At 35.4% G+C, this 115,343-nt stretch carries 108 protein-coding genes, 1 tRNA gene, 1 CRISPR repeat array and 1 riboswitch (1 of these 111 running past the window's edge); of the genes, 58 read left to right on the top strand and 51 right to left on the bottom strand.

Annotated elements, in window-relative coordinates:
• Together rluD and pgeF are read left to right on the top strand one after the other, a co-directional pair.
• Nucleotides 1-59: the final stretch of a 23S rRNA pseudouridine(1911/1915/1917) synthase RluD gene (gene rluD, locus J3U57_RS02885; RefSeq protein WP_267343857.1), read on the top strand. Its footprint begins 916 nt before the window's first position; the window shows 59 of its 975 coding nt (coding positions 917-975); its start codon lies beyond the left edge, outside the window; it ends in the stop codon at nucleotides 57-59.
• Between the two features lie 13 nt (nucleotides 60-72).
• Entirely contained in the window at nucleotides 73-843 is a 771-nt protein-coding gene (gene pgeF / locus J3U57_RS02880) for a peptidoglycan editing factor PgeF (protein ID WP_416379558.1), read from the top strand.
• A gap of 465 nt (nucleotides 844-1,308) precedes the next feature.
• Here pgeF and J3U57_RS02875 read toward each other — a convergent pair whose 3' ends face one another.
• Both J3U57_RS02875 and queD read right to left on the bottom strand, forming a co-directional pair.
• Nucleotides 1,309-1,923, bottom strand: a complete 615-nt coding sequence (locus J3U57_RS02875) for a 7-carboxy-7-deazaguanine synthase QueE (RefSeq protein WP_267343858.1) — start codon at nucleotides 1,921-1,923, stop codon at nucleotides 1,309-1,311.
• Nucleotides 1,920-2,348, bottom strand: coding sequence for a 6-carboxytetrahydropterin synthase QueD (queD, locus tag J3U57_RS02870; protein ID WP_267333068.1), 429 nt, complete (start codon nucleotides 2,346-2,348; stop codon nucleotides 1,920-1,922). The genes J3U57_RS02875 and queD overlap by 4 nt, the downstream gene beginning before the upstream one ends.
• 2 nt (nucleotides 2,349-2,350) lie before the next feature.
• A riboswitch (PreQ1 riboswitch) is annotated at nucleotides 2,351-2,396 on the bottom strand.
• 761 nt (nucleotides 2,397-3,157) lie between these two features.
• On the opposite strand from queD, the gene clpB reads away from it, so the two are divergent.
• Complete coding sequence (gene clpB / locus J3U57_RS02865; RefSeq protein ID WP_267343859.1) at nucleotides 3,158-5,728, top strand: ATP-dependent chaperone ClpB; 2,571 nt, start codon at nucleotides 3,158-3,160, stop codon at nucleotides 5,726-5,728.
• Between the two features lie 883 nt (nucleotides 5,729-6,611).
• Nucleotides 6,612-7,415 (top strand): Cof-type HAD-IIB family hydrolase, encoded by an 804-nt coding sequence (locus J3U57_RS02860; RefSeq protein WP_267343860.1) that lies wholly within the window; start codon nucleotides 6,612-6,614, stop codon nucleotides 7,413-7,415.
• 37 nt (nucleotides 7,416-7,452) lie between these two features.
• Here the strand turns inward: J3U57_RS02860 and J3U57_RS02855 are convergent, their stop codons facing one another.
• Nucleotides 7,453-8,214, bottom strand: a complete 762-nt coding sequence (locus J3U57_RS02855) for a DeoR/GlpR family DNA-binding transcription regulator (protein ID WP_267333065.1) — start codon at nucleotides 8,212-8,214, stop codon at nucleotides 7,453-7,455.
• Nucleotides 8,207-9,307, bottom strand: coding sequence for a hypothetical protein (locus J3U57_RS02850; protein WP_267343861.1), 1,101 nt, complete (start codon nucleotides 9,305-9,307; stop codon nucleotides 8,207-8,209). The genes J3U57_RS02855 and J3U57_RS02850 overlap by 8 nt, the downstream gene beginning before the upstream one ends.
• Before the next feature lie 472 nt (nucleotides 9,308-9,779).
• Between J3U57_RS02850 and J3U57_RS02845 the strand changes: the two genes are divergently transcribed.
• Nucleotides 9,780-11,384 (top strand): hypothetical protein, encoded by a 1,605-nt coding sequence (locus J3U57_RS02845; RefSeq protein WP_267358427.1) that lies wholly within the window; start codon nucleotides 9,780-9,782, stop codon nucleotides 11,382-11,384.
• Between the two features lie 730 nt (nucleotides 11,385-12,114).
• Here J3U57_RS02845 and J3U57_RS02840 read toward each other — a convergent pair.
• The 9 genes from J3U57_RS02840 to J3U57_RS02800 form a co-directional block, all read right to left on the bottom strand.
• Nucleotides 12,115-12,654, bottom strand: coding sequence for a methylated-DNA--[protein]-cysteine S-methyltransferase (locus tag J3U57_RS02840; protein WP_267343863.1), 540 nt, complete (start codon nucleotides 12,652-12,654; stop codon nucleotides 12,115-12,117).
• 145 nt (nucleotides 12,655-12,799) lie between these two features.
• Nucleotides 12,800-13,555, bottom strand: coding sequence for a histidine phosphatase family protein (locus J3U57_RS02835; protein ID WP_267333061.1), 756 nt, complete (start codon nucleotides 13,553-13,555; stop codon nucleotides 12,800-12,802).
• Nucleotides 13,556-13,580: 25 nt separating this feature from the next.
• The gene (locus J3U57_RS02830) at nucleotides 13,581-14,915 is read right to left on the bottom strand and encodes an OprD family outer membrane porin (protein WP_267343864.1); all 1,335 of its coding nucleotides are present in this window, start codon (nucleotides 14,913-14,915) and stop codon (nucleotides 13,581-13,583) included.
• Between the two features lie 131 nt (nucleotides 14,916-15,046).
• Nucleotides 15,047-15,847 (bottom strand): histidine phosphatase family protein, encoded by an 801-nt coding sequence (locus tag J3U57_RS02825; protein ID WP_267343865.1) that lies wholly within the window; start codon nucleotides 15,845-15,847, stop codon nucleotides 15,047-15,049.
• A gap of 108 nt (nucleotides 15,848-15,955) precedes the next feature.
• Nucleotides 15,956-17,347, bottom strand: coding sequence for a glycoside hydrolase family 1 protein (locus J3U57_RS02820; protein WP_267343866.1), 1,392 nt, complete (start codon nucleotides 17,345-17,347; stop codon nucleotides 15,956-15,958).
• Between the two features lie 3 nt (nucleotides 17,348-17,350).
• A complete protein-coding gene (locus J3U57_RS02815; protein WP_267333057.1) occupies nucleotides 17,351-19,240 on the bottom strand; it encodes a beta-glucoside-specific PTS transporter subunit IIABC in 1,890 nt (629 codons plus the stop codon).
• 187 nt (nucleotides 19,241-19,427) lie between these two features.
• The gene (licT, locus tag J3U57_RS02810; protein ID WP_267333056.1) at nucleotides 19,428-20,270 is read right to left on the bottom strand and encodes a BglG family transcription antiterminator LicT; all 843 of its coding nucleotides are present in this window, start codon (nucleotides 20,268-20,270) and stop codon (nucleotides 19,428-19,430) included.
• A 188-nt stretch (nucleotides 20,271-20,458) separates the two neighbouring features.
• Nucleotides 20,459-22,333 (bottom strand): molecular chaperone HtpG, encoded by a 1,875-nt coding sequence (htpG, locus tag J3U57_RS02805; RefSeq protein WP_267333055.1) that lies wholly within the window; start codon nucleotides 22,331-22,333, stop codon nucleotides 20,459-20,461.
• Between the two features lie 297 nt (nucleotides 22,334-22,630).
• A complete protein-coding gene (locus tag J3U57_RS02800) occupies nucleotides 22,631-23,998 on the bottom strand; it encodes a sodium-dependent transporter (protein WP_267333054.1) in 1,368 nt (455 codons plus the stop codon).
• A 466-nt stretch (nucleotides 23,999-24,464) separates the two neighbouring features.
• On the opposite strand from J3U57_RS02800, the gene ubiG reads away from it, so the two are divergent.
• The 3 genes from ubiG to J3U57_RS02785 all read left to right on the top strand — a co-directional run bounded on the left by ubiG (nucleotide 24,465) and on the right by J3U57_RS02785 (nucleotide 28,806).
• Nucleotides 24,465-25,184, top strand: coding sequence for a bifunctional 2-polyprenyl-6-hydroxyphenol methylase/3-demethylubiquinol 3-O-methyltransferase UbiG (ubiG, locus tag J3U57_RS02795; protein ID WP_267333053.1), 720 nt, complete (start codon nucleotides 24,465-24,467; stop codon nucleotides 25,182-25,184).
• Between the two features lie 132 nt (nucleotides 25,185-25,316).
• The gene (guaB, locus tag J3U57_RS02790; protein ID WP_267333052.1) at nucleotides 25,317-26,783 is read left to right on the top strand and encodes an IMP dehydrogenase; all 1,467 of its coding nucleotides are present in this window, start codon (nucleotides 25,317-25,319) and stop codon (nucleotides 26,781-26,783) included.
• A gap of 457 nt (nucleotides 26,784-27,240) precedes the next feature.
• Nucleotides 27,241-28,806 carry a hypothetical protein gene (locus J3U57_RS02785; RefSeq protein ID WP_267333051.1) on the top strand — a complete coding sequence of 522 codons (1,566 nt, stop codon included), beginning with the start codon at nucleotides 27,241-27,243 and terminating at the stop codon, nucleotides 28,804-28,806.
• A 353-nt stretch (nucleotides 28,807-29,159) separates the two neighbouring features.
• Here the strand turns inward: J3U57_RS02785 and pgm are convergent, their stop codons facing one another.
• From pgm to J3U57_RS02770, 3 genes are all read right to left on the bottom strand, one after another.
• Nucleotides 29,160-30,797 carry a phosphoglucomutase (alpha-D-glucose-1,6-bisphosphate-dependent) gene (gene pgm / locus J3U57_RS02780; RefSeq protein WP_267333050.1) on the bottom strand — a complete coding sequence of 546 codons (1,638 nt, stop codon included), beginning with the start codon at nucleotides 30,795-30,797 and terminating at the stop codon, nucleotides 29,160-29,162.
• An 83-nt stretch (nucleotides 30,798-30,880) separates the two neighbouring features.
• A complete protein-coding gene (locus tag J3U57_RS02775) occupies nucleotides 30,881-31,393 on the bottom strand; it encodes a hypothetical protein (protein ID WP_267333049.1) in 513 nt (170 codons plus the stop codon).
• A 22-nt stretch (nucleotides 31,394-31,415) separates the two neighbouring features.
• Nucleotides 31,416-31,610, bottom strand: coding sequence for a hypothetical protein (locus tag J3U57_RS02770; protein ID WP_267333048.1), 195 nt, complete (start codon nucleotides 31,608-31,610; stop codon nucleotides 31,416-31,418).
• A 168-nt stretch (nucleotides 31,611-31,778) separates the two neighbouring features.
• Here J3U57_RS02770 and J3U57_RS02765 point away from each other — a divergent pair, with 168 nt between their 5' ends.
• Both J3U57_RS02765 and gloA read left to right on the top strand, forming a co-directional pair.
• Complete coding sequence (locus tag J3U57_RS02765) at nucleotides 31,779-32,279, top strand: glycine zipper 2TM domain-containing protein (protein WP_416379557.1); 501 nt, start codon at nucleotides 31,779-31,781, stop codon at nucleotides 32,277-32,279.
• A gap of 244 nt (nucleotides 32,280-32,523) precedes the next feature.
• Nucleotides 32,524-32,931, top strand: coding sequence for a lactoylglutathione lyase (gloA, locus tag J3U57_RS02760; RefSeq protein ID WP_267343867.1), 408 nt, complete (start codon nucleotides 32,524-32,526; stop codon nucleotides 32,929-32,931).
• Between the two features lie 124 nt (nucleotides 32,932-33,055).
• Here the strand turns inward: gloA and gmk are convergent, their stop codons facing one another.
• The gene (gmk, locus tag J3U57_RS02755) at nucleotides 33,056-33,679 is read right to left on the bottom strand and encodes a guanylate kinase (RefSeq protein ID WP_267333045.1); all 624 of its coding nucleotides are present in this window, start codon (nucleotides 33,677-33,679) and stop codon (nucleotides 33,056-33,058) included.
• A 739-nt stretch (nucleotides 33,680-34,418) separates the two neighbouring features.
• On the opposite strand from gmk, the gene J3U57_RS02750 reads away from it, so the two are divergent.
• Both J3U57_RS02750 and J3U57_RS02745 read left to right on the top strand, forming a co-directional pair.
• Entirely contained in the window at nucleotides 34,419-35,864 is a 1,446-nt protein-coding gene (locus J3U57_RS02750) for a uroporphyrinogen-III C-methyltransferase (RefSeq protein ID WP_267343868.1), read from the top strand.
• A gap of 10 nt (nucleotides 35,865-35,874) precedes the next feature.
• Nucleotides 35,875-36,774 carry a heme biosynthesis HemY N-terminal domain-containing protein gene (locus tag J3U57_RS02745; RefSeq protein ID WP_267333043.1) on the top strand — a complete coding sequence of 300 codons (900 nt, stop codon included), beginning with the start codon at nucleotides 35,875-35,877 and terminating at the stop codon, nucleotides 36,772-36,774.
• Between the two features lie 34 nt (nucleotides 36,775-36,808).
• Here the strand turns inward: J3U57_RS02745 and J3U57_RS02740 are convergent, their stop codons facing one another.
• The 9 genes from J3U57_RS02740 to J3U57_RS02700 all read right to left on the bottom strand — a co-directional run bounded on the left by J3U57_RS02740 (nucleotide 36,809) and on the right by J3U57_RS02700 (nucleotide 44,645).
• Nucleotides 36,809-37,132 (bottom strand): AzlD domain-containing protein, encoded by a 324-nt coding sequence (locus tag J3U57_RS02740; protein ID WP_267333042.1) that lies wholly within the window; start codon nucleotides 37,130-37,132, stop codon nucleotides 36,809-36,811.
• Nucleotides 37,129-37,824, bottom strand: coding sequence for an AzlC family ABC transporter permease (locus tag J3U57_RS02735; RefSeq protein ID WP_267333041.1), 696 nt, complete (start codon nucleotides 37,822-37,824; stop codon nucleotides 37,129-37,131). Before J3U57_RS02735 ends, J3U57_RS02740 begins: the two co-directional genes overlap by 4 nt.
• 370 nt (nucleotides 37,825-38,194) lie before the next feature.
• Nucleotides 38,195-38,374 (bottom strand): hypothetical protein, encoded by a 180-nt coding sequence (locus tag J3U57_RS02730; RefSeq protein WP_267343869.1) that lies wholly within the window; start codon nucleotides 38,372-38,374, stop codon nucleotides 38,195-38,197.
• A 360-nt stretch (nucleotides 38,375-38,734) separates the two neighbouring features.
• Nucleotides 38,735-39,505, bottom strand: coding sequence for a uroporphyrinogen-III synthase (locus J3U57_RS02725; protein WP_267343870.1), 771 nt, complete (start codon nucleotides 39,503-39,505; stop codon nucleotides 38,735-38,737).
• Nucleotides 39,502-40,422 (bottom strand): hydroxymethylbilane synthase, encoded by a 921-nt coding sequence (gene hemC / locus J3U57_RS02720; RefSeq protein WP_267343871.1) that lies wholly within the window; start codon nucleotides 40,420-40,422, stop codon nucleotides 39,502-39,504. Before hemC ends, J3U57_RS02725 begins: the two co-directional genes overlap by 4 nt.
• 109 nt (nucleotides 40,423-40,531) lie before the next feature.
• Nucleotides 40,532-41,899 (bottom strand): adenylosuccinate lyase, encoded by a 1,368-nt coding sequence (gene purB, locus J3U57_RS02715; RefSeq protein WP_267333036.1) that lies wholly within the window; start codon nucleotides 41,897-41,899, stop codon nucleotides 40,532-40,534.
• Nucleotides 41,900-41,945: 46 nt separating this feature from the next.
• Nucleotides 41,946-42,593 carry a high frequency lysogenization protein HflD gene (hflD, locus tag J3U57_RS02710; RefSeq protein ID WP_267333035.1) on the bottom strand — a complete coding sequence of 216 codons (648 nt, stop codon included), beginning with the start codon at nucleotides 42,591-42,593 and terminating at the stop codon, nucleotides 41,946-41,948.
• A gap of 1 nt (nucleotide 42,594) precedes the next feature.
• On the bottom strand, nucleotides 42,595-43,713 hold the full coding sequence (mnmA, locus tag J3U57_RS02705; protein ID WP_267333034.1) for a tRNA 2-thiouridine(34) synthase MnmA: 1,119 nt from the start codon (nucleotides 43,711-43,713) through the stop codon (nucleotides 42,595-42,597).
• Between the two features lie 242 nt (nucleotides 43,714-43,955).
• Entirely contained in the window at nucleotides 43,956-44,645 is a 690-nt protein-coding gene (locus J3U57_RS02700) for a LexA family transcriptional regulator (RefSeq protein ID WP_267333033.1), read from the bottom strand.
• Between the two features lie 152 nt (nucleotides 44,646-44,797).
• Here J3U57_RS02700 and J3U57_RS02695 point away from each other — a divergent pair, with 152 nt between their 5' ends.
• Complete coding sequence (locus J3U57_RS02695; RefSeq protein ID WP_267333032.1) at nucleotides 44,798-45,025, top strand: helix-turn-helix domain-containing protein; 228 nt, start codon at nucleotides 44,798-44,800, stop codon at nucleotides 45,023-45,025.
• Between the two features lie 48 nt (nucleotides 45,026-45,073).
• Here the strand turns inward: J3U57_RS02695 and tpiA are convergent, their stop codons facing one another.
• Nucleotides 45,074-45,838, bottom strand: coding sequence for a triose-phosphate isomerase (gene tpiA / locus J3U57_RS02690; RefSeq protein ID WP_065633400.1), 765 nt, complete (start codon nucleotides 45,836-45,838; stop codon nucleotides 45,074-45,076).
• A gap of 100 nt (nucleotides 45,839-45,938) precedes the next feature.
• Between tpiA and zapB the strand changes: the two genes are divergently transcribed.
• From zapB to J3U57_RS02670, 4 genes are all read left to right on the top strand, one after another.
• Complete coding sequence (zapB, locus tag J3U57_RS02685) at nucleotides 45,939-46,184, top strand: cell division protein ZapB (RefSeq protein ID WP_267333031.1); 246 nt, start codon at nucleotides 45,939-45,941, stop codon at nucleotides 46,182-46,184.
• An 81-nt stretch (nucleotides 46,185-46,265) separates the two neighbouring features.
• Entirely contained in the window at nucleotides 46,266-47,570 is a 1,305-nt protein-coding gene (locus J3U57_RS02680; RefSeq protein WP_267343872.1) for a DUF2868 domain-containing protein, read from the top strand.
• A gap of 1 nt (nucleotide 47,571) precedes the next feature.
• Nucleotides 47,572-48,930: a DUF3482 domain-containing protein gene (locus tag J3U57_RS02675; RefSeq protein WP_267343873.1), complete on the top strand. Its 1,359-nt coding sequence runs from the start codon at nucleotides 47,572-47,574 to the stop codon at nucleotides 48,928-48,930.
• A complete protein-coding gene (locus tag J3U57_RS02670) occupies nucleotides 48,878-49,411 on the top strand; it encodes a C40 family peptidase (RefSeq protein ID WP_267333028.1) in 534 nt (177 codons plus the stop codon). The genes J3U57_RS02675 and J3U57_RS02670 overlap by 53 nt, the downstream gene beginning before the upstream one ends.
• A gap of 88 nt (nucleotides 49,412-49,499) precedes the next feature.
• Here J3U57_RS02670 and J3U57_RS02665 read toward each other — a convergent pair whose 3' ends face one another.
• The 8 genes from J3U57_RS02665 to rsmE all read right to left on the bottom strand — a co-directional run bounded on the left by J3U57_RS02665 (nucleotide 49,500) and on the right by rsmE (nucleotide 59,299).
• Nucleotides 49,500-50,687, bottom strand: coding sequence for a pyridoxal phosphate-dependent aminotransferase (locus J3U57_RS02665; RefSeq protein ID WP_267333027.1), 1,188 nt, complete (start codon nucleotides 50,685-50,687; stop codon nucleotides 49,500-49,502).
• Between the two features lie 266 nt (nucleotides 50,688-50,953).
• Nucleotides 50,954-54,496 (bottom strand): pyruvate:ferredoxin (flavodoxin) oxidoreductase, encoded by a 3,543-nt coding sequence (nifJ, locus tag J3U57_RS02660; RefSeq protein WP_267333026.1) that lies wholly within the window; start codon nucleotides 54,494-54,496, stop codon nucleotides 50,954-50,956.
• Between the two features lie 336 nt (nucleotides 54,497-54,832).
• Nucleotides 54,833-55,870, bottom strand: a complete 1,038-nt coding sequence (gene purM, locus J3U57_RS02655) for a phosphoribosylformylglycinamidine cyclo-ligase (protein ID WP_267333025.1) — start codon at nucleotides 55,868-55,870, stop codon at nucleotides 54,833-54,835.
• Between the two features lie 100 nt (nucleotides 55,871-55,970).
• Nucleotides 55,971-56,381 (bottom strand): Holliday junction resolvase RuvX, encoded by a 411-nt coding sequence (gene ruvX / locus J3U57_RS02650; protein WP_267333024.1) that lies wholly within the window; start codon nucleotides 56,379-56,381, stop codon nucleotides 55,971-55,973.
• Between the two features lie 3 nt (nucleotides 56,382-56,384).
• On the bottom strand, nucleotides 56,385-56,942 hold the full coding sequence (locus J3U57_RS02645; protein ID WP_267333023.1) for a YqgE/AlgH family protein: 558 nt from the start codon (nucleotides 56,940-56,942) through the stop codon (nucleotides 56,385-56,387).
• Between the two features lie 19 nt (nucleotides 56,943-56,961).
• The gene (locus tag J3U57_RS02640) at nucleotides 56,962-57,414 is read right to left on the bottom strand and encodes a GNAT family N-acetyltransferase (RefSeq protein WP_267333022.1); all 453 of its coding nucleotides are present in this window, start codon (nucleotides 57,412-57,414) and stop codon (nucleotides 56,962-56,964) included.
• A gap of 8 nt (nucleotides 57,415-57,422) precedes the next feature.
• Nucleotides 57,423-58,373, bottom strand: coding sequence for a glutathione synthase (gene gshB / locus J3U57_RS02635; protein WP_267333021.1), 951 nt, complete (start codon nucleotides 58,371-58,373; stop codon nucleotides 57,423-57,425).
• 194 nt (nucleotides 58,374-58,567) lie between these two features.
• Complete coding sequence (rsmE, locus tag J3U57_RS02630; RefSeq protein WP_416379646.1) at nucleotides 58,568-59,299, bottom strand: 16S rRNA (uracil(1498)-N(3))-methyltransferase; 732 nt, start codon at nucleotides 59,297-59,299, stop codon at nucleotides 58,568-58,570.
• Nucleotides 59,300-59,394: 95 nt separating this feature from the next.
• Here rsmE and folB point away from each other — a divergent pair, with 95 nt between their 5' ends.
• The 4 genes from folB to J3U57_RS02610 all read left to right on the top strand — a co-directional run bounded on the left by folB (nucleotide 59,395) and on the right by J3U57_RS02610 (nucleotide 61,481).
• Nucleotides 59,395-59,766 (top strand): dihydroneopterin aldolase, encoded by a 372-nt coding sequence (folB, locus tag J3U57_RS02625; protein ID WP_267333019.1) that lies wholly within the window; start codon nucleotides 59,395-59,397, stop codon nucleotides 59,764-59,766.
• Between the two features lie 22 nt (nucleotides 59,767-59,788).
• Nucleotides 59,789-60,781 (top strand): MBL fold metallo-hydrolase, encoded by a 993-nt coding sequence (locus J3U57_RS02620; protein WP_267343875.1) that lies wholly within the window; start codon nucleotides 59,789-59,791, stop codon nucleotides 60,779-60,781.
• 63 nt (nucleotides 60,782-60,844) lie between these two features.
• Nucleotides 60,845-61,051: a hypothetical protein gene (locus tag J3U57_RS02615; protein WP_065633386.1), complete on the top strand. Its 207-nt coding sequence runs from the start codon at nucleotides 60,845-60,847 to the stop codon at nucleotides 61,049-61,051.
• 1 nt (nucleotide 61,052) lies between these two features.
• The gene (locus J3U57_RS02610) at nucleotides 61,053-61,481 is read left to right on the top strand and encodes an EamA family transporter (RefSeq protein WP_065633385.1); all 429 of its coding nucleotides are present in this window, start codon (nucleotides 61,053-61,055) and stop codon (nucleotides 61,479-61,481) included.
• Here J3U57_RS02610 and moeA read toward each other — a convergent pair.
• The 3 genes from moeA to rsmI form a co-directional block, all read right to left on the bottom strand.
• On the bottom strand, nucleotides 61,473-62,699 hold the full coding sequence (moeA, locus tag J3U57_RS02605; protein ID WP_267333017.1) for a molybdopterin molybdotransferase MoeA: 1,227 nt from the start codon (nucleotides 62,697-62,699) through the stop codon (nucleotides 61,473-61,475). The genes J3U57_RS02610 and moeA overlap by 9 nt on opposite strands.
• A gap of 157 nt (nucleotides 62,700-62,856) precedes the next feature.
• Nucleotides 62,857-63,948, bottom strand: a complete 1,092-nt coding sequence (gene ychF, locus J3U57_RS02600; RefSeq protein ID WP_267333016.1) for a redox-regulated ATPase YchF — start codon at nucleotides 63,946-63,948, stop codon at nucleotides 62,857-62,859.
• A 185-nt stretch (nucleotides 63,949-64,133) separates the two neighbouring features.
• Nucleotides 64,134-64,961 carry a 16S rRNA (cytidine(1402)-2'-O)-methyltransferase gene (rsmI, locus tag J3U57_RS02595; RefSeq protein ID WP_267343876.1) on the bottom strand — a complete coding sequence of 276 codons (828 nt, stop codon included), beginning with the start codon at nucleotides 64,959-64,961 and terminating at the stop codon, nucleotides 64,134-64,136.
• A gap of 352 nt (nucleotides 64,962-65,313) precedes the next feature.
• Here rsmI and nlpD point away from each other — a divergent pair, with 352 nt between their 5' ends.
• The 15 genes from nlpD to tenA all read left to right on the top strand — a co-directional run bounded on the left by nlpD (nucleotide 65,314) and on the right by tenA (nucleotide 79,220).
• A complete protein-coding gene (gene nlpD / locus J3U57_RS02590) occupies nucleotides 65,314-66,426 on the top strand; it encodes a murein hydrolase activator NlpD (RefSeq protein ID WP_267343877.1) in 1,113 nt (370 codons plus the stop codon).
• A gap of 117 nt (nucleotides 66,427-66,543) precedes the next feature.
• Nucleotides 66,544-67,296 (top strand): 2,3-diphosphoglycerate-dependent phosphoglycerate mutase, encoded by a 753-nt coding sequence (gene gpmA / locus J3U57_RS02585; protein ID WP_267333013.1) that lies wholly within the window; start codon nucleotides 66,544-66,546, stop codon nucleotides 67,294-67,296.
• Nucleotides 67,297-67,402: 106 nt separating this feature from the next.
• A complete protein-coding gene (locus J3U57_RS02580) occupies nucleotides 67,403-67,981 on the top strand; it encodes a thymidine kinase (protein ID WP_065633379.1) in 579 nt (192 codons plus the stop codon).
• A gap of 171 nt (nucleotides 67,982-68,152) precedes the next feature.
• Nucleotides 68,153-69,361: an aldose 1-epimerase family protein gene (locus J3U57_RS02575; RefSeq protein WP_267333012.1), complete on the top strand. Its 1,209-nt coding sequence runs from the start codon at nucleotides 68,153-68,155 to the stop codon at nucleotides 69,359-69,361.
• A 267-nt stretch (nucleotides 69,362-69,628) separates the two neighbouring features.
• Nucleotides 69,629-70,225, top strand: a complete 597-nt coding sequence (locus J3U57_RS02570; protein ID WP_267343878.1) for a UbiX family flavin prenyltransferase — start codon at nucleotides 69,629-69,631, stop codon at nucleotides 70,223-70,225.
• 1 nt (nucleotide 70,226) lies between these two features.
• A complete protein-coding gene (locus J3U57_RS02565; protein ID WP_267343879.1) occupies nucleotides 70,227-70,676 on the top strand; it encodes a pyridoxamine 5'-phosphate oxidase family protein in 450 nt (149 codons plus the stop codon).
• Nucleotides 70,677-70,935: 259 nt separating this feature from the next.
• Nucleotides 70,936-72,111 carry a pyridoxal phosphate-dependent aminotransferase gene (locus J3U57_RS02560; protein ID WP_267343880.1) on the top strand — a complete coding sequence of 392 codons (1,176 nt, stop codon included), beginning with the start codon at nucleotides 70,936-70,938 and terminating at the stop codon, nucleotides 72,109-72,111.
• Nucleotides 72,096-72,914 carry a MetQ/NlpA family ABC transporter substrate-binding protein gene (locus J3U57_RS02555; RefSeq protein WP_267343881.1) on the top strand — a complete coding sequence of 273 codons (819 nt, stop codon included), beginning with the start codon at nucleotides 72,096-72,098 and terminating at the stop codon, nucleotides 72,912-72,914. The genes J3U57_RS02560 and J3U57_RS02555 overlap by 16 nt, the downstream gene beginning before the upstream one ends.
• A 2-nt stretch (nucleotides 72,915-72,916) precedes the next feature.
• Entirely contained in the window at nucleotides 72,917-73,936 is a 1,020-nt protein-coding gene (locus J3U57_RS02550) for a methionine ABC transporter ATP-binding protein (RefSeq protein ID WP_267333008.1), read from the top strand.
• The gene (locus tag J3U57_RS02545) at nucleotides 73,936-74,607 is read left to right on the top strand and encodes a methionine ABC transporter permease (RefSeq protein ID WP_369126354.1); all 672 of its coding nucleotides are present in this window, start codon (nucleotides 73,936-73,938) and stop codon (nucleotides 74,605-74,607) included. The genes J3U57_RS02550 and J3U57_RS02545 overlap by 1 nt, the downstream gene beginning before the upstream one ends.
• Nucleotides 74,608-74,618: 11 nt before the next feature.
• Nucleotides 74,619-75,977 carry an FAD-binding oxidoreductase gene (locus tag J3U57_RS02540; protein WP_267343882.1) on the top strand — a complete coding sequence of 453 codons (1,359 nt, stop codon included), beginning with the start codon at nucleotides 74,619-74,621 and terminating at the stop codon, nucleotides 75,975-75,977.
• Nucleotides 75,978-76,793: 816 nt separating this feature from the next.
• Nucleotides 76,794-77,057 carry a SemiSWEET family transporter gene (locus tag J3U57_RS02535; protein ID WP_081297501.1) on the top strand — a complete coding sequence of 88 codons (264 nt, stop codon included), beginning with the start codon at nucleotides 76,794-76,796 and terminating at the stop codon, nucleotides 77,055-77,057.
• A 474-nt stretch (nucleotides 77,058-77,531) separates the two neighbouring features.
• Nucleotides 77,532-77,756 carry a hypothetical protein gene (locus tag J3U57_RS02530; RefSeq protein WP_267343883.1) on the top strand — a complete coding sequence of 75 codons (225 nt, stop codon included), beginning with the start codon at nucleotides 77,532-77,534 and terminating at the stop codon, nucleotides 77,754-77,756.
• A 152-nt stretch (nucleotides 77,757-77,908) separates the two neighbouring features.
• A complete protein-coding gene (locus tag J3U57_RS02525) occupies nucleotides 77,909-78,319 on the top strand; it encodes a DUF1161 domain-containing protein (protein WP_267333006.1) in 411 nt (136 codons plus the stop codon).
• Nucleotides 78,320-78,557: 238 nt separating this feature from the next.
• Nucleotides 78,558-79,220 carry a thiaminase II gene (tenA, locus tag J3U57_RS02520; protein WP_267343884.1) on the top strand — a complete coding sequence of 221 codons (663 nt, stop codon included), beginning with the start codon at nucleotides 78,558-78,560 and terminating at the stop codon, nucleotides 79,218-79,220.
• A gap of 46 nt (nucleotides 79,221-79,266) precedes the next feature.
• Here tenA and asnA read toward each other — a convergent pair whose 3' ends face one another.
• The 6 genes from asnA to allC all read right to left on the bottom strand — a co-directional run bounded on the left by asnA (nucleotide 79,267) and on the right by allC (nucleotide 87,342).
• Nucleotides 79,267-80,259, bottom strand: coding sequence for an aspartate--ammonia ligase (gene asnA / locus J3U57_RS02515; RefSeq protein WP_267343885.1), 993 nt, complete (start codon nucleotides 80,257-80,259; stop codon nucleotides 79,267-79,269).
• A 758-nt stretch (nucleotides 80,260-81,017) separates the two neighbouring features.
• Nucleotides 81,018-81,345: direct repeats of the CRISPR family, unit length 28 nt; unit sequence GTTCACTGCCGTATAGGCAGTTTAGAAA.
• Nucleotides 81,346-81,661: 316 nt separating this feature from the next.
• Nucleotides 81,662-82,711 carry an ureidoglycolate dehydrogenase gene (gene allD, locus J3U57_RS02510; RefSeq protein WP_267343886.1) on the bottom strand — a complete coding sequence of 350 codons (1,050 nt, stop codon included), beginning with the start codon at nucleotides 82,709-82,711 and terminating at the stop codon, nucleotides 81,662-81,664.
• 41 nt (nucleotides 82,712-82,752) lie between these two features.
• Entirely contained in the window at nucleotides 82,753-83,655 is a 903-nt protein-coding gene (locus tag J3U57_RS02505; protein WP_267343887.1) for a carbamate kinase, read from the bottom strand.
• Nucleotides 83,656-83,938: 283 nt separating this feature from the next.
• Nucleotides 83,939-84,718 (bottom strand): (S)-ureidoglycine aminohydrolase, encoded by a 780-nt coding sequence (allE, locus tag J3U57_RS02500; RefSeq protein ID WP_267333002.1) that lies wholly within the window; start codon nucleotides 84,716-84,718, stop codon nucleotides 83,939-83,941.
• A 137-nt stretch (nucleotides 84,719-84,855) separates the two neighbouring features.
• Nucleotides 84,856-86,103: an MFS transporter gene (locus tag J3U57_RS02495; RefSeq protein ID WP_267333001.1), complete on the bottom strand. Its 1,248-nt coding sequence runs from the start codon at nucleotides 86,101-86,103 to the stop codon at nucleotides 84,856-84,858.
• 12 nt (nucleotides 86,104-86,115) lie between these two features.
• Nucleotides 86,116-87,342 carry an allantoate deiminase gene (allC, locus tag J3U57_RS02490; protein WP_267343888.1) on the bottom strand — a complete coding sequence of 409 codons (1,227 nt, stop codon included), beginning with the start codon at nucleotides 87,340-87,342 and terminating at the stop codon, nucleotides 86,116-86,118.
• A 482-nt stretch (nucleotides 87,343-87,824) separates the two neighbouring features.
• Between allC and fdrA the strand changes: the two genes are divergently transcribed.
• The 8 genes from fdrA to J3U57_RS02450 all read left to right on the top strand — a co-directional run bounded on the left by fdrA (nucleotide 87,825) and on the right by J3U57_RS02450 (nucleotide 96,559).
• Nucleotides 87,825-89,492: an acyl-CoA synthetase FdrA gene (gene fdrA / locus J3U57_RS02485; protein WP_267332999.1), complete on the top strand. Its 1,668-nt coding sequence runs from the start codon at nucleotides 87,825-87,827 to the stop codon at nucleotides 89,490-89,492.
• A 14-nt stretch (nucleotides 89,493-89,506) separates the two neighbouring features.
• Nucleotides 89,507-90,763, top strand: coding sequence for a DUF1116 domain-containing protein (locus tag J3U57_RS02480; RefSeq protein ID WP_267332998.1), 1,257 nt, complete (start codon nucleotides 89,507-89,509; stop codon nucleotides 90,761-90,763).
• A gap of 3 nt (nucleotides 90,764-90,766) precedes the next feature.
• The gene (locus J3U57_RS02475) at nucleotides 90,767-91,720 is read left to right on the top strand and encodes a DUF2877 domain-containing protein (RefSeq protein ID WP_267343889.1); all 954 of its coding nucleotides are present in this window, start codon (nucleotides 90,767-90,769) and stop codon (nucleotides 91,718-91,720) included.
• 3 nt (nucleotides 91,721-91,723) lie between these two features.
• Nucleotides 91,724-92,647 carry an HTH-type transcriptional activator AllS gene (allS, locus tag J3U57_RS02470; RefSeq protein WP_267332996.1) on the top strand — a complete coding sequence of 308 codons (924 nt, stop codon included), beginning with the start codon at nucleotides 91,724-91,726 and terminating at the stop codon, nucleotides 92,645-92,647.
• Between the two features lie 55 nt (nucleotides 92,648-92,702).
• On the top strand, nucleotides 92,703-93,938 hold the full coding sequence (locus tag J3U57_RS02465) for a pyridoxal-phosphate-dependent aminotransferase family protein (RefSeq protein ID WP_267343890.1): 1,236 nt from the start codon (nucleotides 92,703-92,705) through the stop codon (nucleotides 93,936-93,938).
• 355 nt (nucleotides 93,939-94,293) lie between these two features.
• A complete protein-coding gene (locus tag J3U57_RS02460) occupies nucleotides 94,294-95,076 on the top strand; it encodes a basic amino acid ABC transporter substrate-binding protein (RefSeq protein ID WP_267332994.1) in 783 nt (260 codons plus the stop codon).
• A 12-nt stretch (nucleotides 95,077-95,088) separates the two neighbouring features.
• The gene (locus J3U57_RS02455; RefSeq protein ID WP_267332993.1) at nucleotides 95,089-95,850 is read left to right on the top strand and encodes an amino acid ABC transporter permease; all 762 of its coding nucleotides are present in this window, start codon (nucleotides 95,089-95,091) and stop codon (nucleotides 95,848-95,850) included.
• Nucleotides 95,837-96,559: an amino acid ABC transporter ATP-binding protein gene (locus tag J3U57_RS02450; protein ID WP_267343891.1), complete on the top strand. Its 723-nt coding sequence runs from the start codon at nucleotides 95,837-95,839 to the stop codon at nucleotides 96,557-96,559. The genes J3U57_RS02455 and J3U57_RS02450 overlap by 14 nt, the downstream gene beginning before the upstream one ends.
• A gap of 125 nt (nucleotides 96,560-96,684) precedes the next feature.
• Here the strand turns inward: J3U57_RS02450 and fabB are convergent, their stop codons facing one another.
• Nucleotides 96,685-97,896, bottom strand: coding sequence for a beta-ketoacyl-ACP synthase I (gene fabB, locus J3U57_RS02445; protein WP_267332991.1), 1,212 nt, complete (start codon nucleotides 97,894-97,896; stop codon nucleotides 96,685-96,687).
• 303 nt (nucleotides 97,897-98,199) lie between these two features.
• Between fabB and J3U57_RS02440 the strand changes: the two genes are divergently transcribed.
• Together J3U57_RS02440 and J3U57_RS02435 are read left to right on the top strand one after the other, a co-directional pair.
• Complete coding sequence (locus tag J3U57_RS02440) at nucleotides 98,200-99,465, top strand: putative DNA modification/repair radical SAM protein (protein ID WP_267332990.1); 1,266 nt, start codon at nucleotides 98,200-98,202, stop codon at nucleotides 99,463-99,465.
• A gap of 3 nt (nucleotides 99,466-99,468) precedes the next feature.
• A complete protein-coding gene (locus tag J3U57_RS02435; RefSeq protein ID WP_267343892.1) occupies nucleotides 99,469-100,272 on the top strand; it encodes a TIGR03915 family putative DNA repair protein in 804 nt (267 codons plus the stop codon).
• Nucleotides 100,273-100,323: 51 nt separating this feature from the next.
• On the opposite strand, the gene J3U57_RS02430 is transcribed toward J3U57_RS02435, so the two are convergent.
• Entirely contained in the window at nucleotides 100,324-101,082 is a 759-nt protein-coding gene (locus J3U57_RS02430; RefSeq protein ID WP_267332988.1) for an MlaA family lipoprotein, read from the bottom strand.
• Nucleotides 101,083-101,208: 126 nt separating this feature from the next.
• On the opposite strand from J3U57_RS02430, the gene J3U57_RS02425 reads away from it, so the two are divergent.
• Nucleotides 101,209-101,280, top strand: a tRNA-Arg gene (locus J3U57_RS02425).
• A 345-nt stretch (nucleotides 101,281-101,625) separates the two neighbouring features.
• Here J3U57_RS02425 and J3U57_RS02420 read toward each other — a convergent pair.
• Complete coding sequence (locus tag J3U57_RS02420) at nucleotides 101,626-101,874, bottom strand: hypothetical protein (RefSeq protein WP_065634191.1); 249 nt, start codon at nucleotides 101,872-101,874, stop codon at nucleotides 101,626-101,628.
• A gap of 538 nt (nucleotides 101,875-102,412) precedes the next feature.
• Between J3U57_RS02420 and J3U57_RS02415 the strand changes: the two genes are divergently transcribed.
• The 3 genes from J3U57_RS02415 to J3U57_RS02405 are packed head-to-tail and all read left to right on the top strand — an operon-like array spanning nucleotide 102,413 to nucleotide 104,633.
• Entirely contained in the window at nucleotides 102,413-103,201 is a 789-nt protein-coding gene (locus tag J3U57_RS02415) for a transporter substrate-binding domain-containing protein (protein WP_267332986.1), read from the top strand.
• Nucleotides 103,202-103,208: 7 nt separating this feature from the next.
• Entirely contained in the window at nucleotides 103,209-103,892 is a 684-nt protein-coding gene (locus J3U57_RS02410; protein ID WP_267332985.1) for an ABC transporter permease, read from the top strand.
• 15 nt (nucleotides 103,893-103,907) lie between these two features.
• The gene (locus J3U57_RS02405; RefSeq protein ID WP_267343893.1) at nucleotides 103,908-104,633 is read left to right on the top strand and encodes an ABC transporter permease; all 726 of its coding nucleotides are present in this window, start codon (nucleotides 103,908-103,910) and stop codon (nucleotides 104,631-104,633) included.
• Between the two features lie 64 nt (nucleotides 104,634-104,697).
• Here J3U57_RS02405 and J3U57_RS02400 read toward each other — a convergent pair whose 3' ends face one another.
• Nucleotides 104,698-105,069 (bottom strand): hypothetical protein, encoded by a 372-nt coding sequence (locus J3U57_RS02400; protein WP_267332983.1) that lies wholly within the window; start codon nucleotides 105,067-105,069, stop codon nucleotides 104,698-104,700.
• Nucleotides 105,070-105,120: 51 nt separating this feature from the next.
• Nucleotides 105,121-105,747: a transcriptional repressor LexA gene (gene lexA, locus J3U57_RS02395; protein WP_267332982.1), complete on the bottom strand. Its 627-nt coding sequence runs from the start codon at nucleotides 105,745-105,747 to the stop codon at nucleotides 105,121-105,123.
• Nucleotides 105,748-106,116: 369 nt separating this feature from the next.
• Here lexA and coaE point away from each other — a divergent pair, with 369 nt between their 5' ends.
• Genes coaE through tsaD form a run of 4 tightly spaced genes read left to right on the top strand, consistent with a single transcriptional unit; the run spans nucleotide 106,117 to nucleotide 108,726 of the window.
• Nucleotides 106,117-106,725 carry a dephospho-CoA kinase gene (coaE, locus tag J3U57_RS02390; RefSeq protein ID WP_267343894.1) on the top strand — a complete coding sequence of 203 codons (609 nt, stop codon included), beginning with the start codon at nucleotides 106,117-106,119 and terminating at the stop codon, nucleotides 106,723-106,725.
• A gap of 2 nt (nucleotides 106,726-106,727) precedes the next feature.
• Nucleotides 106,728-107,465: a cell division protein ZapD gene (gene zapD / locus J3U57_RS02385; RefSeq protein ID WP_267332980.1), complete on the top strand. Its 738-nt coding sequence runs from the start codon at nucleotides 106,728-106,730 to the stop codon at nucleotides 107,463-107,465.
• Between the two features lie 38 nt (nucleotides 107,466-107,503).
• Complete coding sequence (gene yacG, locus J3U57_RS02380) at nucleotides 107,504-107,707, top strand: DNA gyrase inhibitor YacG (RefSeq protein ID WP_416379644.1); 204 nt, start codon at nucleotides 107,504-107,506, stop codon at nucleotides 107,705-107,707.
• Nucleotides 107,707-108,726 (top strand): tRNA (adenosine(37)-N6)-threonylcarbamoyltransferase complex transferase subunit TsaD, encoded by a 1,020-nt coding sequence (tsaD, locus tag J3U57_RS02375; RefSeq protein WP_267343896.1) that lies wholly within the window; start codon nucleotides 107,707-107,709, stop codon nucleotides 108,724-108,726. The genes yacG and tsaD overlap by 1 nt, the downstream gene beginning before the upstream one ends.
• Before the next feature lie 83 nt (nucleotides 108,727-108,809).
• On the opposite strand, the gene J3U57_RS02370 is transcribed toward tsaD, so the two are convergent.
• Nucleotides 108,810-109,157: a DUF4282 domain-containing protein gene (locus J3U57_RS02370; RefSeq protein ID WP_065634591.1), complete on the bottom strand. Its 348-nt coding sequence runs from the start codon at nucleotides 109,155-109,157 to the stop codon at nucleotides 108,810-108,812.
• Between the two features lie 123 nt (nucleotides 109,158-109,280).
• On the opposite strand from J3U57_RS02370, the gene ycaO reads away from it, so the two are divergent.
• Nucleotides 109,281-111,047 carry a 30S ribosomal protein S12 methylthiotransferase accessory factor YcaO gene (gene ycaO, locus J3U57_RS02365; protein WP_267343897.1) on the top strand — a complete coding sequence of 589 codons (1,767 nt, stop codon included), beginning with the start codon at nucleotides 109,281-109,283 and terminating at the stop codon, nucleotides 111,045-111,047.
• 55 nt (nucleotides 111,048-111,102) lie between these two features.
• Here the strand turns inward: ycaO and J3U57_RS02360 are convergent, their stop codons facing one another.
• The gene (locus tag J3U57_RS02360) at nucleotides 111,103-111,933 is read right to left on the bottom strand and encodes a shikimate 5-dehydrogenase (protein WP_267343898.1); all 831 of its coding nucleotides are present in this window, start codon (nucleotides 111,931-111,933) and stop codon (nucleotides 111,103-111,105) included.
• A gap of 75 nt (nucleotides 111,934-112,008) precedes the next feature.
• On the opposite strand from J3U57_RS02360, the gene J3U57_RS02355 reads away from it, so the two are divergent.
• From J3U57_RS02355 to J3U57_RS02345, 3 genes are all read left to right on the top strand, one after another.
• On the top strand, nucleotides 112,009-112,344 hold the full coding sequence (locus J3U57_RS02355; protein ID WP_267343899.1) for a nitrous oxide-stimulated promoter family protein: 336 nt from the start codon (nucleotides 112,009-112,011) through the stop codon (nucleotides 112,342-112,344).
• 303 nt (nucleotides 112,345-112,647) lie between these two features.
• Nucleotides 112,648-114,288 (top strand): hypothetical protein, encoded by a 1,641-nt coding sequence (locus J3U57_RS02350; protein WP_267358424.1) that lies wholly within the window; start codon nucleotides 112,648-112,650, stop codon nucleotides 114,286-114,288.
• A gap of 112 nt (nucleotides 114,289-114,400) precedes the next feature.
• Nucleotides 114,401-114,952, top strand: a complete 552-nt coding sequence (locus tag J3U57_RS02345; protein ID WP_267343901.1) for a hypothetical protein — start codon at nucleotides 114,401-114,403, stop codon at nucleotides 114,950-114,952.
• Nucleotides 114,953-115,343: the final 391 nt, after the last annotated feature.

Raw genomic sequence — 115,343 nt, 5'->3', positions numbered from 1 at the left:
AGTTAATTGTAGCGCTTCAAGACGATACCCAACAACATAAAGATGAATTAGATTGGTGAGGTGAGCATCATGATTAAATCGATTTCTCCTTATTGGCCAGCCCCGAAAAACATACGGGCATTTACCACCACTCGAAAGGGTGGGGTAAGCCTAGCGCCTTTTGAAAGTTTAAATTTGGGCAGTCGCACTGGTGATGATTTAGATCATGTTGCGGAAAATTGTCGGCGATTAATCAAAGCAGAACAGATTCCCAGTGAACCTTATTGGTTAAATCAAACGCATAGTACAGTTGCATTAGATATTACTGAAGTGGAATTGCAACCGGCTATCGGCATGATTGCTAATGATAGATTTGAAGCTGATGCGTCGTATACTCGGCAGGCTAAGCAGGTAAGCGTGGTGTTGACAGCTGATTGTATGCCAGTACTGTTTTGCTCGGTTAATGGCGATGAAGTTGCAGCGGCTCATGCTGGTTGGCGTGGACTTTGCAATGGAATTTTAGAACAAACTATTAAAAAGTTTTCATGTCCTAAAAATCAGATCCTCGCTTGGATGGGACCGGCTATTAGTGCAAAAAAATTCGAAGTAGGCGGTGAAGTGAAAGCACAATTTGAAGCAATTGATCCTCAAGCTGAACAGGCTTTTACATTGATTAACCAAACAGAACAAAAATACCTTGCTGACCTCTATTTAATCGCCAGACAAAGATTAACTGCCATGGGAATAAATAAGATTTTTGGTGGTAATTTCTGCACTTTTACTGAACAGGATTTATTCTTCTCTTATCGTCGTGAAAACAGAACCGGTAGAATGGCATCGATGATTTGGTTTGAAAATCCATAACCATCCCAGTTTTTCAAAAGCGGCAACATTCTGAAAAATTATAATAATAAGGTATTAACTAGATAGATGAAATTTGATAATCCTCAGCCAAAAACACGATAACAATTACAACAGAATTTCAAATCTGAAGATGTTTTTATGATTACCGAAAGCCCAATTGCTTTTAGCTTTTTTTAAACAAGATTGGCGATGAGCGTAAATTATTTGACTTATAGGATGACGTTTAGGTGTGCTCATTAGCAGCAACCGTTTTAGCACATACAGCCAGGGCAAATCACACATTGGATAAAAAAATCGACAAAGTTTTAATAGAAAACTTGCTGACTCAGTCGTTAGTCGTTGCGTGTAAAATGCATTCGATGCTATCGAAATCTTTTGTAACAAAGTTTTTAATCAATACTGAAAATTCAAGCAATACTACATTTATTTCATTGAGTTAAATAATTTAAAAAAATAATTTATTCATCATTCGATATTCGCAAATTTATGGGTTTGAATACTAAGTAACCATTTATTTTCGCTACGCTGTTGATTTATTTTGCCGAGTAATTCAATGGTTTCAAACATGTTAAATTCACCATTGTTTTCACAAGGTGATAGATAGTAACGTTTGGCTTTGATATGTTTTTCAATATAGCGGCAAAAAGGTAAAAATTCAGGGTGGTTTTCTGCCACAATTCGCACTTCATCTGCGGTGGATTGAACAATTTTTTGATAGCGTGTTTGATAACAGAACTTCGGGCTTAAGGCAATATAATCGATTAATGAATCGACTTTACCTAAACCATTACTTTCAATTGCAATAAAATAATTAGCTTGCTTAAGTGGTGCTAACAATTCGGCTAATGCTTTTACCATTGTTGGTTCGCCACCAGTGATAATAATATTTTTACTTTGGTAACTTTTTACTTTAGCTAATATGTCCGCTAACGTGTATCGTGTAAATTGACGGAAATTGGTATCACACCACTGGCAATTTAAATTGCAACCAGCAAAGCGAATAAAAATAGCTGGCATGCCTGTATTATAACCTTCGCCCTGTAGAGATTCGAAGATTTCAACAATGCGAAACTCTGTCATTTTTCGCCCCGATGATATTCACAATAAGAAGTGGGTGTTTCCCATAATTTAATCATCGAAACGGGTAGGTACTGTGACAAACAATCAAAAATAAATTTACTCATTGCTTCGGCTGTCGTCCGACAAGGAAAAGCAAAAGTTTTTCGATTCATTTCGTGTAATAAAGCCGCGATGCGACACTCATTTTCATTGTTTTGATTATAAAGGTAAGCGTGATCGAGTGGATCAACAATATGTTGCGTGACTGTTGCCTTTAGATCTGCGTAATCCATCACCATATCAGCACTTGAACCATCGGCAATAAGGTTACCACTAATCTCAACCAATAATTTATAAGTATGGCCATGAAGGTTGTGACATTTTTTATTATGCCCATCTAACATATGACAAGCATCAAATTGAAACTCTTTAGCTATTTTAAACATGTTAAATCCTAGTTTTTTTTCGTGGGATGGGTTACGAACCACGGTTAGATAATCTAACAACATTGGGGAAGCTAATATAAAATATTCCTAGTGTTTTGTCATTTAAAATCATTATTTTGAATAAACATGGTAATGATTATATTTTTTATATTAGGTAAGTAACTTAAGTAATATTAGCAATATAGATGCCCCAACATTTTGTTGGGCAATTTAAAATTAATTGCCAAATCTCGTCAAACTTTATAAAAAATAGCGCTAAATTATACTTGGGTTAAAATTAAAGCGCTCATACATCAGTACATAAAATTCTATTTTAGAATTGAGGTTAGCTTTATGTTGTCGTATCAATAATTGATGTATCGAACGATTGTGGTGTTTTGTCTATTTGGTTAATTGGCAAAGATGTATCAAGTCGCATAGATTTTAATCTCGCTTTGCTTAATGATGATTATTCCTTTCTATACATTTTGAATTATTTTATGATAGTAATAATTCATGAAAATTGATGCGGCTGTAATGGTACAGATAATCAACAAATTTTAAGACCAAATCTAGCCAGCTAAACGAATAATATTAACGTTTATTACTCAATTTTTTTAGTGTTTTCTTAGCTCGCAACTGGCGGTGAATGAGGTTATTTTTATTCGAAAGTAATTTCATGATTTTTAACTTTTACTTTGATTTTAATCATATAAAAAAATTTTTTTGTAGCTCTTGAAATTTACTCTTCCACACTTATTTAGTGATCATGCAAATGGTTTAAATGTTTTATGCATTTATACCAAATTTATTGCTCAGGAGAGAATAATATGAGGTTAGATAAACTCACTAACAAGTTTCAACAAGCTTTAGCTGATGCACAATCATTAGCATTAGGTAAAGATAATCAATATATAGAGCCGGTACATGTGTTATCAGCAATGCTTAATCAGGAAGGTAGCAGTGTCAAACCATTATTGGCAGCAGCGGGAGCGAATGTTGCTGCTTTGCAACAAGAATTAACCCAAGCAATTGATCGATTGCCACAAGTACAAGGTGTGGGTGGTGAAGTATTGCCTTCACAAGAGTTTGTTCGTGTATTAAATCTTTGTGACAAATTAGCGCAAAAAAATGGCGATAGTTATATTTCGTCAGAACTGTTTATATTAGCTGCTTTAGAAGAAAAAGGCAGTTTAGGTGATATTCTTAAAAAATCCGGTGTTACAAAAGACAGATTAAATCAGGCCGTCAGTCAAATAAGAGGAAGTGATAACGTGAACGATGCCAGTGCAGAAGATCAACGCGGCGCGTTGAAAAAATATACTATCGATTTAACCGAGCGTGCTGAACAAGGCAAACTCGATCCTGTAATTGGGCGCGATGAAGAGATCCGTCGTACAATTCAAGTATTACAGCGTCGTACTAAAAATAACCCGGTGTTAATCGGTGAACCAGGCGTGGGTAAAACCGCTATTGTCGAAGGACTTGCACAGCGCATTGTAAACCGTGAAGTACCAGAAGGTTTACGTAATAAACGTGTGTTGTCTTTAGATATGGGCGCATTAATTGCGGGTGCGAAATACCGTGGTGAATTTGAAGAACGTTTGAAAGCCGTTTTAAAAGATTTAGCCAAAGAAGAAGGGCGCATCATTTTATTCATTGATGAAATTCATACCATGGTTGGTGCAGGTAAAAGCGATGGGGCAATGGATGCAGGTAATATGTTAAAACCAGCATTAGCCCGCGGTGAATTACATTGCGTTGGTGCGACTACCTTAGATGAGTATCGTCAATATATTGAAAAAGATCCCGCTTTAGAGCGTCGATTCCAAAAAGTCTACGTGGCTGAACCAACTGTTGAAGATACTATTGCTATATTGCGTGGTTTGAAAGAACGTTATGAATTGCATCACCATGTACAAATTACAGATCCAGCAATTGTGGCAGCAGCTACATTATCACATCGTTATATTTCCGATCGTATGCTTCCAGATAAAGCGATCGATTTAATTGATGAAGCTGCATCCAGTATTCGTATGCAAATGGATTCAAAACCGGAATCATTAGATCGACTTGAACGCCGTATTATTCAGCTTAAACTTGAGCAACAAGCGCTTAAGAAAGAGTCTGATGATGCAAGTAAAAAACGACTTGAGATGCTAAACGATGAACTTGCTGAGAAAGAAAAAGAGTATGCGTCACTTGAAGAAGAGTGGAAGTCAGAGAAGGCTGCTGTTTCGGGTACTCAGACAATCAAAGCTGAGTTGGAAAAAGCACGTACTGAAATAGAACAAGCGCGCCGAGCTGGTGATCTTAATAAAATGTCTGAGTTACAATACGGCAAGATCCCTGAACTGGAAAAGAAATTGGCATCGGCAACACAGCTAGAAGGCAAAACCATGAAGTTATTGCGTAATAAAGTTACCGATAATGAAATTGCTGAAGTGCTTTCTAAATCAACGGGTATTCCTGTTTCAAGGATGCTTGAAAGTGAGAAAGATAAATTACTGCATATGGAAGATGCACTACATAAACGCGTGATTGGTCAAGACGAAGCCGTTGTTGCGGTAGCGAATGCAATTCGTCGTAGCCGAGCAGGACTTTCTGACCCGAATAAACCAATTGGATCTTTTTTATTCTTAGGACCAACTGGGGTAGGTAAAACTGAGCTTTGTAAATCATTAGCTAACTTTATGTTTGATAGTGAAGATGCCATGGTCAGAATTGATATGTCCGAGTTTATGGAAAAACACTCTGTGGCACGTTTAATTGGCGCACCTCCGGGATATGTAGGATATGAAGAGGGCGGTTATTTGACCGAAGCGGTAAGACGTCGTCCTTATTCTGTCATTTTATTGGATGAAGTCGAAAAAGCGCATCCGGATGTCTTTAATATTTTATTACAAGTATTAGATGATGGACGCTTAACCGATGGGCAAGGACGCACTGTTGATTTCCGAAACACAGTGATTATTATGACATCTAACTTAGGTTCAGATTTAATACAAGGTCATGTTGAATTAAGTTATGACGAAATGAAAGCATTAGTAATGACTGTTGTAACAAAACACTTTAGACCAGAATTTATCAATCGTATTGATGAAACAGTGGTATTCCATCCACTTGGTCAAGAAAATATCAAAGCGATAGCTAGAATTCAATTGGCTAATGTGGAAAAACGTTTGGATGAACGCGGTTATCAATTGGATATCTCTGATGCAGCGTTAGAGCAACTTGCTAAAGTTGGTTTTGACCCAATTTATGGTGCAAGACCATTAAAACGTGCAATTCAACAAGAGATTGAAAACCCATTAGCACAACAAATCCTATCTGGTAAACTTGTGCCAGGTAAAACCATTCATTTGGATTTAGTGGGTGATAACATTGAAGCTAAACAATAATCAATTTTGATTATTGTTGAAAATAATACAATGTGAGCATATAAAAAGCCTGAGATTATTTTCAGGCTTTTTTATTTATCAATTAATCATTATTGTTGAAAATAATTGAATTAAAGAGGACTGACTTGAAAAAATCTGAGGGTATATTCAGGCTCTTTTAATTTATCCTCTAAACGCATGCTTGATTCATCAATACAAGTATAACTATCTTTAAAAAAATTACCTGAAAACTTAACTTTTTGCCTTTTCTTTAAATTTGAAACTGTATCAAATAACGGTGTAGCAGGTTTAATTAATGTCTTATGAAGCGAATCTGAAATGGTTTTATTCTAAGTAGTAATATAAAAATTTTTTGCTATTTTAATTTTCAAAATGCCACGAGTATTTGATTTAGAGGTAATAGATTATTGTTCCTATCGATGCTTTGATTGTTAAAAGGGTGACATTGATATACAGTTGTTCTGTTTTTTTCAATTAAAGCACTATTTTTTTGCCTATTATTATCCGTTTTGGGGTTTGATTAATAACCCCTAAACAAGCATTGATAAGCGCGGTTTGATTAACGGAATAGGGAAGTATCGATTCAGGATCTTTTCTATAATTAGCTATTTTATTGGTTGTTGATGCTCGATGTTGATGCTTTTTATATGGCGGGTGATAATTGGATTTTCACTAACTTTTATGACATTCTTCGTTGTTTATTAATGCTCAGCATCTTAGTAATTAATCTTGAATTTATTAATCATTTTGTAAAAGACTTGTTTGAGTGTGTTTTGATAAATCTCAAAGCAAAAGTGTTATTTAATCTTGCTAAATCCATCACAAAGCATCATACTAAATCATATTGATAAAATCTTTATTATTAGCATGAAAGGAAAAATATATGATTAAATTAATTATCAGTGATTTAGACGGGACTTTTTTAAACGAACAAGGTGATTATGATCGCCAACTGTTTGCTAAAGTGTATAAGCAAATGGCAAATGAGAATGTCCATTTTGTTGCGTGTACAGGTAAACAGTGTGAGCGGGTCGAGGAACTCTTTGGCGATTATAGTCAACATATTTGGATCGTTGGCGACAGTGCTACAGCGATTAAATTTAATGGAGAATTTGTCTATCGTTCCTTTTTAGCCAATGATTTAGGACAACGTATTATCAAAACATTGGAACAAGCCAGCACCGATCATGTCATCATTGCCTGTACAGCAAAAGGGGCAGTGATTCGATCGGATTTACCAGCAAGATTAAAACAAAAAGTTCGTGGTTCTTATGCTTCCATTATCGAAGTTGATGAACTGAGTTCAATTTCTGATGATTTTATTAAAATCACGGTCTATGATGAAACAGGTCAATGCCCTCAAACGCGTATGCATTTAACCCCTTATGAGGATAATGTCTATATTGTTGTATCAGAAGCAAATTGGATTGATATTACCGATTATGATGTACATAAAGGTACAACTATCAAGAAATTACAACAAATGCTTAATGTAACTACACACGAAACTATGGCATTCGGTGATGGTTATAACGATATTGAATTGTTAGAACAAGCGGAATATAGTTTTGCCATGCGTAATGCATTTGAAGAAACGAAAGCAAAGGCAAATTTTATAACGGGCTATAATACTGACAGTGCTGTTCTAAAAACAATTCAATTGCTATTAAATCTACAAGCAAAATAGCTAAAAAAGAGATTTGGTCGACCTTAGAGCGAATCTATTAGGCGACCTCTATTTGTAAATCAACCTGCTCAAAACCTTCAATTTTAGTTTCTCGACTGACGACAATGATATCGAGATCTTCACACTTTGCCACTTTATAACGAGCTATTTGTAACATTTTATCGGCTATTACAGCGGCGACAACTTCATTACTTTGGGCAATTACCTCTTTTTTAAAACAAGCATCTTCATAATAAACAGCACTTAATCCAGCTTGTGGATCAAGTCCACACACGCCGATAAATGTTTGATCAAAGACCATGTTACGGATCTGATTTACCGTATCTGCACCCAGAGTGCTGCCGGTTTGTGGATTTACTTTTCCACCAAGTAAAATAAGCTCTCCCTGAGTTCGACTACTAAGTAATGAAGCGATTTGGGGGGAATTTGTCACAATAGTTAACTCAATATTTGTAGGAATATAACTTGCCATTGTCAAATAGGTTGAACCTGCGTCAATAAAAATACAAGAATTGGCTTTGATGAGTTGAGCGCATCGTTTAGCAACCGATGACTTTTCACTAACGCTTTGTGTCATTCTGGTTTCAAAGCTTGCAGATTGTTTTAATTGGCTGACCGCACCACCATAAACACGTTTGCAGATACCATTACGTGCAAGTTTTTGTAAATCGCGGCGAATTGTATGTTCTGATACACCAAGTAATTTAATTAAATCGGCATTGACTACTCGACCTTTGTCTTGTAACAGCTGCTGAATATAAGATTGTCGTTGCTCAGGAAAAGCATCATAATCAATCATCTATCACTCCATCAATTAATTTACCTTTATCCCACGCCATATTCTTGTACAGTATATTATCTTCACCAATTACATTTGGATTTTCACGATTAATATTATTGCGGTTTAGTAAACAGGCATTATATTCGGCATCTAAACAATTTCGTTGGGTTTTGTTGTCAATATTAATGATTTGACAACGATTTTTTACAAAAATATATTGATAGTTTTTGTATTGATAAACACTTTCTATTTTAGTCTGGACCCTTTGTTGTTTATCATCCAGGTCATAACAATCTTTGCTACCTATGGCGGATTTGTCTTTGGGATTAAACTCTATATTACTCCCCCATAAATGGGTTGGTGTAAATGCTCCCTTATCATTAATATAATAATCCAAGTTATCACCTTGCCTTGAACGGTATTTTTTAATAGCTAAATCAAGTATTCCATCAAAATTGATATCTTGTAAGTCGATGCTCATAAAACCATTATCACTATAGTTTAAATTTTTGATTTTTTGTAATAACTGATGGTTATTTTTCGCATAAACATTAATGCCAACTAACTTAATTTTATCCATTTTTTGTTTAGAAAAGACGGCAGTAAAATAGTGATGATCAGTTGACGCTAATTGTAATAATTCAACATTAGTAAATTGCGTATTACTGTCTTTATCTATCACTAATTGTTGAGAAAGTTTTACCGGATAGTGTTGATTATTACTGCCATTAAACCAATAACCCTCTAATGTTTGATCTAACAATGTTGTTTCTTGATTTTGTGTTAGATGAATATCATTAAAGATAAAATAATGACTTTGTTTTTTGGCTTTTATTTGTTGATTGTCAGGATCGATATAGAGATCGTGTGCATCATAAAGTTCTAAATTGGTTTGATGAGTTAACTGTGAGCAGGAATTATTTAATTCACATCCATAGTTTAATTTATGTTGTATCTGTTTAGGATCATCATCATAAACCCAAAAAGCTTGACTTATCGGCTTTAGATATAAAGTCATTTGTTTATCTGCTATATTACCTTTATAAACATAGATAGTGCTAAATGCCGGTGAAGATACCATCAATAATAAAAGTAATATTATTTTTTTCATGCTTTTTATCTCTTAAATAATGTTGATTATGTAACATTCCTTATAATAGGGTTATTAAGGAAGACGTTTTCATCAACATATTACAATCTAATTTAATAATTGTAATGTAAATCTGCTTTTATGCAAAAGGGTATAAACTAAATGAATTTATCTATATTTCAACTTAAAATCATTTTTTTAAATTTTTTTATTATGTTATCTCTGAATCTATCAAAGATAGTATTAAAATTAAACGTCTAGTGTAAAGACAAATGTCACTTTATTTGAGTGATAACTTAACAATTCTTTACTGAAAAGCTCATTACAAACTCAATTAACTATTCTAATATATTACGCTAAAAGTACTTTAGTATAAATTGGTACTAAAGGTTTAGAGCAAAATTAATTGATGATTAAATTAAACTCAATCATATGAATTTTAAAGAAAAAATTTAGATATTCACTACAAGGATTGGTAAAAATATGTTAAAATGTGGTCTTAATCGGGCATCGGGCATCGGGCATCGGGCATCGGGCATCGGGCATCGGGCATCGGGCATCGGGCATCGGGCATCGGGCATTATTAGATAGTCTAGTTACAACAAGTCATCGCGTCAGTGGATTATCCTCGCACTTATCGTCTTTTATCTCTTTTTTCACATTTTTAAAATTTTTATATTTCCTTAAACACTTTTCGAGCATTATTTCGTTAAATAATTCATATGTAAAAGTTTATTTTAAATTAATTCAATCGACATTAGCGCAATGTTCTTTATTGATATTTTTTGTTTTATTGCCGACTCATACCGCTCAAGCATTAAGTACAACGACAGCGAAAGCGATAGAAGGTAGTGCGCCGGAAGTGATAAATATCGATTTGGCAGCGAATAAGCAAGGATTTACGGTTAATGGTGTTTTTTACAGTGAAGCAAGCAACAATATCAAGGGTGATGTAATTAAGGAATTTAGTGGTGAGTTAAGCCCTGCTGATTTTATCGTTAAGAATTTTTACTATAATTCATTGGATAACACATTAAATTATGCGGATAAAGATGGTGATGGGATAGATACATCAAAGCCGTTTTTACTCTCATTTACCAGTAAACAGTGGTATGACGGTAATGGAAAATTAATTACAGATATTAGTAAAACAATGGGGTGCGGAAGTGGTTATCCGATGCCATTAACGCTTGAAATAACAACACAAGTAAAGACCTATTCTAAATATGGCATGCCGAGGGAAAGTGATTATGTGCCAATAGTAAAACGTTATCAAATTTCTTCTAAACCTCTACTTTGTTATGCTAAACCTAATGCAACAATTGTTAACAAATCTAATCAATGGATTAGTTATAATGCCGATGGCAGTGGTGAAGCTTGGAATGATGTTAATCGTACCAGTCGTCATCCGATTCACGGTGGTGGTTTTACGGCAGATTATGTTCCAGATATGGGATTTAAGGTCAATCCTACTGTATCGAAAGCGACGTTTCCAACAACTGGTTTTCCTGGCGCTAAGTTTCAGTTAGTTATGTCAGGTGCACAAACTGATTATAGTTATAGTATCATAGCTAACCCTGGTGGGCAGGTTTCGGTTGATCCGCAAGGATTTGTTAAAATCAAAGATAAACCGACTGGTAATGTAACAGTAAGTATTGTCACCAAAAGAGATAACTCCAAAGTTTTTACTTATACCTTTAATCCAACAAGTATTTGGATAATTCCACAAGGTAGTAATTATATGGATTTTGAGAGTGCAAAAAATCGATGTGGTGGCATCCAAAATATACCGGCTATTTCAGTGTTTACTAATTCACCACAAAATAATATAGCGCCTAATGTTGATTGGGATACCAGTATGAACACCTTTACACGGGCGATAGGACAAGGCGTGTTCCCAGAATGGGGATTTACAAATTTTGCTGCTTATCCGGATTCGCAATGGGGTAACTTTGTACAAGCTTTGGATGGAAAAGCATTCTATTGGACATCTAGTGTTCATCTTACTGGTAGTTATATGTTTGTTGCTGATGCAAGAGCAGGTAATGTAAATACTTATTCTGTTACTTATCAACATTTAGTTGCCTGTAAAGGCTAAATAATTTTTACAATGGTATATTTGATCGTATTATGATGGTTAGTGCCATCTACTAATGGGCTATGCAACTTACAAGGGTAAGAAAAAACGCATTGTGATGATTATATTATTAGAGAGAAAACAAAATTTTGTCTTGTCGCTAAGCGACAAGCAAAATTTTTTAAAATGAATGCATAAAAAATAAACAGATAACGGTGCTTTATTGATAACTTAGCAACAGTTAAAAGATACTTCAGTTGAGCGTAAATAATAATTATAGATAACTGTGCTAAACAGATAAATTTTTTAACTTAATTCACTTAAATTTATATTGGAATTAATCGCTAACTTTTTATCATTTTCATAAAAACGACTTGAGTTAAGTGAATTACAGCCATCTATTTACCAATAAATCTTACATATTTAACCAGTTAAACGACTAGGTAAATTTAAACTGTAGGTTATATAGTCATGTTGTTCATTAAGTTATGTATGATAAAAGTAGCGTATTGATAAATAATAAAATATTTATGCTGATTTTTTAATCTGTAAGTGGGATTTTTAGTTCAGCGTTTACCAAAATAAATCAAGGCAATGTCTAACAGCAAAGCGCTTAAAAAACACCATAATCTTTAAGCAATCACCACGATAAATGAATGATAATTTGCTAGATAACGGTTATTTTTTCAACCATTAAAAATGGATCAGTGTAGTCATCTGATTTACTTTTAGTCGATTATTATTTTAACTTTTAAAGTGCTGTACCTTTACGGGGAGTAAAAAATTGTGTCATATCTAAGCCTTCTATTTCAAGTAGTTTAATTTTTTTATCTATGCCACCAGCATAACCGGTTAAATTACCATTGGCACCAACAACTCGATGACAGGGGATAATAATGGATATAGGGTTATGGCCAACCGCACCGCCAACGGCTTGGCTTGACATGCTAGCCTTATTTGTTTGTAGTGCAATTTGTTTGGCTATATTGCCATAGGTGATTACTTGCCCGTAAGGGATCTGACACAAAATTTGCCAGACTAAGTGTTGAAAAGGGGTACCTTGTGGCGCGAGTTCAAGTTGCTTAATGTTAGGTTTTTTCCCTGCAAAATAATCATCAAGCCATTTTTTTGTCTGATTAAAGATGGGTAGGTTTGCATGATATTGTTTTTCTGCTTTGAGAATGGTACCGAAATATTTTTGTCCTTCAATCCAAACGCCAACTAATTTATTTTGTTGACTTGCTAGACTGATTGAGCCCATAGGTGATTGGTATTGAGATAGATAAAACATGCTGACCTTTTTAATGTTATCACTTGAAATAATTGATTAATTGTGCAGGTTTATTGTAACAAATTCTATCATTTTTTTAATTGCAAAAAGTATCCTGAGTTAAAGATGCCCCAATGTTGAGGGGGCATCTTTTAACTGTTAGATATTATTGTTTGCCTTTTTCGACATAACTCATATCACCTAAACTTTCAACAATAAATTTGCCATCATCGGTATAACGAATTTTAGTTACACTTGCATTACCTAAACCTGCGGTTATCGGTTTATCTAACAGCTCTTCAACCATTGCCATAATTGCCAAACCATGCGATACGACTAAAACGTTACCGCCACCTTGTGCTTTGGCTGATTCTGCAATCATTTTTAATGATTCTTGCATGCGAGTTTTTACTTTATTATAGTCTTCTGCTTCACCTGATTTTTCAACTGCAGCAATCGCATCGATCATTTTTTTAAGTGTTACTTTACCTTTTGCTAAATCGTCCATAAGATCTTTATCAGATGCGTAACCTAAATGTTTTGCTGCCGGATTCCACATATTAGGATCAAGATCACCTTCATATTCGCCAAAGCAATTTTCCCGTAATCCTTCCATTTCGTTTATTTGCACTGGCACACCTTTTGTTTCGAGAATGATACGTGCGGTTTGCCTTGCTCGTCCTAAATCACTAGAATAGACCGAAATAAAATCAACATCTTTTAACCCTCGACCAAGTTGCTGAGCAACGTCAATACCAGGTTTGGTTAATGGGGTATCAGACCACCCCTGAACACGATGTACATTATTGAACATGGTTTTACCATGTCGAGTAACATAAAGATAGACATCTTGAGCGAAAGCATTTGTTATCGTAAAAAGAAATACCAATAACAAACTTGAAGATTTTATTAATGTTTTCATAAAAAGTACCTCATCTTGTTCTGATTCATAATAAGTTAAAACGGTATTCTGCAATAAATTCAGCACCTAAGAACGGTGCAGTTTGCGATTTACCATTTCGTAAAATGGGTGTGCGATTTTTATGTTTATAAGACCATCCAGGTCCAACCATTCCCCAAAGGGTTAGCCCTTTTAAACTATTATTGGTCGGGATCCAGCTGGTGAACAAGTTAAATTCGCTTGAGCGTACGGTTGTGTGCCTGAATTTAAACTCCCCATAATTGGCAGTTAAACCAAGCGTTAAATCGGGATATAGCTTATAATCAATGATAGTTGATAATGCTCGTTCGCCATGTCGTAAATAATCTTCGCCTGCTTGCGTCATAGACATAAATGTACCGCGTGAATGGCTAGACATATGGCGATGATAATAGCCTAACTGCCCTTGACCTTTTTTAGCATCAGTATAGGCAATGCCAATTTTAGCTCCCCACTTATCATCTTGCCATTTGACATCAGCGGCATAGTGATTGGCATGTTTATCAAAATAACGTTTGCTCAGTGCCATTTTTTTATAATTATTTAGCGATTTGGTAAAATATAGTTGGGTGCCAATTGTTAACTTATCGATTGGTTTAATGCTACCTAAAAAGATTTGACGGCGTAAATAGTCTTTACTTTCACCAATGGCATATTCAGCGCTGTAAAATTTATTTTTTAGTGAAATATCGCCTGTGGCAATATAATCAATAGTATGTTTGCCATCACGACTTTTAAACTGTTTTTTATCGGGAGAGTCACGAGAAATTGAATGCGTTATATAAGCCCCTTTTAATGTCACTTCATCGTAATTTAATGTTGCGCTATAGCCTTGATAAGTTGTTGGCGATAGGCGAGTAGTATTAGAAATAACCCCAAAGTTTTTCATTGTATGCCAGCCAATATTACCATTAAGATTAACATCAGCTACTTTCGTTTTTAATTTGACATAACGTTGGCCTATTTTAGTGTAGCCACCGGCATTGCTACTTTTGGCTTTATTGCCTTTATTGTAAAGTACCCCTCGACTTGCAAAGTGATCACTGGCAGCTAAACGAAATGCTCGATAAAAATCAGCATTTAAACTAATAAAATCAGCCAAATAACCGGATTGATAACTTACTGCAACGCCATGCCCCCATGCATTGTGAACTGTTTTTGGATTTTCGGCTTCTTCTTTTAAATACTTCCAATAGTTTTTGGTTGATAGCACGATTTTGGTATCTTTAAAAAAAGCATTATCAGCTATTGATTTAGGCTCATATTTTGATGTCGATTCATTAGCTACTACAAGACTACTCGTCAAGCTAAAAAGTATAACAGTGAGGGATTTTAATTTCATTCCTAAATTCCTAAAGTGTTTATATTCAAAGTTCAAAATAATTAATATTTATAAATTTTTATTTTTTACTAAACATTTAGGTTTTGCCTGCCTTGGCAGTAACAATCCAGTCTGCTCAATTTTTTGTCTGTCTAATTTTTTAAGGTAGATTTTCCGTTTTCAACATAATGCATGTTGCCTATTTCAACCACGTTGTATTGGCCGTTTTTGTAAACAATTTTAACGACTGTTGCATTCGATAATGGTTTATTTTTATTGCTGTTGTCAGTAAGATCAGAGATCATTACTTGCATCGACATTCCAGATGAAATCGCTAATACATTTTTTTGGTGATATTTAATTGCATTATTAACGATAGTCTTTAGCGCTGCTTGTGTACGCTGTTTAACTTGTTGATAATCTTCGGCTTGATGTTTAGGATCAGCTTTGGCAATAGCATTCGTCAATGCGGCGACAGAAATCTCACCTTCTTTATAGCTTTTATAAAAACTTTCGACTGATTTATAACCCAAAGAATCCATACTGGCGTTAACCATTTTGGCATTCGGCCCACCTTCAAAACCACCATAAAATACTTCACGTAAACCTTTTAGTTCTTGTATTTTATAATCTTTTATCCCTTTTTGTGCTAGCAATACCTGCATCGTTTCGCGCTGGCGACCTGCATCACTGGTATAGTAAGCATCAAATTTAATATCTTTAAGGCCTTCACCTAAATAGCGAGCAACTTCAATACCTTGTTCAGTTAAAGGCGAGTCAGCCCATCCTTGAACCAAATCATAACTATTGAAAAGTGTTTTTCCATGACGAGCAAAATAGATGGTGATAGCGTCTTGTGATGTATTAGATGATAATTGAGCACAACTCGTGATTAATAGGCTCGATGCGATCAAATTTACGGTAACGAGTGCTTTTATGATTATTTTTTTCATATTCTAGTTCTAACTTTTTAGTAAAGTAGCTAACCGTTCTGCCTTGACACAATAATTAACTACTTTTTTACTCGCAATTAGTCAATGATAGACTAGTCACTTTATCGTTTATTTTAATGTTTCACCATTTGAGGCGATGACAGATTGATACCAATAAAAACTTTTCTTTTTGTAACGCGTTAAGCTACCGGAACCATCTTGATTAAGATCGACATAAATAAAACCATAACGTTTGGTTACTTCTGCTTTTGAGGCACTGATAAGATCAATGGGTCCCCAACTCGTGTATCCCATGACTTGCACACCATCATTGATTGCTTCTCGAATTTGCACAAGGTGATCATTCATATAATTAATTCGATAGTCGTCGTTGACAGTGCCGTTATCCTCAAGTTTATCTTTAGCACCTAAACCATTTTCGACAATAAATAGCGGTTTTTGATAACGTTCATAAAGCATATTAAGTAAATAACGAATACCAATAGGATCGATTTGCCATCCCCATTCAGAAGCTTTTAGATAAGGATTTGGCACCATATCTAAAATGTTACCTTTCGTTTTTTGTGATTCATCCGCTGTTGCGCAGCAACTCATATAATAACTAAATGAAACAAAATCGATCGTTTCTTTAAGATCTTCATGATCTTGCTCTGTTATTGTTAGTTTAATATTGTTCTCTTTAAAAAATCGGTGCATATAGGTTGGATAGTATCCACGCACTTGTACATCACCAAAAAATAACCAACCATGATTTTCTTGATGAGTAGCCCATACATCTTCTGGTTTTGGTGTAAGTGGGTAGGCAACAGCACCCAATAGCATATTACCGATTTTTGCATCAGGAATCATGTTGTGGCATAGTTTTACTGCTCGGCTACTTGCGACAAGTTGATGGTGAATCGCTTGGTAAATTTGTGCTTTACTGCTATTGCGAGCAAGCCCAACACCAGTAAACGGTTCGTGTAATGACATGTTGATTTCATTAAAGGTTAACCATAGTTTTACTTTATTTTTATAGCGTTCAAAAACCGTTTTAGCATAATGGGTAAAAAAGTCGATCACTTTACGGTTTGCCCAGCCGCCATATTGCGTAACTAAGTGGTAAGGCATTTCGTAATGAGATAAAGTAACTAATGGTTTGATATTGTGTTTTATCATTTCATCAAATAGCTTATCGTAAAAAGCAAGCCCAGCCTCATTAGGTTGAGTTTCATCGCCATTTGGAAAGATCCTAGTCCATGCAATAGATGTGCGTAAACAGGTAAAACCCATTTGTGCAAATAGTGCAACATCTTCCGGATAGCGGTGATAAAAATCGATTGCTCGATCTTTAATACTAGTAATGTTATGTTCATTACGATCAACAATATCACCAAATAGTCCATTAGGTGTACAGTCCGAAGTCGATAGCCCTTTGCCATCTTCACGAAATGCCCCTTCTACTTGATTGGCGGCAATCGCACCGCCCCATAAAAAATCATCAGGAAATTTTGTTGACATGTTTTACTCCTTATTTGTCGATAATGCCAATAATGCATCACCAATTTGAATATTATCTTGTTTAAAAATACATTGAATATCTTGATAATTATCTGTATTTGTAACGATAATTGGTGTAGTGACTTCAAATCCAGCTTGTTTAATAGCATCTATATCAAAGCTAACAAGTAGATCACCTTTCTTGACTTTACTGCCAGCTTGTACGTGAGCTTCAAAGTATTGACCCTCTAATTTAACAGTATCAATACCAATATGAATTAAAATTTCAGCACCTGAATCAGTTTGTAATCCAATCGCGTGTTTAGTTCTAAATAGTGAGACCACTTCACCATCATCGGGTGCAACAGCTTGACCAATTGTTGGTATTATCGCTACACCTTTTCCCATTAGTTCATTGGCAAAAGTAGGGTCATTAACTTTATTTAAAGCAATTAACTCACCTGTCATTGGGCTAAATAAGGTAACGCTGCTGTCATTAACTTTATCATGTTGTTTTTCAGTTTGTTGTTCGTTTTGTCCGATTACATCGCGTTTATCTTTCGCAATTCCAAAAAGATAAGTAGCAATCAAGGCAAGCATAAATGAGATTAAACAACCCACAACGACCGCATAAAATCTTTCATCGATACCTTCAGCTGGAATTAATTGTAAAAATGAAAAGATACTAATAAAACTAAATGAGTAAATTACCGTATGGAAGTAACCCACAATACCGCCACCAACTGTAGCGGCTAGACAGCCAATCACAAAGGGTCTTTTTAACGGTAAATTAACACCATAAATAGCGGGTTCTGTTACCCCAAAAATGCCCGATAAAACGGATGAACTGGCCAATGCTTTAAATTGTGGATCTTTTGCTCTTAGCATCACCGCCAAAACAGCCCCCACTTGTGCAAAAACCGCTGGGAATAAAATTGGTAGCATAAAATCTTCGCCACTGATAGATAAGTTATTCATGGCAAACGGGACTAACCCCCAATGAATACCAAAAATAACCATCACTTGCCAAACTGCAGCTAAAATCATTGAGGCAATAATTGAGTTGAGTTGATATACATAAATAATACCAGCAGCTACAATATCGCTTAAAAATGAGACCACAGGACCAATAACTGCAAAAGTTAATGGCACAGTAATTAGTAACCCAAGCAGGGGCGAAATAAACTTTTTAAACGAGTCATGTAATATTTTATTAAAGCTTCTTTCTAATAAGCAATAAAACCAACTCGCTAAGATGATTGGAAAGACAGAAGATGCATAGGGAATAAGGTTTATCGGAATAGAGAAGAATTCCGTTTTAAGGGCTAAAGCACTCCCCATCATATTGACTATATTGGGGTGGACTAAAGCGCCGCCAATTGCCATACCAACGTAAGGATTACCACCAAATTTTTTCACGGCAGAAAAACCTAAAATTAGTGGTAAGTAGTAAAAAGGCGCATCGGCAATCGCAAATAAAAAATTATAGGTTGGTGTCGCAGGCTGAACAAGATTCAATACTTGCAATAATGATATGAGGCCTTTTAAAATACCGCCCGCAACGATGATAGCTAATGCAGGAATAAATATACCAGAAACTAAATCAATTAATTTAGATAAAATGCCCGATTTTTTACCTGATGAACTGTTTGGTTGAGAAATTTCATTTAATTTGGTTAATTCCATAATATCGTTAAACACATCAGCAACATTGTTACCAATAACGACCTGAAATTGCCCACCGCTTTGTACAACAGTAATTACACCTTTTTGTTTTTTTAAAATATCGGCATCAGCTTTATTGTCATCTTTCAATACAAAGCGTAATCGAGTTGCACAATGAACTAAACTGGTAATGTTCTCTTTTCCACCAACGTGTTGAATAATTGATTCGGCAAGCCCTCTGTTTTTCATACCTTATCCTTATTAAAAGCAAAAAAAAACCTAACCACCTTTGTTCAAGGTGATTAGGTTTTGCTTGCATAATTTATTGTTCTATTATGCAATAACAATCCAAAAATTATGAAGTTAGGCTAACATAAATTGTGAAAAGTAAATATCACTTTTTGAAAGTCATTACAAAAATGTGATCTATTTCACATTATTGCGTTTTAAGCTCATTACGTAAACGTTCAATGTGGATGGTTAAATATAAACTTTCGTCATCGGTAAGAGGGTGCTGATATTGTTGAATTAGATGTAAGTCTATTTGTTTGGTACAAAGGTAAGCGTGCTCATATTTTTGCCGAATTATCTGATACAGTGAAGCATCTTGTTGTACTTGTTTGCTTTGGTTTAAAATTCGATGAGCAAAAAATTTCAAATGTGTTACAAACCGCTGATAAGATAAACAATCTTCATCATATTCGAAGTTGAAATGATATTTTACAATATTAAGGATTTCCCGCATAATCTTTGTCATTTTGACGATATTTGGCATGGTATCATTTAGCTGTGCATTAATAATATGAAAAGTGATAAAGCCGGCTTCGTCTTCGGGTAATTCAATATTCAAACGATCTTTTATTACCGATAAAGCGTATAACCCCATTTGGAACTCTTTGGGGTAGAGTTTTTTTATTTCCCACAAGAAACTATTTGGAATGTCAAATCCTTGCTTATGACGCTCTATGGCAAAATGAATATGATCAGTGAGTGAAATATAAATACTATCTTGTAGTTTTCCTTCTATAAATTGCTTGGCATGTTGAATAATAATTTCTGAAGTGGTGAGTACTTCAATTGGAATTTCAGAAAGTAACTCAGCAAATTTGGGCAAAGTTTCTTTATTGGTTAATGAAAACTGCTTTTCAATTAGGGTTGGATCAATTAAATCACCTTCACGTTTTTTAAAGCCAACGCCTCTACCCGTTACAATTAATTCATTGCCTTTAGCATCAAGCGTAATAACTACATTATTATTAAGTATTTTATGAACTTTCATAGCTTAGGATTTAATTTATCGGTTAAAATATTATGAATAGCTAATCGAAAATGGAAAGTTAAAATATCAAAAAGTGTGATATTTATCATAATTCCAACAAAATTTTATTGCTTTTTGAGGAAAAAATAACAAAAAACCCGATACATTGGTCAATATCGGGTTTGCACTTTAACATTAGATTAAAAAAATTATTGAGCCAGTAACTTATTCATTGTCTGAATAAATTTACTCGGATCACTAAGCGAACCTTTTTCGGCAAGCAGCGACTGATCTAATAATAATTCAATCCAATCCTTGAATGCAGCTTCATCTTGGGTATCGGCAATGCGTTTAACCAAGCTGTGATCAGGATTAATCTCGAAAGTATATTTTATATCTGGCGCTTTTTGTCCTGCTGCGGCAAAGAGTTTAGCCATTTGTGTTGTCATTTCATCAGCAGCCGTAGTCACAATTGCTGGCGTATCCGTTAAGCGATGGGTTAATTTGACTTCTTTAACTTTATCACCTAATACTTTTTTGACTCTCTCAATAAATGGTTCAAGTTCTTTTTCAACTTGTTTTTGTGCTTCACTATCTTGATCGGCTAATTTTTCGATTGATTCGTCTGATTTGCTGATTGATTGGAATTGTTTACCATCAAATTCAGTTAAATTGCTCATCATCCATTCATCAATACGATCAGAAAGTAATAAAACTTCAATACCTTTTTTACGGAATAACTCAAGATGAGGACTATTTTTTGCTGCGCCATAACTATCAGCAGTAATATAGTAAATTTTTTCCTGACCATCTTGCATGCGGCTAATGTAGTCTTCTAATGAGACAGTTTGTGCATCACTATCACTATGGGTTGTAGCAAAACGCAATAATTTAGCTATCGCTTCACGGTTAGCAAAGTCTTCACCTGTACCTTCTTTTAATACTAAACCAAACTCACTCCAGAATTGTTGATACTGTTGTTTGTCGTCTTTGTCTAATTTTTCAAGCATCTGTAATACACGTTTAGTACACGCATTACGTAAACTTTGGGTAATTTTATTGTCTTGCAGAATTTCACGCGATACATTTAGTGGTAGATCATTTGAATCAATTAATCCCTTCACAAAACGTAAATAGTTAGGCATAAATTGTTCCGCATCATCCATAATAAATACGCGTTGAACATAGAGTTTTAAGCCGTGTTTGTTATCACGATTCCACATATCCCAAGGTGCTTTAGATGGGATATAAAGTAAACTAGTATACTCTTGTTTACCTTCAACGCGATTATGACTCCAGCTTAAAGGATCGGCAAAATCGTGAGAAATATGTTTATAAAACTCTTTATATTCTTCATCAGTTATTTCAGATTTGCTTCTTGTCCAAAGCGCTTGAGCTTTATTAACTTTTTCCCATTTAACTTCTTTACTTTCTTCGTCTGTGGTTTGTACTTCAACCGGAAGAGAAATATGATCAGAATATTTGCTGATAATTGATCGTAAACGCCAGTCATCTAAAAACTCTTTTTCATCGTCTTTTAAATGTAATGTGATTTCAGTTCCTCGGGTTTCTTTATGATCATCAGAAATAGTGTATTCACCTTCTCCGGCTGATTCCCACATGACGGCTTCATCTGCATTTGCAGTAGCGGCGCGCGTTCTAACGGTCACTTTATCAGCAACGATAAATGCGGAGTAAAAACCGACACCAAATTGGCCAATTAACTGACTATCTTTAGCTTGATCGCTACCAATTGATTCTAAAAATGCTTTGGTGCCTGACTTAGCAATAGTGCCAAGATTTTCAATGACTTCGTCACGAGTCATACCAATACCGTTATCCGAGATTGTTAGCGTACCAGCATCTTTATCGGTTGAAATACGTACGCCTAGTTCACCATCACCGGCGTATAGATTTGGGTTTTCTAATGCTTTAAAACGGAGTTTATCGGCAGCATCAGATGCATTAGAGATTAGTTCACGTAAAAATATCTCTTTATTAGAATATAAAGAGTGGATCATTAAATGAAGAATCTGTTTAACTTCGGATTGAAATCCTCGTGTTTCGGTTCCTTGCTTACTCATTGACTAGTACCTCTTACTCTATTAAGTAAATTCAATTAACGATTGCGACCATAATGATTGTTAACTCATTGATATACTTTAACGATTATTTTAAAAAAATATCAATACAAAAGGGTATTAACGTTAATCGAATAACATTGTTTTAACCATATGATTTATTATTGTATTGGTATATGGGAATAAAAAAATCGTTTTCAATAGACGTTTGCAAATTTAGTGGGTAGTTTGCTGGTTTTTTGTAAAGTTGCCAAAAAAGCCCTGACATTAATTCAGGGCTGATTAACAACTTTCTAATGATTATTCTGGTGTAAATCCAAAAATAAGAATCGCGATAATTGCTACTGGAATAACAAATCGTGTCAATAAAGTCCAAACAATAGTCCAGAATGAATTTAAGTTGAGCTCTTGACGGATGCGTTTTTGATTCATCATCCATGCACCAAAAATAACCGTACCTAGTCCTGTGACCGGCAACATAATTTTACTGGTTATGTAGTCAAGAATATCAAAAATATTTTTGCCAAATAGCGTTACATCGGCCCATTTGTTGAACGATAAAATACAGGCAATACCTAATGCCCAAATAATAATACTACTTACAGCGGTTGCTGTTTTACGGCCCATATGTGTTTTTTCTTCTAGCAATTCAACTGTTGGCTCAAGTAAAGAGATAGAAGAGGTTAATGCAGCAAAAGTTAAAAAGATAAAGAATAAAATACCTAAAATTAAACCACCACCCATATTACCAAATGCAATTGGTAACGTAACAAATATTAAGCCTGGACCAGAACCTGGTGTTAGATTGTTGGCAAAAACTAATGGGAAAATCGCTAAGCCAGATAAAACAGCCACAATAACATCTAATATCACGACTGTACGGGCGGTTGATAACAAGTTAACATCCTGTCCTAAGTAAGAGCCATATGCCATCATAATACCCATACCTAATGATAGACTGAAAAATGCATGTCCCAACGCAGCTAAAATAGCTGTGCCGTTTAATGCTGACCAGTTAGGTGAGAATAAGAATTCACAAGCTACACCAAAAGACGGTCCACTTGCATAAGCCGCGTAACCTACTAATACTAATAGTAAAATGCCTAAACCTGGCATCATCACTTTACAGCCACGCTCTAAACCTGCTCCGACACCTAAGGCAACAATAAATGCAGTTGCAAACATAAATACGGTATGCCAAGTGAGTAAACTAGTCACATTACCAAGGAAGTCAGTAAAAATTTGTCCGGTAATTTCGCCTGTTGCGTTTTCAAAGGTCCCTTCTGCTGCCAGCACAATATAATCTGTAGCCCATCCACCGATTACACTATAAAAAGATAAAATTAAAAATGAGCCAAGTACACCAATAATACCAACCCAACGCCATGATTTAGAACGTCCCTCAGAAGCGGCGACATCTTCCATTGTATGAATCGGATTTTTTTGCCCGCGGCGACCAATTAACCATTCTAAAACTAAAATTGGTAGTCCAATCATGAACATGAACAGTAAATAGGTGAGTACAAATGCTGAACCACCCATTTCACCTGCCATATATGGAAATTTCCAAATATTACCTAAACCCACTGCAGAACCCGCCGCTGCAAGCATAAATCCCATGCGAGAGCTCCACTGCGAGTGACTTTTCTTCATAGTACCTGTACTCATGAATATCTTTTCCTTTACTCTTAATTAAACGTTTAATTTTAGTGTAAACAAATGCTCAAAAAGCTTTTTTATTAAAAAAATTAAGTGTTAGATCATGCCATGAAACCAAGCTATAAACAAGAAAACATTACTTTATTTACTATATCTGTCTAAAATTTTAGCTTGACGTTATTAGTAAATTAGCATCTATTACTGAATAATTTTTATATTAATTATTCTATTAGATTGACTTTGTTCATTAAATTAATGTCAATAAAAATTAGCCTACAAGTAGAGTAGAAAAAACTTATTTTGATAATAAAAATAAACGATTGAATGAACGTACCCAGCCAGCTGTAATTTCTATTAGGTTTTTATTATGATCATCATAATTAATGAACTAAGAATAGTTTGGGCAATTTGTTGATAATTACTGATAGTTAGAATATAGTTAATTTCAGTTTTGATAATCTTATAATACATAATCATGTCACAAAATATCGATATTAATGAAATCAATAAATTTTCACAGATGGCTGCCCAATGGTGGGATCCCAATGGTAAATGTAAGCCACTACATATTATTAATCCATTACGAGTAGACTATGTTAAGCAAAAGTGTGGCTCATTAGAGCAAAAAAATGTATTAGATGTAGGATGTGGTGGGGGAATTTTATCTGAAAGTTTAGCCAAACTCGGTGCTAATGTTACGGCAATCGATCTAGCTGATGAATCATTACAAGTGGCAAAATGCCATGCACAACAAAGTGGTCTTTCTATCACATATTTAAAACAGACCGTTGAAGAGCATGCTGACCAAAAAAGTGATTATTATGATATGATTACGTGTATGGAATTATTAGAACATGTTCCCGATCCCTTTTCTATCATTAACGCTTGTGCAAAATTACTTAAACCTGGCGGAAAACTATTTTTATCAACCATTAATCGCAATTATAAAGCTAAATTAATGTTGATTTATGGTGCTGAATATATTGCAAGACTAGTACCAAAAGGCACACATGACGCCAATAAATTTATTCGTCCGTCAGAGTTAATGCTATGGGTTGAACAATCAGGTTTAGTGGTTAAAGATATTATCGGAATGGAATATCATTTACTCAAAAATCAATTTACATTAGGATCGAATGTCGATGTGAATTATATTATGATGGCGCAAAAAGAGATTAATAATGATTATGAGTAAGTTAAATTTTTTGATATGTAAGTGAACAAACACTTAATAAAATATTAAATTTAACTAGTTTTTCATAAAAAAGAAAGGTAGAATACGTCGGCAATATTTTATCAACAATTCAACTCAATGGTGAATATTGTCATGTCTCGTATCGTAAAAGAAGCCCTCACATTTGATGATGTGTTATTAGTTCCCGCTCACTCATCTGTATTACCTAACACTGCTGATATTAGTACTCAATTAACGAAAACAATAAAACTTAATATTCCAATGCTTTCAGCTGCAATGGATACGGTTACCGAATCCGATCTGGCTATAGCCCTTGCTCAAGAAGGTGGAATTGGTTTTATTCATAAAAATATGCCAATAGACGTTCAAGCAAATCATGTTAAGCGTGTTAAAAAGCATGAAAGTGGTATTGTACAAGATCCAGTTTCAGTGTTACCAACAGCAACAATACAGCATGTTATTGATCTTGCTAAAGAGTATGGCTTTGCCGGTTTTCCTGTTGTCACCAAATCGCAAGAATTAGTGGGGATTATTACTGCACGGGATGTAAGATTTGCCACCGATTTGTCGTTACCGGTTACTGCAGTGATGACCCCTAAAGAACGTTTAGTAACGGTCAATGAAGGTGAAAAACGTGAAAGTGTTCTGCAAAAAATGCATGAACACCGCGTTGAAAAAGTATTAGTCGTTGATGATAAATTCCACTTAAAAGGCATGATCACCGTTAAAGATTACAATAAAGCGGAGCAAAAACCGAATGCTTGTAAAGATGAAAAAGGACGCTTGCGTGTCGGTGCTGCGGTAGGTGCTGGTGCTGGAAATGAGGAGCGCATTGCTGCCTTAGTCGAAGCGGGTGTCGATGTGCTGTTAATTGACTCTTCACATGGTCACTCCGAAGGCGTTCTTGAACGTATTCGTCAAGCTCGAAAAGCGTATCCTGATTTACAAATAATAGGTGGTAATGTTGCAACGGCCGAAGGTGCAAAAGCCTTGATCGAGGCGGGTGTGAGTGCAGTTAAAGTTGGGATTGGTCCAGGTTCAATTTGTACAACGCGTATTGTCACTGGTGTGGGCGTACCACAAATTACAGCGATTATGGACGCTGTAGAGATGGCACAAAAATACAATATCCCAGTTATTGCCGATGGTGGCATACGTTTTTCGGGTGATATTGCTAAAGCGATTGCAGCAGGTGCTTCGTGTGTTATGGTTGGATCGATGTTTGCTGGAACCGAAGAAGCACCCGGTGAAATTGAATTATTCCAAGGCCGAGCTTATAAATCTTATCGTGGAATGGGGTCATTAGGTGCAATGGCGAAAGGTTCTTCAGATCGATATTTCCAAACTGATAATGCCGCTGATAAATTAGTACCTGAAGGGATTGAAGGTCGTATCGCTTATAAAGGCTTATTGAAAGAAATCGTCCATCAACAAATGGGCGGATTACGCTCTTGTATGGGATTAACTGGTTGTGCCACAATTGATGAATTACGCACAAAAGCTAAATTCTATCGTATTACTGGTGCAGGCATGAAAGAAAGTCATGTACATGATGTACTTATTACTAAAGAACCACCTAACTATCGTGCAGGTGTTTAAAATCCAAAAAAAAACAGGGATCATTGATTAAATGATCCCAATCTAACATAATTAATTCTCTATAAAACAATTTGTTATTTTTAAATAAATTGTTTCAGTTATTGCATAGTTATATTTTCTGCGTTTGACTACTCTAGATAAAATTTAAATATCAATCTCTCTGCTAGATTCTTTTAAAACTAACAACGTTTGTCAAAATTGCTATCAGTCATTCAATAAATCTCCCTGTTTGAAATTAATAGGAACAAAAAATCGTAAATTTGAAATAATTAACAATCAATGACAATTTTTAACATAAATAACCGTTACAGGTGATATTAATTACTTTATGATACCCAAATCATTTTTACTTTTATAGTATTGAAATATATGAAAAAAATAATTTTTAATTAAACGAAAATAACCATATAGATTTCTGCCAAAAAACAGGTATAGCGTTACAAGGAGCGGTAAAAATATGATTGAAAAGGGATATCGTTTTATATTATTTTGTCTTCGATCGGGTGTGATCCCCATATCTAAGGGTTTAACAAAAAAACAATTATTGACTTACTTTAAAGCGTCGTTATTAGAACATTTTTTTATTTATTTTAAGCTTGTTAACAAACCTATAGGTTTAATGCTTAATACGCTTTATCTTCATCTCTTTTTTAAAAAGACAACCCTAATAATTGTTGGCTTACTGTTACTCCCTTTTACTTGTGCCAACGCATTGATCGCCGCGACAGCGAAAGCAATAGAAGGGAATGCACCGCAAGTAGCCAATATAGATTTGGCCGCTAGTAAACATGGATTTACCGTAGGTGGTGTATTTTATAGTGAAGCAAGCAGTAATATGAAAGGGAATGAAGTTAATCTTTTTGACGGTAATTTAAAACCATCAAGTTTTGCAGTTAAAAACTTTTACTATGATTCGTTAGATAATAAATTAAACTATGCCGATAAAGATGGCGATCAGATAGATACTTATAAACCTTTTCTACTCAGTTTCACGAGTTCTAATTGGTATGATGCAAATGGTAAAGCGTTAACCAATATTAGTCAAAGATTGGCTTGTGATAATGCGTATACACTGCCATTAACGTTAGAGATTACCGCACAATTAAAAACTTATTCTAAATATGGCATTCCTAAAGAAAGTGATTATGTGCCAGTGACTAAACGTTATCAAATTTCTCATAAACCGACAGTTTGTTACGCACAACCTAATCTAGCAAACGATTCAAGTAATAATACGCAATATCAAGATTTAGATGGTCCCGATTGGGGCAAAGGAAAAGGATTTATTCCACAAGATATTAATACAGCTGCTAAAAATTTTCCAAGTACCGGTTCAGATAATTTAAGATTTTATTTGTTATTAAGCGGAATAACACCGCAAGAAGTCGTCAATATCAATGGTAGCACAATTAAATCAAGTTCAGGTAATGTTACGTTATTGCTATCAGCGGAAAATACGCCGGGTTGGGGTAATAGTAGTAGTGTAAGTGCGGTAAAAATAGTACTAAAAGGGCCAACAACTTCAACTGCCAATAAAAGTTTTTCTCCGGTTACCTTTCAGTTATATTCTGACAAAGCTAAGCAGAATATACTCTACAGTTTTACTATACAACGTTGGTATCTCACCCCATCAGTTGATCTTGTTTCAAATCAGAGTAGCGCAATATCTTATTGTCGAGGCATTGGTTATCGACTGCCAAGTGTGGCTGATTATACTAATGCTAATACTTCGATTTGGTCTGGCGGAATACCTGGGCGTAATATAAATGGTTACCGTCGTCAATTAAGTTATAGAGGAACGAACGGCAAATGGATAGGCGGATTATTTAACGAATGGGGAACCATGTTTAATCAACCTATTCATTATCCTGGCACAAACTGGGCTTCTGATCATCCTGGAGATTGGTATTGGGCGATGGAGACTTATCAAGGTAATCCAATAAGAATTGATGCTGGTGATGGGGACATGTGGTATAACGAACCAAGCTTTAGTTCATATCATATTGCTTGTGTTAGTCCATAACTGTGATGATATTATAGCCTCAATTTTGTTATTAGTTGTTTTATATACTGAGTTGAGGTGGGGGTATTACAAAAATAAAAAACACATATTGGCTTAATAAACGATTTACCACTGTTCAGATCATGTTGTTGTGTGTTTTATACTCTAAAAAACTTGATAATTGAGCCCTGATGAGGGCAAGATTGCCAACAAACTTAGAATCTATTATTTATAAATGAGTGAAGTAAAAAATTTGCCCAGACACAAATAGTGATCTGGGCAGAATTTTTATTGCTGTACAAATTGTTATGAACACGACAAACAACTCAATAACCTTTGCTGATTTTAAGTTAAATCAGCAAAATACATGGCAGTTATTTGATAGCTTTGGCAACAATTTCTTGCGCTTCTTTTTGTAATGTTGCTAAATGATCGTTACTGATAAAACTTTCAGCATAAATTTTGTAAGCGTCTTCTGTGCCTGAAGGTCGAGCTGCAAACCAACCGTTTTCAGTTATCACTTTCAATCCACCAATTGGTGCATTATTTGCCGGCGCCGTAGTTAAACATTGGGTAATTTTTTCACCAGCAAGCTGGTCTGTCGTTAACTGGCTGGCATCAAGTTTAGCTAATTTTTGTTTCTCAGTAAAAGAGGCCGGTGCTTGGAGCCGTCCATAATATGAAACACCAAATTTTGCTTCAAGTTCTTGGTATTGTTCTTGTGGATTTTTTCCTGTTTTTGCCGTCATTTCAGCTGCTAGCAAACATAAAATAATACCATCTTTATCGGTTGCCCAAACTTTTCCATTCGTTCTTAAAAAAGAGGCGCCAGCACTTTCTTCGCCGGCAAAACCTAATGTTCCATTGTAAAGACCATCAGCATACCATTTAAAGCCAACTGGATATTCTAAATATTTTTTATTAAGGCTATTGGCGACGCGGTCGATCATTGAACTCGTTACTAATGTTTTACCAATAGCTATGTCTTTATGCCATTGTGGACGATTTTGGAATAAATAATTCACACAAACAGAAAGGTAAGCATTTGGATTCATCAATCCTTTTGGCGTTACAATACCATGACGGTCAAAATCGGTATCGTTACCAAACGCTAAGTCAAACTTATCTTTTAATTGCAATAATCCCGCCATTGCCCAGCGACTAGAACAATCCATTCTAATCACTTCATCATGATCAAGGTGCATAAAGCTAAAGGTCGGATCGATTTTATTGTTGACAATATTAAGTTTAATACCATATTTGTCAGCAATTCTTGGCCAATAGGTGATACCGGCTCCCCCTAATGGATCAACGCCAATATTAAGATCAGAAGATTTAATTAATGCTAAATCTAAAATGTTTTCAAGATCATTTACATAATCAGTTTCGTACTCTTTAGTATGTATGTAAGAGGAGTTAATCGCTTTGTCTAAAGAAACACGCTTCACGCCATTAAGTTTATTTTTTAGTAATTCGTTAGCGCGATTTTCGATTTGCTTAGTGATATGCGTATCGGCCGGACCACCATTAGTCGGATTATATTTAATACCACCATCTTCAGGCGGATTATGCGAAGGCGTAATTACAATACCATCAGCCAATTGTGATTGTTTGCCAAGGTTATACGTTAAAATAGCATGTGAAATAACTGGCGTTGGGGTAAATCCCCAATCTCGAGCGATAACAACGGTTTGTTCATTAGCGACAAACACTTCTAATACTGATTTTAATGCCAACTCTGACAAAGCATGGGTGTCTTGACCAATAAAACATGGACCCGTAATATTATTTGCCTGACGGTATTCTGCTATAGCTTGAGCAACGGCTAAAATATGATCCTCATTAAAGGTACCTTTGTTGGAACTACCGCGGTGACCTGAGGTACCAAAAATCACTAATTGACTTGCGTTTTCTATATCAGGGCTAATGCTATAGTAATTATTTCTTAATGCTTCAACGTCAATGAGATCAGACGGTTCAGCTAATAATCCTGCCCGGCTAGGGTTTGCCATTTTATACTCCTCTTTCATAAATTATCTATTTATATCTATGCTACAAGCTATAGTTGTTTATTCTTTAATAAAAGCATGTAATTTTATTTATTCTGCGATGAAAAAATTTCAATCACTCGATTAATCATATTTTCTGATATACCCATATCACTCATAATTGATTCAATAATATAGATTTTTCGGGCTGTATTGGTATTACTGATCACCCAATACGGTGTACCAATTACTTCACGCGGCTTTGTATTTTTACCGGATGTTTCTAATGACTCTTTATCTTTTGCCAAATATTGCCGTTTACTGCCATGCAGTGATGTAGCCGCAATTGAAAATAAAGCTGGGTTATAATTGTAAAGCGCACCAAGTAACAATATAAACCGATTTATAATTGATTTTTCATTAACAAAAGTATCACTCGTTAGTAAGTCATTAAATAAGGTATATTGATTGTCTGCTTGACTGGTAGTACTAATTGTTGTTTTTACAGGTTGATTGATCTTTAACAAACGACGCAAAATACTTGATGCATCTTCACCAATATGTTTAGTTTGTGCTGCAATAAATTGATATAATTCTTCGTCTATTTCGATGGTTTTCATTATGTTAATTATGCCTATTAAGTTATTTTACGGGACACCCTTGCGCTGCAATTGCAATATTGTCGAGTTGATGCAAATTACTGCCTGCATTCTCTGATAAACAATCTTTATTTTTACTCTCAACAATTGCTTCATTATCTAATTTTTGTTGTTGATTGGTATCATGGCAGGCACATATCATAACTGATAATATTAATTGAAAAAATAACCGTTTCATATACTTATTGTATGGTAGATAAACTATTAACCTGAGTATAACTCAACTTGCTAAGAAATAATATTATCTAGTGATAAAATAGTGAAAATGATATTGTCGTTTTTATAAAAGAATATTATGCTAAAAAATAGTATGAGCATGCTCATACTCAAATTATATGAGGAATAAATTATGAAAAAAATCGTCACTTTAGCTATTTTAGCAGCAATTTTAACGGGTTGTGGTAATAGTGATATATATTCTGGCGATGTTTATACAACAGATCAAGCAAAACAGGTTCAACAAGTTAGTTATGGTACAGTTGTGTCTGTTCGCCCAGTGAAAATCCAAACTAATGCCTCTGATGGTAGCAGTGAAAATATTTTAGGTTCATTAGGTGGTGCAGTACTTGGTGGCGTTTTAGGTAATACAGTCGGTAATGGTACCGGGCAAGCTGTGGCGATTGCAACTGGTGCAATCGGTGGTGCAGTGTTAGGTAGTGCAATTGAAAATCAAGCTAGCCAAACCAGTGCTGTTGAGTTAGAAATTCAACGAGAAAACGGCGGCAATATCGTTATTGTACAAAAAGGATCTGCTAATGATTTTTTTGCAGGGCAAAAAGTACGTTTAGTCAGTAATGGTAAACAAATTAGCGCATCACCTCGTTATAATAGCGAAATTAAGAAGTAATTTTCCCTTTTTTCTAAATAAAATAGACTTTGCTTGTTAGCGTTCTAAGCGAAGTCTATTTTCGCAAAATTATTCATTTAACTATCTTCAGTAAGTCGTGCACCAATAAAATCTTCAAGGCTTTCTCTTCAATCCATATCAAATATTATCAATATGCAAATTCAGGCATAAAAAATTTGATTGGCTCGTTGTGAATATATAAAATTATTGAAATCATTATTACTATAAAAGGAACAATAAAGCGATGCGTATATTACATACTATGATTCGTGTTGGTGATTTACAACGATCAATTGATTTTTATACTCGTATAATGGGCATGCGATTATTAAGAACGAGTGAAAATACAGAATATAAATATTCACTTGCTTTTGTTGGTTATCATGATGAATCAGCCGGTTCAGTTATTGAACTGACCTATAATTGGGGAACACAAAGTTATGATCATGGTAATGCTTTTGGGCATATTGCTATTGGTGTTGATGATGTTGCGCAAATGTGTAGTAATGTCAAACAAGCAGGTGGCAAAGTAACGCGTGAAGCCGGTCCAGTAAAAGGGGGCAACACAATTATTGCATTTATTGAAGATCCCGATGGTTATAAAATAGAGTTGATTCAAAATGATCAGGCTGATAAAGCATTAGGTCATTAAAATTAAGGTAAATCATATCGCCGATCAAATTCGGCGATATTGTTGTAAAAAATGAATTTACTAATTTACGTTAAGGCTTTTATGTCAAAGCTAGCAAAATTATATAGCGCTAACCTATGAGTTACTATTTTGCTAGTAAACTTCTAAGTAGGTTTTGATTAATCATTGCTTGTTTCTGCTGTTCTAAACGTGTAGCTGTGATAATTGAATTTAATGAATTTAATGAACAATCAAAATCATCATTAATAATAATATAATCATATTCATCATAATGTGAAATTTCGGCTTGAGCTTTTTGCATTCTTTTATCAATTACCTGATCATCATCTTGTCCACGCTTCTTGAGTCGATTTTTTAGCTCTTCAATTGATGGTGGCAAAATAAAAATGCTTTTTGACTCGGGCATTTGCGCTCGTACTTGCCTTGCACCTTGCCAATCAATATCTAAAAAAACATTTACTCCATCAATTAAACTTTTTTCGATCTCATCTTTTGAGGTGCCGTAATAGTTTTCAAATACATGCGCATACTCAACAAAAGCTTGTTGATTGATCAACGATTCAAACTGTTGATGATCAACAAAATAATAATGTTCACCATGTTGTTCACCAGGCCTTGGTGTGCGAGTTGTATGAGAAATAGAAACTCTAGCTGGATGATGATCTTTTTGCGCTAAATAAGCTTGAATTAAACTTGATTTACCCGCACCACTTGGTGCTGAAATAATAAACAAGGTTCCTGTATACATAAAATTTTATCACTTAGTATGAAAAGGTTGATTAGATAACTAAAATAAGATAACTAAAACGAAATGCAAATATTATAACAAAATAATTTGCTAGATTGTGGTATAGCAAACATCAAATTACATATGTTTATACTGGATGCAATGATAGGTTGTTAAAGTTTTTGCAATTTAATAAGTTAACAATATACTGACAATACATCAAAACGACTATAAAAATAATTGAATTGAATTTTGTTAATCAAAAAGATAAATTTGATCAACCGCTAATTTTAGCAGTAATTTTTTAAGGTATAGATATAAAAAATATAACAATACAGTTTTGATGAAGGTATCAATAAAATAGTACACAAAAATAATAATTGAAAAAATTTTGTGCCATATTCATGTCTGGTTTATCTCTATTAGCAATAAAATTTTTAACTATCATTGAATCTAGGGTGAATAATATAGCCCATATACCCCTATAACAGTATTTTTCTTCGTTTAACCACGTTATATCAAGCAGCGAAAGGCTAAAGATAAAATTACTGCTCAATGATGAAAAACATAATATTGATCAAAAAAGGATAACTAGTAATATGACAAATACCAAAATAAAGAGAGTAAGTTAATCAACAAAATCAATTTAAAAATAACTATTTAAAATGATTTGATTTGTTACTAATTAAATTTTAGTTAAAACTGTGATGACTCTATGTCATAATATTGTCATTTAAACCAGAGCTAAGTGGAGTGAATTATGCCATTAAAATATTATGGTGCCAATGCAACGCTTTCAACAATAAATACGACCTCATTTAGCCCTTCACCTATCATAAAAACTGAATATAAAGCGAATAAGACTATGACTGAAAATAAAAAAATGCCAATAAATGCCCAATCTAGTCCTGAAGTAGAAAAAAAATCCAATTTATCAGCTACTAAAAATAATTCAAATAAAGTGCCCACTTCAAAGTTAGCCATCTTAGCGATTGCTTTAACAATCGGTTTAGGCGGCTTTGTTTTTTATCATGGACACTTGCAAGTCGAAAATCAAAAAAAGACAATTGCAAGCCTACAAGTTGAACTTGCCAATTTGAAACAAAGTACCAAAGATAGTATTGTTCATGATTTGCAAAATAGCATCACCGATGCGGTAAACAAGCAAAATCAACAATTTTCATCGCTGGAACAGCGCGTTGATCGCCAACTCAATGAACAACAAAAAAATCAACAACAGTTAACCAATCAAATCAATGACGCCTCAAAATTAACTGAACAAAATTTGCATAATTTAAACGAGCGTCTTTCGGCCATGTCAACAACAGATAACAGTGTGTGGTTGATTTCACAAGCAAATTATCTGGTGCATCTAGCGGGTAGAAAAATTTGGAATGATCAAGATTATACAACCGCTCGATTATTGCTTAAAAGTGCCGATGAAAGTTTAGCGCAAGCTGATGATCCTAGTTTGATACCGGCAAGGCAAGCGATTAATCAAGATATTACTTCACTGTCAAAAGTCAGTTTTGTTGACTATGATGGTATTGTGATGAATTTAATCGGACTTTCTGAATCCCTAACGGAATTACCTTTGGTTGGAAATTACAAAGAAATAGATTTAGGGATGACACAATATAATGATGACATATCATCAGCACAATCAGTTAATACGCCGACTAATTCAAAAGAGGTAACCGAAGAGCCAACAGAGAAAAATAATCATCGCGAAATAACGTCGTCTGTTTTCGATTGGTCGAATAATTTATTGACTAATGCTCAGTCATTTTTGGATAAATTCATCACCATTGAAAAAATTGATGAAAATGAGAAAAATTTTGCTACTTGTTTATCTAAAGCTCAAAAAGATGAAAAACAGATTGTGAGATGTCAAATATTGAAAACACCACTAAATTTAGAACAATCACTTTATTTACGCGAAAATATTCGTTTTCGTTTATTGATTGCAGCTCAGGCTGTACCAAGACATCAAGATCTTGTTTACCAACGCGCTTTAAGTGATGCTGCATTGTGGGTTAATGCTTATTTTGATGGTAATGCGCCTGATGTTAAGGCTTTCTTAGATGATCTTGAGAATTTACAAAGTCAATCAATCAGTAATCAATCTGTTCCAGATAAGTTGGCAAGCGCGACGGAATTAGAAAAATTAATGCAATCGCGTGTGCGTTCAATGATGGCTAAATAGGAGAATAATAATGCTAAAAATATTGATTATTTTTTTAGTGTTGGTGGCGGGTTTTTTATTAGGACCGCTATTACAAGGTCATCAAGGTTCAGCTGTTTTTGAAGTTGCAAATTATAAAGTCAGTATGTCATTTAATTCATTTGTCATACTTGAGTTATTAGCTTTATTTTGTTTATATATTGTTTATTGGTTTTTAAAGAAAATTTTTAATTCCAAAACAATTTTAGGGGAATGGTTACGTTCAAAATCACCTAAAAAAGTTGTTAAACGGCTTGAGATGGCACAAATTTCACTACTTGAAGGCGATTATCAACAAGCCAGTAAGTTTTTTATGAAATCAGCTAAAGTATCGAACAATTCGGCATTATCTTATTTGCTTGCTGCACAAGCGCAAATCGATAATGATGAATTGGTTTCAGCCAATCAATCTTTGGAACAAGCTGCACAAAACTGTCAACCTAACGAGATATTTGCTTTCAAACTGGTACAGATACGTTTACAAATTAAAAACCGTGAATATGCTTCAGCGCGAACAACAATAGAGCAGCTATTGAATGAAAAACCACGTCATCCAGAAGTATTAAGACTTGCCGATCAACTCTTTTATGATATGGGTGATTATCAAGCTGTGATTGATTTAATGCCTGCTATGTACAAAGTTAAGGCTTATAGTGAATCTCAATTAGATCAATTTAAACAAGCCGCTTATATTGGTCGCATTAAGCAATTGTCAGCTGATAGCGATCCATTAGCATTAATAAAATGGTGGAAATCACAACCTAAAGCAATTCTAAATAATATGGCGTACCAAAAAGCAATGGCGAATTATCTTAATCAAGTAGGACAAACAGCTGAAGCTAATAAGATTATAAATGCTATCAATAAGCTTGAAAATAAAGAGAGAACATAATAAGCAGGACAGTTGTCCTGCTTTTTTCAATTTATTAGGTTAAAAAGAACCGTATCGCTGACATCGCACACATGCCTGTTACCACAATTAACATTAGATTTTTAGTCAATAGTGCCACAATAATCGTTGGAATCGCCGCTAAGCAATATTCAAGATTAAACTCAGGAAACGCGCCAGGTTTTACAATAAACAGATTTTCTACAAATAAGGCAGTTAATATACATATAGGAACATAGGATAAAAAACGAGTCACAATGTCAGGTAATTGTAATTTTCGTACTAATATGAATGGAATAATTCTAGGTAACCAAGTCACTAACCCTGATCCTAATATAATCAGTAAACTATAAATACTCATGCTTTACGCTCCATGGCAACGCCGATAAAACATCCTGCAAACGTACTGGCCAGTATTGCCAATTCAGCGGATAAAAATCGTAATAAAAAAATTAATACGATAGTTACAGTCAACATTGCCAATAGTCGATTTTTCATGCGTTTATTTTTATCACTTATAAGTTGTAAATATAAAAGACCAATAAACATAGCAACTAAAGCATAATCTAAGCCAAACTGGGCAGGATCGGGTAACCATTTGCCAATTAATGCTCCAATCAAACAAGATAAAATCCAAGCTAAGTAAGCGGTTAAATTCAGGCCATGCATCCATGCACAATTGATTGGATTTTTATTCGCAATTGCATTCATCGCGACCGCAAAACTTTCATCGGTTAATAAGCTGCCTATTGCAATATTATTCAATAAAGAATACTTTTTAAATGTTGGTGCAGTTGCCATGCTCATTAAAAAATGGCGAGAATTAACTAAAAAAACTGTAAAAATAATAGCTGAAATTGGTGTTGCAACAATCATTAAACCGGTAATAATAAATTGTGCAGCGCCCGCATAAACCATTACTGCCAATAAGGTGACTTCTAAAATGGATAAATTTGCTGCTTTACCCACAGCTCCAGCTGCAATGCCAATACCAACATAGCCAAGTAATGTTGGTATACATGCTTTAACGCCGTCATTAAATGTTAATGCCATCGTATTCTCTTAATCATTAAAATTTTATAATTTAAAAAATGTAGCTAATCAATTGGTAAGTTTTATCGCTTTTATAATATCAAAAACAATTGATTAGTGAGTAATTATATTTTCATAAACTTCTAATTAGTTAGCTTGATATATTTTTTATTTTATTAGCGATGAATTCTTTTCGGTATTAATCGGTAATTTGATCCTTGCCTCTTGATATTTGATATAACGCGGCAAAATTTCTTGTGGTATCTTCAACTGCTGAGCCTTAATTGCATCCATTGTAGCCTTATTTTACGGTAATCCGCTGTCGATTTAATACTTGGGTGCGGCGTACACAGCTTTCGGCAAACCGTTTTCAAAGAACCGGATTACGTCCTTATTCTGTTGTGACATATGTGATAAATATCTGGTTACAAGGTAAAAAATGTACCGTGATATTTACGACTTTACCAAAATCATCGCGGGCTGATGGGGGTGGTAGTGGCAATGGCATTTCGGTCGAGTCACTTTTATCATATTGTTGAATGATATTTATTTCATCATAATCCAAATTCATGGCAGGTAAGTTTAACGCGCAGGTCCTCATCTTAGATATGGCAAGACGACCCAATAAATCTTGATCGTCATACTGGGATCCAGTTAGCTCTTAATACAGCAGCGCCACAAGTTGAGCCGCCGCCCCTTTTTTTACCCACATCTTCGTCATCAATTTCTGGCGTGTTAAGGGCACCACCACTACCATTTCGGTCAGAAGTAAGATTTTTATAATTACATTTAATTGTTTCTATCTGTGTGCATAGGTTTTATTGTTACTCAAGGCCGATTTTTACAATCGGCTTAAAACGATTGGCACAACTTGTTAATAGAAGTGGTACTGCTAAAAGAGTTTATAGGTGTTTTTATCTCATTTTTCCTATTATTTTTCATCATGTTGATAACTTATGTGACTAGAACCATTTTTGTTTGAATTGGGAAAGTTTTGCATGGCAGCATTGAGTATATTTTGATTATTTGCGCCATTTACTAATAATACGTTTTGCCATAGATGCTGCTTGGCAACAGTGAAAATTCTATGACTTGTTACAATTAGATGGGTCAGCTGTTTATGCTCTAAATTGCTGTACAGTTCAAGTTGGTTTAAGTGTTCCAAACTGGTAATAATGATAGTTTGTTCGGCAATGTTGTGAGATAAGATATCGGTTGGATAGATTATTGGTTCTCGGCAATAACATTCAATTGGGATTACTTTTGCGTTTCGACCAATGAGTTCTTGTGCTAATAGTTGCCTGCCGACATTACCGCATAATAGTAATACAGTATGATTTTCTATTACTTCTGACTGCAGTCTGATTAAAAGTCCTTCGCTGTTTTCTTGAACTGGGTAATTAACGTTTACTGTTGTCATTTGATTAAAAAGGTCAGCTGACTTTTTACCAATTGCAAAATAACGGACGTTAGTGGGGAGGTTTAAACGGCAAAGATAAGTCTTTATTACATAGCTTACTTGTGGTGAAACTACAATAACCATATCATGAGGACGGAGTTTAGTGAGTTGTTCTTGTAAATTTAACAGATCACGACCCGGTAAAATTTTAAAAAATGGCAAATGCTTCGCAGGTAGATTTGCTTGGTTTAATAATTGGGTTAGTTGTTCACCCTCAGGTGAGGGTCTAGTGACAAAAATCATCCGTCATTTAATTCCTGTAATATAGATTTGGCACCTTGTTTTAGTAAATGTTCAGCTAGTGTTTGCCCTAATTTTTCAGGATCGTTAATGCTACCTTCTACTGTTGCTTTGATAATTTTCGAACCATCAATACTTCCAACTAGACCTTGTAAGGATAATATATCATTATTTAATTGACTATAGCAGGCGATAGGGACTTGGCATCCCCCTTGCAAAGCTTTATTCATCGCTCTTTCAGCTTGAATGCAAATCCGGCTATTTTTATCATCAAGTACAGATAGAATGTCTAATAATGGTTTATCATTTGCTCGAGTTTCAATACCAATGGCACCTTGACCAACGGCGGGTAAAATTGAGTTGATATCGATATATTGCTTGATTCTATCTTGTAAATCTAATCGCTTTAATCCTACTGAAGCTAAGATGATTGCATCATACTCCTGATTATCAAGTTTTGCTAATCGGGTTCCAACATTTCCACGTAGATCTTTGATCTGTAAATGGGGGTAGTTAGCTCGTAGCTGGCATTGGCGGCGTAAGCTTGATGTACCGACAATTGCACCATTAGGTAGTTCATCTAAATTGGAATAGTGATTAGAAATAAAGGCATCGCGCACATCGTCTCGTTGACAAATTGTCGCAAGGGTTAAACCTTCAGGAAATTGTGCAGGAATATCTTTTATTGAATGAACCGCAATATCAGCTTGGTTAGTTAATATAGCTTGTTCAAGCTGTTTAACAAAAAGACCTTTACCGCCAATTTTGGCAAGTGGACTATCAAGTATGATATCACCTTGAGTCATCATAGGTATAAGCTCGACAGTTAAATTCTTATGTGCCAAGAGTAGATTTTGTTTAACAAAATTAGCTTGCCATAATGCTAAAGGGCTTCTTCGAGTTGCAATGCGAATCTTCAATTGATTTTCCTATTGTATAGCTAAGTGTAGTTGTTTTTTTAGTTTAAATGAGCTCATAGTTTAGTCTGAATAGCAAAATGCTGTTACTATTCAGACCGTTTTTCAATGATTAGAGCTTATCTACAAAATTCACCGCATAACCAATATAATTAGCTGGTGTTAGCTGTTTTAATCGAGTTTTTTCCTCTTCAGGTAAATCTAAGGATTCAATAAACTGTTTCATGCCCTCTGCATCAACTCGTTTGCCACGTGTTAATTCTTTCAATTTTTCGTATGGTTTTTCTATACCATAACGGCGCATCACTGTTTGGATTGGTTCAGCTAATACTTCCCAATTACGGTCAAGTTCGTCAAGCAAGTATGCTTGGTTTACTTCTAACTTATTTAGGCCTTTTAAGGTTGATTGGTAAGCAATAATCGCGTAGCCAATCCCAACGCCTAAGTTTCGTAATACAGTCGAATCGGTTAGATCGCGTTGCCAACGAGAAACCGGCAATTTACTGCCTAGATGATTCATAATGGCATTGGCAAGACCTAAATTACCTTCTGAATTTTCAAAATCAATAGGATTGACTTTATGTGGCATGGTTGACGATCCGATTTCGCCTGTTACCGTTTTTTGTTTGAAGTGATTTAAAGCAATATAGCCCCAAACATCGCGATCGAAATCGATCAGGATAGTATTAAAACGCGCAACACAATCAAAAAATTCAGCGATATAGTCGTGTGGTTCAATTTGAGTTGTGTAAGGATTCCATTTTAGGCCTAATGAACTAACAAACGCTTCGCTTAAATTGTGCCAATCAACATGCGGGTAAGCAACCATATGCGCATTATAGTTACCGGTAGCCCCATTTATTTTTCCTAATATTTCAACGGATTGAAGCTGATTAAATTGGCGTTTTAATCGATAGGCAACATTGGCAAACTCTTTGCCAATAGTTGTGGGTGTAGCGGGTTGTCCATGGGTTCTAGCTAGTAAAGGTAAGTTGCAATACTCTTTTGCTTGCAACGTAATTTTATCAATTACTTGTTGCCAATAAGGTAGTAAAACAGTCTCTTTTGCTGTTTTTAGCATCAAAGCATAAGATAAATTATTAATATCTTCAGAAGTGCAAGCAAAGTGAATAAACTCATTAATAGCATGGAGTTCTTCATTCGTACTGACTTTCTCTTTTAGAAAATATTCAACGGCTTTTACATCGTGATTGGTTGTTTTTTCGATCGCTTTAATACGTAATGCGTCGTCTTGATTAAATTGTTCAACAATTTGGTTTAAATGATGAGTGGCTGACTGACTCAGTGCTGGAATTTCAGGAATATTTTCTTGTGAAGCTAATTTTTGTAACCAACGAACTTCAACTTCAACGCGGTATTTTAATAAACCAAATTCGCTAAAAATGGTACGTAATTCTATTGTTTTATCACCATAACGACCATCAATAGGTGAAAGGGCTGTAAGTGCAGATAATTCCATCGGTTCAACTCCGTGACTCTATTTAAGTATCATATAAAAATATAAATTAAATTGTTGTATTGATATCTTGTAATAATTGTTGTGCCGCATTATTGATTCGTTTTCGACAAAATAAAAACTGTAATCGACCACCTCCAACTTGATACCATAACATTGCAGAACGAACACAACCCAGTAGCGATGTTCTTACTTTAGCTTGCACTAGTGAGTTTTGTAAAAATTCTGGTTTGCCTATAACTTTTATTTTGGTCGCTAAAGGACTAATAATATCGGAGTAGATCCCCGCTAATGAGTATGATAAATCTTCAATATTGTTATTAATGGTATCAATATTTGTATCGGGGTAAAGACTCGCAATGCGTTTAAGTCGCTGATCGATCTTATCTAAAGCATCATTATTTTTTATTAATTTGCTGGTAATATTTAATGTGCCAAAAAGATAACGAATAATTTCGATCTGTTCTTTTTGCCCTGAAGAGAGCAATTGGATAAGTGTTTGTAATCCCGTTTTTATGTTTTCAAGTCCATCATAAACATCTGCTGTTGTTCTGGGCGAAGTTTCAAACACGCTTTTAATTGATCGTTCATAAAGCGCGTTACTGCATACCCCTGTATTGGCCAGTTGAGGAATTAATATCGCACTTTGTGCAACACCGGCAAGGGCTATAGCAATATGATGATATTTATTATTCATTTTAAAACTCCTTATTGCCCATAATTCTCTCTTCTATAATACCACCCCCAAGGCAAACTTCACCTTGATAAAAAACAGCGGATTGTCCTGGCGTTACGGCGGCAACAGGATGAGCAAAGATCACTTCAATTTTATCCTCAGATAAAGGATTTACACGGCAAATAATATCTTCTTGACGGTAGCGAGTTTTTACCGTGCAATTAAATGGCTCAGTGACGACTTGCCTATCTACCCAATGCAATTGACTGGCAATTAATCCATTTGAAAATAGGGCAGGATGATCGTGTCCTTGCGCTACAATTAATTCATTATTGATAAGATCTTTATCAACAACATACCAAGGCGTATCATCGGCTTGTTTTAAACCACCAATGCCAAGTCCTTTACGTTGTCCTAATGTGTGATACATCAAACCTTGATGTTGACCAATGACTTTGCCATCCACGGTTCTGATAGGACCGGATTTAGCCGGTAAATAGCGCGCTAGAAATTCAGTAAATTTACGTTCGCCAATAAAACAGATTCCTGTTGAGTCTTTTTTGGCAGCAGTGGCTAAACCTAATTGTTTCGCTATTTCACGAACTTTAGGTTTTTCAAGTTCACCAACAGGGAAAAGGCTTTGACGAATTTGTGCTTCGCTTAGTGTGTAAAGAAAATAACTCTGGTCTTTGTTGTTGTCGATGCCCCGTAATAATTCGACCTTGCCGTTGTGCTCACGTTTGCGTACATAATGCCCTGTTGCAATAAAATCTGCACCAAGATCTTCGGCTGCATATTCCAAAAATGCTTTAAATTTGATTTCTTTATTACATAAAATATCCGGATTAGGTGTTCGACCTGCTTTATATTCGGATAAAAAATGTTCAAATACATTGTCCCAATATTCAGCCGCAAAATTGATTGTGTGCAATTTAATATTCAATTTATCACATACGGCCTGAGCATCAGCTAAATCAACGGATGCAGAACAATATTCTTCGGTGTCGTCTTCTTCCCAGTTCTTCATAAATAATCCAACAACTTGATAACCTTGTTGCTGTAATAAATATGCTGAAACAGAAGAGTCAACGCCGCCAGACATGCCGACAACAACTTTTTTGGATGTATTTAAATTTGGCATAATAACAAAATAATTAGACTAAAAATTTAGGACAATTCTATCATATTTGGATAAAAAAGCATAAAGCTATACCTGTATCAATTTGGTTAATTCTGCAAAGCTTTTTGCAATAGTTGGGCCTACGCAATATTTTGAACATTTTTAAACGCGATTTTTTGCTCGACATTTGCACGGAAAAAAACGAATTTGTCTTTTTTTGAGTCACTTATTCATGCATGAACAAGTGACTTTATTTATGATAGTTAATTTAGTTTTTTCAGAAGATAAACAACATGACCAATAATTTCAAAATCGAGTGGTGAATTTTTATTAACCATAATAGTTGGATATTTCGAATTGTCACATAATAAGGCTAAATTAGAACCTTGATTTTGAATTCGTTTTATACTGATTTGATCATCATACTGTACTGCATACAAATAACCATCAATAGGTTTGCAATATGCTTTATTAATGATAAGAATGTCGTGGTTTGCGATTGTAGGTTCCATACTATCGCCTTTAGCCCATACCGCAGTTAAATCATCATTATGACAATCTTGATGTTTAAGTAAGCTCGTTTCGAAGGGAATAGATTGAATGTCGGCTAAAGAATTACTCGTTTTATTTAGATTGTGGAAAGGTATATGTATTGATCCTCGATTTTGTGATTCACTTAACAATCTACATTCGCCTTTTCCTGTTGCTAACCATTCTATTGGAACTTCACACTTATGTGCAATGATGGCCAAGCGATTAAGTGAAGGATAAGTTTTACCAGATAGATAATCTCGAATTACAGCTTCAGACATACCTACTTTTTTAGCAAAAGCATTACCCGATAGTCCTTCTAAGACTAATGTTAATCGATTTTTGAAATTTATCACCCCTGTGTTTATTAAAATCGACGTTTTTTCTTGCTCATTAAGTGTTTTAAAGTTCTTTTTGTTCATTTTCTATTCCATTTCATGTGTTTTTTTTGTTTTTGTAGTTTTGTTTCGTTTTTTTATATGTTATTCTCTGCCGGTAAATTCATATCTATTCAGCGTTGTAATACCGATAATCATTACAATAGCAAAAAAATTAACCAATAGAGGATCTCATAATGAGAGAACAAGATCAAGACTGGTCACCATCAAGAGTCGTGGGCGAAATTAAAATTAGAGGTGGAAATTTAAGAGCTTTATCAAGAGCGAGCGGATTACAAGCTGATACTTTAAGAAATGCGCTATATCGTCATTGTCCTAAATACGAAAGAATTATTTCTGAATATTTGCAGGTTCCGGTTGAAACTATTTGGCCTTCTCGCTATGCCCCAACTGGAAAAAAATAGTTTAAATAAAATTCTATAAAAAAAGACGCCCTTACAGGCGTCATTAAATTATTTTTTAGCTTGTTCTGCTGCTTTAACAATCGCTGCAAAAGCATCGGCTTTTAGTGATGCACCACCGACTAATGCACCATCAATATCTGGCTGAGTAAATAGCTCTGCTGCATTTTTATCATTTACTGAACCACCGTATTGGATGATAACTTGCTCAGCAACATTAACATCTTGCTTAGCGATATGTTCACGAATAAATTTATGTACAGCTTGGGCTTGCGCAGGGGTAGCTGATTTACCTGTACCAATTGCCCAAACCGGTTCGTAGGCAATAACTGCACCATTGAATGCTTGTACTCCTAATGCTTTGATAACCGCGTCAATTTGACGAGCACAAACCGCTTGTGTTTGTCCTGCTTCGTTTTCAGATTCTGTTTCACCAATACAAAGTACCGGCACAAGTCCTGCATCTTTTAACACGCCGAATTTTTTAGCAATATATTCATCTGATTCTTTATGATAAGTGCGTCGTTCAGAGTGCCCAATAATAACATGTGTTACACCAATTTCTTTTAACATGTTAGCTGATACTTCGCCCGTAAATGCCCCTGAAAGATTCACGTCTACGTCTTGTGCACCTAAAATGATATTTGAACCGCCTAACTGATGTTTAACAAAATCAAGATAGACAACAGGTGGTGCTATAGCGATACTGCATTCAATATCAGTAGATAGCTCATTTCGAAGTCCTTCTACTAAGTTTTTAGCCATATCAATGCTACCATTGAGTTTCCAATTCCCCATGACTAGTGGTTTACGCATAATTTTCTCCAACTTAAAGTTTAAAATAGTGTTGATTTTAGAATGAATTCGCTATAATGGTTTGCATTATACACCAAATATTTTGAGCTTGAGGAAAAATATGTCATTAGAAATTTTGAACCAATTAGAAAACAGAATTCAACACACTGTTAATACAATCACTACTTTGCAACAAGAAATTGCAACGTTAAAACAAGGTAATCAAGAGCTAGAACAATTAATTAATGATAGTTCTGACGAAATGAAAGCATTGCGAGACGAAAACGAAAAACTTAAACAAGATCAACAAATATGGCAACAACGTATTCAAACTTTATTAAGTAAAATTGGTGAAATTACACAATAAGTTGTTATATCTGTTTGTTAACGCGGCATATGTCGCGTTTGTTTTTGTTATTCATTAAAGTGATGGCGAAAATTATACACAATGCGTGAAGAGTTAAAATCATTATGGATTGCTCAAACTATTCATTTAATTGAACAAGAATCTGGGCGTTTTGCGGATCAAGACATTAATCGACAAGTAAGAGCCTCTCAAACTTCATCTATTAATCGCATTGTGATGCGTGCCCTAATGCTGTCTAAAAAAAATGGATTATTTTCAGCCCAACAGACGTTATTACGGGCAGCAAATCTCTCTTTCATTATATTAATTTTTCTTTCTATTATGCTTGGCGCTTCATTAGCGTTAAGTGCCTTAAGCCAAGATCCGATTAATTTATATTGGGCTTTGTTTAGTCTATTAGGGGTACATTTAGTCACTTTAGTCGTTTGGTTAATGTCTTTTTTCTTTTTTTCAAATTGGGGTGGCAGTATATTGGTTTACTGTTGGTTATGGTTAACTAAAAAATTTTCACAAAAAAAGACTGTCCAACAACTTATTCCCGCTTTTGTTGAACTATTTGGTAGTCAAATTCGCTGGCTAATTGGTTTTATACTCAATCTTTTTTGGACTTTTATATTAACGAGTGCGCTGGTGGTATTAGTTGTACTGTTTTCAACTGAACATTATCGCTTTGAATGGAAAACAACTTTATTAAGCTCTGGTACTATTATTGATTTAACGCATTATTTAGGTTCGATACCTGCTTTAATTGGTTTTACCATCCCTAATGATGATGTTATTCGAGCGAGTGAGCACGCATTAAATTCTGGCGATGCCCGTTTTGCTTGGGCTGTTTGGTTATTGGGTGTATTTATTGTTTATGGTGTAGCTATTCGATTTTTATGCATGATAGTTTGTGCTATAAATTGGTTGATTTGCAGTCGAAAAGTGAAATTGGACACCAAACATCCACATTTTCAGGTTTTAACTAACGAGTTACAACCTATTTCAGTGAATATAGAAGATGAAGATAAGCATGGGGAGCGTTCCATAAATTATTCACCTTATCACTATGTTGAAAATGCAAAGGGCGCTTTTTTAGTCGCAATTGATATCACTGAAAGCTGGACCCCACCAAATTCGGTTACGTTTTTAGGCTTTTTAAATACGCGAGAACAGCGGCGTAACATTCTAGATTATTTGCAATTAACGCCAGCTAAAAAGTTATTGATCGCTATTGATACCGATAGAGCACCAGATAGAGGTATGTTAAATTTAATTAATCAGCTTATGAATAAATCACAGCAAAATCGCCTTTGGTTTATCAATAACGGTAAGCAAATGAAAAACTGGCAAGCTTTATCGCTACAATTAGCAACACCCACTTGGTTAAGTGAGGAGTTTTGACATGTTAACAACATTAAAATTAGCTGTAGTCGGGCATGCCAATGTCGGTAAAACGTCTTTATTGCGAACTTTAATACACAATAGCCAATTTGGTGAAGTTTCAGATAAACCTGGGACCACAAGGAATGTCCAGTCTATTACATTACCTTTAGCACATCATCAATCTATCATTTATTATGATACGCCTGGATTGGAAGACAGCTTAGCGTTGTACGATTATATTCATCAATTAACTATCGATAGCGGTAAACTAGATGGGATCGATAAATTAACGATTTTTTTACAAAGTCCAGAAGCCGAAAATAGTTTTGATCAAGAAGCAAAAGTCATCCGACAATTGCTCAAAAGTGATGCGGCAATCTATGTTATAGACGTGCGTGAGCCGATTTTAGATAAATATCATGATGAGCTTGCAATACTTGCGAGTAGTGATAAACCAATGCTTGCCGTATTAAATTTTACCGCAAGCGAAAAAGAAAATGAAAAGGAATGGAAAAGATTACTCTCACGCGTGGGGATACATGCTATCATACGGTTTGACGCTATAGTTCCGCCCCTAGATGGCGAGGAACGATTATATAAAAGTCTTGCTTTATTGCTCGAACCTGCCAAAAAGATCTTAGATCAATGGTTAGATCAAATTGCACAAATGCGGCAATCTCGTCATCAAAGTGCTAACTTGATTATTGCGGAAGCACTGGTTGATGTGACTGCCTTTTACAAGATGGCAAAAATTGATGATCAACAGGCAATTGCTCAAATGCAAGATCAAGTTAGAAAGCGCGAACAATTGGCAATAAATGAATTGTTGAAACTTTATCAATTTAATTCTGATTTAGAGAGTTTTGAGACTTTACCTTTAATAAAAGGGCGCTATAATGCAGATCTATTTAATATTGATGCATTAAAACGAATGGGTGTGCATTTGACGAAAGGTTTTGTGTCAGGTGCAACTATTGGGGCAAGCATAGATTTAGCTACAGGCGGAATTACGCTTGGCTCAGCTGCTTTAATTGGAGCAGCAGTAGGCAGTATAATGCAAACTGCCAAACATTATGGTTCTAGAATGCGGTATCAGCTTTCTGGTTATAGTAAACTAAGTGTTGATGATGTTATTATTTGTTTTCTTTCTTTACGGCTGCTTAGTCTGAAAGAAAGTTTAAATCATCGCAGCCATGCGAACACTCATCCGATTAAGTTGTCAAAATTAGAACAACAAGAGTGGGAAAAAGGTGTGTTGCCAAAAGAGTTAAAAATAGCAAGACGCTATTCGCAATGGTCGACTTTAAATAAAGGAACAAAAAGAAATGACAAAAAAAGACAATCGACGATCAAGCATGTTGCCGAACAACTTTTTTAGTGTGAAGAAGCGATTTTTAATAACGACTTTGCTTTTTTCTCTTTTTATGTTATTTGGATGTAGTACAAGTCAAGGGCAGGTATCAACGAAAACCACTAAACCTGACCCGCAAATGTTAGCAAAGATTGAATCTCACTATAAAAAATGGCAAAAAACCCCGTACCGGTTCGGTGGAACGACATTATCGGGTAGCGATTGTTCTGGTTTAGTTGTGAATTTTTTCAAAAATAAACTGTCTAAGACATTACCGCGAAGTGCATCAGCTCAAGCTCAATTAGGTTATAAAGTCTCTCAACCTAAAGCAGGTGATTTAGTATTCTTTAAAACTGGTCGTAGCCAAAGTGGTCTACATGTTGGTATTTATTATGCTGATGGTAAATTTTTACATGCATCAACTTCTAAAGGCGTAATTTATTCCAGTTTAAATGAAGATTATTGGAAAAAACATTATTGGATGACGCGTCGCTTAACAGATGGTTAGTCAACTCAATTGATTACAAATTAATAAATTAAAAAGCTCTCTAAGTTAACTGATTTCGAGAGCTTTATTATTTTTGAGCATTGCTAAATTAAATTTTTCCCTGTTCTTTCAATTCACGCATTACATTAGCCACATAAAGCATTTCACCTGGTGTTCCAAGTGATATTCGACACCAGTTTGTAGCTGGTGCAAAATCTCTACCAATTAATATAAATTTTTGTTTCATCAATTCACGATATTTCTTCAAATCAATTGGCGTTTGGTGAAATATGAAGTTTGTTTCTGATTTAAGATAATGTAGCCCAAGGTCTGATAATGTTTTTTCCATAATTTCCCTCGATACATCAACAGCTTTTTTGGAATAAGTCAGATATTGTTTATCTTTCATCGAAGCCAAAGCAGCACAAACACCACAATAATTAAGTTTTTCACCTGCGACATATTGTGAAATATTTTGTATGTGAACTTCGGTACTAACAACATAACCAACACGTAATCCCGCCATTGCGTGTATTTTTGAAAATGTTTTAAGTAATACAATATTTTCGTAACCTTGTGTAATAAATTTATCGGCAGACTTAAAGGTTGGATCATTGACAAATTCGGCATATGCTTCATCAAAAATAAAAATAGTATTGTTAGGTTTACTGGCTACCCATGATTCAATTTCAGGTAAACCAAACACAGTAGAAGTTGGATTATTAGGGTTAACTAAATAAACTATTGAGAATCCTTGATGAGCTTCAACGGCTTTTCTTAACCCGTTGATATCAATTTTCCAGTCATTTAAACAAGGTACTTTGGTTATTTTTAAATTAAAAATTTTAGCAAATTGTTCTCCATCACTGTAGGTAAGTTCAGGTATAACTAGCTGAGTATTGGGTTTTACAAAAGCAGCGATGGTGCTTCTAATACCTTCTGATGAACCGGCAGTCAAGAGTATCTGTTTTTCACTGACATTATGATGTTCTGCTAATGACTGACTTAAAATCGGCATCTCCGCTTTAGCATAACGGTTAGCTTTAGGAACTGCATCAATTGCTGCTTGTTTGGCTGAAGGTGACATACCTAAAGCATTCTCATTAAAGTTAAGCCTTACTGGATTATTTGCATCAGGTGTTACAACTGTATCAAGCATGGGCAATGAAAAAGCGATCGATTTTTGCACTTCTTGAGCATGGGCTTTGGACAGTAATTGATTTATTGATAAACCAGCAATTGCCGCACCAGAGAATGTTAATAAACTTCGACGGCTAATATTTAAATTTGCATCCATTATTCACCTCACCATTAGTTGATCTTCTGTCGGTAATAGTTTGATGCAATATTTATACCAGTTTCAATTGCCGATTATGTAATGCTTAATTTTGTTATCTAAGTCAAGAACATTTGTATTTATTGTATTGGTAAGTGTGAGTAGGGGAAATGTTAAAATGCACTCTATTGGTGCTTTTTTGCACAATTAAATCTTTTTTAAATACTGCGCTTATTTAACAATGATAAATAAGCGCAGTTAATTTTGGTTAACCTTGATAAGGTTAGTTAACTATCAGCAGGCGTTTCAATATCTGAATAGGTTGATAACATCTGCAAAAACTTATACTTCGAGTTAACCATTTTTGTTGATCGTTCATGTAAAGTATTCGCAACAGCCGGCTCTAATGTCTCTAATCGTCGGAATCGTTGTTCTTTCAGTAGGATATCTGACAATGATTCACTATTTGGTGATTTAGAGTCTAATACTAAACCTGGTTTTCCTTCTGCTACGCGGCGTGGATCATACCGATAAAGAGGCCAGAATCCCGATTTGACTAAATCTTTCATCTGTTCATGTGATTTAGCCAGATCATAGCCATGTTCTTCACAAGGACTATACGCGATAACAAGTGAAGGTCCATCATAGGCTTCGGCCTCTTGCAGCGCTTTAAGTGTCTGATTGAGCTGAGAACCTAATGCTATTTGCGCAACATATACATGACCATACATCATTACACTTATGCCTAAATCTTTACGTGCTTTGTGTTTCCCTAGATCGGCAAATTTAGATACTGCACCCATTGGTGTTGCCTTCGATTGCTGACCACCTGTATTTGAGTAGCATTGTGTATCTAATACTAAAATATTGACGTTATCAGTTAAACTCATCACATGATCAAGCCCACCAAAGCCAATGTCATAAGCCCAACCATCGCCACCAATAGCCCATACTGACTTATCAATTAAATAGTCTGCATCTTGCATTAATTCTTTAGCTTCGATCGAATCCAAGTGTGCTAATTGTTCACGTAATATAGCAATTTGTGCGCGTTTATCTGCAATCGAAACATCTGCTGATTGTAAGGCTAGGGTAATTTCGGGTGAGATTTCACCGGCAACATGCTCTAATAATCGTAAAACGCGTTTTTTATGTTGATCATAAGTAATACGGTAACCCAAAGCAAATTCAGCATTATCTTCAAATAATGAGTTAGCCCAAGCGGGTCCACGACCACTACGATCGGTAGTATAAGGCGTAGAAGGTAAATTTCCACCATAAATCGATGAGCAGCCGGTTGCATTGGCAATGGCTAAATGATCACCATAGAGCTGGGTTAACAATTTAATATAAGGTGTTTCACCACAGCCTGCACATGCTCCCGAGTATTCAAATAGCGGTGTTAGTAATTGTGACGTACGGATATCAATACGTTCAAGCGTTTTTATATCACGATCGGGTAACGCCGAGAAATAGTCATAATTAATTCGCTGGGTATCGAGGTTTTCAATACGCGGACGCATATTAATTGCTTTAATATCGAAGTTATTTCGATCTCGGGCAGGACAAACTTCAACACATAAATTACAACCTGTACAATCTTCAGGCGCAACTTGCAATACATAGCGTTGACCTTTCATGTCACGTGCTTTCACTTCGAGCGAACTAAGCGACTCAGGTGCATTAATCATATCATCTGGCGCTACAACCTTGGCTCGAATGGCTGCATGTGGGCAAGCAACCGCACAGTGGTTACATTGCGTGCAAAGCTCGGGTTGCCAAATAGGTATCTCTTCAGCAATATTACGTTTTTCCCATTTTGTTGTTCCGGTTGGCCAAGTGCCATCAGGGGGAAAAGCCGATACAGGCAAGCTATCACCAAGTCCTGCTAGCATTGTTGCTGTAACCATTTTAACAAAATCAGGTGCGTTATATGGCACAATAGCTGGGCGTGATGTGCTACTTTCATCGACACAACTTAATGGGATTTGTTCGAGTGACGCGATAGCTAAATCAAGCGCTTTCCAGTTATTTTCAACTAATTCTTGCCCTTTACTACTGTAACTTTTGGCAATGACTTCTTTTAATTGAGCAATACTGAAGTCATTTTTAAATATTTCTGAAAGATGAAAAAAAGCCGCCTGCATTACGGTATTAATTCTTGCACCTAAATTACATTCACGTGCTATTTTAGCTGCATTGATGATATAAAAGTGCGCTCTTTTTTTAATTAATTGTATTTGAACTTCTTTCGGTAAGCGATGCCAAATTTCATCTTTACTATAAGGGGTATTGAGTAAAAAAATGCCATCATCTTTAAGTTTTTCAACAATCTGATATTTATCAATAAATTGATCTTGATGACAACCGATAAAGTGTGCACTCGTAATTAAATAAGGCGAGTCTATCGGTTCTAAATTAACACGTAAATGAGAAGTCGTTAAGCCACCTGCTTTTTTAGAGTCATAAACAAAAAATCCCTGAACATAAAAGGGCGAACTATCCCCAATAATTTTGATATTATTTTTTGTTGCCGACACTGTGCCATCACTGCCAAGCCCATAAAATAGTGCTTCAAGTGCAGATTTTTGAGGAATAGACTTTTCAGGTAAGGGTAACGATAAACCGGTAATATCATCATAAATACCCACAGTAAAACGAGGGCGAGGATTTTCTAATTGTAGTTCTGTAAAAATAGCCAGAACACAGCAAGGATCAAACTCTTTTGATGATAAACCATAACGTCCACCAATTATTTTGGGTATATTGCTTCGTTCGCCTTGACTAAAGCTTTCTGCAAAAGCTGTCATTATATCTAAATAAAGTGGCTCAGCTTGAGCACCGGGTTCTTTAGTTCTATCTAATACCGCCACTTTTTTAACACTAGTCGGAATAACTTCCAGAAAATGTTTGGCGGAAAAAGGGCGATATAACCTAACAATTACCACACCCACTTTTTCATCATTTTTATTCAAATAATCAACGACTTCTTTACTAGTACTTGCACCCGAACCCATGATAACTATTACTCGCTCGGCATCATTAGCACCATAATATTCGAATGGCTGATACTTTCGACCTGTTTGTTGTTCAAAAGCGTCCATCGCATCGACAACATGCTGATAAGTGTTATTGTAATAAGGATTGACTGCTTCACGGCATTGGAAAAAGGTATCTGGGTTAGCTGATGTACCTCGTATAACCGGTTTATCCGGTGTTAAAGCTCGAGAACGGTAAGCTTTAATGGCTTCATGGGGTAAAAGTTGATGGATATCTTCGTCAGTCAGTGGATAGATTTTATTGACTTCATGTGAGGTTCTAAACCCATCAAAAAAGTGGACAAAAGGCACACGACTATTAAAGGTTGCCATTTGCGCGATTAATGCTAAATCTTGTGCTTCTTGTACCGAGCTTGAGCAGAGCATCGCAAAACCAGTTTGTCTGATTGACATCACATCGGAGTGATCACCAAAAATTGATAGAGCATGAGTCGCAACGGTACGTGCAGCAACGTGTAAAACAAATGGTGTCAGTTCCCCAGCGATTTTATACAGGGATGGAATCATCAGTAGCAAACCCTGCGATGAGGTAAATGAGGTAGCTAATGCACCTGTCATTAACGCGCCATGCACAGTTGAAATCGCGCCTGCTTCAGATTGCATTTCAACCACTTTAGGGATATCCCCAAACACGTTAGGTTTATTGAATTCAGCCCATGTACTAGCTTGTTCTGCCATTGATGAACTTGGTGTTATTGGATAAATAGCAATGACTTCGTTTGCACGATAAGCAACGGAAGATACCGCACTATTAGCATCTGATATGATCATTAAAAAACCTTGTATTCTAGAGTATTATGACATTACTTAGTTATAATAATTAATATTATTGTACCAGAAAGTAAGATAGCTTTTCGTTATTTTTATGTTAAATTTTTTGTTTAACTCTTTGAATTTTTGAGTGACTGAAATCGATATTAATATAGTTGAAAATTTAAAAAAGGGCATAATTAATCACCTCAATAGGCAATAAAAAATACCTGTTGGTGATTTATCAACTTAACGATAAAACCTTCTAATAATGAGGGTGGTTCTCTACTACGTTTTACCTATTGCATATTATTATCCAACCTGTATGGTTGGATAATAATAGTGTTAACCACTTGGCTATTTTATTATTACACGTTCGTTTGACGTTGAGTGTTTAATTTCACCGAGTAACCAAGCCTTTTCACCTTGATTATTGAGTATGGTAATGGCTTTAGCTGCAAGTGATTTAGGTAGCGCAATAATCAATCCAACTCCACAGTTAAATGTTCGGTACATTTCGTGACGATCCACATTACCTGCCTGCTGTAGCCAATTAAAGATTGCAGGCCATTGCCAACTGTTTTCATTAATTATCGCTTGAGTATTGTCGGGCAAAACGCGCGGAATGTTTTCCCAAAATCCACCACCAGTGATATGTGCTATGGCATGCACATCAATTTGCGTAATTAAGTTTAGAATCGATTTTACATAGATTTTTGTTGGTGCAAGTAAGTGATCGGCCAGCGTTTTGTCTTCTAATTGTGTTTTTGCTGGATTTACCCCACTCACTTCGATAATCTTCCGTACTAGCGAATAGCCATTGGAGTGTGGCCCACTCGATGCTAAAGCAATCAACGCATCACCATCTTGTACTTTGCTGCCATCAATCATTTCCGTTTTTTCAACAACACCCACACAAAATCCTGCTAAGTCATAATCATTACCATGATACATGCCTGGCATTTCAGCTGTTTCACCGCCAACTAATGCACACCCCGCTTGCTTACAGCCTTCAGCAATCCCTGTGACGACTGTAGTTGCTACATCAACGTTAAGTTTACCTGTGGCATAATAATCAAGGAAAAATAGCGGTTCTGCACCTTGCACAATAAGATCATTAACGCACATCGCAACTAAATCAATGCCAATTGCATCATGTCGATTTAAATCCATAGCCAGACGGAGTTTAGTACCAACGCCATCTGTTCCAGATACTAAAATAGGCTCTTTGTATTTTTGCGGAATTGCACATAGTGCACCAAATCCGCCTAAACCCCCCATGACTTCTGGGCGCTTAGTCGCTTTTACTACTGATTTGATTCGATTAACGAGTTCGTTACCGGCATCAATATCAACGCCAGCATCTTTATAACTTAGAGAGTTGTTATTTGACACGAGGAGTAATCCTTACAATAGAAAAATTGCTGATATTTTAGCAAGGAAGCAATGGAATGGCGATCTATAATTATATGAAATAACCAATTAATTAACATAATTAATTGGCTTCAAACCAACTTTCTAGAATGATAATTGCTGATGTTGCATCAACATGCCCCTTTTCCAGCGCTTTATAACCACGAGAAGCAAAAATATGAGATTTTGCCTCAACGGTAGATAGCCGTTCATCTTGTAGATGGACTTGATAACCAAACATACCATGCAAACGATTAGCGAATTTACGTGCTCGAGCAGTTAACGGTTGTTCAGTCCCATCCATGTTAAGTGGTAAGCCTACAACCAAATAGTCAGGTTTCCATTCATTTAACATTTTTTCAATTGCTTGCCAATTCGGAATACCATCACGCGCTTTAAAAGCGCATAATGGATTCGCTGTTTTGGTAATATCTTGCCCAATCGCAGCGCCAATGCTCGCAGTTCCAAAATCAAATGCAATTATTGTTGCCATTTATTATGCATTTCCCATTTGGTGCGAAATCGTATTTATGTTAATACCGAGTGATTGCGCTGCTTTTTGCCAACGATCTTCAATTGCGGATTCAAAAATAATTTTTGGATCAACATCTGTCACTAACCAATCATTACGTGCTACTTCAGCTTCTAATTGCAGTGACTGCCACCCAGAATAACCTAATGCTAAAAACATATCTTTAGGTTGCTCAGGCGAACCGATTGATTTTAGTAGATCAAGCGATGTGGTAATCATTATATCATCCGAAATTTTTATGCTGGATGCAAACCCTTGTTGCGGCGTATGCAAAATAAATCCCTGTTCTTCAGCTATTGGCCCACCAGCAAAAACAGGATGCTCAAGTTCAGCACAGTTTTTACTTGCGGTAATTTCAAGGCGAGCTAAGACTGCGGCGACATTAAGATCTTGTATTGGTTTATTGATAACAATCCCCATTGCCCCATCACGATTATGTTCGCAAATATATACAACAGATCGACTAAATGTTGGCTCAGTGATAGTTGGCATTGCCACGATAAAATGATTTTTTAAATTCATATGCTCACATTTCTATAGTTTATAATGCACATTTGCCAATTTTTACATGATGTTGGATATTACAACGCATCAATAATTCAGGTTCGTTACTCTCTTCATTGATTGATTCGTTTATAATTTCAAATTGTTGCGATAAAAAAAAGTTAATTGCAGAACTATTTTTCTTATAAACATGTACTAGTAACTCACTATGGCGCTGCTTAGCTTTTTCAACTAGCGCTTTACCAATGCCTTGCCCACGATATTCAGGTACAACAAAGAGACCCGAGATGTAATTTTCGGTTACGCCAATGAAACCTTTAACACCGTTAAGATCTTGTACATACACCGTTGACATCGGAATTAACATTTTGACAATGTCATAATTTTGTTTAAAAAATTGCGGATCAATAAAGCTATGTGCTTGTTGGTTACCTTCAAGCCATATATTCATCACTGTGTCTAAATCTTTACTTTGAAATTCTCTAATCATTTTTTTCTCTACTTATTTAATCGACGTTCAATCGCATCCATTAACATACCGGTAATAGAAAGTTTGGGGTTTTCAGATTCAATCTCACGTACACAGGTTGGACTTGTTACATTGATTTCAGTTAGTTTATCACCAATAATATCTAAACCAACAAACAGTAAACCTTTTTGTTTTAATACGGGTGCTATGCTTTTAGCAATCTGCCAATCACTTTCACTTAATGCTCTAACTTCCCCATGACCACCGGCAGCAAGATTACCTCTGGTTTCGCCTTTTTGAGGGATTCTGGCTAAACAATAAGGAACGGGTTCACCGTCAACAACTAAAACACGTTTATCACCATCTTTAATAGCCGGTATGTAGGTTTGAGCCATACAGTAACGGCTATTATGTTCTGTAAGTGTTTCAATAATTACCGAGACATTAGGATCGCCCGCTTTTATTCTGAAAATCGAGGCACCGCCCATACCATCAAGGGGTTTTAAAATAATATCGCCGTATTTTTGATAAAACGATTTTAGTTGATTGGTTTGACGCGTAACGAGTGTTTCTGGCGTAAATTCAGCAAACCATGCAGTGAATAACTTCTCATTACAATCTCGCAAACTTTGTGGTTTATTCACCACCAGTACACCTTTTGCTTCAGCCCGTTCTAGAATATAAGTTGCGTAGATAAATTCAGTATCAAATGGTGGGTCTTTTCGCATTAATATTACGTCGAGTTCACTTAATGGCAGCGTTTGTTCATCTCCCATATCAAACCAGTGAGAGTTATCATTATGAACGGTTAAAGTACGAGTGGTTGCATAAGCTTCACCGTTTAGTAAGAACAGGTCGTTCATTTCCATATAAAAAAGTTGGTAGCCTCGTTTTTGTGCTTCATGTAACATGGCAAAACTGGTGTCTTTTTTTATTTTTATTTGGCTAATTGGATCCATTACAATACCAAGCTTAATCATGGTAACTCCTTACTGATTTTTATTGGTTTTACTAACACGATATTACGTTGTGCGATTTTATACCGTTTATAAGGTATGTTTGAAACATTGTTGATAAATGGCGTTATAAAATAGCATTTAATTATGCTGGCAACTATCATACTCGTTACTCAATGAGATGCAAATAAACATTTATTATCACGCTTTTTTATTGATTATCCCAAATCACCAAAACGAACTTGTAATGCAGTTATGGCTGTTAGCGCCGCTGTTTCGGTGCGTAAAACTCGTGGTCCTAGTAATAGGTCAGTAAAATGATATTGATGAGTCAAATTTATTTCGTCATCTGAAAGCCCACCTTCCGGGCCAATAAGTAAATTGAGGGTGTTATGTTCGCACGCTAATTGATTAATACCTTGCTTAGCTTTAGGGTGAAGATTAAGTTTTAGTCCGTCAGTTAAATTTGCACACCAATTTTCTAATTTTACAACTGGATTTATTTTAGGAATGATATTACGTCCACATTGTTCACAAGCAGAAATCACGATTTTTTGCCATTGTTGTACTTTTTTTTCCAGCCGTTCCTCATCGAGTTTGACTCCACAACGTTCAGAAAGTAAAGGTGTAATACTTGCAACACCTAGCTCGACTGATTTTTGGATAGTAAACTCCATTTTTTCGCCACGAGATATGACTTGTCCTAAATGGATATTTAATGGTGATTCACGATCATCTAAAATCAAATCCTTTGTTGTTACCTTTACAGATTTTTTATTAATCTCGTGTATGGTCGCGGGCAAGATGTGGTTTGAACCATCAAAAAGGGTAATCTCTTCACCGACTTTCATTCTTAATACACGAATAAGATGATTGAAAGCGTCATTATTTAATTCTATTAGGCTATTTTGCGAAAGCGTATAGGGTTGAAAAATTCGGGTCATAATGATCGTTATTTAATATTATTTGCAATAAATTATAGCGTAAATTCTCAATATTCGGTAATCTCTATTTTCACGCAATTAAGCTTTCGGAATTTGAGATAATGAGTGTACAGAGCAAAGATAGGGTATTAATTGAAGGATTAACCACATTAGCAACAATTGGCGTATATGAGTGGGAAAAAACCATCAAACAAAAACTAATACTTGATCTAGAAATGGCATGGGATAATCAACCTGCTGGCGAACATGATGATGTTGCACTTTGTTTGGATTACTTTAAAGTGAGTCAAGCTGTAACAGATTTTATCACTTCAACCGCATTTGAATTAATTGAAAGTGTTGCTGAGCGTGTTGCACAATTAATCATCCAACAATTTGCCGTGAAATGGATAAAAATTAAAGTCTCCAAACCAAGCGCAATTGCTAATGCAACTAATGTAGCGGTTGTGATTGAACGGACATCTCGTTTTTAATAACACAAGTATAGATTTTATTATGAACAATTCACCTGATGCCATTTCTAATCAATACCATCGAACCGCTAAAGGTTTTCAAAATGAACAACCATTTAAAATAAAATTGCGGGATATTTGGCGTTGGCATCGACAACGAAAAGTTTTACCACCCAAAATGGGGTACGATGCATTTAGACAAACGTGGTGTGAAAATATAGATTTAACGTTGATCGGTGACCGCGTTTGGTGGATAGGGCATTCAACAACATTAATCCGTTTAAATAACAAAATAATATTGACCGATCCTATTTTTTCACAGCGAGCATCACCTTCACAATCGATGGGGCCTAAACGTTTAACCCCAGCAGCAATAAGTATTGATAAGCTTTCTCAGCTTGATTTTATTGTTATTTCGCATAATCATTATGATCATCTTGACTTTACTAGCATTAAACAGCTTATTATGCGGTTTGCTAATGTTACACTGCTTGTTCCGCTAGGATTGAAAAATAAATTAATCAAATGGGGCGCACAAAATGTTATAGAATTGGATTGGTGGGATTCAATTAACATAAATGATATTACGTTTACTGCCACGCCGGCTCAGCATTGGAGTAAGCGAGGACTATTTGATACCAATAAAGTATTATGGTGTGGTTGGATGATGCAGTCTAATTGTGATGGCTTAACTAAGACAGTTTATTTTATGGGCGATACCGGATATTCACCCAGTTTAAAAAAAATTAATGAACGTTTTAGCAAAATTGATTTAGCCTTAATTCCAATCGGTGCTTATGCGCCAAGGTGGTTTATGCAATCACAGCATATCGATCCCGCGCAAGCAGTGCAGTTATATGATGAACTTAATTGTCAATCTGCCATAGCTATTCATTGGGGAACATTTGAATTAGCCGATGATCCATTAGATGAACCTCCTGAACTATTAAGCTCACTTAAGCACTCGCGTCAGTTTTATTTATTGAAAATAGGCGGTAGTTTAGCTATTAATCCCGAGAATTATGAATTAAAATAATATTAATCACCAATAACATAAATAAATTAAAAAAGCCATTGGCCTAGAATATTGAGGAAACATATGAAATCTAATCTTATTGCGTTGTCATGCTTAGTCATGAGTTTAACTTTAGTTGGTTGTGGTGGCAAAAATGATGAAGGCAAAAAATACCATTGGTCAAAAGCACATGGCGTTTTAGAAGATTGCCGTGGTGTGATGAATAAATCACAACAGTGTGAAACTAACGGTAATAATCAGCAGTATTTGTTTCAAATAGATAGGTATTAACATGAGTGCTTGGCTCATTTATGCATTATTATCGGCAATTTCGGCTGCTTTTGTCGCTATTTTAGGTAAAATTGGTTTACAACATCTTGATGCCAACACGGCAACGGCTATTCGTGCAATTGTAATGGCTATCTTCTTAGTGGGCGTTGTGGTAGTACAAGGTAAACTAAATTTGATAAGTACTTTTTTGAATGACAAAAAAGCGTTATTTATCATTGCACTTAGTGGTATTGCTGGCGCTCTATCTTGGTTGTTTTATTTTATGGCAATTAAAGAGGGCAAAGTATCTCAAGTTGCCCCCATAGATAAGCTAAGTGTTGTTTTTGCTGTTATCTTTGCCGTCATTTTATTTGGTGAAAAAATTTCCTTTCTTGCCAGTATTGGCGTTTTAATGATTGCCGCTGGTGCAATTTTAGTTGCACTATTTTAGTAGTGCATTAAATAGCTCAACGGTAACACGTTCGCCTTTTTTAACATTGCCTCGTTCTTGTTCAAGCAAAATAAAGCAGTTAGCGCGATTGAACGATTGTGTTATGTGCGATCCTTGTTGACCAGTTGTGGTAACGGCTAGCTCACCTTGATCATCAAGGTAAAGTTTGCCGCGTTGAAAATCCATGCGGCCGATACTTTTTTTCAAATCACAGGCAGTTTTGACGGTAAAAGATGTATTGATCGATGAGCGTTGTTGTCCACTTAAGGTTAAAATTATTGGTTGAACTAATTGATAAAAAGTCACTAATGTTGAAACCGGATTACCCGGTAATCCACAAAATAATGCATCGCCAATTTTACCCAGTGCAAACGGTTTTCCGGGTTTGATGGCAATTTTCCAAAAATCAATTTCGCCCAATTGTTCTAAAGCCATTTTGGTATAATCGGCATCACCAACCGAGACTCCACCACTTGTGATGATTAAATTAGCTTGTTTAGCGGCATTAGATAACGCCTGTTTGATTTGCATGGGATCGTCAGGAATAATACCAAAGTCGATAATTTCGCAGTTTAGTTTTTGTAATAATAATCTTAAGGTGAAACGGTTACTATCATAAATACTAGCGTTATTAGATAAAGGCTCACCAATAGAGGTTAATTCGTTACCAGTAGAAAAAATAGCGACGTTTAATTTTTTAAATACGGTAAGTTGATTAATTCCGAGGGTTGCAAGGGTTGATAGGGTTGGTATGGTTAATTTAGTGCCACACTCAACGATAATGGCATCTTTCTTTATGTCTTCCCCGCATCGACGAATGTTATCACCGCTTTTTACTTCATTTAAAAATCTAATCCCTAAATCCGATTTTTCGGTTTGCTCTTGCATGACAACGGCATCGGCCTCATTAGGTAAGGCCGCACCTGTCATAATTCGTAAACATGTGCCTTTCGGCCAATGAAGATTGTCAACATCATCGCCTGCATAAATAACGCCTGCTACTGGTAGATTTTTGGCGTGTTCAATATCCGATAATCTTACCGCATAACCATCCATGGCTGAATTATCAAAACTTGGCACATTCATCGGCGATATTACTGGTTTTGCCGTTATCCGATCGAGGGAGTCAAGCAAACTCACTTGCTCACAATTGGGTAATTTTATGGACGATACGGCTTGCAGAATTTTTTGTTTGGCTTGTTCAAAAGTGAGTAGCATAAAAATGAGCCTTGTTTAATTTTAAAAATCCATTTTGTTATTCACTAACAAGAAGAGTTAACTAGTAAATAGCTTTTAATAAAAACATGATTTGTTATCAAGTTATGGTTAAATTCGTTTAACAAATCGTCGCCTAATGGCGACGATATAAGCAGGATTAGACATTAAATAAGAAATTCATAATGTCACCGTCTTGTACGACATAATCTTTACCTTCAGAGCGCATTTTACCAGCTTCTTTTGCGCCTTGTTCACCACCATATTTAATGAAATCATCAAAAGCGATAGTTTGTGCGCGAATAAAGCCTTTTTCAAAGTCGGTATGAATTTTACCGGCTGCTTGTGGGGCGGTATCCCCGACCGAAATCGTCCATGCGCGAACTTCTTTAACGCCCGCTGTAAAATAGGTTTGTAAATTAAGTAAGCTGTAGCCTGCGCGAATGACTCGATTAAGCCCAGGTTCAGTTAAACCAAGGTCTTGCATAAATTCATCACGATCGGCATCGTCAAGTTCGGCTAATTCTGCTTCAATAGCAGCACAGACCGGTACCACTACTGATTTTTCTTGAGCAGCTATAGCTTTCACTTTTTCTAAATATGGGTTATTTTCAAAACCATCTTCATTTACATTGGCAATGTACATGGTTGGTTTTAACGTTAAAAAACTTAGGTATTTAATCGCTTCGAGTTCTTCTTTACTTAAGTCTAAAAGTAATAATTTTTTTCCTTGCTCTAAATGTGGTAAACATTTTTCAAGGATTTCTAACTCAAATTTGGCCTCTTTATCTCCACCTTTAGCTCGTTTTTGTACACGAGTTATCGCACGTTCACAGGCTTCAAGATCGGAAAGTGCTAGTTCAGTATTGATAATTTCGATATCTTCTGCGGGATCAATCTTACCAGCAACATGGATAATATTGTCGTTTTCAAAACAACGAACCACATGACCAATAGCTTCAGTTTCACGAATATTAGCCAAAAATTGATTACCCAAACCTTCACCTTTTGATGCGCCTTTCACTAAACCGGCAATGTCAACAAACTCCATTGTTGTGGGTAACGTGCGCTGTGGTTTTACAATTTTAGCCAATTCATCTAAACGTGGATCGGGCATAGGTACAACACCAGTATTGGGTTCAATTGTACAAAATGGAAAGTTAGCTGCTTCAATACCTGCTTTAGTTAATGCGTTAAAAAGAGTTGACTTGCCAACATTTGGTAGTCCGACAATACCACATTTAAATCCCATACTTTTAATTACCTTTTATTCTAAAATAGCTTGAAAATAGAGGCTAATTATATACTAAATCGTGCCGATTGTGCCAATGTTCTTCATGTTGAATGCAAAGTTAGCAAAATTATTCGTAGGTTTATTCAATAACCGCGCTTTAGTTGATTGCAACAAGTAAGACATATATCGCTATTTGTTTATGGTTAATTCTCGACTGTTAAACCGAGTTGATAAAGTTGATTTTTTTTAAGCCCATAAATTTCAGCTGTTATGGCAGCCGCTTTTTTTAGCGGTAACTCTTTTTGCAATAATTTTAAGGTATTAATCACGTTTGCATCGATATCCTCATCGCTTTTAGTGTGACCTTCAACAATCAAAACAAATTCACCTTTTTGACGATTAGTATCTTCATTCAACCAATTAATTAACTCTGCAACAGGGTAACTGACTATGGTTTCCCAAGTTTTAGTCAGTTCTTTGGCAAGTACAATCATTCTTTCATGACCAAAAACCGTTTGCATATCGTGTAATGTATCTAACAAACGATGCGTCGATTCGTAAAAAATCATTGTGCGTGATTGATTAACTAGCTTAACCAAACTGTCTTGTCGTGCTTTCGTTTTAGCCGGTAAAAATCCTTCATAACTAAATTTATCAGAAGGAAGACCAGCAACCGAGAGCGCGGCAATTGCTGCGCAAGCGCCAGGAATAGGCACGACGTTGATATTATTTTCACGACAAGCTTTGACTAAATGATAGCCCGGATCATTAATTAACGGCGTACCTGCATCGGATATTAATGCGATGGATATTCCTGATTTAAGTTTTTCAATCAAAATTTGGGCTTTTTGCTGTTCATTATGATCGTGTAAAGAAAACAGTTTAGCTTTAATCGCTAAATGCTGTAAAAGTAAACCACTATGGCGGGTGTCTTCGGCCGCAATAAGATCAACACTTTTAAGTGTTTCAATTGCTCTGAGCGTAATATCATCTAGATTACCGATAGGGGTTGCAACAATATATAAAGTCATTATGTTAAGTCACATTCAATTTTGGTTGAAAAATACGATAAATATACTATACGAACTAGCATTTTATTGTATATACTCACCACTTTCAAAATAAATCCTATTTGGGATCGAATAATCGATTAATTCAATGTTGGTAAGATATTAATCATCTGTAGAGCAATCAACGATATTGTTGATCAACAAATGGTATTTTTGTGCTAAATTAATAGCAATAAAGCAGAAATTAAATCTAACAATATAAACTGCTTTGGTTATTATATTCGACCAGCATAAAAAATAATCTATATAATAGCTTTTTACAATAAAAGCGATAAAATATGCACATAAAAATATATGAATGAAGGGTGTTGCTTTGAAAAAGATTCTTACATTAAGTTGTTTAAGTTTATTGATTGTGGCCTGTACACAGTCAAATCCTGCTGAAATTGAAGATATTTCTGATTCATCATCGAGTAATGGTGTGACACAGGGTTATAAAAAACCACCAGCTAATATTTCAACCGGTGGCAGAATGTCAACGCCGGTGAGTTCACCAACAACTTATTCGACGCCTTCATCAAGACCTGTTACTACAACGACAACCAGTGTTCATAATAATGTGTTAACGACTAATGAACGAACCGTTTATAACCGTAATTATGACGAAATTCCTAAAGGTGGTTACAAAGGCGATACCTATACAGTTAAACGCGGTGATACACTATTTTATATTGCATGGGTAACGGGAAATGATTTTCGATCTTTAGCGGCTAAAAATAATATTAAAGAGCCTTATGGTGTCAATGTTGGACAAGTACTCGATGTAAGTGGCGGCACAACAGTTGTAACGCAAACACAAAAGACAACATCTAATCATACTTCTTCTCCTTCTATGGTTTACATGGATGATGATAAGACTACCGCAGCAGCACAAGCCAAAACTAAACCGGTAATGACAACAACCACTACTACGACTACTACCACATCTGGTAATAATCAACCCCCTAAAACTACTCAAAAAACTGAAACGGTGACTGAGCCACTCAATAATACATCTAGCCCTAGCATCAGTGCGAATAGTTCAGCTAATACACCTGTAACATCCTCGCCGGTATCAAATGTGGCGAATATTGCGTGGCAATGGCCGGCAAAAGGTAAGATTATTGAAAAATTCTCAAATGCAAGCAAAGGTATTGATATTGCAGGTTCATTGGGTGACAAAGTTGTAGCTGCTGCTGACGGTCGTGTTGTTTACTCAGGTAATGCTTTACCCGGTTATGGTAATTTAATCATCATTAAACACAATGATGATTATTTAACTGCCTATGCACATAACCAATCAATTTTAGTAAAAGAGCAACAAGCAGTGAGGGCAGGCGAACAAATTGCCACAATGGGCGCAACAGGGACTTCATCGGTAAGACTGCATTTTGAAATCCGTTATAAAGCACAATCTGTTGATCCATTGAAATACTTATCAAAATAATTGAAGTTTTATGTAAGCTTTATTGATACATAAAACGCATAATGCACGGTGTTTTCCGTGCATTATTATGAATACAAATTTAACCGTTTTATTCTACGAAACAAAGGAGTTATACTCATGGCAGTAAAAAAATTAGTGCTTATTCGACACGGAGAAAGTGTTTGGAATCAAGAAAACCGTTTTTGTGGTTGGACAGATGTTGATTTATCTGAAAAAGGTAAAAAAGAAGCAGCTGAAGCTGGACAACTTTTAAAGAAAGAAGGGTTTACTTTTGATTTTGCTTATACTTCTGTTTTAAAACGTGCAATCCATACTTTATGGCATGTTTTAGATGCAGTTGATCAAGCATGGTTACCGGTTGAAAAAAACTGGAAGCTTAATGAACGTCACTATGGTGCATTACAAGGTTTAAATAAAGCAGAAACAGCGGCTAAATATGGTGATGAACAAGTTAAATTGTGGCGTCGTGGTTTTGCAATTACGCCTCCAGCACTTGAAAAATCAGATGAACGTTTTCCTGGACATGATTCACGTTACAGCAAATTACCTGAATCAGAATTACCATTAACAGAAAGCCTTGCATTAACGATTAAACGTGTGCTTCCTTATTGGGAATCAACTATTGCGCCACGTGTTGCTAAAGGTGAGCGTGTGATTATTGCAGCACACGGTAACTCTTTACGAGCATTAGTCAAACACCTTGATAACATCAGTGATGATGACATCATTGAACTAAACATCCCAACAGGTGTGCCTTTAGTGTATGAATTTGATGACAACATGAAAGTGATTAAACACTATTATTTAGGTAATGCTGATGAAATTGCTGCAAAACAAGCAGCGGTAGCAAACCAAGGTAAAGCAAAATAATTAATATTTAATTTATGCTTAAAAAGGTAGGTATAGCACTTACCTTTTTTATTATCTTAACAATCTCTTTTTTATCTATTTCACTTTACTTCTTGAGAGTCTTATTTTGTCGAAAATATATTACATTTATGCCGTAATGAATGCGGGAAAATCAACCGAACTATTACAAATAGATCATAATTATTTAAGTAACAATATGCAGACTTTATTGCTTAAGTCGTCCGTTGATACACGTGATTCCGCGGTAGAAATTGTATCGCGATTAGGGTTGCGTAAAAAAGCATTATTGCTTGACGATAATAGCGTTGATGAGATCATTGCACTTATCAAAAAAAATAATTATGCCTGTATATTGATTGATGAAAGCCAGTTTTTATCTAAAAGTACTATATGGAAACTATCGGATGTGTGTGATGAATATGGTGTTCCTATGATGTTTTTTGGCTTAAAAACCGATTATATGGGCCATTTATTTGAAGGTTCAAAAACCTTACTTGAAATTGCCGATAATTTTCGCGAATTAAAAACAGTTTGTTGGTGTGGTAAAAAAGCAACAATGAATTTGCTAGAAGGACAAGATGGTAAAATTGTTAAATTTGGTAATTCAATTCATCTTGGTGATAGTGAGTTCCACTCAGTTTGTCGTAAACATTGGAAAGCAGGTCAAGTTAGACCAAAAAGTTAATTTTAGACAGTGTTACTTTATGGACATCACTTAATTTGTCTAACGTTATTTGATTTGAAAAAAGTGTGAATGACTTCTCATTTTTACGATATTGTTTTATTGATTCCTTCAATTTTGTGTCATATTAACTGAACCGATTCAGTTTCGTTTTATTCATTATAAGGAATCACTATGAAAATTAAAATTGTTTCATCTGCTCTATTACTTGGTCTGCTTAGCTGTAATGCCAGTGCAAAAGAGTTTGTCTTAATCGATAACGAAAAAGATATTGCAGAAGGTAACTGGTCGATTTCAAGCAAAGATTTGGGTGTAAAAAATGAAAAATTTACTATTCAAAACACGGTGCTTAAAGGCGGTAAACAAGAAGGAACTGAATTACTAACAATAACAAGTGATGTTTTGACTATTAAATTAATTCCTACTCGTGGCTTAGGTATTTTATCGGTAGAAGGGGAGGGGGTTCGTTTAGGCTGGGATTCGCCTGTTAATGAAGTTGTTAACCCCAAATATATCAATTTAGAAAGTCGCGGCGGCATCGGTTGGTTAGATGGCTTTAACGAAATGATGGTTCGTTGTGGTTTTGAATGGACTGGACATGCCGTTCAAGCCGATGGCATGATGTATACGCTTCATGGGCGAGCACAAAATACGCCTGTATCAAAATTAATTGTCACAATCGAAGATAAAGCACCCTATACTATTAACATTAAAGGTTTAATAAAAGAAAACACATTCAAAAAAAGTCATTTAGAAACGTGGGCATCACTTAGCTATGTGCCAGGAAGTAATGACTTTACCATACACGATGTTGTAACCAATAAGAGTGATTATACCCGCGATTATCAAATCATCTATCATAGCAATTTTGGTACGCCAATTCTTGAAGAAGGCGCTAGATTTGTTGCGCCAGTTAAAGAAATTTCACCTTTTAACGATTATGCGAAAGAAGGATTAGCGACGTGGCAAACTTATTTAGGTCCAACTAAAGATTTTGATGAAATGGTCTTTAACGTTTATCCATTTGCGGATGCAAATAATCACACACAAGTGATGGTCACCAATAAAGCAGGCGATAAAGCAGCAGGTATCGCTTTTAATACCAAACAGTTACCGGTACTTTCGTTATGGAAAAATACCGACACCCTTAAGCAAGGTTATGTGACGGGTCTTGAGCCTGGTACCAGTTTTGCCTATCCAGTGACCATAGAGCGAGAACAAAAACGCGTTCGTCAATTGGCACCTGGTCAAAGTACAGAGTTTACTTTAACGTATAGTTTATTATCGGGTAAAGATGCTGTAAGCAAATATGAAGAGCAAATCAACGCAATTCAGGGTGCGCAACAAACCCAAGTTGTTACTCAACCTATGGCCAAAGAATAACTAACCAATTTTGCTACCAACGCGCAGTTGGTAGCTATCTCATCTATCTATTTTTTCATGTTATTCATCTCTAAAATTATTATCTAAATAAAAGTAGTTTAAAGATGTATTGCTGGTTGATACTTGATTCGCTTTTAATTGGTAGGTATAGTCGGTAAAATTATGTTTATATATATGACTCAACACTTAAACGATGATTTTACGTTGCTAATACTAAAATAGTATTTCACTATTTAAGTGTAATTTTACTAAACGATAAGGATAGAAATGGCAAACCGACGAATAATAATTGGTATTAGTGGCGCAACAGGAATTGCTTATGGTATTAAAGCGTTAGAACTGTTAAAACCGTTAGATATCGAAACGCATCTTGTTATTTCTAAAGCTGCACAAATAACTTGTCGCTACGAAGTCCCCAATATGAGTATAAAACAGATTCAAGCATTAGCAGATAAGGTTTATTCCATTAATAATATTGGTGCTGCGATAGCCAGTGGATCTTATAAAACTATTGGTATGTTAGTTGCTCCCTGTTCAATGCGCTCTCTATCTGCTATTGCGACTAGTTTATCTGATAATTTGCTTACTCGAGCCGCTGATGTGGTACTTAAAGAGCGTCGCCGTTTAGTTTTAATGGTCAGAGAAACACCACTGCATTTAGGTCACATTAACAATATGCAAGCCGTCACTCAAATGGGCGGCATAATATTTCCACCGGTTCCTGCTTTTTATCAACATATTGATACCATTGATGATATGATAACGCATAGCGTTGCAAGAGCCTTAGACTTGTTTGATATTGATATGCCTTGTTTACCTCGCTGGGGTGAGGATATGCAACTTAACAGTAAAATAATTGAATGACATGACGAGCAACAAATTTTGTAGGCAACCTAATCATAAAATCATTGAATTTATCAAAAAACAACATGTGCTTTCGTTATGTGTGATTTTATCGAATAATCAACCTTGGGCATGTAATACCTTTTATGTATTTGATCAAGATTTGATGAATTTATATTTTCTCACTGAGCTAAAAACTCAGCATGCTAATGCAATGCTCAATCAGCCACAGGTAGCAGGTACAATTAGTATCGCGCCCAAAACTGTTGCTCAAATTCAAGGTATACAGTTTGTTGCAATAGCAAAACAGCTAAGTGATCAACAAGCTATGCATGCTTATTCACTGTATTATCAAGCTTTTCCATTCGCTAAATTAATGAAAGCGCCGATTTGGTCACTGGAATTACAGTACATTAAAATGACCAATAATTTACTTGGTTTTGCGCATAAAGATATTTGGACAAGAAACTAATCTTTTTACCGTCAGGTGGTTCAAATTTTCAATTTTAGCCGTTTTTATGTCCATTCAATTCGTTCAAATTGAGTTATTGAATCACTATTCTTATCCAATAGCTCAAATTCACAGCTTTCAAGTAAACTGATTGGCAATCATTAAAAATTAACCTTGTTATAAAAAAAAATTATAAATATATATAAATATATTATTTAACGAGAAAAATACTATTTTGTATTATACTTGCACACCTTAATTTTTTTCATCACTAACATAAATGCGTAAATTAGCCGATCGACTCGACCACTTTTCTGATTCAGTTATCCGCCGGATGACCCGAATTGCAAATGAATATCAAGCTATCAATTTATCACAAGGATTTCCTGATTTTGATCCACCAAAAGAATTGATACAAGCTCTTAAACAGGCTGCTGAGCAAGGTCCTCACCAATATGAAATTACTTGGGGTTCAAAAGAATTTAGACAGTTACTGGCTAAAAAGCAGCAAAAATTGATGAACATTGATATAAACCCCGATGAAAACGTCCTTGTAACCTGTGGAAGTACAGAAGCAATGATGTGTGCGGTTATGACAATTTGTAATCCTAAAGACAAAGTTATCATCTTTTCGCCTTTTTATGAAAATTATGGTGCTGATGCGATTTTATCTGATGCAACGCCAATATATGTACCACTCATTCCACCAACATTTGAGTTTGATAAAAAGCAGCTTAGGCAAGCGTTTGAACAAGGTGCGAAAGCCTTAATCTTATGTAATCCGAGTAATCCATGCGGTAAAGTTTTTACCAAAGCAGAACTTGACTATATCAGTGAATTAGCCATCGAATTTGATGCTTATGTTATTACTGATGAAGTGTATGAACATATGGTTTATGCCCCGCACAAGCACCTTTATTTAGCCAATTTTCCCGGCATGAAAGAGCGCACTATTAGTTGTAGTTCATTATCAAAAACGTATTCGATTACAGGTTGGCGCCTAGGTTATATTATTGCAGATAAAACTATCATTGATGGCTGTAAAATGATCCATGACTTTTTAACTGTTGGCGCCGCTGCACCATTACAAAAAGCCGCTTGTGCTGGCTTATCATTGGGTGATGATTATTATCAACAATTAACTCAAATCTATACTGAAAAACGTCAACTGTTTTTGCAAGGGTTAGATAAAATAGGTCTATCTTATTATGAACCTCAAGGCGCCTATTATGTCTTGGTTGATATTTCGACCTTTAACCCATTTAAAACTGATTTTGAATTTTGTGAATGGTTAATTAAAGAAGTAGGCGTAGCGGCTGTACCGGGATCGGCATTTTTCAAACATCCTGAGTATCGATATATTCGTTTTCATTTTGCTAAACAAGAACAAACGCTGATTGCAGCTTTACAAAGATTATCCAAATTTAAGGAAAAATTATTATGTTTAAAAAATTAATTGCATTAAGTTTTGTTATTTTATCAACATTCACTTTGCTGACCGGTTGTGATGATACTAAAAAAGAGAATCATATTGTTGTCGGTGTTGCTGCCGGACCTTATGGTGATATGTTTAAACAAGCGATTGCACCAGGGCTAGAAAAGAAAGGTTATAGTGTTGAAATTCGGGAGTTTAGTGATTATGTACAACCTAATTTGGCGTTAGCGAATAAAGAAATTGATGCTAATTTATTTCAGCATCTCACTTATTTGAATAATTTTAAACAGGCACGCAATTTAGATATTATCGCAATTGGCTTTGTGCCTACCGCTGGTGCGGGTATTTTTTCTAATAAAATTACTGATTTTTCTCAATTAAAAAAAGGTGATCAAGTCACTATTGCCAATGATGTCACTAATGAAGCACGAGCATTAAGAATCTTGCAAGCCGCAGGTCTTATTAAACTTGATCCAACTGTGGATAAAAATAATCTTACTCCTAATAACATTATTGAAAATCCTTATGGTTTAAATATTGTTCCAATTGAAGCACCGCAAACACCTAGATCGTTAGATAGTGCGGTATTGTCGGTTGTCAATGGTAACTATGCTATTGGTGCCGGTTTAGATTTGTCTAAAGCACTTTATACCGAAGTATTAGATAAAGATCTAAAAAATGTTATTGCCATTCGAAGTTCATCTAAAGATACTTTAGGTAAAGACATTATTGATGTACTTAAATCACCTGAATTTGCGCAAGTGATCGAAGATAAAAATGGTATTTTTTATACTTTCCAAAAACCTGACTATCAATTATTTTAATTATGCAACATACACCTTTAATCCAAGTAAAAAATGTATCGGTGCGCTTTGAGGCAAAAGGCCAAATAGTTGAAGCTGTCAAAAATGTTTCATTTGATGTCAATCAAGGCGAAATTTTTGGCATTATTGGCTCAAGCGGTGCAGGTAAGAGTACATTGGTAAGAACACTTAATCGACTCGCCATACCGTCGTCAGGGCAAGTTATTATCGATGGTGTTGATATTAGCACTTTGAAAGGCCGCCATTTACAGGCCTTTCGTTTTCAGGTAGGTATGATTTTCCAAAATTTTAACCTTGCTTGTTCAAAAACCGTTTATGAAAATATTGCCTTTGTTCTTAAGGCTGCTGGCAAAAAGGGTGATGCAGTAAAAAACCGAGTGAAAGAGCTTCTGACATTGGTAGGGTTGAGCGATAAAGCTTATGCTTATCCTGCCGAGCTTAGTGGTGGGCAAAAGCAGCGAGTCGGTATTGCAAGGGCCTTAGCGAATGAAGCGAAAATATTGCTATGTGATGAAGCGACCAGTGCATTAGATCCAACCACAACCAGCGCTATTTTGGATTTACTCAAACAACTCAATGAAAAATTTGGTTTAACTATAGTTCTTATTACCCATGAAATTGATGTGGTAAAAAAGATTTGTCATCGGGTTGCGGTAATGTCGCAAGGTGAAATTGTTGAGATGAATAACACATTTAATTTATTTGCTTGTCCAAAACAACGCTTTACCCAAAACTTTCTTAATATTGATGAAAATACCCATCTTCCCGATCGAATTAGACAAAATGCTAAAGGCAAACTGGTTAGACTACGCTATATTAATGAAAATACTACGCAACCTATTTTATATCAATCAGCGCTTGAAACAGGCGTCGCTTTCAATATTTTGCATGGTTTTATCGAGTATTTTAACGAGCAAGCGCTAGGCAATTTAGTGATAGAGTTAATTGGTGATCCGGATGATATCTTAAATCTTATTGCAAAGTTACACAATCAAGGTGTGATTATTGAGGAAATAAATTAATGATAAAACTCACCCTTGCTGAAATGGCACAAATGTTATGGCAAGCCGCTTACGAGACTTTTATTATGGTCAGTTGGTCACTGCTTGCTGGTATTTTATTTGGCACAATAATCGGGCTGTTGCTGTTTTTGATGTCTAATCCGTTTTTTTTCAAAAACAGAGTAATGAATAGTATTGCTAACTTTATCATTAATGCGACTCGTTCAATTCCTTTTTTGATTTTAATGGTGACGGTGTTACCTTTAGGTGCTTTATTTGTTGGCACGACTGTTGGACCAAAAGCGGTTATCTTTCCTTTGTCGTTAGCGGCTATCGCTTTTTATGCAAGGTTAGCTGAAAATGCGTTTAGCCAAATAGATAAAGGTGTGATTGAGGCGGCAGTAGCGAGCGGAGCATCACATATTCGCATAATTATTGGAATACTATTTCCTGAAGCTATGGCACAATTAATTCGCCATGCAACGGTAACGACAATTTCGCTCATTAGCTTTAGCTCAATGGCCGGTGTGGTTGGCGGTGGTGGAATAGGTGATTTAGCCATTCGTTACGGCTATCAACGTTATGTCACAGAAATCCTGATTTTATGTATTATCATTCTGATTTTTATTGTGATGTTAATTCAATTTTTAGGGGATAAATTAGCTAATCACTTTGATCGCAGCTATAAATAATCGGTATTAACATGAATACAATTACAACTATTATTAAAGATCCTAACCGAATCATTTATCAAAACAATATTCCAAAATCTCACTTAAGTGATGGACTGCAATTGAAATATGGACAAGCCGAACTACTGGTTTATCCAGTAACAACAGCGGAAGTTTCACAAATAGTTCAATATGCCTATTCAAAAGGGATCAATATTACAACGCGTGGTGCGGGTACGAATTTGGTGGGTTCAACCATTCCTAATGGTGGCATTATTATTGATTTATCTTTAATGAACAATATTGTTGAACTGGATAAAGAGACATTCACAATTACTGTCCAGCCAGGCATTTTATTACAGGATTTACAACAATGGGTTGAAAAGCAAGACCTGTTTTATCCGCCCGATCCTGGTGCAAAAAATGCCACTATTGGCGGCAATATAAGTACTAATGCTGGTGGCATGCGTGCGGTTAAATATGGCGTGACCCGTGATTATGTGCAAGCAATAGAAGTGGTTATGGCTGATGGCAGCGTTTTAAATTTTGGCAGTAAAAATGTTAAAGATAATACTGGGCTTTCGTTAAAACATCTCTTTATTGGCAGTGAAGGGACACTGGGTATTATTACGCAATGCACTTTAAAGTTAATTGCTAAACCAAAAGCTTTCGAAACCTTAATTATTGGTTTTAAAAGTATTGATTTAGCTATAGCAAATATCACAACTATATTACAAACGTTAACACCCACAGCACTGGAGTTTGTAGAACGTCAGGTTGCGCAGTGGGGTGAAAGATATTCAGGTTTTCAATTTCCATTACCCAATGCACAAGCCTATCTTATTGTTATGTTAGATGGTGCTGATCATCAAACTATATTACAACAGCGTCAGCAACTATTGGCTAATTTGACTGATTGTGAACATTTTATTGCAGAAACAGTAGAACAAGCTAGTCAAATTTGGGCAGTGCGCGGGTCGCTAGTTCGCGCTGTTGAAGCGGTGACAGAGCAAGATCCTATTGATATTGTTGTACCCATTAATAAAATTGCTGATTTTATTCATTACACCAAACAATTAGAAGCGAAAACCAGTGTAAGAATGTTAGCTTTTGGACATGCTGGTGATGGCAATATCCATTTATGTCTATTACGCGATGGTAGAGAGCAAGCGCAATGGCAACGCTTACTAGAACAAGTCCATTGTGCTTTGTATCTAAAATGTCATCAATTAGGCGGGCTTCCTTCTGCTGAACATGGAATTGGTACTGCTAAAGTTAACTATTTTAAGCAGGCCATACCAGAAGATAATCGCCAATTAATGCAAGCAATTAAACAGCAGTTTGATCGTAAAAATATTCTTAATAATCAAGTTTATATTTTGCAAATTTAGATGTTTTTTTATTTGTAATTAACTGAAAAGTCTTTGATGATAATCAAAGGCTTTTTGTTATTACCTAAAGCAAAGGTTTGCTCATAAAAATAGGGTAACTTTACACGCTCAATAAACATCATAACAAAACCCTTTTTTTTACTATAATTTAAACTTGTTTATAATCAATAGGTTAAATTTTAATGTAAAAAAGGGTTTTTAAGCCTAAAACAAACATTTATCTTTTGCCTAACAAGCGTTATAGTGTATCGGTTTCTAGTTTAACGCCGTGTAGGTGGTTTAGAAAATAGACCACAATTCTATGCCATTCTGTATTTTGTTTAACGCCGTGTAGGTGGTTTAGAAAAACGGACGATTGCAAACAAATAAATCTAAATTGTTTTAACGCCGTGTTGGCGGTTATAGTTTTTAAAATTCCATTTAAAAAATGCGATTAATGGTTATGCCAGATTTATCTGAGTTAGATGAGTTGCGCCTGTTATCATTTTTAGGTTCTGAATCCTCCCTTTACCCATTGCGGTATATTTTTTATCTGCATGATTAAATGAAGTATTTTTGAGTTTAGTCTTTCGCTTGTTTTATAAATTGATAATTTTAATATGTTATTTGGCCTACATTAAACAATCAACCTCGGCAGTACACATTACTCTTTTTATTAGAAGGTATTAACTTGTGATGCTGGGCGTCATGAATGCAAAATCTTGTTAAATCCTTTATCAATAATTAACATTCGGGATCAAGTTTATGAGTACAATTTTTAAGGGATCTATGCTAGAGTTGAATCCCTTATTTTTCGACTCAGTAGGGAGGTAGGTCTTGAATCTTTCACCTAAAGCGTTTCATTATTTGGGCGTAATTGCTACTATCGCTTCACTTGGTATGTATGTTTCTTATATTCCACAAATCATTGATAATCTTCATGGTTACAAATCTAATCCCACTCAACCATTGGCTGCAGCAATAAACTGTTCGTTATGGGTTTGCTATGGTTTATTGCGTGAAAAGAAAGATTGGCCAATTGCTATTGCCAATTCACCGGGTGTCATTTTTGGCTTAATGGCTTTTTTCACCGCTTTATAAATCGCATTATTGATTAAACTACAGTGAAATCGATCTCAATTCCTGTAGTTTTCTCTCCTTTTTTTTCTTAATTGTGCTGTCGTTGATTATGTTGAATGCATATTTTAATAAAGTTTGAAATTAATACAGCAGCAGGTTAATATTTAACCTTAGTAATAAGATTAAATAAATCAATACAATACGGAGTTATCAACAGGTTTGTTAAATACTTATCAAATAGTACAGTGAATAATTTGCTAGTTATCCCCTTTTAATGGTTTCATCACTGTGCAAAATTTGTTCATTGTCATGTCGTTTATATACTATTATAGTAAAAGCGATTAATTCGATTTTTTATCTGGATTTCAACTTCAAAAAATTTTTGATAAATGTTAGTGGTTTAATTAGAAACGTTGTATTAGCAAAGTCGTACCACAAATCTTGGCAAGATGATCGTTTTGCTGGGTAAAAATCGTGATAAAGGAAGGAAATATTATGACAGAAATTAATCTTTCAGATGAGTTAATAAAAGACTTCATTTATTCAGTTTATCGAAAAGAAGTATTGTTAAATTTAGATGGGGTGATTTTAACTGAAGATGATCGAAAAACGTTACATGAAAAACGAGATTTTGTTAATAGCTTGAGCGAAACAGAACTAGCTAATATTCGATCATGGATCATCAATAAATTAAAATCATTAGAAGATAAACACCATTAAAATTGCGTGAGTTTACTGCGTTTTAGGCGGGCTAATGTTCCTATTATTTTAATAAAAATATTTTTTTATCTTTATCAAAAACACTATAGACAGATTAACCAATAGTTTTATAATGCATTCGATAAAATATCATTTATAAAAAAGGAAATAATATGAAAAAGTTAGCCTTTGTTTTATTCGTTAGTCTACCAATGATAGCTAGTGCATCCAACTGTGATGAGATCAGCGCTAATATCGCAGAAAAAATTAAAAATAATGGTGTTGAAGCCTCTCAATTTCAATTGAAACTCGTTTCATCAAATGAATCTCAACAACAAATTGAAGGGCAAATTGTGGGGTCTTGTGATCGTGGACAACAAAATATTGTCTATGTACGTTATGATTCTGCTAGCAAAGCTGCAAAAAGCACAGATAAAAAAGCAGTTGATACAAAGTCTCAACCTGAGCAACCAAAAGCAGAAACAGTAGCTCCAACTACGACAGCGCCAGTTGATTCTAGTGAACAACAAAAAACGGAAAACCAAACAAGTCCTAACCAAACATCAGAATCAACCACTAACTAGTAATGTTGATAATAAAGCGTCGATTAGAATTAAACATTCAATATCCAAAGCGAGTTTTTGTTAATTAAGTTGTTTAATTTATTTTTCGACGCTGCTCATTAATCCAATATGCTTTGGGCTCAAATTATACCCATTGAATCTGATTTGCTTAATGTCGACAAAAGGCGTAAAACACGTGTTTATTAGGTAAAATCAGTTTTATGCCTTTATAAATTGATTATTTAAGTGATAGTATTTTATGTTTTCATTTTATTCCCTTATTGATTCATGCCAGACAGATTGGAATAGTTATATACAGCATGAGTTTATCGAACAACTTGGTAAAGGAACCTTAGATAAGTCTTGTTTTCAACACTATTTAAAGCAAGATTATCTATTTTTGGTTAACTTTTCGCGGGTTTGGGGACTTGCCGTTTATAAAAGCCGTAATCTTTTAGAAATCAAGCAGGCATTACATAGCCTTAAAGCTATTGTTGAAGTAGAACTGGATTTACATATTGGTTATTGTAAACAATGGCATATCACTGAATCAGAATTAACCCATTTAGTTGGAGCCAAAGCTAACATAGCTTACACCGATTATGTTTTAGATGTAGGCTTAAAAGGTGATATTCTTGACTTACATATTGTTTTAGCGCCATGCTTGATTGGTTATGGCATGATTGCAAATTGGATAACAGCCCAGTCTTGGTATAATGCAGAAAATAATCCTTATACAAGTTGGATCGACATGTATTGTGGTGATGAATTTCAAAAAGCAGTGCAAAATGAAATCAATTGGATTAATGATAATTTATCTAACATCAAGTCAGAACGTTTTGAACAGTTAAAAACCATTTTTAAAACGGCAACCCAGCTTGAAGCTGGTTTTTGGCAGATGGGATTAGAAAAAAGCTGTTAATAATTATCATACTTCACCAATGATGGCAAAGTATGATGTAATAAGGTTATAGCAAATTCGAGTAACTTTGTTTGGTTTTTTCATCCCAAACACTTGCTTGTACTTGTCCAATATGTTTTAGTTGTAACAACAACATGACTAATCGAGATTGTCCAATACCACCACCAATAGTTTGTAATAACTCACCATTGACTAATGCTTGATGCCAAGCTAATTGTAATCGAGATTCATCATGAGTGATCTTAAGTTGACGTTTCAATGCTTCAGGATCAACACGAATGCCCATTGATGAAATTTCAAATGCACTATTTAATGCTGGATTCCAAACTAAAATATCACCATTCAAGCCTTTAGAACCCATTTCATTATCACTACTCCAATCATCATAATCGGGTGCACGGGCATCGTGTTTTTCGTTATTAGATAAATAGCCGCCTATACCAATTAAAAATACAGCCCCCAGTTCTTTAGTAATTGCATTTTCACGCTCTTTTGGCGATAAGTTAGGGTAACGTTTTAACAGTTGTTCACTATCCATAAATGTAATGGATTCCGGCAAAAAGCGTGAAAGGTGATATTTTTCTGATACGGCTTTTTCTGTTGCTTTAATCGCTGAATAGATCTTTTCAACAGTTTGCTTTAGGTAAGTAAGAGTACGATCTTTTGGACTTATTACTTTTTCCCAATCCCATTGATCGACAAATACGGAATGAATTGGTGAAAGCTGATCTTCATCCGGTCGTAACGCTTTCATATTAGTATATAAACCTTCACCCTCAGCAAAATGGTGATCAGTTAATACTTTACGCTTCCATTTAGCTAAAGAGTGAACGACTTCAAATTGTGCATTAGCAATCGTTTTAACTTTAACCTGAACTGCTTTTTCGGTACCAGATAAATTATCTTGAATTCCATCACCAACTTGACTTAATAATGGTGCTTGCACTTCAATCAGGGATAAATTTTCGGCTAACTTATCAGCAAAAAAATGTTTCACAAAGCTTATTCGTTGTTGTTGTTCTTTGAATGATATCGTCATGTTTACTCTCTAATTATTGTCAATTTGTGTATGTAAATTAAACTAGAAAATAGAAATATGCAAGTTTCAATACGGTAAAAATAGATACAAATAGCGATGAGTTTGTCTCTCAACTTTATTGATTATTATAATTGTTATCTATTTTGTGTTAATTGCTGATTAAAAAGAACATTAAGACAAAAATTGAACAATTTAGTGGGTTGCATTTTTAAGTCAGCAACCAAATCGATGAAACTAGGATGTTGATCAGTTTAAGGTAACTATCTGTAAAAACGGATATTTTATTTCAAATTAATTATTATTTAATGATATTATCAGGATAATAAACGTTGAAATCATCCCTCCAAGGGGATTGATACCTGTTATTTTTTATATAATCAACTGATGACAATTGCACAATTGTTTCTTGAATAATGCTAAATATCAATGCTCGGCGTGTATAACTTATTTTATATACCATCAGTCATTTTTTATATCGTAGATTACAAGCTAATCAAACCTGTCAGCATTGCTAAATAGCAATTCTCATGACTGAATCAAGTTGGATCTTTTGCCTAAAAACTTCGACAAAGCTGTTTATAAACTCACAATTGAATGCTAACGCGTATACGACTAACCCCTTTTACCGACCCTTTTTTTTACCAAATATAAAAAATAATAAAATCAATATATTACAAATCACATAAAAAAAAGGGTTTTTTAGTAGCAAAACATCATTTACCTTTCTGCCAACAACAGTTATAGTGGTTTAGCTTCTAGTTCACTGCCGTATAGGCAGTTTAGAAATAACGATTTACAAGGCGCATGGGCGTGTTCAAGTTCACTGCCGTATAGGCAGTTTAGAAAATGAATAATCACCACAGCTTTAAAGTCCTTATGTTCACTGCCGTATAGGCAGTTTAGAAAAGACCATCCGTGCTGGAATGAGATCCTTACGAGTTCACTGCCGTATAGGCAGTTTAGAAATGATTATCTCTAATTGACGCCAATGTTTTTATGTTCACTGCCGTATAGGTAGTTTAGAAATCCAATATTAACCAGGCTTGTGCCACAACTTCGTTCACTGCCGTATAGGTAGTTTAGAAACATCTAGAACATATTTAATTCGGGGAATTAGGGTTCACTGCCGTATAGGCAGAATTCATGTTTGGTCTTGAAATTGTGATATTTTGCCAATCTATATTTTATTCGTGATATATTGCTATTGATTGGTAAATTAATACCAGTAGGTTTTCTGTTAATCATTACTGCTGATAGTTGGCTTTAATTTGTTTATAAAGCGATAGAACTAAGCTTTTAATATTTGTTTTGGTTGACACCTGTAAAGCCGGTATCAACCATGAATAAGCAATGATGTTTGTATGCGAACAGGATTTTACTTACCTATGTCAAAAAATCGTGTTTACTCGGCAAATTTATTTTTATGATCATACCGGTTGTAGTGGATGTCATCACTAATTAAATAGTTATAAATATCATCGACAATTTCGATACCATTTTTTAGGTAGTCTGCTTCACGTTTTTTGCCTCGTTCACCAGGAAAGAATACTTGGCTATTGCCTTTAGCGGGTTTGACATTTTTTAATTGATCGAGCATCGAAGACATAGTTTGTTTGAATATTTCAAGGCCGATAAAATATTCTGGGTTAATGACAATATGTAAATGCCCAAGATCGCGTCCTTTGGATAGGTCTGCATACATTGACGAGACATTTTTACCAAAAGGCAAGCCTAGTAATATCCCCGATAAGATATCAACCATCATCATCAAACCATAACCTTTTGCGTCAGCAATCGGTAATAAAGCATTGACTTTATGAGGATCGGTGGTTGGTTCACCGTGCTCATCAACGGCCCATGTTGGCGGAATAGGAGCGCCTTTGGATCGTGCATAAAGTACTTTACCCCAAGCTTGCACCGTAGTTGCCATATCAAATGATACAACTCGCTCATCGGCCGTTGGGGCTGCAAATGCAATTGGATTGGTACCAAAAAATTCTTCGGCTCCACCATAGGGTACAGCCATTGGATCTGATTGACACATTGAAATGGCAACTAAATTTTGTGCAGCTGCCATTTCGGTAAAGTAACACAGTGATCCACTGTGTGACATACGGCGTATACCGACGACCGCGACACCATTCTTCTTCGCCATTTCAATGGCTTTATCCATGCCAACTTTGGCAGCAACCAAACCACAGCCATTATCAAAATCGAGAATGGCGCTCGCTGGACCTGTTTCTTTATAAGTGATGTTAGGATTAACGGTCATGCCACCTTTCGCAATACGTTCTGCATAATATTCTACTCTTACTGCACCATGTGAATGAATGCCTCGGGCATCAGCAAAAGCTAACGCATCGGCAGCAATGCTTGCATGTTCCTGACTTAAACCGGCTTTATGCATTTTATTCGCGATTAGATCGTGTAATGTTTTTCTGTCAACTCGCATAGTAAACTCCCTTAAATATATGTTTTACCTGTTTGGTTATCTTATTTTGTAATGATTGTACCTTTGGTACCCGCTAATAAGGACTCTATATCCGTTAGCGTACCGATATAGGCTGTATTGCTGGTTTGTTCGACAAATTCAATGACAGATTTGACTTTAGGACCAATAGCGCCATCTTCAATTGCCAGTGGTTTTAACCGTTCAGCATTGACATGGCGTAGCGCGGTTTGTTGTGGTGTGCCCCAATTTTCGTAAACCGCATCAGCATCAGTTAAAATCATCAGATGATCAGCTTTAAGTTGTATGGCTAATTGCGCTGCACTGTGATCTTTGTCGATAACCGCTTCTATACCTTGATAACCAAGTTGATTTTTAATGACAGGTATACCGCCACCGCCATTACAAATGACAATAGTGTCTTGGTTAAGTAATTGTTTGATAGCATCGATTTCGAGGATTTTTTGCGGTTTGGGGGACGGCACTACTCGACGTAAATACTGTCCATCTTGTTTAAATTGCCATCCATATTGTGTTTGTAACTGTTTCTGTTGCGCTGGTTGATATACTGGTCCTATATACTTGGTAGGATCTTTAAAAGCAGGGTCGTTGGGATCAACTTCAACTTGGGTCAGCACGGTGACAACATGTTTAACATGTTCGTGTTGCTGTAAACTGCGACCTATCATATACCCGAGCATACCTTGCGTTTGGGAAACCAGAATATCGAGTGGGTAGGCAGCAACCTGTGTATAAGCCGCATTTTGTAGTGCTAATAAACCTACTTGTGGGCCGTTGCCATGCACAATCACTAAATTATATTTTCCCGCTAGTTTTGCGATAAGCTGGGTTGTAGCATCAATGTTTCGATATTGATTCTCTATTGATAGTGGTTCATTTCGTTTAGAAATTGCATTGCCGCCTAATGCAATAACAATCAGTTCCATATGATATCCTTGATCATTTATTAAAATTGCTTATTGTTTTAAAGTATTAACACATTTACTCGCCATTCACTGTGTTTTCTTGTTAATATTTAGCTAATTAAATGCGGTAATACCGCTTTTTTTGTCACTGTCCGAATAAGAAAGTGACCTGGTTTTTAATGATGTATTTACCTACTTAGTCATTCATAGATTCGCTTTATTCGTCTATCGATATTGTTTTGGTAACTGTAGTTGCTTAACTCAGCTCACCGATTTGGCTTCAGAAACAAAATAGTACGCTGCTTTAAATTTCGACATCACGATGGCAATCTTTTGAATAAATATAACTTAATGGCTCTTTACCCACGGCATAACAAGCTTGCAATGCATAAGCGCCCATAAAAATATAGTCATCTTTTTTGACCGGTATCCACTCATTGTCAAGCAAGTACATACCTTCACCACTGAGTAAATACGCGCCATGTTCCTGAACATGAGTTTCAATATAGCCATGACTTGCGCCTGGTTGGAAAGTTAAAATATGAAAGTTCATATCAAAGCCAAGTTCTTTTGGTAATAAGTCTTGCACAAATACATTATCCATATTCTCATAATGAATATTTTCCAGATTGATAACATGGTTCGAAACAACCCGAGCTTGGTATCCATCAAGCGGGGTATAACGTCTTTTGTACAAGAATAGGCGAGATGAGCTGGTCATATTTTGTAAATAAAGTTTTACTCCGCAAGGACAGTAAAGATAGCCGCCTGTTTGTAAATGAAACGGTTGTTGATCAGCTTTAGCGGTTATTTCGCCTTGAATAACATAGACAAAAACTTCAAGATCTTTACCACCAAATCCTTGTAGGTTTTTGCCATCTTTATGCATGGTGACTAAATAATCAACAAATGACGCGCCCAATTTAGGGGTTGATAAAATGGTGATGTCACAATTATCAAAACCAGGAATGATATTTTTTACCAATCCATCAGGCGGAATGAGCGCGTAATTTTGTCGTTTAATAATTGCTCTTGATGCTAATAAGTCTTTTGGGTAACCTGTGTTGTTGTTGATATATCCCATAATTATCTCCTTGGAACATATTGATTTTTTACTTCGGCTGACTATTTTTTAGGTAATACAATAGCGCGCCATTAAAAACAGCTTAGTTTAGAAAAATGTGTGTTGCCGATCATAAATATAATGATCGGCACAGATTATTAATTGTTATTTGCGCTTTTATGCATGTTAAGAAGGAAGAACAGCACGGTTGCAACAATTAAAATAGCAATTGCCACATAGAATCCGGTAATTTTGGTGCCGGTAAAATCTGCTAAATAACCTGTTAATGGTGGCGCGATAACAGACGAGCTCATACCAAAAAAGTTAAATACGCCAAACGAAGTGCCATAATTGGTTTTAGGGGCAGTTTCGGCAACATGTGAAATCAGAATTGGTTCTACAGTTAATTTACCAAATAAACCGTAAAAAACTAATCCAGCGAGTAAGAAAGTAATCGTTGCTGATTGCACTGTAGTTAGTAATGTTGCTGCGGCGATTAGTTCAAGTGCAATGATAAATAATAGGCGTTTATTTCTGTATTTATCAGAAATTTTACTGATGATTAATGCCCCAGGAATAGCTGCAAATGCAACTAAAGAAGACGCAGAGCCAATGCTACCACCAGTAAAACCACGTTCTGTTTCAAGAAAGTTAGGTAACCAACTGACAATCATATAATAACCATAGCATGTGGCAAAATACATGATATATGATGCAACCATCTGACTACTAAAAAAGCTATGTGTTTGTGATTCTACTTGATCAACAGAGCGTGTGTTAGCGGTATTTTCATGTTGTTTTGCTTGTTTAATTTTCGGTTGTTCTTTAATAATAATTGCAAAACCTGCAACTAAACAAAGTAGCAATGCAGCAATTATGTATAACATGTATTGCCATGGCATGCCTAATGATTTGACTAAAAAGCTTGTTGCTAACAAACTAATCCCCATACCTAAAGCCGAGCCGGTATTGATAATTGCTGATGCAAAGCCACGGTGCTCTGACGGAATATTTTCAGCTGAAAGTGACCATGCCGAACCATAATAAGAACCACAGCCTAAACCAGCAAGCAAACTACCAATATAGATCATTGTGATTGAATGAGCATTACCGATCATTAACGCAGCAATAGTGAAGAGTAAAAAGCCGGGGATAACTACCGCTTTTTTACCAAACTTATCAACTAACATACCTGCGGGTATTTGCATTGCGGTGTAGGCAAAGAAGTAACAACTGGCAATGAGTCCAAGAGCAGTATTGGATTGTGGTCCTATAGTTTGTTGAACTTCTGGAAAAATCGCGGTTAATACTGGGCGATAAATCCACATAACTGTCCAACCTAGGCATAATAATACAACGATTTTATGCCAGTATTTAATTCCACCCGTTTTTTCTATTATGGTCATGTTAATTCCTTATTATTCTTGATAAGCTAATTTATATAGGGCGTGCGTGAGTGCTTTAATGCCTTCTACTAAATCTTTTGTGTCTGTATCTTCAGCAGGATTGTGACTAATACCTTTAATGCTTGGCACAAATAACATTGCTGTAGGCACACGTGGCGCAAATATTTGTGAATCATGACCCGCACCACTGTGCATTACCCGATAACTGAGTTTTTCTTCTTTACATATCGCTTCTAACATTTTGATTAGCTTGTTATCCATCGGGATCGGATCTTCATCCATCCAGCGATTTATGTCGATTTCAAGACCAAGTTCGTTGGCGATACGCAGCATATCAGCTTCGATTTCTTCGGTGAATTGAACTAATTGGGCTTTATTCGTATGACGACAATCCATAGTGAATAATACTTCACCGGGTACAACATTGACGACATTTGGTTTGGGTTCTACGTGACCAAAAGTAAGCACAAGTGGATCACCAACTTTGATTGCTTTGTTGATTGATTCATTACAGATTCGACTAAATGCATACACCGCATCTTTACGATATCCCATAGGCGTTGTACCGGCGTGATTGGCTTCACCAACTAATCGAATGTTATAACGTCGTTGACCTACAATACTGGTTACAACACCAATACTTTTTTGTTCTTTTTCTAGAACGCCACCTTGTTCAATATGAATTTCTAAAAACGCTTTAATATTGTCGCGTGCAGGTTGAGTATTGAATTTAAATCCACATGTTTGCATGGCATCAACAAATTTTATGCCTTCGCTGTCTTGTATTGTTTCGACATCGTGATGATTAGCGATAGCAAATACATTTTTACTGCCCCAAAAAACGTAAGGAAAACGGCTACCTTCTTCTTCTGCCATCGAGATTAACTCTAATGTGCGTAGTGGTTGACCATAGTTTTCTTTCAGGTATTGCATTGCAAGTAAAGCCGCTATAATGCCTAACTGTCCATCAAGTTTTCCACCGTTTACTACAGTATCAACATGCGAACCTGACATGATAACTTCATTTTTGTATTTACTGCCTTCAAATCGTCCATATAAATTTCCAATGTCGTCAAAATAGCTATGCATGCCAATTTCGGTCATTCTTTGTTTCAGTGCATTTTGGGCAGCGAGCCATTCGGCGCTATAGAGTAGGCGCGTTGTACCACCTTGTTTTAATCCGCCAAAGCTAGATATCCAGTCTACTGCGTTAGCAACATCATCATATAAGATATTCATGTGTATTTACCTGTTGTTCAACTTGTTACTGTCATTAAGTGTCTTTATATATAATGAAACACATTAAAAGTGAATTTGTCATCTACCATACTATTAATAGCAAATAATAATGTGATCAAACTAGCTTTTTTATTTTTTTAAAATTTAATTAAATTAATGAATTGGTATTATAAAAAATTTTTTAATAATCATTTATGTTACTGATTTTAATATGTTTTATTTTTTATGATTAATCGTCAATTTGTGACATCCAACCTATTTATTCACTATTTTTTACGTAATATATAAATACAATCTGTAAATTAGATGTGATAGTGTCATACTATTTATTGTTATCAATCAGAATTATCAAAAACGGGTAACAGGATGCCACCTGTAAAATCAATCATTCCCGTCTATGAAAGTATCTCAATAAGTAATAAGTGAGTATTGTCTATATCTAAACAGAACTTAATTTTTTCATAACTGAAAGGCCAAATCTCATGATTCAATCTTTTATAAAAAAAGGCAGCTTTCAAGATTCAGTTAGTTTAATGCTAATTTCAAAAAAACTCAGTAATCTTGACGAAGTTGATGAAGTTTCCGTCATGATGGGTACCCCAGCCAATAAATCGCTGCTTACTGCAACCGGTTTTTGGGATGATATGTTTAATGAAGCAACACCCAATGATATTTGTGTGGCCATTAAAACCCATGATAATTCTTGTAATGTGGTGGCGTTGATTAGTGAACAATTGGAAGATGCGTTAAAAAATATTGCGCAGCAACAGCAAGGCGGGCGTAAATTACTCAAAGCAAGACGTTTTGCTAGCGCTAATCAAAAATTGCCTGATGCTAATTTGGTGCTTATTTCTATAGCCGGTGAGTATGCTGCTGGGTTGGCTGAACAAGCTTTGGATGATAATAAAAATGTGATGATATTTTCGGATAATGTCTCACTTGATGATGAAATTCGCTTGAAAACCAAAGCGTCAGAAAAAGATTTGATTGTAATGGGACCCGATTGCGGTACTGCCATTATTGCTGGTGCACCTTTAGCTTTTGCCAATGTCATTCCAAAGGGAAATATTGGTGTAATTGGTGCATCTGGAACAGGTATTCAAGAAGTTATTTCACAAATTGCCTTATTAAATCAAGGGATTACTCAAGCTATTGGTTTGGGTGGGCGGGATTTATCTCAAGAAGTCGGTGGCATTAGTGCGTTAACTGCGTTAGATATGCTAGCTGCGGATCAGGCAACACAGGTGATCACGTTTATTTCTAAGCCACCAGCAGAAAGTGTGCGTAAAAAAGTGATTTCTGCCATGAAGTTGATTAACAAGCCAATTGTTGCAATATTTTTAGGTTCTAACATAGATAAACCACAAGATGAAAACATTTATTTTGCCAGAACGTTGGATGAAGCGGCGCGATTATCATGTTTATTAGCTAAAGTAGAAGCAAGTGCAACTCAATTAAGTCATGCGGAACATCGTTCTATTTTAGGTTTATATACTGGCGGCACATTAGCTTCAGAAGCGGCGATGTTACTTGCTCACGAGCTTGGCTTAGCTGTTAGCAAAAATCATGATAAAGGCATCATGTTAGCGCAAAATGGTCATAAGATAATTGATCTTGGTGATGATTTTTATACTGTAGGTCGCCCACATCCAATGATTGATCCTTCAATTCGTGAACAAGAAATTTGTCAGTTAGGTGATAACACAAGTGTTGGTGTTCTATTATTGGATTTGGTTATTGGCTATGGCGCTAATACTAACCCTGCCGAATCCATTATTACTGGTTATCAAAAAGCGTGTGCTAAACGTGCTGCTGATAATCCTTTAATTGCCATTGTTACTGTAACCGGTTCTGAGCAAGATCCACAATGCCGTAGCAAGCAGATTGATGCCTTAAAAGCTGCCAATATTGTGGTAATGGACAATTTACCGGAAGCAATTTTATTGGCAAAAAAACTCATTTCACCATTAAAGCAAATACGTTCGTTAAAACAGTACCCATTACTTGATCATATTAGTGTGATTAATGCAGGTCTTAGAGGCTTTGCTGACGATCTTCAAGCATCGAATGTGCCTGTTGTGCATTATCAATGGGCACCAGTAGCGGGTGGTAATCAAAAATTAGCGGCTATTTTGAAGAAATTAAATTAAGAGGTTTTGACAATATGAATACATCAATAAATGAAGCAAATCAAGCTATTATTGAACGAATTAAAGCGGCTAGGCCTCATTGGATTGGCGTAGTTGCAGCAAAAGAAGCGGTACCAACGTTAGCACAAGGACAAAAATTATTGCATGCTGGCCCACCTATTGTTTGGACTGATATGACAGGACCAATGCAAGGTGCTTGTATTGGTGCCTGTTTATTTGAAGGTTGGGCGAAAGACGAAAATGAAGCTTTACAGTTATTACAGTCAGGTAAAGTAGAATTTATTCCTTGTCATTCAGTCAATGCCGTTGGTCCAATGGGCGGAATTACCTCTGCTAATATGCCAATGGTTGTTGTTGAGAATGTTACTCATGGTAACCGAGCATACTGTAATTTGAACGAAGGCATTGGTAAAGTCATGCGCTTTGGTGCTTATGGTGAAGAAGTCTTAAATCGTCATCGTTGGATGAAAGAATCATTAGGTCCAGCATTAAATGATGCACTTAAACTATTTGATAAAGGCATTGATTTAACTGCATTGATGGCGCAAGCCATTACTATGGGAGATGAATTTCACCAACGTAATATTGCCGCTTCTGCATTATTATTACGTACATTGTCACCAAAATTAGCTGTACTTAAACGTAGTCAAGAAGAGATGGCAAAAATCTTTGATTTTTTAAGTGTCACAGATCAATTTTTCTTGAATTTAGCAATGGCATTTTGTAAATCCGTAATGGATAGTGCCGCCCAGATTCAAGCTGGTACTATTGTTACAGCGATGACACGTAATGGTAAAGATTTTGGTATTAAAGTTAGTGGTCTTGGTGATCAGTGGTTTACCGCTCCAGTAAATACACCTCAAGGACTATTTTTTACCGGTTATTCACAGCAAGATGCTAATCCCGATATTGGTGACAGTGCTATAACTGAAACTTTTGGTATTGGAGGCGCCGCAATGGTTGCTGCGCCAGGTGTTACGCGATTTGTTGGTGCTGGTGGTGCTGATGTTGCGTATGAGGTATCAGAAGAGATGAGCGAAATATTTTTAGAACATAACATGCTATTTCAAATACCATCTTGGAATTTTCAGGGCTGCTGTATGGCATTAGATATACGCCGAATTGTTGAAACAGGAATCACACCATTAATCAATACCGGTATTGCTCATAAAAAGGCAGGTGTTGGTCAAATTGGCGCAGGAACAGTGCGTGCACCGTTAGCTTGTTTTGAAAAAGCACTAGAAGCACTGGCTAAAAAGCTCGAAGTATAATTTATGAACATTATGCATGCTAATGGCAATCGATTAAATCAACATATTGATAATTGCTTATTAAACTCGAGTTTTACGCTGAATAATCGGTATAGCTGCATGTTATCGAATCAAAATTACTTACATAAAATTAAGCCTTTGCTTGTTAGTGCGCATGCGCCAACAATCGAAGGTGCTTTATCGTTATTTAGTTTACATCAGCACACGATTAATTTAATTAATACGCATCAGCAGTTAATTACGCTTCATCGATATGCAAGTGGCATATCACCAATGGGGTGGGTGCTTAAATCTGAAGATTTTGATTATATTAAATCGGTTTTATTAAACAATGAATTCAAAATAGATCAACTCATGAATGGTGATTTGATTTGCGGTGATATTTTAATCATGAATCATACTCATAAATGTCATTTGCAAATCAAACGTGATGAAAAGCTGAGTTTCAATAAACAGTCTATTGTACAGCTATTACAACACGTCGATTATCCGACTGGATTGTTTGGCAATTTGAAAGATAATATTATTGATAAATCGCCACCGCAACTTGATTTATTGTGTGGTAAAATTAAACAATTGATGGATGGACAAGTTGTTGACATTACACCATTTATCGGTTTAGGTCCAGGTTTAACACCTAGTATGGATGATATTTTAGTGGGGATTCTCGCGGTCATTTCAAGCGATGTTCGTTTTGTCGGTAAATTAAGTCAACTAAAGCATGGCTTGTCAGCGTTATCTTTAAATTCTTTGACAACGTTAATTAGTGCATCTTTTCTCAATTATGCATTAGAAGGTAAGTTTTCGTTATTAGTACTACAGATGGTTAAGGCGCTTAACCAAAATAGGTTAGATCATTCATCAATAAATAAATTATTAAATTATGGTCATACCTCTGGCGCTGATCTTTTACTTGGTATGTGGTTAGGCATTGATCGTTTTATTTTAGAGGATTGAATCATGTTAGATACTGAAACAATGCGAACATTTACCAAAGTCGTTGAATGTAATAGTTTTTCAAAGGCGGCTAAATTACTTTATAAAACGCCAGCAGCAATTAGTTATCGCATTAAATCATTAGAAACTGACTTAAATACCCAATTATTTGAACGGACCACGCGATCGGTTTCGCTTACCTTGGCAGGTCAACATCTTTATGAACATTGTAGTCAATGGTTGCTTTGGTTATCGACCATGCCCGATGAGCTTCAGCAAATCCGTGATGGTGTTGAGCGTAAAGTCAATGTAACAATTAATAATTTATTATATGATGTTGAAGCCGTAACAGAATTGTTGGCCCATTTAAAAGAGAAATTCCCTTTTACCAATTTTAACTTTACTCGCCAAGTTTATATGGGGGTTTGGGATTCATTATTGCATGGCGAATGCCATCTTGCGATTGGTGCTACCGGTACTGAATCGCTAGATAATATGATCAATATTTTTCCGTTAGGCGAAGTAAGTTGGATTTTTGTTGCCGCTAAAAATCATCCGGTAACACAAATTGAGGGGCCATTATCTAATGAATCATTACGAAAATTCCCAGCCATTAACGTTGAAGATACTTCAGTACATATGAATAAACGCGTAGCTTGGTTATTACCGAGTCAATCAGAAATTATTGTACCGAATATTTCGACCAAATTAGCTTGTCATTTAAAAGGTCTTGGCATTGGATTTTTACCAAAATCGATTTGCCAACCCTATTTAGATTCAGGCGATTTAATTGCTTGCCAAGTGGTTAACGAACGAAAACCCTCTCCATTATCACTAGCTTGGAAAAAAGCTCATATGGGAAAGGTTATGAGTGAAATTGTTAATTTATTCAAATTTCATCATCCTTTAGCAAATAATTTTTTAAAAAATATTGATAAAAAACGATAAATCACTATGCCGTGTGATTATTGAAATAATTAAATATAAACAAAGGAAAAAATAAATGTTAGACCTAAACAAATATGATCAAATTAATCCGCCTACGCGGTTACTTATGGGTCCTGGTCCAATTAACGCAGATCCACGCGTGACAAGAGCAATGGCTGCTCCATTAATTGGTCAATTTGATCCTGTTATGACTGATTATATGAATCAAACCATGGAACTTTATCGAGAAATTTTCAAAACTAAAAATGAGCAAACATTTGTTATTGATGGTACCGCTCGTGCAGGTATTGAAGCGGTGCTTGTTTCTACCATTCGTCCTGGTGATAAAGTTTTAGTGCCTGTTTTTGGTCGTTTCGGTTTATTACTTTGTGAAATAGCTCACCGTTGCCGAGCAGAGGTGCATACCATTGAAGTCCCATGGGGTGAAGTTTTTGATCCAAATGTGATTGAAGATGCCATTAAAAAAATCAAACCTCGCTTATTACTTTGCGTACAAGGTGATACCTCAACGACATTGTTGCAACCATTAGATAAGATTGGTGAAATTTGTCGTCGGCATGGCGTATTATCTTATGTTGATGCCACTGCATCTATTGTTGGTAATGAACTTGAAGTCGATAAATGGCAGTTAGATGGTGTTTCGGTCAGCTTACAAAAATGTCTTAGTGGCCCTCCTGGTGTTGCTCCATTAACGTTAAGCCCACAAATGGTTGATATCATTCAAGCACGAAAATGTGTGGAATTGGGTATTCGAGCAGATGGCGACAGCAGTGGTAGTGACGAAATTATTTATTCTAACTATTTCGATATTGACATGATCATCCGTTATTGGGGGGCTGAACGTATCAATCATCATACCGAAGCAACATCGATGCTTTATGCTGCGAGAGAATGTGCACGCATTGTTTTACAAGAAGGATTAGACAATGTTATTGAGCGTCACCGTGTTAATGGTGCGGCAATGGTTGCAGGATTACAAGCTATGGGACTTGAGCTATTTGGTGATATTTCTCATAAAATGAATAATGTGGTTGGGATTAAAAAACCAGAACATATTAATGATCTAGAAGTCCGAAACCTCATGTTAAATGATTTTGGCATTGAAATTGGCGCATCTTTTGGTCCACTTAAAGGTAATGTATGGCGTATTGGTACTATGGGATATAACGCTAGAAAGCAATGTGTAATGCAAACGTTAACTGCATTTGAAGCTGTCTTAAACCGTGTAGGCTTTAAAACAACCCAAGGTGCTGGATTACAGGCTGCTTGGGATATCTATCAGAATCATTAATCAATCAATAGTATAATAATAAGCTCACATTTGTGAGCTTTTTTATGTTTAGCTCTACTTTATTTAATACTAAAAAATGAGTTTAACAGTAGTCAAAATAAATCATTAAAACAAAATGTTAATCACATCATGTTTTTAAATTATTATTAATTAAGTTAATGTAGTTGTAATGCATTACCAAAGCGTTGGTTGTGCTAGAAAATTTTTTGCTAGTGATTGTGATTAATCAGTAAAAAAACGTAGTACTCTATTATAACTATTAACGTTATTTGTTAATACGCTCTAATATAGTGTTGCAATATTTTGTTCAAAAGTTATTATATTTTTCCCCATTTATTTCAAGGCAGGATAGACAATGATCAAATCTTTTTTTTCACTCATTTTCAGTATTGTCATTTTATTAACAACCAGTTTTTCGTATGCAGATGAGCCAACTTATGTAGTCGGCGCGGGCGGTACATATCGACCATTTGAGTACGAAAATAGCGCAAAACAACTTGAAGGGTTTGATATCGATTTAATTAAAGCCATTGCAGATGTTCAACATTTTAAAATTAAATTAATTAATACACCATGGGAAGGTATTTTTGCTACCTTAGATAATGGTGAACGCGATATTATCATTTCAGGTATTACCATTACCGAAAAACGTAAAAATTCTGTTGATTTTTCTTTACCTTATTTTCCTGCTGAGCAAGTTATTGTGACTCAAAAAGGGTCGAAAATCACATCTATCGCTGATTTGAGCTCTCATACTGTTGGTGTTGTTAATGGTAGTACAGCTGATGTGGTTGTATCTAAAGTATTAGGAAAAAACAGTACGTCAATTAAACGTTTTGATAACACACCTTTGTTACTGCAAGAATTATATGAAGAAGGCATTAATGCTGCTATTGGCGATGTTGGTGTCGTTAAGTTTTATATCAAAATGCATCCCGGTAAAGAGTTTAATCTGATTTCTGATCAAAATTTTGAGCCGCAATATTTTGGTATTGCTGTTGCAAAAGGTAATGATAAATTGCGCAATATGATTAACCAAGGACTGAAAAAAATTATCGATAATGGCACTTATGCCAACATTTATTCAAAATGGTTTGATAATAATGTTCCAACGTTACCTTTAACCGATAAAGAATAATGTGGATTTTTTATGGCGTTTAATTGGGAAATAATTAATGAGTACTTGCCCTTATTTATAGAAGGGGCAAAAATGACTATTGAATGTACGCTGTTTTGTGTCATTTTAGGTACATTATGGGGATTATTGCTAGGTATTGGTCGCACTGCTTCAGCAAAATATGGGGTTTGGAAATATACATTATATTTTTGTGTACAATGGCCAGTTAGAATATATGTTAGTGCTTTTCGTGGTACGCCATTATTTGTGCAAATTATGGTCGTTCACTTTGTCCTTATGCCTTTGTTAATTAACCCACGAGATGGTTTGCTTGTATCGGATAACTTGATTTCGGTTGATACCGCTCGCTTTTTACGATCTCAATATGGTGCATTTATTTCATGCGTTACAGCCATTACTTTAAATGCTGGTGCTTATATATCAGAAATTTTTAGGGCAGGGATTGAGTCGATTGATAAAGGACAAATGGAAGCTGCACGTTCATTAGGTATGGGATATGGCAGTACCATGCGAAAAGTGATATTACCCCAAGCTTTTCGACGAATGTTACCACCGCTAGGTAATAATGCTATTGCTATTTTGAAAGATTCTTCCCTTGGTGCAGCTATTGGTCTGGCTGATTTAGCTTTCGCTGCAAGAACGTCTGGTGCGGCTTATGGCTCATATACTGAGCCTTACCTAGTCATATCTTTGGTTTATTGGATAATGACATCCTTGCTATCGCTACTGGTTAAATATTTAGAAAAAAGGTTGAGCAAAAGTGATTCACATTAAAAATCTACAAAAGCAATTTGGTGATATCCATGTGTTACGTGGTATTTCGTGTGATATTCAAGAAAAAGAAGTTATCTCGGTAATTGGTCCGTCTGGTTCAGGTAAAAGCACTTTTTTACGATGTATCAATGGATTGGAAGATATTACATCAGGTGAAATTGAAGTTAATGGTTTTAAAGTGCACGATCCTAAAACCAATATTAATCAATTACGAGAATCAGTAGGGATGGTGTTTCAGCGCTTTAATCTTTTTCCACACATGACAGTACTGGAAAATCTTATTTTAGCACCTAGAGACGTGAAAAAGATGCCCAAAGATCTGGCGATTAGCAAAGCGGAGAAGTTGTTAACCAAAGTCGGGTTGATTGATAAAATTGATGCTTATCCAAGTCAACTTTCCGGTGGACAACAGCAGCGCGTGGCTATTGCTAGAGCGCTTATGATGGATCCTAAAGTAATGTTATTTGATGAACCAACTTCGGCGCTTGATCCCGAAATAGTCGGTGAAGTGTTAGCGGTCATGAAATCACTTGCGCAAGAGGGCATGACAATGATTGTTGTGACTCATGAAATGGGCTTTGCTAAAGAAATGTCTACTCGGGTGATTTTTATTGATCAGGGCATTATTCAAGAACAAGGTTCACCCGATCAAATCTTTAATCATCCACAAAATGAACGAACACAGTTATTTTTAAGTAAAGTTCTATAAAACTTGAAAATAAAGGCACTAAACGTGATGTGATAATTTTATTTACGCTTATCTATCGCCACCTTAAATAAAAAAACCGTTCTAACTTGAACGGTTTTTAGTTTAGTTTTTAGCAAGCAGCTAAATTATGCTTTATATTTTTTCATCACAATTGAAGCATTAGTTCCACCAAAACCAAAACTATTTGACATAACAGTTGTCAGTTCACGTTCAGTCGGTTCAGTAATGATATTCATACCAATAGCGGCTTCATCAAGTTCATCAATATTAATGCTTGGTGTAATAAAACCATGCTCTAGCATTAATAGTGAATAAATTAACTCTTGTGCACCGGTGGCGCTTAATGAGTGACCTGTCATTGATTTTGTGGAAGAAATAGCTGGAATATTGTCACCAAACACTTGTTTGATTGCCCAAAGCTCTTTAACATCACCAACTGGTGTTGAAGTACCATGAGTATTGATATAATCAACAGGGACGTCTAAATCTTGAATAGCAAGCTGCATACAACGCATAGCGCCTTCACCAGATGGTGCAACCATGTCATAACCATCCGAAGTCGCACCATAACCGACTAGTTCGCCGTAGATATGTGCACCACGCGCAAGCGCATGTTCTAACTCTTCAACAACTACCATACCGGCGCCACCTGCGATAACAAAACCATCACGGTTTGCATCATAGGCTCTCGATGCTTTTTCTGGCGTATCATTATATTTGGTTGAAAGGGCGCCCATTGCATCAAATTCGCAAGACATTTCCCAACAGAGTTCCTCACCACCACCAGCAAAAACGATATCTTGTTTGCCCAATTGAATTAATTCAGCCGCATGACCAATACAGTGAACCGATGTTGCACAAGCAGAAGTCATGGAATAACTTACCCCTTTAATCTTAAATGGCGTTGCTAAACATGCAGAAATTGCCGATGACATTGATTTTGTTACCGCATAAGGACCTACTCCACGTAACCCTTTTTCTTTCATACCTGCAACAACATTATATTGCGTTTTAGTTGAACCACCATAGCCCGCAATGAGACCAGTGCGAGGATTTGATACTTGTTCAGGGGTTAATTTGGCATCTTCTATAGCTTGTTGTAAAGCTAAATAACCATAAATAGAAGCATCATTCATAAAGCGAACAATTTTACGATCGATTAATCCTGTTGTATCTAGTTTTACATTTCCACATACATGGCTACGCATTCCGCTATCTTTCATTTCTTGTGAAAAAGTAATGCCGCTTCGACCTACTTTTAATGATTCTAGAACTTCTTTAGTATTGTTACCGATACTTGATAGAATACCTAACCCAGTAATTACAACACGTTTCATTTAATGCTTTACTCCTAAAATTATCTGGCTTCATATGAAAAATTGATGTGATTATAGCGTACACTTGTAAGCTGAACAATACCTTATTATCTATTTTATTTAAGCTGATGAAAGATAATAATCCGTTTTCATCACAAAGCGTGATTAACTCTACGTTTTTCATTCCGGTTGTTTAGACAATAATTATGATGAATTTACTGATCTGATGAGGTAGATCAAATAAAATTAACCTTTATTAAATTGTTGCACACAATAATATAATCCTTATAATACTGTATATAAAAACAGTTATTGTGGTGTGCTATGAATGACAAAATGATTAATAAACTTGAAATATTAGCAGAATCAGCTAAATATGATGTTTCTTGTGCTTCGAGCGGCAGTTCTCGATCAAATAAACATAAAGGTATTGGTAATGCTCATAGTCGAGGTATTTGTCATACTTTTACCGCCGATGGTCGATGTGTTGCATTGCTTAAAATTATGTTGACTAATTACTGTATGTTTGATTGTGCTTACTGTATTAATCGACAGAGTAATGATATTCCAAGAGCGGGTTTTACCCCGAAAGAGTTAGCCCAATTAACAATAGAATTTTATCGTCGTAACTATATAGAAGGGCTATTTTTAAGTTCCGGTATTGTTAGAAGCCCTGACCATACAATGGAAAAGATGATCAAAGTTGTTACCATTTTGCGTAAAGAATATGATTTTAATGGTTATATTCATATGAAAGCGATACCCGGAGCAAGTAATGATTTGATTAAACAAGCTGGATTATTAGTTGATCGAATGAGTGTTAATTTAGAAATTCCAACAGAAAAAAATCTTAAATTATTGGCACCAGACAAAGATCATCAAACCATTTATCAACCCATGCGCCATATCCAACAAAATCTATTGGAAAATGTGGAAGATCGTAAAAGAATAAAATCGACTCCCAAATTTGTACCCGCAGGTCAAAGTACCCAACTGATTATTGGCGCAACGGATGAATCGGATAATCAAATCTTACAATTGACCGCTAAGTTATATAAAAGACCCAGCATGAAGCGTGTTTACTATTCAGGATTTGTGCCAGTAAATAGCTATGATAAAAGGTTACCTGTATTACAAGACGTGCCTAGAGTTCGCGAAAATCGATTGTATCAAGCTGACTGGCTTTTGCGTTTTTATGGTTTTAATGTGGATGAGATTGTGAATGACAGTTATCCGGATCTCGATTTGACAGTTGATCCTAAATTATCGTGGGCAATACGTAATCCACAATTTTTTCCGGTAGATATTAATTACGATAGCTATCAAAAAATTTTACGCGTTCCCGGTATTGGTGTTAAATCGGCCAAACTTATTGTTATGGCAAGGCGCCATCGAAAACTTAATTTAGCAGCACTTAAACGCATAGGGGTAGTTTTGAAGCGTGCACAGTTTTTTATCATTTGTCATGAGATGCGAGAATTCAAGTTACTCGACTCTTCAGCTGAATATATTCGTCTTTCTTTACAAGAACCGCCTTTGTTAAAAGCGAAAGCCGCTTCTTTACCTCAGCAATTAGTCATGGGGTTTTAGTTGATGATAGTCTTTTATTATGACAAAACTTTTGAAGGGTTACTTTGTGCCGTGTTTGACATATTCAAGTTAAAAAAAATGCCAGAGTGTTTATTGCTTGAAGGCGATGTAGCCCCTTTATTAGCGTCAGAAACGCATGTAGTTGAATTTCGTAATAGCAAATATGAACGGGTACAACTAGCACTCGAAAAAAAAATTTCTAAAATCGCGCTTAATCAGTTGTTGTATGTTTGGATATCTGAACTTCCTGAAAGTGACTTAATTATTTTGCGCTATATCTGTAAAGTTTTTCAATCAACACATTCAATTGAAACCGATTTTGGCGATCCTGATGTGCTAACTGTGCATGATATCGCTAAAAAAGTGAGTCGCGAAAAGCATCATTTAGTGCAGTTTGTACGATTTAATGCGATAAATAATCCAATAAGCGCCAGTGAAAATAGTTTAAGTGAAAAAATTTATTTTGCGGTCATTGCACCCATTTATAATGCATTACCCTTAGTGTTAAATTTTTTTCAAGATCGTTATGCGGATCAAAAATGGGCGATTTATGATGAGAAGCGGCAATATGGCTATTTTTATAATCTTGAAAAGATTGAACGAATCTCGCTAGCTAATCATGAAGATATCGTTGTTAACAGTATGATCAATCAAGATTATATGACTAAAGATGAACAACTATTCCAAACCATGTGGCTGCGTTATTGTAACGCGCTAACTATTAAAGAAAGAGTGAATCCTAAATTGCAACGTCAACAGATGCCAAAACGATTTTGGCAATATCTACCTGAAATGAAAGGTAAATAAAAAACCGCCAATGTTAGCGGCGGTTTCATTATTTGGTAATAGTGAAAATGGCTATTGTGAATCAATATCGTTAATAAAGCTGTTAATACTCTCTTCACGTTGCTGTTGCTTTTCTTCGTCCACTTTGCCGCCCGAGGCAATAAAGTCATTACGTTGGAAGTAAGCATTACGCATAAAATTGTATGGGTCATCACTATTTTTAATAAGATCTTCATATTGAATAGCGACAGCACGCGCTTCAATACCATCAAACACACCTCGTACTAACGCCCATTGCCAATCTAACCAAACTAGTGGGGGATAAAGGGTATCAACTAATCCTCCGCCTTCTTCACGTAATGTCGCTGAACCATAGAAAGGTAACACAACGTAAGGACCATAAGGAACATCGTAATGACCTAATACATCACCAAAAGTACGTTTATTGCCTTTTTGTAATTGGGGTTCGACCATACTTGCAACATCAAAAAGACCTGCAACACCAAAAACAGTATTCAAAAAGAATCGAGCTAAATGTGTACCAGCTTTATGCACATCTCCTTGTAAAAGGTTGTTTACCATCGATGCTGGTTCGGAAAGGTTTGATGACACATTAACTATCCCTTTTCGCATAGGCGTAGGGACATAATCTTTCCATACAACAGCGGCAGGGCGTAAAACATAGGGGTCAAGCGCGTAGTAGTTTACATTGAACATCGCTTTATTAAATCCTGATAATGGATCACTATAGGTATTGGTTTCTGGTTGATAAGTTGCACAACTAGTAAGCGCCATTACAGAAAACATCATGCCAACGATTCTTTTTTTCATAATATCTTCGACAAAATAATATAAGATTAGAGATGCTGCGATTGTATCATGTTTACTTAAAATAGAAAATTTTTCGTTATTTAATTGGTATTATTGATATAAATTTATTAAAATACACGCCGCTGTGACCTCATAGTTAAATGGATATAACGAGCCCCTCCTAAGGGCTAATTGCAGGTTCGATTCCTGCTGGGGTCAGATTTTGATAAGAATATAATGATTTTAAAAAGCGTTTTTATTGAAAGTTTTACGATAAAATCTAAATAGAACCTCAACGATTGACTAAATTATATAATATCCTATATTACAAGGATTTATGCATATAAAAGCACTCGTCAACCGAGTCTACTTTTTCTCGATTTTAATCCTCCAATATACATCCGATAACTAAAATCGATCTGATTGAACTGTTATATTATTTAGCATGAAATAGCCAAAAAATAGCTATTTATTTGTACAAGGATATAACTGTTATTTTTGTCGCAATTTAAATTGTTACTTTTTATTAAGTTAAAACAGACGACTTAATTATCCGATTAATTATTATTTAACTCCAGGAAACGAATCGACATACTGAATAGTAAAATCAGGAAAAGAATCGACAATCTGTATTTTGTAATTTGGAAAACTATCGACTATTTTCCACTCTCCGGGTTTATTTGCAAAACCATTCGTTTTTTTGACCCGCAGATCGGGAAAACTTTTCACGACTTTCACCCTGTAATCGGGGAATGAATCAACAAATTTTATTTTTCCATAGATTTTTGACACATCGGGTTTTGCCTGTAGCATAAATGGAATCAGAATTAATATAATTGTTTTGATAACTATTTTCATAAAATTTCCTTTAATTTATAAAGTAAGTGTTGTTATCACTATATCTATTAATAAATATTATAATTAAAATATATCAAATGTGTTATTAAACAAATGTTAGACATGGTGTTAAATTGCGTTGAGTTAAATCAATAAGCATCTAGCACTAATTTGTTTATATTTATTTGGTTGTTGTTGATCCTTATTTAATTATAACGGCAATGAGTAAACTTTATTACAGTCTAGTAAAATCTTGCTGTTATCTTAATAGGTTTAACAATTTTATCTTGCAGTTAATGGTCATGATTAATATTGTCTTTAATTAAGAGATACAATTTATCATTTTAATATGGCGATGTGATTTTTGGAGTTTTAATACGATACTTTTTACTCTAAATAACTACTTCAAATAATCAATCCTTATACTATACCGGATATTAAAGATTTTTTTATTATTAAATTTATTCATAACACGTTATATTATGCGCCTCAAAAAATTATAAGAGACATCATTATGAAAATATTTTTAAAGGTACTATCCCTTATTAGTTTGATTAGTTTACCATTATATAGTCAGGCAAAATTACCAGAATCAATTAAAATTGGTTCAGATACTTCCTATGCCCCATTCGATTTTATTGACGCAAATGGTGAAATTACAGGTTTTAATATTGAAATAACAAAGGCACTTTGTGCTAAAGCAAATATTGAATGTGTCTTTAAAACTACTGATTTTGATGCACTGATTCCTTCACTTTTATCGAGAAAGATTGATATGATTTCGTCATCTTTGATGATGACCGAAAAACGTAAAAAGCAGATTGCGTTTTCTGATGAAATTTTTGTGACTAATTCAAGATTAATCACAAAAGAAGGTGCCAATATTATGCCTACAGTTGAATCTTTAAAAGGTAAGCGAGTAGGTGTTGAACAAGGTACTTCGCAAGAACATTTTGCTAATGAAGTTTGGCGTCCAAACGGTGTGATCATTGTCCCTTATCAAAATCAATTACAAGTGTTTTCTGATTTAGTGGCGGGGCGTTTAGATGCGTCATTACAAGATGAGGTAACCGGTAGTTATGCATTTTTAAAACAACCGCAAGGAAAAGGTTTTGCGTTTGCAGGCAACGCATTAACCGATAAAACGTATTTCGATGTTGGGGTAGGGTTAGGCTTCCGTAAAAATGATACTGAATTACGAGAGGCTTTTAATAAGGCTCTTGTTGAGATTCTAAATGATGGTACCTATAAAAAAATCAATGATAAATACTTTGATTTTAGTGTTTATGGCAATAAAAAATAATTAAGTAATGCAAGGTTATATTCCGCTTATTTTGCAAGGTGCTTTAATTACCATTGGACTAGCAATCACTTCGTTGATTGTGGCTGTATTACTTGGTGTGATTTGTGCTTTAGGCAAAATGTCTAAAATAAAATTACTACGATTACTTTGTCAGGCTTATACCTCTTTAATTCGAGGTGTGCCTGATTTAGTTCTTATGATGCTAATATTTTTTGGATTACAATTTGCGCTCAATAATATTACCGATTTTTTTAATATGGATATTATCGAAATTAATCCTTTTGTAGCTGGAATGATTACGTTAGGTTTTATTTACGGCGCCTATTTTACTGAAACCTTCCGAGGTGCTTATCAGTCAGTATCGAAAAACACCTTGAATGCTGCTATTGCACTTGGATTAAGTCAAACTCAAGTTTTTCGTTATGTTATGTTTCCACTTATGATGCGCTTTGCTTTGCCGGGAATAGCAAATAACTGGTTGGTTGTTTTAAAATCAACTGCGTTGGTTTCGTTATTAGGTTTATTTGATTTAGTTAAAGCAACAAAAACGGTAGGCGAAGCAACGTATCAACCACTATTATTTGCTTTAATCGCTGGCGCGTTTTATCTGTTTTTCACCACTATTTCAAATCTTGCTTTGTGGTGGCTTGAAAAGCATTATTCCATTGGTATAACCAAAGCAAAATTATAAACAAAGAGCCTTATCATGTTAGAGATTCTTCAAGACTACTGGAAAGCGTTGTTATGGACAGATGGGTATAATATCACTGGGCTAGCTATGACGCTGTGGATTTTGGTCTTATCGGTTTCCCTTGGCGGTATTTTGTCTTTAGTTTTAGCGGTTGGTCGTAATTCAAAAAATCAATACATCAAGTTACCTATTTGGTGTTTCACCTATGTCTTTCGAGGCACGCCTTTGTATGTTCAATTATTAGTTATCTATACAGGACTTTATACATTGAGTTTTGTGCAGAATCATCAATGGGTTAATGATTTTTTTCAAAGTGGCTTAAATTGTACTATTTTAGCGTTTACCTTAAATACTTGTGCTTACACCACTGAGGTTATAGCGGGCTCAATGCGTAATGTGCCCAATGGTGAAATTCAAGCGGCAATAGCCTTAGGTTTTAACCGATTTCAATTATATCGATATATTATTTTACCAAGAGCCTTTCGTCTTGCTTTGCCTGCTTACAGTAATGAAGTTATTTTTATGTTGCACTCAACTGCATTAGCATTTACCGCAACCGTTCAAGATGTAATGAAAATTGCTCGTGACATTTATGCTGAAACATATCAACCTTTTCATGCCTTTGGTATTGCTGCGGTTATTTATCTTTGTGTTAGTTTTACATTAATTTGGGGATTTAGAAAATTAGAAAGGCGTTGTTTGGCATATATGCAAATAGATTGGTCTGTAAAAGCTAATTAAATATTCAAAATATTAAGCCATTATTGTATCAATAATGGCTTTGGTAAAATGATCATTTATATAATTAATTAGCTGCTGGGTAGCCATAGTCTTCGGTATGATCTTCATGATCTGAAGAACCCGGTAACGCTCTGGTGCGATCGATTGGTACATAACTCCCACTTGGTGTTTCGATCTGACATTCTTCTAAATAGATTGAGTACTTGGTATTAGCATGCATACTCACACCTCTAAAGTAACAATGTGTCGCATTATATAAGTCGTTACGACAGAGCACGGCTATGACTAGCCAAACGGCAACAATCGCTAATGCTACCCATTTTAAGTGTCGCCAAATAAACGACCAAAAGCCTTGTCCACGAAATCGACAATAAGCAAATATAAGTAAAAAAATCGCAACAAATCCTAAAAATTCATATAACCAAAATAGCCACATGTTGTTATCTCCTAAGCAATAATTAGTTGCTATTTTATACTAACTTTTTATTTACATCCATGACCCATTACGAATAATACCTACAGCAATACCTTCAATAGCAAAGCTCTGTTGTTCTAAATCAACTTCAATAGGTGAAAAGTCTTCATTTTCGGCTAGTAAGTGTACATGTTTACCATGGCGAGATAGTCTTTTAACGGTGACTTCATCATCAATTCGTGCAACTACCACTTGGCCATTTTTTACATCTTGGGTTTTGTGCACGGCAAGTAAGTCACCATCTAATATACCAATATCTTTCATTGACATACCGTGAACCCTTAATAAAAAGTCAGCTTGGGGTTTGAATACAGAAGGATCGATTTGATAATGACTTTCAATATGTTCTTGCGCTAGGATAGGTGAGCCGGCAGCCACTTGCCCAATAAGTGGAAGACCTTCAAAATCATGTTGATCATCGGACGTTTCGAGCAGTAGACGAATACCACGAGATGAACCAGCTATCATTTCAATCGCCCCTTTTTTAGCTAAAGCTTTCAAATGTTCTTCAGCCGCGTTAGCGGAGCGAAATCCTAATTTTTGCGCAATTTCAGCGCGTGTTGGTGGCATGCCAGTTGTTTGAATATTTTCTTTGATCAAATCGTATATTTGCTGCTGACGTTCTGTTAATGGTCTCATTATCAATTTCCTGTGTTTATATACAGATATATGTGATTATATACAGCTAATACTATAAAACCAACAGTTTTGTTGATTTTATTTTTTATTGGTTGATTAATTTTTCAATATGTTGATAACTTGTTCATTTGGATAAAATCAAGTTCTATTGAAAAAGATAAATTTTGTTTTATTCCAATAGTGATCATTTTTATCATCTTAACTTAATTTTTTTATGTTGGTTTGCAATAAGTGATTTTTATTAAAAAAATTATAATATTCTGAATAAAATGTATTTTTTGTTTTTAGGTAAGAAAAATTAGCATATATAATGAGATTCAGTTATATGATATACTAATCATGGTAATTATTAGATCGGAAACTATATTCATGTCTTATATTGTTGCACTTAGTGGTGGTGTTGCCAGTGGTAAAAGTACCATTGCAAATCTTTTTGCACAATTAGGTGTGCCGATTATTGATGCTGATGTTATTGCTAGGCAAGTTGTTCAGATTGGAACTGATGCTTATCTTGAAATTGTTAAACATTTTAGCCAGGAAATCTTATTACCTGATGGTGAATTGGATCGCAGTCAATTGCGGGAAATTATCTTTAATAATTCGCATGAAAGGCTTTGGTTAAACCACTTATTACATCCGATTATTCAACAAAAAACGCAGGAACAAATTGCAAAACAGACTGCGGTTTATGTAATTTGGGTGGTGCCACTTTTGATTGAAAATAATTTACATCACTTAGCTGATCGAGTTTTGATGATCGATATTCCGAAAGCACTACAATTACAGCGTCTGGTTCAAAGAGATAATATTGATATAGCGTTAGCTCAAAAAATGATTCAATCTCAAGTTTCTGGTGAAAAACGATTATCCTATGCTGATGATATAATCATCAATAATGGTGATTTAGCTTGTTTGACTGAGCAAGTAAATGAATTACATCAACAATACTTAAATAACCTTAAAATTAATAATGGATAAGTATGGATAAGATTATTTTTGAACATCCACTAAATGAAAAGATGCGTACTTGGTTACGTGTTGAATTTTTATTAAAACAATTAGATCTACATTGTCATTTTGATCAAAATAATGCGTTACTTTTTTTTCATGCACTGTCTGAGTTATTAGAAATTATTGAACGTAATGATGTTAGAAGTGATTTGATTAAAGAAATCGAGTCTCAAAAACAAAAACTATCTTCTTGGTTAAATATTGAAGGTGTTGATCAAGAGTTAATAACCGAATTACTTAATAAATTTGATCATTATTTACTAAAATTTAATACTGCACCTCGATTAGGGCAAGCATTGAAAGATGATCGTTTTATTACCTCAATTCGCCAACGCTTAATGATTCCTGGCGGGTGCTGTAGTTTTGATCTTCCCTCTTTCTATCTGTGGTTAAAACAATCAGCAGAAAAACGAGATAGACAAGTACAAAGTTGGTTGCAGCATCTTGCTATTTTAAATGAATCGCTCTCATCATGTATGCAGTTGATACGCCAACTTGGTGAATTTAAATTATTCACTTGTGCCAATAATTTTTTTCAAGAAACCAATGGTGACATTAACCTTATTCGTATTCGTGTTTCGTTAGATAAAAATGTTTATCCACAAGTATCGGGTCATATGTCGCGTTATAGTATTCGATTTATTCCGCTTGAAGCTTGTGATAATACGAGTACCGATACGATAGAATTTGAATTAGCGTGCTGTTAATAGCATAAAATTAAAGAGTCAAAATGAACAAAAAAATAATGCAATTTGTGAAATGTCCAACATGTCAAAAAGAGGTGGAATGGTCGGAAAAAAGTTTATTTAGACCATTTTGTAGCAAACGTTGTCAGCTTATTGATTTGGGCGAGTGGGCAGCAGAAGAACATCGAATTCCCGATAAAGAAATCACAGAACACAATCTTTGGAGTGAAGATAATCTTTCTGATTTAATAGGAAAACATTAATGAAAGTGCTTGGTATTGAAACGTCTTGTGATGAAACTGGAATTGCTGTTTATGACGATCAATCTGGTCTATTAGCTAATCAACTTTACTCGCAAATTAATTTACATGCTGATTATGGTGGTGTCGTGCCTGAGCTTGCATCACGTGATCATATTCGCAAAACGGTACCATTGATTCAAGCCGCGTTAAAACAAGCTAACATAACGGCAGAGGATATTGATGGCGTCGCTTATACAGCAGGGCCCGGGTTAATTGGCGCTTTAATGGTTGGTGCATCTATCGGCCGTGCGCTTGCTTACGCTTGGAATGTGCCAGCAGTTGCTGTCAATCACATGGAAGGACATTTACTTGCCCCGATGCTGGAAGATAACCCACCAGAATTTCCCTTTGTTGCGTTATTGGTTTCGGGGGGACATACTCAATTAATTAGTGTTACAGGCATAGGTCAATATCAGTTACTCGGTGAATCGATTGATGATGCAGCAGGTGAGGCATTTGACAAAACAGCTAAATTATTGGGACTTGATTACCCCGGTGGAGCGAAGCTTTCAAAACTAGGAGAGCAGGGGATTGCAAATCGATTCTATTTTCCTAGGCCAATGACCGATCGGCCTGGATTGGATTTTAGTTTTTCAGGACTCAAAACCGCTGCTGCTAACATCATTCATCAAAACACTTGTGATGGCACTATTGATTTACAAACTAAGTCTGATATTGCTAGAGCTTTTGAAGATGCATTGGTCGACACCTTAGTAATTAAGTCACGTAGAGCTCTTGATGAAACAGGCTTTAATCGACTAGTTATTGCCGGCGGCGTTAGCGCCAATAAAACATTACGTCAACAATTATCGGTATTGATGAAAAACCGCAAAGGACAAGTTTATTATCCGAGATTAGAATTTTGTACAGATAATGGGGCTATGATTGCTTATGCAGGAATGGTACATTTAAAGGAAGGGCAGCATAGTGATTTAGCTATTGCGGTGAGACCTAGATGGCCTTTAAGTGCTTTAAAGTAACAATAAGATTGTTTTTAAACGTTAGTTAAAGCTCAATCAAACGATATTTAACAGTAGGCAAATGCCTACTGTTAAAATAAACACTACTGTTTGTCGTCACTGTTTTGGTCTTCGTTACTGCTGTTTTGGTTTACGGCTAATTTTTCAATATTACGATTGATATTGAATAACACACAAACTAATTCAAAGCCGATTCTTGCAGAAATAACACCAACAATAAGACCTATGACACCTGTAAAAAATGCGATAAGTCCACCTAAAAAACTGTATTGAAAACTATGGAAACTGGCAATAATGACACCTAATCCACTTAAAACTATTAACACCAATGTTACCCAATAAAGGATAGTGATAATTACTGGTGTGATCATTTTATTGAAAAAGAAAAAATCTACTAATGAAAAACCCTCGGAATTTATAATTTTCTTCATTTTATTTCCTTAATTAAAAATTATTAATGATTATTACTTTTCATTTTAGTTAATAGCGTATACATTTAAGAATAAATAAATGAATAAAGCAATCTATTATTACACAATATTCTGAGATAACACATGAAAACTTATATTCCAGGCAAAGATGCCGCCCTTGAAGATTCCATCCAATATTTTCATCAACAACTCGCTAAATACCAATTAGAGGTAAAAGAGGCCTCTTGGCTTAATCCTGTGCCAAATGTTTGGTCGGTGCATATTCAAAACACACAGTGCCCACTCTGCTTTGCTAATGGTAAAGGCGCAAGTAAAAAAGCCGCTTTAGCTTCTGCACTCGGGGAATATTTTGAACGTTTATCAACTAATTACTTCTTTTCTGACTTTTACTTAGGACAACAAGTTGCTAATTCTGATTTTGTTCATTATCCAACTGAAAAATGGTTTGCAATACCTCAAGATAATAGCTTGCCAAAAGGAATCTTATCCGAAAAATTACTTAAGTTTTATGATCCTGATCAGGAATTAACTGCTACTGATTTAGTCGACTTGCAATCAAGTAATGCTGAGCGTGGCATTTGTGCACTGCCTTTTGTACAACAATCCGATCAGAAAACGATTTATGTACCGGTTAATTTAATTGCTAATCTATATGCTTCCAATGGTATGTCAGCGGGCAATACGCGTAATGAGGCTCGAGTGCAAGGGTTATCAGAAGTTTTTGAGCGTTACACTAAAAATAAGATAATTGCTGAAGCAATAAGCTTACCAACTATTCCGCCTGAAGTCATTAACCGTTATCCGGCTGTTTTAGCCGCTATAAATGCGCTTGAAAGTGAAGGCTTTCCACTTTACTGTTTTGATGCTTCTCTTGGCGGTGAATTCCCTGTTATCTGTGTCGTATTATTGAACCCAAACAATGGTACTTGTTATGCCTCATTTGGTGCGCATCCTGACTTTGGTGTCGCGCTTGAAAGAACGGTTACAGAACTACTACAAGGACGTAGTTTGAAAGATCTTGATGTGTTTTCTCCACCAAGTTTTGATAATGACGAAGTGGCTGATTTAAGTAACTTAGAAACCCACTTTATTGACTCAAGTGGCTTAATTTCGTGGGATCTATTTAATAAACAAGCTGATTATGAGTTTGTTGACTGGGATTTTTCTGGCACAACAGAACAAGAGTTTGATAACCTTATGGCGATTTTTGCTCGACACAAAACAGAGGTTCTTATCATGGACTATGAACATCTTGGTGTTTATGCCTGTCGCATTTTAGCTGTAGGTATGTCAGAAATCTATCCGCCTGAAGATCTTTTAATTGCGAATAATAATATGGCAATTGAGTTTAGAGATCTGATTTTATCTTTACCGAATAAAAAGCTGACAGCAAAACAGTATTTGGCAATTATAGAGCAGCTAGATGAGCAGGGGCTAGATGATTTTGCTCGCGTTCGTGAATTACTTGGTATTGCAACAGGTAAAGATAATGCATGGTTAACTTTACGTGTTGGTGAGTTAAAAGCAATGTTAGCATTAGCCGCAAAAGATTTAGTTCAAGCACAAACATGGATCGATTGGACAATTGAAATGAATGAATCAATTTTTACCTCAGAACGGAATCATGCTTATCGTTGTCTGCAAACATTAGTCAGTTTTATCATTGATCGGGATAAAAAACAGTTTGAGAATTATCAAGACGCATTTAATAAAATGTATGGCAAAAATTGTGTTGATCAAATGTGGCAATATGCCAATGGTGAGAAAAAGTTTTTTGGTTTAACGGATTTATTTAACGATCCTAATATGTCAAATAACGATCTTGAACAATTTACAATGCATCAAAAATTGCTTTCTGTTTATCACAAACTGCATCAGGCAATGTTATAAGAAATTGAATTATATTCCACCGATTGTTTCGGTGGAATAAATCTAACATTGATGTTTAACCTTTTCTAGCAAAGTCTGCGGCTTGTTCAACAAGCTCCTTTTTAGGTCTAATTCCAGTGTACAATACAAATTGTTCAAGTGCTTGGATCACCGCTACATCAGCGCCAGAAATTATTGTTTTGTTTAATTTGCTTGCGTATTTAATCATTGGCGTTTCAACAGGTAATGCGACTACATCAAACACAATTTCGGCTTGTTCAATCATTGTCGTAGGGAAAGATAGTTGATCAGCTTCGATACCGCCCTGCATTCCAATTGGTGTAACATTAATAATTAATTTTGCTTGTTCAGCAGGAACTTCTGTTTCATCTTTTACCCATTTATAACCATAGCGTTTTGCCAGTGCTTGTCCTTTTTGTTGGTTTCGAGCTGCAATAATCCCGTTTTTAAAGCCTTTATCGTAAAACGCACCGATAACGGCATTGGCCATACCGCCACTCCCTTTTAGTACAAACGGCGTGGTATTTTCTATCTGATTTTCTTCAATAAGTTTAGCTACAGCAATATAATCAGTGTTATAAGCAGTTAGATGATAATTGGTATTAACAATGGTATTGACTGACTGGATTGAACTTGCTGAAACATCTAATTCATCGATAAACTCAATACACGCTTGTTTATAAGGCATTGAAATTGCACAACCGCGAATGGCTAACGCTTTAATACCATAAATAGCGTCTTTTAAATTATTGGTTGTAAATGCTTTATAAATATAATTGAGATCAAGCTTTTCATATAAGAAGTTGTGGAAACGGGTTCCAAAATTGCTTGGCCTTGCAGAAAGTGACATACAAACTATGGTATCTTTATTAATAATTCTTGCCATTGTAACGAATCCTTGTGATTATAATTGATAATTAACTTTATTTTACCACTTTTTATATTAGCGTATATTTTGATTATGGTAGCCAATAATACTGGTCCTAAAATACAGCAAGAAAAAGCAACGATTAAGGTAATGATTCATTTATATTGCCACAAAAAACATCATACTGAAAAGCATCAATTGTGTAATGAATGTGATGATCTATTGCAATATGCGATGCGAAGACTCATCTTATGCCGCTTTGGCGAAAATAAAACAACTTGCGAAAAATGCCCTAAACATTGTTATCGTAAAGATTACCAACAAAAAATCAAACAAGTGATGCGATTTTCTGGTCCAAGAATGCTAATTTATCACCCGATTATGGCATTGAAGCATTTATATAAAAATTTGTTTGATTTAAAAAAATAAAGCTATTAGTTTTATTGCTAAACGTCGTTTGAAAATAGGTTGATCATGATAGGGTTAAAGTTGCCAGTGATAAAAATAAATCATTTATTTGAGGTTGATTGTTTTAGGTGTTAATCATTCTTAACAAACATTTACATAAATACACATTACAATTTGATTATTCTATTTTACTATTAGAATGAATTTTTGATATTATCGCGCACAAATGAGTTACATTAGATGATATATAAAAGCTAATATGTTGTATTTTTAGTAAAAAACTAATGGGATTAGCTACAAGGAGTGGTAAAAATATGTTAAAATATGGTCTTAATCGGGCATCGGGCATCGGGCATCGGGCATCGGGCATCGGGCATCGGGCATCGGGCATCGGGCATCGGGCATCGGGCATTATTAGATAGTCTAGTTACAACAAGTCATCGCGTCAGTGGATTATCCTCGCACTTATCGACTTTTATCTCTTTTTTCACATTTTTAAAATTTTTATATTTCCTTAAACACTTTTCGAGCATTATTTCGTTAAATAATTTATATGTAAAAGATTATTTTAAATTAATTCAATCGACATTAGCGCAATGTTCTTTATTGATATTTTTTATTTTATTAACGACTCATACCGCTCAAGCATTAAGTACAACGACAGCGAAAGCGATAGAAGGCAGTGCGCCGGAAGTGATAAATATCGATTTGGCAGCGAATAAGCAAGGATTTACGGTTAATGGTGTTTTTTACAGTGAAGCAAGCAACAATATCAAGGGTGATGTAATTAAGGAATTTAGTGGTGAGTTAAGCCCTGCTGATTTTATCGTTAAGAATTTTTACTATAATTCATTGGATAACACATTAAATTATGCGGATAAAGATGGTGATGGGATAGATGCATCAAAGCCATTTTTACTCTCATTTACCAGTAAACAGTGGTATGACGGTAATGGAAAATTAATTACAGATATTAGTAAAACGATGGGATGCGGAAGTAGTTATCCGATGCCATTAACGCTTGAAATAACAACACAGGTAAAGACCTATTCTAAATATGGTATCCCTCGGGAAAGTGATTATGTGCCAATAGTGAAACGTTATCAAATTTCTTCTAAACCTCAAGTTTGTTATGCTAAACCTTATTCTTTAGAAATATTTCCTATGTATCAATGGCGTGGAGTTAATTCATCTACAGGTGGTATTGCTGATTGGAATCAAGAAACGTACAAAGTTCCAAATCCTGTCTATGGGGGTGGCTATACTGCAGATTATGTGCCTAACATGGGGTTTAAAGTAAATCCAACGGTATCAGCTGGCAAAAAATTCCCAATGACAGGTTTTCCTGGTGCAAAATTTCAATTAATTGTTTCAGGCGCACAGACTGATTATAGTTTTAGTATTCCCAATAATCCTGGTGGGCAAGTGACTATCGACCCACAGGGGTATGTCTTACTAAAAGGAAAACCAACCGGTGATGTTACGGTACGGGCTGCATTGAAACGAGATCCAACAATTAAATTTGATTATACGTTTAATCCAACCAGTGTTTGGGCTATTCCACAAGGAGACTTTTATGGTACTTACGAGCAGGTCAAAATTAAATGTGGTGGTGAACAAAATATGTTTTTACGTAGTGAGTTAACGAATTCTCCTGTTAAATCAGCTCCTTTAAATTGGGTGTTACATAATAATGTTTATACACGATCTATTGGTGAAAGTATTTTATCAGAATGGGGATATATTGAAGGCAAAAAGTCTTATCCTGATGCCAATTGGGGAGCTCAAACCTTAGCAAGTACAGCTGGTTATTCCTATTCTCATTATTGGACTAAAGAAGTTCATGATGCGTTTTCTCACTTTATTGTTATTACTGGCGATGGCGCAGTTTCTTTTATGGGCAATAACAGTGATATTGATCTAGTAGATAGTAGAAAATATCTTAGGGCAGTTTGCAAAGGTTAATTCTTCACTGAAGTAAATTATAACATTAACTTTTATTTTAATTAAAGAAAGTTACCCAGTCACCGGCGTGTTAGCGCGAAGTCGCTAGCACGCCAAAATTGAAGAACAAAAAATGAGCATGCATATTACTGAAAAGTTAGAAATTAGTCGTCGACTTGGCTATCTAAGTTTAATTGACGAGGGGAGTTTTTTAAGAATTTATAATCAATCAGCTTATATCATTAGTGAGCTATATCAACAGAAGTTGAAGATAATGCATAATATCCTAGGTAAATTGAACAATTACCCTATAGTTTATTGCGGGTTTCCTAAAAGAAATCTTTCATTTCATTTTAATAACGCTCAAAAAATGGAATGGGGCTATCAAATAGCTGGAGATTTCGATTTAAGTGGATATCAAATGTGGTTTAATCAATTTTTTACTTTATCAAAGAAAGATATTAATACTAGAGTCAATCCGCTAGTTCATCATCAATCTAAAATTATAAATCAATCACAACAACCTGAAATAATGCCAAAATTATCCTCAAAAACTGTAAGAACAACGCTGCATCTTAATGCTAATCAATTAATTTTTCTAAAAAATTGGCAGCCTGATAGTGATAATAACAAAATAACCCAACAATTTATGCTTAGTTTACAGCGGCAATTGTTCAGATCTTAAGTGAGATCATTATTTAATGAAAGGATAACTATTTTTTTACTTTTGTTTTGTAGATCTTCAATAAACTAACGATTAATAATCGGTGAGATTAGTCAATAAAATATAGATTTAACGTGCATTTTAATCGACTTATCGTAGATTCTTAACAAACATTTACATAAATACACATTACAATTTGATTATTCTATTTTAATATTAGACTGAATTTTTGATATTATCGCGTACAAATGAGTTACATTAGGTGATATATATAAAAGCTAATATGTTGTATTTTTTGAAAAAGTTAATAAAATTAACTACAAGGAATGGTAAAAATATGTTAAAATGTGGTCTTAATCGGGCATCGGGCATCGGGCATCGGGCATCGGGCATCGGGCATCGGGCATCGGGC

It is taken from the genome of Gilliamella sp. B3464 (genome assembly GCF_026536145.1).
Taxonomy (GTDB): Bacteria; Pseudomonadota; Gammaproteobacteria; order Enterobacterales; family Orbaceae; genus Gilliamella.
Note: the sequence above shows the minus strand (reverse complement) of the source record. Positions and strands in the feature narration are given on the sequence as shown.

Coding starts and splice junctions, on each gene's coding strand:
- J3U57_RS02875 (WP_267343858.1), bottom strand. CDS start 1,923: ATGACAGAGTTTCGCATTGTTGAAATCTTCGAATCTCTACAGGGCGAA.
- queD (WP_267333068.1), bottom strand. CDS start 2,348: ATGTTTAAAATAGCTAAAGAGTTTCAATTTGATGCTTGTCATATGTTA.
- clpB (WP_267343859.1), top strand. CDS start 3,158: ATGAGGTTAGATAAACTCACTAACAAGTTTCAACAAGCTTTAGCTGAT.
- J3U57_RS02860 (WP_267343860.1), top strand. CDS start 6,612: ATGATTAAATTAATTATCAGTGATTTAGACGGGACTTTTTTAAACGAA.
- J3U57_RS02855 (WP_267333065.1), bottom strand. CDS start 8,214: ATGATTGATTATGATGCTTTTCCTGAGCAACGACAATCTTATATTCAG.
- J3U57_RS02850 (WP_267343861.1), bottom strand. CDS start 9,307: ATGAAAAAAATAATATTACTTTTATTATTGATGGTATCTTCACCGGCA.
- J3U57_RS02840 (WP_267343863.1), bottom strand. CDS start 12,654: ATGTTTTATCTATCTCAATACCAATCACCTATGGGCTCAATCAGTCTA.
- J3U57_RS02835 (WP_267333061.1), bottom strand. CDS start 13,555: ATGAAAACATTAATAAAATCTTCAAGTTTGTTATTGGTATTTCTTTTT.
- J3U57_RS02830 (WP_267343864.1), bottom strand. CDS start 14,915: ATGAAATTAAAATCCCTCACTGTTATACTTTTTAGCTTGACGAGTAGT.
- J3U57_RS02825 (WP_267343865.1), bottom strand. CDS start 15,847: ATGAAAAAAATAATCATAAAAGCACTCGTTACCGTAAATTTGATCGCA.
- J3U57_RS02820 (WP_267343866.1), bottom strand. CDS start 17,347: ATGTCAACAAAATTTCCTGATGATTTTTTATGGGGCGGTGCGATTGCC.
- J3U57_RS02815 (WP_267333057.1), bottom strand. CDS start 19,240: ATGAAAAACAGAGGGCTTGCCGAATCAATTATTCAACACGTTGGTGGA.
- licT (WP_267333056.1), bottom strand. CDS start 20,270: ATGAAAGTTCATAAAATACTTAATAATAATGTAGTTATTACGCTTGAT.
- htpG (WP_267333055.1), bottom strand. CDS start 22,333: ATGAGTAAGCAAGGAACCGAAACACGAGGATTTCAATCCGAAGTTAAA.
- J3U57_RS02800 (WP_267333054.1), bottom strand. CDS start 23,998: ATGAGTACAGGTACTATGAAGAAAAGTCACTCGCAGTGGAGCTCTCGC.
- ubiG (WP_267333053.1), top strand. CDS start 24,465: ATGTCACAAAATATCGATATTAATGAAATCAATAAATTTTCACAGATG.
- guaB (WP_267333052.1), top strand. CDS start 25,317: ATGTCTCGTATCGTAAAAGAAGCCCTCACATTTGATGATGTGTTATTA.
- J3U57_RS02785 (WP_267333051.1), top strand. CDS start 27,241: ATGATTGAAAAGGGATATCGTTTTATATTATTTTGTCTTCGATCGGGT.
- pgm (WP_267333050.1), bottom strand. CDS start 30,797: ATGGCAAACCCTAGCCGGGCAGGATTATTAGCTGAACCGTCTGATCTC.
- J3U57_RS02775 (WP_267333049.1), bottom strand. CDS start 31,393: ATGAAAACCATCGAAATAGACGAAGAATTATATCAATTTATTGCAGCA.
- J3U57_RS02770 (WP_267333048.1), bottom strand. CDS start 31,610: ATGAAACGGTTATTTTTTCAATTAATATTATCAGTTATGATATGTGCC.
- gloA (WP_267343867.1), top strand. CDS start 32,524: ATGCGTATATTACATACTATGATTCGTGTTGGTGATTTACAACGATCA.
- gmk (WP_267333045.1), bottom strand. CDS start 33,679: ATGTATACAGGAACCTTGTTTATTATTTCAGCACCAAGTGGTGCGGGT.
- J3U57_RS02750 (WP_267343868.1), top strand. CDS start 34,419: ATGCCATTAAAATATTATGGTGCCAATGCAACGCTTTCAACAATAAAT.
- J3U57_RS02745 (WP_267333043.1), top strand. CDS start 35,875: ATGCTAAAAATATTGATTATTTTTTTAGTGTTGGTGGCGGGTTTTTTA.
- J3U57_RS02740 (WP_267333042.1), bottom strand. CDS start 37,132: ATGAGTATTTATAGTTTACTGATTATATTAGGATCAGGGTTAGTGACT.
- J3U57_RS02735 (WP_267333041.1), bottom strand. CDS start 37,824: ATGGCATTAACATTTAATGACGGCGTTAAAGCATGTATACCAACATTA.
- J3U57_RS02730 (WP_267343869.1), bottom strand. CDS start 38,374: ATGAATTTGGATTATGATGAAATAAATATCATTCAACAATATGATAAA.
- J3U57_RS02725 (WP_267343870.1), bottom strand. CDS start 39,505: ATGATTTTTGTCACTAGACCCTCACCTGAGGGTGAACAACTAACCCAA.
- purB (WP_267333036.1), bottom strand. CDS start 41,899: ATGGAATTATCTGCACTTACAGCCCTTTCACCTATTGATGGTCGTTAT.
- hflD (WP_267333035.1), bottom strand. CDS start 42,593: ATGAATAATAAATATCATCATATTGCTATAGCCCTTGCCGGTGTTGCA.
- mnmA (WP_267333034.1), bottom strand. CDS start 43,713: ATGCCAAATTTAAATACATCCAAAAAAGTTGTTGTCGGCATGTCTGGC.
- J3U57_RS02700 (WP_267333033.1), bottom strand. CDS start 44,645: ATGAACAAAAAGAACTTTAAAACACTTAATGAGCAAGAAAAAACGTCG.
- J3U57_RS02695 (WP_267333032.1), top strand. CDS start 44,798: ATGAGAGAACAAGATCAAGACTGGTCACCATCAAGAGTCGTGGGCGAA.
- tpiA (WP_065633400.1), bottom strand. CDS start 45,838: ATGCGTAAACCACTAGTCATGGGGAATTGGAAACTCAATGGTAGCATT.
- zapB (WP_267333031.1), top strand. CDS start 45,939: ATGTCATTAGAAATTTTGAACCAATTAGAAAACAGAATTCAACACACT.
- J3U57_RS02680 (WP_267343872.1), top strand. CDS start 46,266: ATGCGTGAAGAGTTAAAATCATTATGGATTGCTCAAACTATTCATTTA.
- J3U57_RS02675 (WP_267343873.1), top strand. CDS start 47,572: ATGTTAACAACATTAAAATTAGCTGTAGTCGGGCATGCCAATGTCGGT.
- J3U57_RS02670 (WP_267333028.1), top strand. CDS start 48,878: ATGACAAAAAAAGACAATCGACGATCAAGCATGTTGCCGAACAACTTT.
- J3U57_RS02665 (WP_267333027.1), bottom strand. CDS start 50,687: ATGGATGCAAATTTAAATATTAGCCGTCGAAGTTTATTAACATTCTCT.
- nifJ (WP_267333026.1), bottom strand. CDS start 54,496: ATGATCATATCAGATGCTAATAGTGCGGTATCTTCCGTTGCTTATCGT.
- ruvX (WP_267333024.1), bottom strand. CDS start 56,381: ATGGCAACAATAATTGCATTTGATTTTGGAACTGCGAGCATTGGCGCT.
- J3U57_RS02645 (WP_267333023.1), bottom strand. CDS start 56,942: ATGAATTTAAAAAATCATTTTATCGTGGCAATGCCAACTATCACTGAG.
- J3U57_RS02640 (WP_267333022.1), bottom strand. CDS start 57,414: ATGATTAGAGAATTTCAAAGTAAAGATTTAGACACAGTGATGAATATA.
- gshB (WP_267333021.1), bottom strand. CDS start 58,373: ATGATTAAGCTTGGTATTGTAATGGATCCAATTAGCCAAATAAAAATA.
- folB (WP_267333019.1), top strand. CDS start 59,395: ATGAGTGTACAGAGCAAAGATAGGGTATTAATTGAAGGATTAACCACA.
- J3U57_RS02620 (WP_267343875.1), top strand. CDS start 59,789: ATGAACAATTCACCTGATGCCATTTCTAATCAATACCATCGAACCGCT.
- J3U57_RS02615 (WP_065633386.1), top strand. CDS start 60,845: ATGAAATCTAATCTTATTGCGTTGTCATGCTTAGTCATGAGTTTAACT.
- J3U57_RS02610 (WP_065633385.1), top strand. CDS start 61,053: ATGAGTGCTTGGCTCATTTATGCATTATTATCGGCAATTTCGGCTGCT.
- moeA (WP_267333017.1), bottom strand. CDS start 62,699: ATGCTACTCACTTTTGAACAAGCCAAACAAAAAATTCTGCAAGCCGTA.
- ychF (WP_267333016.1), bottom strand. CDS start 63,948: ATGGGATTTAAATGTGGTATTGTCGGACTACCAAATGTTGGCAAGTCA.
- rsmI (WP_267343876.1), bottom strand. CDS start 64,961: ATGACTTTATATATTGTTGCAACCCCTATCGGTAATCTAGATGATATT.
- gpmA (WP_267333013.1), top strand. CDS start 66,544: ATGGCAGTAAAAAAATTAGTGCTTATTCGACACGGAGAAAGTGTTTGG.
- J3U57_RS02575 (WP_267333012.1), top strand. CDS start 68,153: ATGAAAATTAAAATTGTTTCATCTGCTCTATTACTTGGTCTGCTTAGC.
- J3U57_RS02570 (WP_267343878.1), top strand. CDS start 69,629: ATGGCAAACCGACGAATAATAATTGGTATTAGTGGCGCAACAGGAATT.
- J3U57_RS02565 (WP_267343879.1), top strand. CDS start 70,227: ATGACGAGCAACAAATTTTGTAGGCAACCTAATCATAAAATCATTGAA.
- J3U57_RS02560 (WP_267343880.1), top strand. CDS start 70,936: ATGCGTAAATTAGCCGATCGACTCGACCACTTTTCTGATTCAGTTATC.
- J3U57_RS02555 (WP_267343881.1), top strand. CDS start 72,096: ATGTTTAAAAAATTAATTGCATTAAGTTTTGTTATTTTATCAACATTC.
- J3U57_RS02550 (WP_267333008.1), top strand. CDS start 72,917: ATGCAACATACACCTTTAATCCAAGTAAAAAATGTATCGGTGCGCTTT.
- J3U57_RS02545 (WP_369126354.1), top strand. CDS start 73,936: ATGATAAAACTCACCCTTGCTGAAATGGCACAAATGTTATGGCAAGCC.
- J3U57_RS02540 (WP_267343882.1), top strand. CDS start 74,619: ATGAATACAATTACAACTATTATTAAAGATCCTAACCGAATCATTTAT.
- J3U57_RS02530 (WP_267343883.1), top strand. CDS start 77,532: ATGACAGAAATTAATCTTTCAGATGAGTTAATAAAAGACTTCATTTAT.
- J3U57_RS02525 (WP_267333006.1), top strand. CDS start 77,909: ATGAAAAAGTTAGCCTTTGTTTTATTCGTTAGTCTACCAATGATAGCT.
- tenA (WP_267343884.1), top strand. CDS start 78,558: ATGTTTTCATTTTATTCCCTTATTGATTCATGCCAGACAGATTGGAAT.
- asnA (WP_267343885.1), bottom strand. CDS start 80,259: ATGACGATATCATTCAAAGAACAACAACAACGAATAAGCTTTGTGAAA.
- allD (WP_267343886.1), bottom strand. CDS start 82,711: ATGCGAGTTGACAGAAAAACATTACACGATCTAATCGCGAATAAAATG.
- J3U57_RS02505 (WP_267343887.1), bottom strand. CDS start 83,655: ATGGAACTGATTGTTATTGCATTAGGCGGCAATGCAATTTCTAAACGA.
- allE (WP_267333002.1), bottom strand. CDS start 84,718: ATGGGATATATCAACAACAACACAGGTTACCCAAAAGACTTATTAGCA.
- J3U57_RS02495 (WP_267333001.1), bottom strand. CDS start 86,103: ATGACCATAATAGAAAAAACGGGTGGAATTAAATACTGGCATAAAATC.
- allC (WP_267343888.1), bottom strand. CDS start 87,342: ATGAATATCTTATATGATGATGTTGCTAACGCAGTAGACTGGATATCT.
- fdrA (WP_267332999.1), top strand. CDS start 87,825: ATGATTCAATCTTTTATAAAAAAAGGCAGCTTTCAAGATTCAGTTAGT.
- J3U57_RS02480 (WP_267332998.1), top strand. CDS start 89,507: ATGAATACATCAATAAATGAAGCAAATCAAGCTATTATTGAACGAATT.
- J3U57_RS02475 (WP_267343889.1), top strand. CDS start 90,767: ATGAACATTATGCATGCTAATGGCAATCGATTAAATCAACATATTGAT.
- allS (WP_267332996.1), top strand. CDS start 91,724: ATGTTAGATACTGAAACAATGCGAACATTTACCAAAGTCGTTGAATGT.
- J3U57_RS02465 (WP_267343890.1), top strand. CDS start 92,703: ATGTTAGACCTAAACAAATATGATCAAATTAATCCGCCTACGCGGTTA.
- J3U57_RS02460 (WP_267332994.1), top strand. CDS start 94,294: ATGATCAAATCTTTTTTTTCACTCATTTTCAGTATTGTCATTTTATTA.
- J3U57_RS02455 (WP_267332993.1), top strand. CDS start 95,089: ATGGCGTTTAATTGGGAAATAATTAATGAGTACTTGCCCTTATTTATA.
- fabB (WP_267332991.1), bottom strand. CDS start 97,896: ATGAAACGTGTTGTAATTACTGGGTTAGGTATTCTATCAAGTATCGGT.
- J3U57_RS02440 (WP_267332990.1), top strand. CDS start 98,200: ATGAATGACAAAATGATTAATAAACTTGAAATATTAGCAGAATCAGCT.
- J3U57_RS02435 (WP_267343892.1), top strand. CDS start 99,469: ATGATAGTCTTTTATTATGACAAAACTTTTGAAGGGTTACTTTGTGCC.
- J3U57_RS02430 (WP_267332988.1), bottom strand. CDS start 101,082: ATGAAAAAAAGAATCGTTGGCATGATGTTTTCTGTAATGGCGCTTACT.
- J3U57_RS02420 (WP_065634191.1), bottom strand. CDS start 101,874: ATGCTACAGGCAAAACCCGATGTGTCAAAAATCTATGGAAAAATAAAA.
- J3U57_RS02415 (WP_267332986.1), top strand. CDS start 102,413: ATGAAAATATTTTTAAAGGTACTATCCCTTATTAGTTTGATTAGTTTA.
- J3U57_RS02410 (WP_267332985.1), top strand. CDS start 103,209: ATGCAAGGTTATATTCCGCTTATTTTGCAAGGTGCTTTAATTACCATT.
- J3U57_RS02405 (WP_267343893.1), top strand. CDS start 103,908: ATGTTAGAGATTCTTCAAGACTACTGGAAAGCGTTGTTATGGACAGAT.
- J3U57_RS02400 (WP_267332983.1), bottom strand. CDS start 105,069: ATGTGGCTATTTTGGTTATATGAATTTTTAGGATTTGTTGCGATTTTT.
- lexA (WP_267332982.1), bottom strand. CDS start 105,747: ATGAGACCATTAACAGAACGTCAGCAGCAAATATACGATTTGATCAAA.
- coaE (WP_267343894.1), top strand. CDS start 106,117: ATGTCTTATATTGTTGCACTTAGTGGTGGTGTTGCCAGTGGTAAAAGT.
- zapD (WP_267332980.1), top strand. CDS start 106,728: ATGGATAAGATTATTTTTGAACATCCACTAAATGAAAAGATGCGTACT.
- yacG (WP_416379644.1), top strand. CDS start 107,504: ATGCAATTTGTGAAATGTCCAACATGTCAAAAAGAGGTGGAATGGTCG.
- tsaD (WP_267343896.1), top strand. CDS start 107,707: ATGAAAGTGCTTGGTATTGAAACGTCTTGTGATGAAACTGGAATTGCT.
- J3U57_RS02370 (WP_065634591.1), bottom strand. CDS start 109,157: ATGAAGAAAATTATAAATTCCGAGGGTTTTTCATTAGTAGATTTTTTC.
- ycaO (WP_267343897.1), top strand. CDS start 109,281: ATGAAAACTTATATTCCAGGCAAAGATGCCGCCCTTGAAGATTCCATC.
- J3U57_RS02360 (WP_267343898.1), bottom strand. CDS start 111,933: ATGGCAAGAATTATTAATAAAGATACCATAGTTTGTATGTCACTTTCT.
- J3U57_RS02355 (WP_267343899.1), top strand. CDS start 112,009: ATGGTAGCCAATAATACTGGTCCTAAAATACAGCAAGAAAAAGCAACG.
- J3U57_RS02350 (WP_267358424.1), top strand. CDS start 112,648: ATGGTCTTAATCGGGCATCGGGCATCGGGCATCGGGCATCGGGCATCG.
- J3U57_RS02345 (WP_267343901.1), top strand. CDS start 114,401: ATGAGCATGCATATTACTGAAAAGTTAGAAATTAGTCGTCGACTTGGC.